This window comes from Desulforamulus profundi (assembly GCF_002607855.1).
Genome location: NZ_AWQQ01000054.1, coordinates 1 through 115,343 on the forward strand (window position 1 = coordinate 1; position 115,343 = coordinate 115,343).

The window sequence follows — 115,343 nt, forward strand, 5'->3', positions numbered from 1 at the left end:
TAGCCTAGGAATTACATCATTTGTAAAAATGTGGATTAAAGGACTACCTCTTAAGTGGTTGTTCCTTTAGCATAAAGTAAAATGGGTTAATTGGTGTATACACCCAAATAATTACAAAATTATACAATTATATCTTCCAATTATTACCTTTTAATTTATGCGAAAGTTTTATGCAACGCTAGTGATATTTTTATTGAAATTTTACTCGGGACATGCTACCATATTTTTAAACCATAGCGAATTAGTTGCATAGGGTTTACTAACAACCTTTTGCTATTTGTCATACGGTAACTGATTGATTAAATGTTTCGTACTGTCATTTATTTTAAGAATATTCTAAAATGATGCAATTTATTTATTTGCCTGTCAAATAAGCGGCAAATAATTTGTCACAAGCTGCTGCCCTTAAGAAATTATAACCTTCCAAGAAATAGTATATTTACAAGGAGGTTCATAAAATGATCGATTCTACGGATTCTCTGGAAAAAAAGTCGAATCGAATGGTTCTTGTCTCCTCCGGGATTCCAAAGCCAACAACTCCTAAGGGTCATACTATTTTTCTGGAAGCTTTACCTTGGTCATGGGCAGTACGGCAGATCCATGAACCTTTTCTCCATTACGAAGTTGAAATCCTGGACAGCGGTACTCCCAAAGGCGCTGTTTTTTCCGTTTATGTTGTGTGCGCCTCTTCCCTTCGTGTTAACAGAGAGCTAATTGGTCTTTCTTTGGAATGCGACAAGCTTAAACATTGCATGGATAAAGCCTGCAGGCCCGTGATCCTGGTTGTCGTTGATGCCGATAAAGAATCCGCCTTTTGGCTGTTTGTACAGGATTATGTTCATCGTGTCCTGGAAAAGAAAACTCCCGGTTGGCGGCAGCAAAAAACCGTTTCTCTGCAGGTACCCTTAGACCAGGAACTGACGACCTCCCTGGAGCAGTTAAAAAGAACCGTGTTTTATGGTTTGGAACACCTGTACCTCGAGCATTTTCACCGTTTCTTTCAAAAATTCAACTCCAGGATCAGTCAATTCTTTAATTCCCCGGAAGAAATGGAACTGGCCGTTAAAGTGGAATCATCCCGGCACTATACCAAACAACTGCTTACCTCTCCGGACAAGTGCAGTTGCTCAACCGCCTCAAATCATTCCTGTAATTCCTGTCAACCACCCGGCGACGGTAATGATGGAACCGGTGAGTCCGATCATAAAATCCAGGCCAGCCTGGAAAAAGCTCAAAATATGAAAGTACTGGACCCCAAAGAAAATAGAATCGCTTATTACTGTATTAGTGAGGCCCTGGATTTTTTGGAGACAGGGCTTCGGCCGGTATACGCTATTCGGCCCAGGGTGAAATGGTCTTTTACGATTACCTGCTTCACTTTTTAAAGGCCTTTGACGCCATGGGTACCAAGGCCATGGTTCATCTAACCCATAGCGACGACCACCGCCGCTACTTTAAGGCGATGGAAGAACTGACGGACATTATCAACACAGCCCTTGACGAAGGGGAGTTGATTGCAGCCAGCGTACTGACCATCCGTCTGGCCGATACCTATTTATTTGCCACTCCTTACCTGATCAGAACCTTTGGGCAGGAAATGACCGCCCCCCTGATGAACTTTGCCCAATCCCTGCTGGTGCTGGCCCATGAAATGGCATCCCTGGTGGAGTCTCCGGGCGCCGTACTGCAATAAAAAACCCGGCCAAAATTTGACCGGGTTGGTAATAAACTGACTAACCTATTTCTTTACATGTTTGGCGGCAAATTCTTCTTCATCCAGGAATTCTAAGAAGGGTTTGTCAAACTGAACCATTGCATTTACCACTAATTCAACCAAGCCGCCATAATGCACATTGAATTTAGCAGTAGCCTGGTAGTATTCGAGAATATCTCTGATGGCGCCTTTACAGTTGGAGCAAGGTGCTGCTACATACTTGGGAACATCCTCTTCCATGACACCCTGGAAGGCATCAAGAATTTGTTTGAATTTCATGCGGCTGGAAACCTTATTCCTGAATTCAGGGAAGTTGAAGGACTTCATAATGGCAAAGCCGCTGCCGCCGCCACAGCAGAAGTTCTTGGCGCCGTGCGGATACATTTCGATAAACTGGGGACAAACAGCTTTAATGATTTCCCGCTGGGGTTGAATAATCCCCATCATTCTAGCCACGTTGCAGGGATCGTGCATGGTGACCGGGAAGTCATTTCGACTGGGATCCAGTTTGTAGACTCCCTTTTTAATCAGGTCCGCCAGCAAGGGCAGGAAGCTCTCCCTGGGAATGTTGTCATCCCCTACAAAGGCCCGGTCAATGGAAACCATGGCGGCTTTGTGGGCGTGACCGCACTCGCCCAAAACAATTCTTCTGACCCCCAGATTCTTGGCGGCTTTCATTTGGGCAAGACCGATTTTTCTGGCCTGGGCGTCATCGTAAAAAATACCGTAATTAACATTATCATAACCGATCATATCGCTGCTCAGGGTCCAATCCAGACCGGCTTCTTCAAAGAGAACCACAAAGGCAGCTGGGTTTTCGGGCCAGGCCATGTATTCACCGGCGTTGTGGGTTAAGAGGATGTCTGCTCCCTTCTTGTCTACAGGAATCTTATACTGTTTCCCGGTTCTTTCGTAAATATCTTCTTCCAGGAACTCAATCATATCCAGGAAGGCTTCTTTGGTAATACCGGTACTGGAACCGGTCTTTAATTGCAGCATGGAGCCCTTCTCATGCAGGGGCTTGGGAGCGATCCCCAGTTCCATACTAAAGATTTTTCTTAGTTCGCGAGCCAGCAGACCGTTGTCCAACCCCAGGGGACAGGTTTGGGCACAACGACGGCACAGGTTGCAGCGGTAAGCTAGTTCACCCAGGCGGAGAATGGTTTCCACATTGATGTCAATGTCTCCACCGTTAAATTTGGTCCAGAAGCTGTCGCCGTTCATATGCTTCTTGGCAATTTTCCGCAGGACTTCCGAACGGAAAATGGGTCTGTAAATTTCCTGCTCGCCGCTGGCCTTAAATACGTGACAGGCCTCGGAACAGGTATTGCACTTCGCACAGTACTCAAAGCTCAGCAGGAAAGGCTGTAAATAGTTCCTGTTGAGCTCGTTGGAGAAAAGCTTCTCCAGACCACGCAGGAATCCCTTAACCAGAGCCTCTTCTTCCTCTTTGGTTTTGGGTCTGATTAAGGTTTCGTTGCCAACAAACCCATCCAGGGTGGTGCAGTATTCCTCTTTCCAGGAGTCTTTAATTTCCTTAAACTCGGGTTCCATGCCCGGTTTATCGTAAGGCGCCGGCAAAGGCATCAGATTTTCAACCTTAACGAGTTGTTCAGAGGATTTACTTATATCCTGAGGTCTAATATCGCCCATTAAAATTTACCTCCTATCTCACAGTAATTATTTACTTCTTGTCCTGCTGTTGCGCTCCAGGATTGATATGGGGGGCCGACCAGGAGGCTTTGGGTTTGTAGCTGATGGCCTCTTTGATAACGCTTTCCATCTTGGAGTTTCTCAGGTTGGGCTCGTTATCCCACAGCACCTTGTGGAATGCAAAGTACTTGCCTACATAGTGACTCATTTTGGTTTGAGGAATGTAAATCATGACCCCGCCCAATAAGAGGATATGAATGGTTAAAGCGGTATCTGCCTGAATGGGTGAGAAGGTAAACAGGGCTTTCATGATTTCCCGACCATAGTTAAAACCGGGGTCAGCGCTCCAGACAACCAGACCGGAAGCCACCACCGCAAACAGGAAGAACAGGTTGAAATATTCCTGGGGAGTGGTGTATTTGGCAAAGGTGTTGTTAAAACATCTCTTCAAGAAGAGGCTGAAGGCTCCAAAACCCAGCAGCAGCGCCCCTGCACCACCGGAAATGAAGGTACCGTAGTAAATCAGGGAGGCTAAGGGATTGCTGTTTACGCCTTCCGGGGTGGTTAAAGACAGTCCGGACAATTCAGTGATAGCACCTACGGCCAGTAAAACAGTCCATAAACCCAACAGATAAATACCTAAGTGCAATGCATAGGAAAGCCACCACTGGTGTCTTTGGTTAATAAACAGGTTTTTGATGAAAAGCATTTCTTTTAACATATCAATAACTTCGCCGGAATGAGAGACTTCTCTGGGCTTGTTCCACCATTCCAAATCTTCGTAGTAGGAACCACCGTAATGTCCCTTTTCGCCGGGCTCCTTGGGAACCGGATACAGTTCCCAGCGACCATGCATGGGCATCTTGGCATACTGATGGGCCTTGTAAAGTGAGAGACCGATGAAAGCAAGGATTGAAGCATAAACAAATACCGTCAGCAACAAGTTAACATACCTCCTTGATTAAAATAATTTTGGGTATCTCTTCAAGAACTACAACCAGGGCAGTGGCTCTGTTTTTATCACCCTTTGCTGTAGGTCGGCCTGAGGAGATACAAAAATCCGCCCTTGATAAATAAGAAGTTTGTTAGCAATTCGTTAGGGCTTGTCCTCCCGGGGGTGATAGCCCAACTGCCTCCTCACTCCTTCCAAAATAAATTATACAAATCCTATATAATTCGACAATTATACAAAGGTAATTATAGACAATTATAGTCAACTAATCAATATAAAATAGACGGGCAAAATAGCATATTATGTCACCTGAACACGCCTCTGACAGATAACCTATAGCGTATGAATTAGATTATACCATGTTTTTATTTAGATTTGCTACACGAACTTTTGGCATTAAGGAACTTCTGTTTTTATTATTTTTATTATATAATTAGGAAATAATTTGTCCCAAAGACCGTTGCGACATGTAGTTTATCATTACGGATCACGGGTTAATTGTATCGGCGATGCGCTTGTTACTCCGTCTTCATAAAAGAGGTGGTGACATTGATGACAAATCATCCTTTTTGGTGCTGATTGTTATGCCATCTCCCACCGGCAGGATAATGGTTTCTATGCTTTTATGTTCCATCACCTGCTCAAGATAACTTCTTAAACGGGCTACCGCTGTTTTGTTTCGTCTCTTATCAATCTCCCCGGATATCACCATTCCCCTCATAAACACATCCTCTGCCACAAGAATGCCCCCCGGTTGCAACAAATCAACGCATTTATCCAAAAACTCCACATATTTTCCCTTTGCAGCATCAAGGAAAATAAAGTCGAATGGACCGGTTTGCTCATAAAGCAATTCCCTGGCATCACCGAATACCAGCTTTATTTTTTCTTCCACTCCGGCTTTTTTAAAGTACCTGCAGGCAGCCTCGGCCCTCGGAGCGTTAATCTCCAGGGTGGTAATCTCTCCTTCCAGGGGTAACACGGCTTTAGCAATCCAGAGGGTGGAATACCCGATGGCGGTTCCAATCTCCAATACTCTTCTGCTCTTTTTGGTGGCAGCCAACCAGTACAAGAGATGTCCAACTTCCGGTTCTACAATGGGTATCATCTTCTCCCTTGCTTCCTGTTCCATTTCATAAAAAAGTTCATCCCGCGGCGGCAGAAGTTCCCGGATATACTGCTGAACTTCTTCTTGAACAATGTTTGTCACCGTGACCTCCGGATTGATATACATAAAAGTTTGTATTTTTATTATATACTAAAAAAAGACAAAAAAGGCCATTTTGTGTTTCTTTGAAGATAAAAAAATCCACGGAGCAATCGACTTGTCAGCAGTACGGCAGACAATGTTTTTTGTAGATCATAAAATGAGGGGATAGCGAGGAATAATTAAAACAGTAGGTGATGCCTGTGAACTTAACGCATTTTAAAGTTTTTAAAACTCTGGCTGAAACCGGTAGTCTGATAAAAAGCAGCAAGCTGTTGGAACTGTCTCAACCCACCATCAACCATAACATCTACGTCCTTGAGCAGCATTACGGCGCCAAGTTGTTTGATCGTTCCAATAAAAAGCTTAAACTGACCCGGTTCGGACAGGTTTTAGAAAAATATGTAACAGAAATACTGAATTTGGTCGAGCAGTCTGAAAAACATATTGAAAGACTTGTCGGGGAATTAAGCGGTAATTTATCCCTGGGGGCCAGTCATACCATTGCCGAAAACGTTCTGCCGAAAATCATGGGCATGTTCAACCATGACTACCCGGAGGTAGATATCCACCTGGAAGTCACCAATACCCAGCATATTGTGGATCACATCCTTGAGAACAAGCTTGACCTGGGCCTCATTGAAGGACCTGTCACCCATGAGAAGGTTATTACCAAACCCTTTATGGAGGATGAACTGCTGGTTGTGCTTCCCTATAATCACCCCCTGGCCATTAAGAAAAATTTGACCCTGAAAGAGCTGGCCACCCTCCCCTTTGTTTTAAGGGAAGAAGGTTCCGGCACCAGGGTGGTGATGGAAGCTGCCTTAAAAAAAGCAGGTTTGGACCCCGCTGAGTTAAATACCGTCATGGAGCTGGGAAATACGCAGGCGGTGATCGGTGCGGTTGAGGCGGGTCTGGGAGCCACCATTTTATCCGGCCTGGCGGTGACCAAGGAAATCCAGCTGAAAACCGTAAAAACCTGCAGGATTGCCAATGTGTCCATTGTACGTTATTTTTCATTTATTTTAAATAAAGATAAACCCCTGTCTCCCATTTGTGAAACATTTCTTTCTTTTGTTACTTCCGAGGAAGTTTTGAAAATGTTTAAGAATTAACACTCACATCCCATGGGTGTCCTATCAAATAGACACTAAGATAACGACCAAGTAACTCGCTTGGTCGTTTTTCTTTTGTAACCTATCAGAATATTATACACATTTGAAAAATTTTTCAAAATATTTTTTATTTTGAAGGAATTATTAATATCTCGAAGAATAAACAGTATTAAAAAGCCAACGAACTATTTTTGGTATGTACCCATTTTCTCAAGCAGGGACTGGGACGGCAGTTACATGAGATTCCTGGAAAAACGGCATATAGTTCTTCTTTGCGGAGTAATTCACCTTGGGTCAGGCATGCTTTTTCCGCACTTGCCTGGCCTATTTTATTTATTGGTTTAATAGTATTTATAAACGAACTTTTTAAGCTATTCTTGCGCACTGCATATCCCATATAAAACTAAGGGAGGAGAGTACATGGAAAACCGCACTGCAAAGCCACAATCAGTATCAAGGCGGGGCTTCCTCAAACTGCTTGGGGGAGTAAGCCTGACCGGCGTAGCAGCCTCCATTGCCGGCTGCAGCCAGGATCCCGCCGGGGGCAAGGGTTGGCTACCCCAACAGTACCAAGTAGCCAGCTCCTGGCCTGTTCAGGTGAAGGGTCGTATTCCCATTGACCCCACCAACCCATCCATCGTACGGGATGATAAAAAGTGCATCCTGTGCGGCCAGTGCATCGAAGCCTGTGAAAGGGTTCAATCGGTGTACGGGTATTACGACACCCCCATCAAGGATGACATCACCTGCGTAAACTGCGGCCAGTGCACTTTATGGTGCCCCACCGCAGCCATCACCGAAAGAGATGAGATTGACAAGGTTCTCCAGGCAATTGACAACAAAGACCTGCATGTGGTGGTGCAAACCGCTCCGGCCACCAGGGTGGCCCTGGGTGAAGAGTTTGGCATGCCCCCGGGCAGCATTGTGGAAGGAAAACAGGTGGCCGCTCTGAAAAAACTTGGATTTGACGCGGTGTTTGATACCAACTTTACCGCCGACCTCACCATCATGGAGGAGGGCACCGAGCTGGTCCGCCGTGTCGCCGGGGATCTAAAAGGCGTTAAGCCGCTGCCCCAGTTCACTTCCTGCAGTCCCGGCTGGGTAAAGTTTTGCGAGTATTTCTATCCGGACCTGCTGGAGCACATGTCCTCCTGTAAATCACCCCAGCAGATGCTAGGGGCACTGGTAAAGAGTTATTACGCCAAAGAAAAAGGCATTGATCCCGCTAAAATCTTCTCCGTTTCCATCATGCCCTGTACCGCCAAAAAGTACGAGTGCAATCGTCCTGAAATGAATGATGCCGGAAAACATGCCGGTAATGAAAAATTGCGGGATGTGGACGTGGTCCTGACCACCCGCGAACTGGCCCGTATGATTAAGATGAAAGGGATTGACCTGACCAAACTGGAAGACGCCAAATATGATCCCCTCATGGGTGAAAGCACCGGGGCCGCTGTCATCTTCGGCGCCACCGGCGGTGTTATGGAAGCAGCCGTACGTTCCGCTTACTTCCTGATCACCAAAGAAAACCCGCCGGAAGCGCTGCTGAACCTTACACCTGTGCGGGGCCTGCAGGGTATTAAAGAAGCTTCTTTAGAAGTTCCCGGTGTGGGTCAAGTCAACGTGGCCATTTCTCACGGCCTGAGCAACGCCCGTAAAATCCTGGACCAACTGCGTGAAGATAAGAAGCAGGGTAACCCGCCCCGTTACCATTTCATAGAGTTTATGAGCTGCCCCGGCGGCTGCATCAGCGGCGGCGGTCAGCCCAGGACTTCCCTGCCCCCGTCTGACCAGGTCCGGCAGGCGCGTCTGAACAGCACTTACCAGATTGACGCCAAGATTTATAAGAAGCGTTTGAGCCATGAAAACCAGGAAGTTGCCATGATCTATCAAAAATTTCTGGAGAAGCCCAATAGTCATTTGGCAGAGGAACTGCTGCACACCGAATACGTGGACCGCAGCAAGACCTTTACGGCCAAGAAAAACGGCTAAGTCAATTTTTTAGGAGGTGAAACAGATGGCTAAAGGCGTGTTAGTTGATCTTACCAAGTGTGTGGGCTGTGGCAGCTGCACAGTGGCCTGCAAACTTTGGAACGATATGAAGTTTAGCGAGAAAGAGCCCGCCATGGGACCGGGCGTCAAGCTTTCAGCAAATAACTGGACCGTCGTAAGTTTTAATGAAGTGAAAAAAGACACCGGCAAAGTGTGGCGTTTTGTCAAACAACAATGCCTGCACTGTCAGGATCCCGCCTGTGCTTCGGCCTGCTTTGCCAAAGCTTTGCAAAAGACAAAAGAAGGCCCGGTTGTTTATTATCCCCACCTTTGTGTGGGCTGCCGTTACTGCATGATTGCCTGTCCCTTTAATGTTCCTAAATATGAATGGGATAAAACCTTCCCGCTGGTATCCAAGTGCCAGATGTGTTCCACCAAGGTGGCAAAAGGAGAAGCTCCTGCCTGCGTTTCCGTTTGCCCTGCCGGTGTATTCAAGTTTGGTGAGCGGGATGAAATGCTTAAGGAAGCCAAGGCTGCCATCGCCAAGGACAGTAAGTATGTAAAAGATGTCTATGGCGAAAAACAAGCCGGCGGCACTTCCTGGCTGTATATTTCCGACGTTCCCTTTGAGCAGCTGGGCTTCAATACCAAGATCAGCAGCATCCCCAGTTCCACTTACTCCCATGATTTCCTGAAATACACCCCTGTGGTGGCAGTAAGCTGGGGTATCATTTTAACCGGACTTTATCATTACACCAAGCGGCGCAACGAAATCTCCAAAGATTCCAATAAGAACGTTAAATTATAAGGGTCTTATCTATTTGTTAAGAATAATTTTTAGGGGGGAAACACATGACGGCTCAAGGTTGGAGTTTTAAAATGACTCCCATTCGCAAGTTATTAATTCTCCTGGCCGCCCTTTGTGTCGGTGTTGTCATATTCCGTTTGGTAACAGGGCTGGGTGTAGTTACAAATTTAAATGACGACTGGCCATGGGGCCTCTGGATCGGATTTGACGTGCTAACCGGTGTGGCCTTAGCCGGTGGCGGTTATTTTACCGCGATTATCGTTCACGTGCTGCACAAGGATAAGTATCTTTCCATTGCCCGTGCAGCAATGTTAACCTCTCTGCTGGGGTACCTATTGGTGATGGCCGGGCTTTTCCTGGATATCGGTCAGTGGTTTAACTTCTGGCGTCCCTTCGTATCCTGGGGTCATACCTCGGTACTGTTTGAAGTTTTCTGGTGTGTGTCCTGCTATACCACCATACAAGTCCTGGAATTTGGTGAAATCTTGACGGAAAGAGTAGGCGTCAAATGGCATAACGCTTTCAAAACCGCTATGCCCTTCCTGCTGATTATCGGTATTATCTTCCCTACCCTGCACCAGTCCTCCCTGGGCGGACTGTATCTGGTGGCCGTTGATAAACTCTATCCCCTGTGGTGGTCAACGCTGATTCCCTACTTCTTCTTAATTTCTTCTTTCTTCGTAGGTCCGGCCATGATCTGTGTGGAATCCACCTGTCCGGCAATGCTTTCAACCACAAGGTACCTGTGGATGTCCTGCGGGGCCTGGCCAGAATCGGCGGCGGCTTTATGATTCTCTACCTGGTTCTCAAGATTTTCGACCTGTCCAATCGTAATGTCTGGAACCTGGTATTTGCGGGCAACCTGGAGGCGAACCTGTTCCTGGTCGAACTGGTCCTCGGCGTGATTGTTCCGATTCTGATTGTGTTTAGCGGCATGAGCGCCTCCCGTTCCGGCCTGTTCATCTACGGCCTGCTGGTAAGCAGCGGTGTCATTCTCAATCGTATGAACGTTGTCTTCACCGGCATGTCAGGGTCTACCGCCGGTTCTTACTTCCCTTCCATTTGGGAATGGTCCGTCAGCATCGGCCTAATTGCTATCGGCGTCCTGGCCTACTGCTTTATCGTTGAAAACTTCCGAATCCTCGGACATGACGATCATCACACAGCCTAACGGAAAAGCAGCCCTCACGTGAGGGCTGCTTTTTATATGGCAGAGCAAGTTAGATTGTTCACAAACCCTATGATCGCAAGCTTACCAAAGAGCAAAAAAAAGCCCTTTACCTGACATTTTGCAAAGAATCCCCTCCCCTGCAAACTCTCCCGTTGAGGCACCTCAATCCGCTGTTTTTTCTATTACGAAGCAATTTTACCCTATATTTCTTATTAATTCACCCTTTTCTCTTGTGCAAATTATGGAAGATCACTATAATAGAAAAAATCACAAAGAGGGGGGTTGTGTCAGCCCGGTCCTCTAAAGAAATTGAAAGCACGGGAGGCGTGTACAGGCCGTACCCGCTTCCCGGTCTTTTATTCTTTCCCCGTCAGGAGCACCTGTTTCATTCTTTCCATCATGCTGCCGCCATAGATGTTTCCTTCTTTGGCTTGCCCGACCAAAGGGCCATGGCCGAAGCCTGCGGCCAGTTCGGTTAAAATCACCTTTAAGGCCTTCATTCTCCTGCGGTAAAATTCCTCGTGATCCACCTCTTGTTCGGAAATCCCCAGTTTGTTTCTTAACAGGTCCGGCCCGTAAAACAGGGGCATCATTATTTGAGAGACGTTCCGGTTTAGCCAAACCTGGCTGTTTAACCGGGTTGTGGCATAGTGAATCAACTCTAAATACAAATCCGACAGTTCGTAGAACTTTTGGCAGTCCGCATCATTAAACCATTCTTCGACGGTCCAGGTTTTCTCGCTTTTGTGCCCCAGGCAAAAGTCCATCTTTTCAACGATAAAAGTACGCTCTACTTTTGTGCCGTCCGGCTCAAAACGCACCGCCCGGCCAATGGGATACGTCCTGCAGTTGCGGGAACGCACGGGATAAATCTCACACCGCCCGTCCTCCAGCATGAAAAAGCAGGGACCGTCCTCGGCATGTTTCAGTCTTGCGTAGGGCCATTTTAATTCATGGCCAAAGTCAACCTTGCAATATTCCGCCAAAAACTGCTGGCCGGGTATCCCCAGGTGCCGGGCCATGATTTCAATATCCCAGGGGTCTAAAAGGATGGTGATGCTGTTACAGCACCTGCCCATACAGGAAGCCTTGCATTCAAAAGTAAACCGGTGATCCAGCGAAACGCCCGGCAGCGACCCTTCATCCAACCTTTTCATCAATTCCTGTTTATAGCTATAGGACATCGTAAAACTCCCTTCACTGTTACTGAAAAACAACTCCTTTGTAATTCGACAACGGGACAGTAATACCTTGTGAAAAAATGAGTTAATTGTTGGGTAAATATCTAAACTATATTGGAATTTACTTTCAAAGAATATTTTAAATTGTTTATCAAATCTTGCTAGTATAACATAGGGCTGAAAACGCTGTTTCTATATTAATTTTATGGTATAGTACAGTAATGCTAGTGAACAATGTCACAAGGGGGTGGTGTCATGATCAAAGGATGGAAAATCCAGTTGTGTAAAATAATTGCATTCCCTGCCTGGATCCTAATCGCCGTTTCCTGCCTATTAATGGCCCTGGTAAGCTGCTGTTCCTGGTTATTCATAGTAGGTCCGAGAAAGATCTTTGGAGGAGCTGTCTCTGCTGCTTCTCCGGCCCTTGCACAGAGAAAAGTAGATAGTACTAAACCCAATACGATTGATCAGCATGACGAACCATTAAACGCTGCATAACTGTTAAGGGGCTTTTTAAAAAGCTCTTTTTGTTTTGGTAACTGGTTATCATTTGGCACCAAGCGGGTCTCTGTCTCACTGAATCATCGTGCTGCGGAGAAATTATTGTTTTTATATTCATAATATACTTAATATTCTTTATATTAATCTCAATCCTTTGTATACTGTATTTAAGGTAAATACAACGGGAGGGATTTTTTATGCTGTTGAGTTCCAAAATTACGGCTTTATCCCCATTAACATTCCCTTTCTTAGTGGTACTGTTTCTAACATGTATTACTTTTGCCATACTGGGTTTCGCCCCCTGGTTATTCACCGGGGCCCAAGAAATACCTTTTGTACCGTCTTTTCTGTATGCAAAATTGACTATAGTGAGAAACACCCTACTGGTTACTACCGACTACCTCAAGCATAAGCCAGGTTTTTTAGCAGCCTTATAGTAGGCTCATTTTTTTTGCATAAAACTAAAAAGGTAACTCAAAAATACTTTTTTGCTTTTCTGAAGGGACATACTAAAAAACAGAGAATTATTTACAAAGAAGAAAGTCAAAAATTTTGAAAGGGTGTACCAAATGGAAGAAAATAAAGAGTTTGAGCTTAATCTTTCCGAGGAAACCATGAAACTGCTTGAGGATTACGCTGAAGAAAAGGGCACAACTCCGGAGGATGTTGCGGAATACATCATTTACGAATTTCTGCGTAATCAAATTCATGTAATAGAGAAGCGTTCCCAGGAGACCGGGGTGCCAGTCAATGAACTGGTGAACATTCAGTTCGCCAAGATTTTAAATTATCTTAGAGATCAAAAACACTAAGTAAAACCAGGCTGTTGCCTAGTCTCCTGGATGCTGGCAACAGCCTTTTGTTTTTAGGGTCTGACCCCTTACTATGTTCTCACCTCTCAGTTGGTTTGTCATAGAAACTCCTGCTGAATATTTTTGCTTTTTCCTCATCAAACAAATCCTCAATTTCCTCAAAACCTAAACTTTTTAGCAGGGCTAATACGTACCTGTTATCCGCCGGCGTCAAACTGGATGCCTCTTCCCCGTACCGGTTTACCAGTTCCGTTCCCTGTCCGGGGTCAATTAAAACGTGGGGACCGCCCACACAGCCTCCAACACAGCCCATGCCTTCGTAAAAATTGGCGTTAATCCGGCCATCCAGGGCATCCTGCAGCATCTGCCGGCATTCCTTTACCCCGTGGGCTTGCACCGACTTAATTTGAATTTCCTTTTCCGGTCTGATCCTTTTTAAGGTATCGGCAACCGCCTTGCTGACACCGCCGGTCCGGGCATAAATTCTGCCGCCGGTGGAGGAATGCTCCTTTTCATCCCCCTCCATTTCCGCCGGGTTAATGCCCACCGCGTCAAAGATCTGCTTTAATTCCTTAAAGGTAATCACCACATCCACAGCGTCCCGCACGTCCGGTTCCTTGGCCTCGGCTTTTTTTGCAATACAGGGCCCGATAAAGACCACCTTGGCATCTGGATGCAGCTTTTTAACACTACGACCACAGGCCACCATGGGGGATACCGAAGGGGTAACATGGGGCGCCAGCTTGCTGTAGACCTTCTTCACCATAGACACCCACATGGGACAGCACATACTGGTCAGCACAAAATCCCCCTCCTTGTGTACATGGGCATCAAATTCCAGAGCTTCCCGGAAAGTTAAAATATCCGCAAACAAAGCCACTTCCACCATGCCGTAAAACCCCAACTTTTTGAGAGCCGCCCTTACTTTGCCGGGTGTCACTTCCGGACCAAACTGCCCGATAAAAGCGGGAGCAATGATGGCGTACACCGGTACTTTGCGGTTTTTTAACACCTCCACCAGGGGGATGAATTCCTTTTTATCCACCAGGCAGTCGTGTTTGCAGACCCCGATGCACAGGCCACAGTCTGAACAGGTGCTGCCGTTAATGACCACATTGCCGTACTCGTCTCTTTCAATGGCTTCCATCAGGCAGGAAACCTGGCAGCCTTCTTCCTCGCAGCCGCAGCTGCACTCTTTTACTTTAAAGACAACCCTCCCCGGGTCACCACCCCCGGTGGCATAATGGATGTATTGATCCACATCCCCGTCTCCCCGGTTTTTCAGCTTCTCAAAGCCTTCATCCAACTTGCCCTCATAGGCGGATTTCACCAGGTCTTTAAATATTTCATCGTAGGTTAGTTTTGTCACGGTGCCCTGGTTTCTAAAACCTATCAAAATCTATCAATGGATGTTTTAAATAGGTTTTTCACCCATTCGACTAATGGGTGGCAGTGTCACATGATTCAACTGCTGGGCCATAAACTCTCGTCTATGTTCCGGGTGGCCTACCTTTACAGATAAACCGCCGTCTACCTTTCGGTATCCGTCCTGCCCGGGAAGGGTGTTACCCTTGCCTCGATCGTTCACTTATGACAGCAGCCTTTCACAACGTGTACTGCTGCCATACCGCAAACTTATGAGAATAGGAGTTACCCTACACCTAACAGTTCTTTCCGGTGAACATGCCAGAAACTCAGGCTGTTCACTCCCTTCATTTTTAGTTGCTTTATGACTGTTTTCTTTATGGAAGCCCATTGCTTCCATAAAAAGCTGTATCTATCCGGCTGGCCGGAATGCAACTAAAACACGAGTAAAAAACGGTATTATCAGCGCTTTCATTTTTGATAAACATATATGCAACCGTTGCAATGTCCTTTACAGCGGCAGTTGTTAACCTAAAACAAATCTTCACGATAACCAGGGGGGACGTGTGTCTATTATCAATGCTTCAGGCCGCGTTATCAAATTGATAAGGGGAAATTAGTAAAACAATTAAACAAATTTACGCAGGGAAAGCAAGATGTTTACAGGAAAGTTAGGACGACCATTATCTAAACAATAAAGAACCGCAAACGGCTTCTCATCTATTTTGCAAAATACATGCTCATAGAAAATGGGTGACTATGTATTCTGCAGCCTCTGCAATGTTTTTGTATTCATAGTTGAGCAACTATTGAAAAGTTGCTCTTGTAAATGGTCTTTGTTTTCCCGGAACATCTGAGATCCCCCTAATATAGAATTATATCTTTCAATCGTCTAATTTCTTCTTATCTCTTACCAATCATAAATTATTATCTTCATGAAGGAATTTTTTATAAGTGTAAAGAGTTAATAAATCAGAAAAAAATTTGTAAAATTTTTAGGATTAACAGGTTTTTAGGGGTGCTTGTCGTATTTTGTTATTTCAAGATCAATTTTACAAGGCAGGAAATTTTATACGCACCGGTACAAAGTTAGATCCGGAATTGTTAAAGTCGCGGCAAGAATATTAACCGTATGAGTAGAATATGTTATGTTTTATGAGGTAAGTAACAGTTACAGATTAATTAAACAAAAGTAAATAAAAAACAATAATCCATTGACATCGAACAAATGTTCTAATTAAAATAATGGTACGAGGTGGTGTCAATGGAAAAGATGCTAACATCTCATCAGGTAGCAAAGCTATTAAACGTATGGCCTCACACGTTGCGCCGCTGGGAAAGAGAAGGGAAATTAAAACCACTGCGCACACCCGGCGGTCACAGGCGTTATAAAGAATCGCAGATAATGACTTTGATTGGTGAAGAGATAACTGAAAGAAGAACAAAGCAATGCGCTGTTTATGCCCGTGTATCCACTGCAAAACAAGCCGAAGCCGGAAATTTACAGCGGCAAAAAGAGCGGTTAATAACTTATGCGGTAGAAAACGGGAAACGTGGCGGCAGAGTGGACAAAAAGCTGGTGCAGGTCATTGAAAGCGAGGTGGTTGCCGGTGAAAATGACGGCGATGGGAGTAATCCTTGAACTCACCGAAACCCAACAAACCTACCTCGATAATCTCATGGCCCGTTACTGTGCGGCAGTCAGGTGGAGCTTTAAAAGATTGCTGGAAGGCAAAGGAGTCCAGGACATCCGTCAAAGCGTACAGGTCAAGTTTAACTTCAACTCCCGCCAGGCCAACGATGCAGTATACGATGCCCAAAGCACCATCAAAAGCCAACATGAATTGGTAAAGTTACACTGCGAAAATGCCCGGGCCAAAGTAGAGTTTACCCAAAAGCGAATAGCCAAAGCCAAATCGTCCAAAAAAAAAGCCAACCTGCAAAAACGGCTGGAGAAAGAACAAAGAAAGCTGTCTTATTGGCAAAAACACCTGGAGGGCAAGACCTTTCCGGCAGTTGTTTTCGGTGGAAAGAAACTTTTTCAGGAAAGGTGTAAAGGCAATATCACCCGGGAAGAGTGGCAGGAAGCCAGAAGTAACCGTTACCTGTCCCGGGGAGACAAGACCAAGGGCGGCAACCTGAACACACGCCTGTACGAGATGAACGGACAAATCTACCTGGATATAGCCGCCGAGCCAACTGGAACAGGCCGCTATAAGCGTATCACCGTTCCGGTTTACCTGGCCCATATAAAATCAAAAAAGACAGGTAAAATCAACGGTCGAAACTACCGGCAGATGGTTTTGGATTACCTCAAAACAGGTACCGCCTACCAAGTAGAAATAATCCGTAAGGACGTCAGGTACTATATCCATATCACCATCGAAGAAGATGTTCCGGTTCCCTATCATGCCTATGGCGCTGTTGGGTAGATACCAACCCTGACGGTTTAGGAATTACACTAACAGACTACTTGGGACAGTACCGTGGCAGTCAGTGGTTAGGCCGGGGTGAATGGACTTATGCCGGAAGCAACCGCAGGAATAACCTTATTGGTGAAACGGCAAAGAAGGTAGTAACTCTGGCAAAAGAAACAGGCAGCACCCTGGCAGTAGAGGATTTGAAATTTAAAAACGACAAGTCCGTGACGGCTAAGTTTAACCGTATGAGCCATGGTTTTGTCTGGTCAAAGTTTCTGGCATATATTGACCGGTATGCTGCCCGTGAGGGTGTGCCGGTGATCAAGGTAAAACCGGCCTTTACATCGGTCATAGGCATTCTAAAGTACCAGCACATGTACGGCATATCTAATCACGAATCAGCAGGTTATGTTATAGCAAGACGTAGTTTGGGCTTCACACATGAGAAAATACCCAAAGTATTGCTTGATAAACTGATCAAAAAAAATCTGAATTCAAGCAAATGGCTAATTGGAAACAATGGTCAGCAGTTAAAAAGGTTGTATTGGCTAAGATTAACAAACTAACGAAAAGGAAGGTGAGAAGCCTGGTTTCATGGCAGGTTCACCGGGAAAATGTGCTGGGGGTTAAAACCTTGAGCCTTTAGATTTTGCGGGTGGCACGGTACACGTTGTGAAAGGCCGTTGTCACAAGTCAGAACCCAGGTGGAGGCAACACCTTCTCCGGGCAGTACGTTTGCTTTAGGCAGCGGCGGGGAACCCTGCGGGGTGATCCACCCGGAACATAAGTGAGAGCTTATGGCCCAGCAGTTGAATCCTGTGATACTGCCTCTCGTTAGTCGGCGGGAGAGAAACCTAAATAAATCTAGATTATCCTGTATAAATCAGATATGTTTAGCTTTCAGAAACCAGGGTAAGATGGAAAAATCTACTTTCATTGGATTGTTTCTCGGAGTTTTTGCCATTGGACTGGGTATGGTCTTTAAAGGGGCAAGCCTTACGGCTTTATGGAATCCCGCTGCCTTTCTCATTATTTTTGTAGGTACTGCGGCATCCCTTTGTATGGCATTTCCTATGGCTGAACTGAAAAAATTTCCCAAGCTGATAAAAATTGTGATGAAAGAACAAAAATTAATTCCTAAACGTGAATTAGTGAATATATTCGCCAATCTGGCTATGGTGGCCAGGAGGGAAGGACTGTTGTCCCTGGAAAGCCAGTTGGAAAGTATCGATGACCCTTTTCTGAGAAACGGTATGCAAATGATTATTGATGGAAGTGATCCTGAATTTGTGCGGTCTGTCATGACGGAAGAGATTTATGCCATTGAAGAACGGCACAGGGCCGGGGCCTTAATTTTTAGTCAGGCCGGCTCATATGCTCCGACTCTCGGGGTGCTGGGAGCGGTTATTGGGTTAGTTGCGGCCCTGGGCAACTTGAGTGATATTGAAAAGCTTGGCCATTCCATAGCGGCGGCTTTTGTGGCCACCCTGTTGGGTATTTTTACCGGTTATGTTCTCTGGCATCCCATTGCGAATAAATTAAAAAGACTTTCCAAAAAGGAAATTGAGCTTAAACAAATGATTGTGGAAGGTGTGCTGGCCATACAGGAGGGCAGGTCGCCCATGATTCTTGAACAAAAGTTGCTTGTTTACTTGTCCCAAACGGAAAGAGCCAAGCAAAATCAACCTGAAAGCGTTACTTCCCAAAAGGAGCTAGCAGCCGATGTCAAGTAAACGCAGGGAACAACACGAAGAACATATGGATGAGACCTGGCTTATCCCCTATGCCGACCTTTTAACCTTGCTTCTGGCTTTGTTTATTGTACTGTTTGCTTCCAGTACAATTGATGCCCAGAAATTTAACTCCTTGAAAGAGTCTTTAAATGCGGCCTTTCACAGCGGCACGGGCATTATGGAGTCACAGTCCGTCACCGACCAGTTAATTGAGAAAACTCAGGTTCAAACAGAGACCCTGGTGGATTTGCAGCGTTTAAAAAAGCAAATGGACCAGTACATCCATGAGAATAACCTGTCTTCGGAATTAAAAACATCTATAATAAAAGACAGTCTGATTATTACCATCCGGGATCACGCTTTATTTGATTCCGGCAGTGCTGCTGTTAAACCGCAAGCAAGAAAGATCATCCTTTCGATGGCGGATATCCTGATCCGGTATCCCCAATATGAGGTTCTTGTAGCAGGACATACCGATAATCAACCGATTCATACAAAAGAATTTGAATCAAACTGGGATCTCAGTTCAGAACGGGCATTAAACTGTATGAAAATCCTTTTGTCAACCTCCCGTTTAGACCCCAGGAGGTTTAGTGCTATTGGTTACGGCGAATACAGGCCCATCGCATCAAATGAGACAGAAGAGGGCCGGGCTAAAAATCGCCGTGTGGAGGTAACCATCAAGCAAAAAATTGTTCCCTAAAGAATTATAGAACTTGCAGACAATCAATATCCAGGTATGCTAACACCCGCTGTGTTTTTATCCGTTCTTGTTAATTACAGGAAAGTAGATTAAACAGTTGCTGTAAGCCGTTTTTACTGGTGGCCACGAAAGAAATAACCGGTAATCCCAGCATCCACCACGTTGACCACCAGATCAGGTCTTCTGTATCCCTTGTGCTTACAAAGGACGGTTCCGGTATTGGTGCTGCTATCGCTGCAGCCATATGTGTAAGTAAACAGTAGGTTTACTGCAAGTCTTGCAATAGCAAATTATTTCATTAACGTTGCATAAATAAATTTTTGTTTTGTAAACCTGAGGAGGTTTTTGTTATTTTGTACTTTTAAAGACAGAGTTTCACACCTGAGAGTTTTGCAGATCACACTTTTGAGTCGGTCCCTCTTGACCAGGTCAAGTTAAGTCAGTATAATTGTATAACATAAGTTTACGGAAAATAATGGAGCCATTTTTAAATTACTTATTTAACCAAATTTTTTAGGCTCAGGCTATTTCAGTCGGAAGCAGAGCCAGTAGTGAAAAGTACCTTGACATGTATAATTACATGCAACTGCAATGGCAAGAAGAACAGAAGTAGATCCGTGTCCTTTTAAGGTAACGCCAATTCGCTAGTTGTCTTCTTGTTATTAAATTTAACGATTGAAGGTGTTAGAATGAATACTTTAAAAGTCCTGTTCCACGTTAACGAATCTACCAGATGGCAAATGGTTCTCGTGAACATCACTAATTTTTTGAATGATGTTGGACAAGGCAGTGCCGATATCGAAGTATTGGCCAACGGCGAGGCGGTTTCTGTTTTGGGGAATAGGTGTCTCCTGGCGGAAGATGGCGGTCAGAAGGCAAGCTGTGGGATAGGTAATGGATCGTTGTTGGACCAAATGAAAAAGTTATCGGAGGCGGGAGCAAACTTTGTAGTCTGTCGGAACGCTCTCAAAAGTCATTCTATCGTCGAGGAAAATCTCCCAGACTTTATAACAGTTGTGCCGGCTGGCATAACGGAAATCGTCAGAAAACAAACTCAAGGTTATGCCTACATCAAGCCCTAATGCCAGACTGTAGGAAGTTCTTGTTCGAAGACGGGCAACCTCTTCTTATCGTTAATGGTAATGTCATCCCACTTAAACCTAAAACTTTATCCCGTTCAGCATGGGGCGGTAGCCGAACTCCGCCCCGTTCACTTTCAAAATCATCTTCTATGCTCACTAGTAAAGAAGGTAAATCCATTAAGGAAGTTACCATTAGCCAAATTTCATCCTTCTGGTGGTGCTGCGTTAGCGGCATGTGTTGTCTAGATGTAAACTTCTCAATTAGTTTGCCGACTCTTCTGGGCAAATCCGTATAGAACCTGATAAGTTATATAAACCCCTTTTCCCTCACGATACCGGGAATTTAAAAAAACAGCCAATTTAAAAATATCTCCTCCCTTTAGGCAAAAACCCCGGGCACTAAAACAATGACTTTGGGCACCGATTTTTTTGATTCCAACCAGTAATTCCCTGGCTGACGCGTGATAATCTTTTAAAAGCTGCTCCTCAACTGTCCACTTGGCAAATCCGCAGGTTTTTAAAATTTGCCCCAATTCCCCGGCATTTATTAAGGCTTCTTTGGGAGATTCCAATCCCAGGAAAGAAAGAGCCTGACCAAGCTCCCTGAAGGTCTGCTCCCCAAGGGTACTAAAAATAAAGCAACCATCTTCTTTGAGGTTTTTATGATAAAGGGCAAAGGGTTGAAAATAATTATTAAACCATTGGAAAACCGCATTGGAGACAATCAAGTCAAAGGAACCATTAATACGTAGATTTTCGCCGTCCTCTACCAGGTAAGTTATGTTAGAGTACGATGATAATTTTTTTTGGCCACCTTAATCATCCGGGGGGATATATCTAAGGCTAGAATATTGGCTCGAGGGAATTCCCTGGCCAAAAGTTCGGTCAGAAAACCAGTCCCGCAACCTATTTCTAAGATTTCCCTAAATTCTTTTCCCACTGCCGTTATTTTATTGCTGAGTTCCTGGGCCATTTTTTTCTGAACTTTGGCGTATTGGTCATAGGTTGACGCACCCCTGCAAAAATTCTTCCTAATTTGTTCTTTTTCAATGAAGGTCATCAAGCCACCTCCTAACTATTTCATTGAAAACCTCTGCCTTGCTTAAGAATGGTACATGGCCACATCCCGGCAACATTTGAAGTTGGGAGTTCTTTAGTTGAGCATGGAGGTAGCAAGCCGCTGCAGGAGGACAAATCTCATCTCTATCTCCGTGAATAATCAAGGACGGCACCTTAATTTTCCCGAGCTTCTCCCGGAGATCCTGATTAATCAAAAAATCAAGACCCGCTGCCAATTCTTTTTCTGACCAGTTTTGTCCCGGGGACAAATATCCTTTTTGAAATTGTTCCATAATCCCTTCCTCCCGCTCTTGGGAGGTAAACATCAAAGAAAAGAACTTCTCCAAAGTCTGACCGGGATTTCTGGTCAGGCTTTTTTTCATCCTTTCCACCAAGACCCTTGGCAAACCGCCATGGTAATCCGGAGCCTGAGTAAACCTGCTGGTTCCCCCTATTAGAACGAGGCCTTTTATTTTTTCAGGCATTAGCAGAGCCAATTCCAGAGCAACCAAAGCCCCCAATGACCATCCTGTTAATACCATTGGGTCTTCGGTTTCCCGGTTTATTGCTTTTAAGGCATTAAGCCATATAAAGATGGTCCTTGGCCATCCCTGGAAGCTTCCTCAACCCCTGAGTGGTAGCTGACCATGATAGCCCTATCTGCAGAAAAATACTTTTCCTGTAAAAACCAAACTCCCGGCCCCAAAGCCCATCCGGACAAAAAAATTACAGCAGGTTTTCTTTTCATAAATGTCTCCCTTAAATAATCCTTAATTGACGACCTACCTGCACCAGTTTTGTTAAGGCCATTTCCAGGTCATCATCCCGTACAGTAGCCATGAGGGTAACCCGCAACCTCGCTGTATTAACGGGTACAGTAGGAGGTCTGATGGCGGATACCAGCAGGTTTTCTTCATAAAGCCGGTGGCTGAATTCCAGAGTTTTTTGAACTGGCCCGATTAGTATAGGTATAATTTGGCTTTGGCTGTCCAGTGTATTGAAACCCTTCTCCTTTAGCGCTTTTCGGAGGATGGCAGCTTTGGTCAGGACCCTCTCCCGCCTCCACGGTTCATCCCGGATAATCCTTAATGCTGCCAAAAGGCCGCCAATAACTGCAGGGGGCAGGGCGGTAGTATAAATCAAAGTCCTGCTTTTATTCCTTAAATAATCAATGAGCACCCGACTACCCGCTACATAGGCCCCGGCTCCGCCAAAGGCCTTACTGAGGTACCCATGTTAATATCTATAGCTTCCGATACTCCGGCTGCTTCTGCCAAACCCCTTCCTGAAGAACCAAAAACACCACCTCCATGGGCCTCATCCACCATCAACAGGGCTCCATATTGCTCTTTCAGTTGGACTATTTCTTTAAGGGGGGCTAGGTCACCGTCCATACTAAATACCGTATCGGTAATGATCAGTTTCCTACGATACATACCACAGTTTTTTAGAATATTCTCTAAGGAAACTAAATCCCTGTGTTTATATCTCCGGTGTTCTGCCCTGCTCAGAATAATACCGTCAACAATACTGGCATGGTTGAGCTTATCACTGATGACTATGTCTTCCCGTCCCACTAGGACTGGGATTACACCCAGGTTGGCAGCATAACCGCTATTGAAAACTAGAGCCCCTTCTGTTCCTTTAAATAGAGCGATTTCTTTTTCCAATTGATCATAAAGTTCATAGTTACCCACTATAAGCCTTGACGCGGTAGCACCAAAACCATATACTTCCAAGGCAGCTGCAGCTGCCTCTTTGACCCTGGGATCATTGGCCAGGCCTAAGTAGTTGTTAGAGCAAAGGTTCAACAGTTTATTGCCCCCCAGGGTAATCCATTCTCCGGAGTGGGATTGAATAGTTTTAAATTGGCGAAAGAGTCCTTTTTCCTGGATTTCCAGTAATTCCTCCGCTAAAAAATTTATATTGGAATTGCCCATACTGGTTCATCACCAACCATAACTTCAATTATTTCAGATGCACTGTAAGTACAGTTGTGTTAACGTTTTATAGTTCTTTCTCCCGACTCCCCTATGTAATAATGGTACTTAAAATCACTCCGTTAAGCGGATTTAAATTTACCCTGTAACAAGACCTTTTCCTACAATATCTGCACAAACAGCTTTAATGGAAGTATAAGTTATATCCAAAACTTCCGTTAATTCTTCTTCGCTCATTGAAAGAATGGGCATCAAAACTATGACGTTCCCCAATGGCCTGGTAATAAGTCCTCTTTTTCTGGCTTCCAGGGTCACCCGGTGTCCGATATTCAGGGCAAAAGGGAATGGTTCTTTGGTAGCCTTGTTTTGTACCAGCTCTATCCCTATCATCATACCCTTCTGCCGAATTTCTCCTACCCAGGGTAAAGCATAAAAAGTTGCCAGCCCTTTGGTTAATAATTCAATTTTGGGCTGAAGGCCCGTAATGACTTGTTTTTTATCAAAAATTTCCAAATTGGCTAGAGCAGCAGCACCGGCTAAAGGATTGCCAGTATATGTATGTCCGTGATAAAAAGTCTTTTGCTCCTCGTGGGAGCCCAAAAAGGCCTCAAAAATTTCATCGGTGGTGAGGGTTGCTCCCAAAGGTAGGTATCCCCCAGTTATTCCTTTGGCCAGGCACATGATATCCGGAGCCACTCCTTCTTCTTCACAGGCAAACATTTTACCGGTGCGACCAAAGCCAACAGCTACCTCGTCAGCAATCATCAAAACATTATAGCTGGTACATATCTCTCTGACCCTTTTTAAGTAACCTGGTGGACTGGTAATCATGCCTGCTGCCCCCTGGACCAGTGGCTCGATAATGAGGGAAGCAATTTCCCTTCCCCTGGCGGCTAAAAGTTCTTCCAGTGGCTCCAGGCAGGCCATACCGCAAGAGCCCTTCTCCTTACCCATGGGACAGCGGTAACAATAGGGTGAAGGAACTTTATAACCATCAAAAAGAAGTGGTTTATATAAGCGATGAAAAAGATCAATACCTCCCACACTGACAGAACCAACGGTGTCGCCATGGTAAGAATTATCCAGATAGACAAATTTCTGTTTTTCCTTATTTCCCCCCCCCTGGCCTGGCACCAGTACTGGAATGCTATCTTGAGGGCGATTTCCACGGCTGTCGCCCCCGAATCGGAATAGAACACCTTGGTTAAACCTTGCGGCGTAATTTCCACCAGTTTCTTGGCCAACAGGATAGAGGGGACATTGGCTAAACCCAGTAGGGTAGAGTGGCTGATTTTATTCAGCTGGGCCTGGATTGCTTCGTTGATTTCCCGGCAACAGTGGCCGTGGGTAGTGACCCATAAAGAAGATATGCCGTCAAGGTATTTCCGTCCTTTAGTATCAAAGAGATAGCTCCCTTCTCCCCTTTCAATAATGGGCGTCTCTTCATTACGATATTGTTGCATCTGAGTAAAGGGGTGCCATACATATTCCTTATCCCAAATCTCCAAATTTTCCAAAGATTGCTTCCTCCAATCCATTGAAATTTAAAGAATCTTCCATGAGCTCAACCAGGTTACCAATCTTTCTTTTATCCACATCGATGGAGGGGGAGAAAGGGACTACCCCAAACAAAGGAACACCAGAAAGTTCTTTGATAACCCAAGGATTGAGATTCCCCACCTGGTCAGTTCCAGGACTTAGGCCATTAATAATTACCCCCAGAACAGGAATTCCCTGGGTCTGGGCATACCGGACAGTCAGGAGGGTATGATTAATGGTCCCTAGGGAACCACGCGCGACTACCAGTACCGGACAACCCAGCTCCCGGGCCAAGTCAGCCATAAAAAAATCCTTTAGGATGGGTACGCATAAACCTCCGGCCCCCTCCAAAATAACCAGGTCATAGCGAGGCAAGACCTCTGCAACTGCCTGGTATACCTTGGACAGTTCTATGGGGGTATATGTAAGGATGGAAGCCACGAAGGGCGCAGCAGGAGGTTCCAGGGCAACGGGATTTAAAACTTCCAGAGGCTCATCCTGCAATCCGATTTCTCTATAAAACATAGCATCTGGGGAAAAAAGAATTCCTTCACGCCTGGTGGCTCCCGTTTGAAAAGGCTTGATGGCCAAGGTCATATAACCTTTTTTCCTGAAAACAGCTAAAAGTCCGGCAGTGATCACGGTTTTTCCCACCCCCGTATCAGTGCCGGTGACAAAGATTAGCCTTTTCATAGGACGATTTCCCTTCAAAATTTCACCCCCCTTATTGTTAACCTGTATTTGTTCTATGGTTAACACTATTATACGGGGGGAGTTGTATATTTTCAACCTATTTTTGGCACTATGTGATGAGGCCAATAAACTTGCTTGTACGGCTCGGAGGTAAAAATATAAGCTTGTTATAATTTATCCTAATTGAGGAATGATTCTACTGCAAAAACCCCCGAAATTTCTGGAAACCCCACCCCCAAAAGTAGGAACTAAAGGCATGAATATCGAATTATATTAAAGAGATAAGAAGAAAATAGGGTCTAACCAAACACTTTTTGCAGTGGAATCTTATTTGAATAGGACTATTGTCTTATTTCATATTTGCTGCCGTATTCCCGGCAGAGCTACCCTACCATGTTAAATTTAAAGCAAGTAAAAAAGGGTGGCTTGCGGGCCACCCTTCCGGTTATTTCTTTGATTTTTTCTTGTTCTTCCTTGCCCTGTCCTCGCTTTTGACATCGATAACATCCCGCTGCCTGCCTGCTGTTTGGGAGGTTTCACCCTTTTTGGCAGCTACCAGCATGGTCCCACTCTTAAACAATAAATACAATACCCCCAACCAGGAAACAATGGCAGAATGGCCAGCATACTGACAAACCAGGTGGTTTGTTTTTTTATGCCGATGGCGTAGCAAACCACAGGGAAAGGGCCGCGATGGATAATCTCCACCCCAGAACAATATACTGCTGGGCCTGTTCCGTCAGCTTACCCTCACCCATCCAGGTAATGAGCCCATAGACTGCCGTGAAGGCCACAAAAATCAGGGTAAATGTAATCCGTTTTTTTCGAAGTTCTCCGGCTGTGATATCCAAGGGGCATTCACTCCAAACAGCATAGTTTTAGATTATTTTACCATTATAGCATACAACCTGCTCACCCGCCTCAATAATCTAACGATTATCCAGCCCTGTATCTAAGTTTTTCCTCATTTCCGAACGGGTCAAGTTCTGGTTCTCGTGAATAATATTCAGGTATTCCTTGGCTGCGCGGTTGGCGAATTTCAGGTTGTTGGCCACCACCGCCAGAAACATCAGGGCGTGCATGTAGTAGGCCCCGGTCAGTTTGGTATGCCACAAATCGATAAACTCACTCATTTCCTGCCAGTAGGCGTCATCCACCGGATAATGTTTGGCCGGCGCCCCTTCGAACAAAGCTTGCCGCAGTTCCCTGTTCAGCCGTTCAAAATCCCTGTTGGCATGCTGCAACATGGCCAGGATGGCCTGAAATTCCGGACCGATGGGTGGGTCTCCCAGCTGTTTCCGCCAGGCGATGCGGGCTACGGTGGTATCGTAAGTATCTTTGCACTTGTGGTAAAGGTTGGAGTTAAAGTCAATGTACCTTTCTAATAGCTGGTCCTGCCAGGGATAGGGAGTTTTATTCTCACCCAGCTGTTCTTTCCACAGTTCCAGATAAAGGCGGCTCTCATTTAATAGGTTTTTAACTTCATGCCGCCTTTGCCGGTACTCCTCATCGGGCATTAATCGTAATTGGATAAATCCGTCCGCCAGATTGCAGAAAAACTCCGCCGTTACATCATTCAACCGCTGTAAACCGGTGATCAAACGGTCCCGGTAACGAGGTGGAGCGACCAGGGCATTCACCATCAGCCCGACGCCCAATCCAAGGAAAATGACCAGGCTCCGGTAAAGTGCTTCGGAAAGAAAGGCTTCCTCCGGTGAGCTTAAAATGATCACCATGGGCACCAGGGCCATCACCACATCGCCAAAGCCCAGTTTCAATACCGTCCAAATCACCAGCGGCGTTGCCAACCCCATGGCCAGGGGACCGGGGGCCCAAAGATGACCGATTACCAGCGCTACGGCAACTCCCAGGATATGCACGTTAATTTGTTCGATAGCATTCCGCAGGGACCTGCTTAAGGAGGGCTGCACATTAATAATGGCTGTTACCGCCCCCACCACTGCGTTCAAGTTAAACACCTGGGCCAGGTAGACGGACAACATCACCGCCACGGCGGTCTTCATCATGCGGGCCCCAAAGGGCATCTTTAACCTTAATCTTTTTAGTCTGGGCATTCATCTCTCCTTTGATTGTCAACAACTCTAAACATACTCGTTCGAATAATTCACGCAGTCTAACCTCAACATCCTTCCTTCTCACATCTTACTTTCTCACACCTCACTTCTCAATAGTGGCTGCGCTTTCTCCCGCCACGTAGCCGGAGGACCAGGCCCACTGGAGGTTGTAGCCGCCACAGTCGCCGTCAATGTCCAGGATCTCCCCGGCAAAGAACAATCCCGGCACGATTTTGGATTCCATGGTCTGCGGGTTGATATCCCGCACATCAATGCCGCCGGCGGTCACCTGGGCAGCGGACCAGGGGTTGGTGCCCGTCACTCCAAAACGCCAGTCCTGTAAAATGTCAATAATCTTTTCCCGCTCCCGGGCGGTCACTTCGGCCACTTTTTTATGGATATCCTGGATGCCGGCCTGTTTTAGCAGCACCGGTACCAGCTGCTTGTTAATGAAACCCACAAAACTAAAGGCCAGGGTTTTGCCGGGATTGTCTTGAAAACGTTTCGTTACATAGGCTGCCAGTTCATCCCTGGAGTAGTGATTGATCATAATCACCCTGAGCCAGACCCTTTCTTTTTTCTGCAGCCAGTGAGCAGCGGTTCTGCTGAGATCAAAAATGGGCGGGCCGGATATGCCGTACTCGGTAAAAAGAATCTCTCCCCGGGCCCGGGCTACAGTCTTATCCTTGACAAGAATCTCTGCATCACCGTCGAACTTAATGCCTTTGATTGATTTCAAGAAGGGTTCCGCCAGTTTTAACTGCACCAGGGCCGGAAAGGGCTCCACCAGCCGGTGGCCCAGTTTTTGAGCAAGTTCATAGCCGCTGCCAGTGGACCCCAGGTTGGGAGCTGCTTTCCCACCGGTGGCCAGAATAACCCGCTGGCCAGAATACTGCCGGCCGCCTTTGACCAGGATTTCAAAACCCCTTGGGCCTTTCTTAATTTCCTTGACCTCCGCTTCGACGACGGTTTCCACTCCTAATTCCTCCAGCTCATGCCTGAGAACATCCAGTACACTGGAGGCCTGGTTGGAAAAGGGAAACACCTTTCCCCTCTCTTCAACTTTGTGGGAAATCCCCAGCCGCTCAAAAAATTCAATGGTCTGGCAATTATCAAATTTATTCAGGGCAGGATAAGCAAATTTGGGATGCGAGCCATGAAAATGGGACAGCTGCATATCGGTGTTGGTCAGGTTGCACCGGCCGTTGCCGGTGGCGAGAATTTTTTTGCCAACCCGCTGGTTTCTCTCCAAAAGGGTGACTTGCGCCCCGTGCCGCCTGGCCACGATGGCCGCCAGCAAACCTGCTGCCCCGCCGCCCACAACAATTACATCAGGTCCCTTTGCCTTAGACATAAGTTCCATCTCCCAGCGGTTTATACTTCGCAGCCACAGCCTCCGCCACCCGGATGCCGTCCACAGCCGCTGAAACGATCCCCCCGGCATATCCCGCCCCTTCACCGGCAGGGTAAAGGCCGGCAATGTTGGACTCCCGCTGCTCGTTTCGTTCAATGCGGACGGGAGAGGAACTCCTGGTTTCCACCCCGGTCAGCACGGCATCCGGCAGGGCAAAACCCTTTAGCTTTTTATCAAATTCCAGGATGGCTTCCTTTAGTGTTTCCACCACGTACCGGGGCAGGCAGTGTTTGAGCTCCGCCAGGGTGACCGCTTTACGGTAGGACGGTTGGACCTGGCCGATGGTCCGGGAAGGCCTGTCTGCGAGAAAATCACCCACCAACTGCGCCGGGGCGTGATAATTGCTGCCAGCCAGTTCATAGGCCTGCCTCTCCCATCGCCGCTGGAACTCAACGCCGGCCAGCGGGTGTTCACTGCCGAAATCAGCGGGAGTCACCCCCACCAGCAGGGCGCTGTTGGCATTGGCGGCATCCCGAGCATGCTCGCTCATCCCGTTGGTAACCACCCCGCCCTCTTCGGATGCTGCCGCCACCACCACACCACCGGGGCACATGCAAAAGGTGTAGGCGGACCGGCCGCTGGGTGAGTGGTACGATAATTTGTATTCAGCGGGCCCCAGCCTGGCATGACAGGCAAACTGCTTATACTGGGCCCGGTCGATGACAGACTGGGGATGCTCAATTCTTACACCGATGGAAAAGGCCTTAGGAGATAGTTTAACACCTCTGTCATAGAGCATTTTAAAGGTATCCCGGGCACTGTGACCAATGGCCAAAATCACCGCTTCAGTATCAATCTTTTCCTGGTCATTCACCACAACTCCGGTAACCGCCCCCTGCTCCAGTAAAATCTCCGTCACCTTGCTGTTAAAGCAAACTTCTCCTCCCAGGCTGATGATGTGCTGGCGGATGTTTTTCACCACATGCCGCAAAATGTCCGTTCCCACGTGGGGCTTGTGGGAATACAAGATTTCCGCCGGGGCGCCCGCCGCCACCATTTCTTCCAGCACTTTGCGGCACCTGAGGTCGCGGATCAGTGTAGTAAGTTTGCCGTCTGAAAAGGTGCCCGCTCCCCCTTCCCCAAACTGGACGTTGCACTCGGTATCCAGCCTGCCGGTGGCCCAGAAGGTTTTTACCGCCTCGGTTCTCCGGACCACATCGGCCCCACGTTCCAACAACAGGGGCCGGTATCCCATGACGGCTAAGATTAAACCGGCAAACAAACCGGCAGGGCCTGTGCCGATAATCACAGGCCGGTTCTTTAACGGCACCGCACCGGGTGTAATATACTCATAGGTAAGGTTGGGCGTGGGGGTAACATCTTTGTCTCCGGCAAATTTGCATAAAATTTTATCTTCATTGACCAAAACGGCATCCACCGTGTACACAAAACAAATCTTGTCTTTTTTTCTGGCATCAATGGAGCGTTTAAAAATGTTATATTCAATTAAATCCCTTTCTTTAATCCTCAGTTTTGCCAGTAAACCCTTCCTAATGTCCGCCTCGTCCTGATCCAGGGACAATTTGATTCCTGAGACTCTAATCATGCTGCCAATTCCTTTCCATAGAGCATCTACCATAATTTTACACCAAACAGGCAAATACAATTCTCCAATGATAGTACTATTTTTCTAGGCTTCCCGGATTGTTCCTGCTAAATCTTAACAAACCTTTAAAACTCGGGATATCTGTAAATGAATTAGGATCTTTGCTATTATTTTTAGCATTAATAATCTATTTATCTAGAATGATCTTACAACTATGTTGTATTATAGTTAATTTTTGAATATAATTCATATATAGTTAGTTAATTAAGGAGGTGACTTAGGTGGAAAAGTTCTGTGAGAAAATTAACGAAGACATTACGATCGAACCGAAAATGGACTATGAGACCGGGCAAACGCAAGTTGGGTGGTTGTTCTTCAGCTGTTACAACTTCTATAGAAAGTGTAAAGGCGCCTGCCCTCAACAGGAGCACCTGATTAAAGATAGAAAATAAGTTTTTGCTGGTATTTTATTTAAGTTTCACGATAAAAACCAGGGTCACCGGCAGTCTCCCGCCAGACCCTGGTTTTTGTTTTCAATGTCTTAACAGCTTTAAAAAGGGTAATCGTCATTTATTGTACTAAATATACCCGGGCAGCTTACGATTTGGTAAAATCATACCATGACATGTTTCAGGAAAGGAGCGACCCCTGCTTGGTTGAGTCCCATTTAAATCCCGCTCATCAATATGTGGTCTACATGCTGGAATGCTCCGACGGGTGTCTTTATACCGGCATCACCAATCGGTTGGAGCGCCGGCTGGAAATGCACCGGCAGGGTAAGGCCAGCAAATTTACCCGGGGAAGGTTGCCGGTAAAGCTGGTCTATATGGAGGAAGGATATTCCAAGGGCCAGGCCCTGTCCCGGGAGAAGGAAATCAAAGGGATGCACAGGTCAGGTAAGCTGTTGTTAATTGAGAATTTTAAACCACAAACATAGGAGCCGCCCGGCAGGGCGGCTCTACCTCAAATGGTTAGCGTATTCCCCACATTGTTCAACACAAACCCATCCCCAAAGGCCTCTTGCAGCTTCATTTGAGCATGGAAACCCGTGCAATGGGAGACCGCCAGCTTCTCCACCTGCATCTCCTTTAATGCCTGAATGGTTACGTGCAGCCGCTCATCATTGGCCGCCACCAGATGGGTACCGCCCACCACCGCATAAATCGACGGGCTGCCCGTGACCTGTTGGGCGTACCGCAGAATATTGATCAGGCCCGAATGACTGCAGCCCACCACCACGACAATTCCCCTGGGGGTCCGAATAAAGAGGGCCTGGTCATCCAGCAACGGGTCGATGGCGACCTCTTCCCCTTTCTTTATCGCAAAGTGCGGGTTTAAACCCTCAAATCCGTCACCCTGGGCACCTGGCCGCAGAGAATAATCTCTTTGCTTAAATGTACCGGCCCGCTTTCTAAACGGAATTCCGCCCCCAGGGCGGCCAGTTCCTCTCTGGTGAAGGGAATCCCGTTGAGGCTTCGCTCCCCTGCCGGGTTCACCGAATATTTCTCATCAAAAATTCCCGGGTGTCCATAGACCGGTTTGGGTCCACTGAGGGCCAGAACTTTTTTCAGCCCGCCGGTATGGTCGTTATGCCCGTGGCTCAGGGCGATGGCGTTAATTTGAGTTAGGTCAACCTTTAAGGCTTTTACGTTATGATCAATGGCCAGCCCCTGACCCGTATCAAAGAGCAGCTTAAAACCGCCGCATTCAACCAATAACGATAACCCGTGTTCCGCCAGCAGGTGTCTTTTAGGGACCGTATTCTCGGTGATCACCGTAATTTTCAGGTTAGCGTCCATAGCGACCCCCCTTTTCTCTGCCTCCCTTTACCAGATAGGCAGCGTTGCTAAGTTCTGTCAATTCCAGACCGGCAAAGCCTGTTTTTCCATTTCCTGCAGTAATACTTCCGGCTTTAACCGGTGATCCAAAGGCGGCCCTATTTCCGTAAAGGTCTGATTCCATTCGACGATGCCAACTCTGCCGCCCGGGCGCAGAACCCGGCGGCATTCTTTCAGCATGCCCCCCAGGTCGGGGATTTCATGGGCCACCATAACCATCGTCAGACAGTCTACACTTTCTGCAGGCAAACTGATTCGGTCGGGCGGCGTCAAAACCCAGGCGATATTGTACAAGTTGTTTTGCCTGCTCCTGGCTAAAGCCTCCACCAGCATCGCCTCCTGAATATCCAAACCGAAAACAAAACCGCCGGAACCCACTCTTTGAGCTGCCGGCAAAGTGAGGTAACCAATACCGCAGCCCAGGTCTGAAACGATCTCTCCCTCTTGTATTTGCAGGAGTTCCATGATTTTACCGGGGGAAATAAACTCTTTTCTGCGCGGGTCATCTAATTTTGCCATTTTCCTGGCATCAAAAATATGTGCCACCGGGTCACCGCCCTTTCGTATTACTTGTAAAACTCTAAATATTTTTCTTGTTTTTTTAGGAACAAAGAATGCCGGAAATGGCTGCTCGGAAAGGACAAAACCTCTCCTCGGGTCCTTCGTCTTACACACGAAGCGCTTGTATTAAGCTGTATCTACTATAATAGCTCTTTTTTAGAGGCTTGTCATTATTTGTTAAAAAAGTTATTTGACGTCAGAAAGATGACATTATAATGTCTCCCCAATGACTTTTTTGTAATTTTCAAAACAGTAATATTATTTTAACAAGTTTCCAAGGAGGTTTCGCATATGAGATACCTGGCGGTTGTTAACCCACTGACCATGATGTTTGTGTACTTTGTGGTGGCCCCTGCTGTGAAAGGCTACAAAAAAGTAAAGTGCGCCATTAACCCCAACGCTCCGGAATGTGCATTGAACTCATAAAATAAGCGCTTCTTCACCGGAACCGCTGGCAAAATGCCAGCGGTTCCGGTTTTCTGTTTTAAAAACTGCCACCTCTTGTCCCTTTAAATAATCCCATTTTCCGCTCACTCCGGCAGCCATGGCCCCCAGTTCCAGGTGCATCATGGCAATGCCGCAGTCCAATCGTTTCGGGATATGATAGGAATCCTGCAGGGAATCCACGCTAACCGTAATTTGGTCCGGTTCAATCCTGAAGCGCCAGGGTTGTCGGTTGACCGCCGAAGGGGCTAGGCGGGCCGCCTGCAAGGCCGTTCTGACCCATCCGGGCCACTCACCGGGTGGTAATCCCCCGGTCAGTTCGGACAGTTCTTTCCTTTGCCTGCTCCTGGCCATGCCGGACAGCAATTTTTCTTCCAGAGTATAGCCCTGCTTGCTATATCCCAGCGGGGTTACTGCCAACACCTTCTCTCCGGGATCGATATGAATCCGCCGGGCCACTGCCTCAGGCCGGAAAAAGCCTCCCACCCAGCAGGTGGAAAGTCCCAAGAGGGTGGCCTCCAAAATAAATCCTTCTCCCAGGTAGCCAACCTTTTCCTTATAATTGGGAAAACCGATATCCCCGATAAAGGCGAGATAAGCCGGGGCCCCCTTAATCTTCCCGTAGGACCGATGGCCCCCTTGAAGATGGCCCCCGATGCATCCAGCACCAGTTCGGCTCTGGCCTCCGTAAATCTGAACTGCAGGCATAACCGGTCCAGCCTGGCAATTACGTCATCGGAAATAGGATCGGCTTTGAAACTCCTGCGGGAAACCCTGCCCTGAATTGCTTGATACCACTCCGGTTTCGGAAACAAGTGAATCACCCCATTAAAACAAAATCGCTGCTAGTTTGAGGACTGCTTTACTGCCGTATACTCCCCGGCATCCTTCAGATAAAACAGGATCAGGGGGATGACCATAATAAAACTGCAGGTGAGATACATATAAGACAGTCCCACCTGTTTGGAGAGAACCCCCAGGAAGATGGAACCCAGCCCGATTCCCAGGTCAAAGGCGCTGAAAATAGTGCCGTTGGCGGCTCCCCGGCGGAAGGGTTCCACCCGGTTGATGGCCATGGCCATGGCCGTGGGGTGAACAATGCCAAAACCCACACCCATGGCCACCGCGGATGCGGTAAACAAAGTATCTCCCCGGGCCATATACAGCAGAACAAAGGCCAGGGATATCGCCAGAAATCCAGCCCCATCATCTTCCCGGGGCCGTTCTTATCAAAGCTTTTACCTGCCCAGGGCCGTATCACAAGCAGTGTCAGGGCATAAACAAGAAAATAAATGCCGGGGTTGGCAATGCCAATTTTCTGCTCGTACAGAGTGATAAAGGAGACAATGCCCCCGTAGACCAGAGCGGTAAAAAACATAATAACGGAAAGGGAATACACCCTGGGCTCAAAAAAGCTGTTAAAGGTAAGTTTTCCCTTTATTTTCTCTCTAACTTCCTGCTGGTAAGAAATGCCCAGCGTCGCCATTAAAGCCGCCACGGCGATGACAAAGCCGGCCATAAAAAGGGTGCTGAAATCCGTCTCATGTAAAATAATCAATCCCAGGCTGGTCCCACGGCCATGGCCAGGTATTGGACAACCCGTAGTAGCCCATCCCCTCTCCCCTTCTGGCCGGAGGCACAATATCCGAAGCAACCGTGCCGGCTCCGGTGGTGGTAAAGCCCCAGGACAGGCCATGCAAAAAGCGTAACAGGAACAACAAAGTTAAGCTGGTGACAAAGGTGTAGGCCCCCATGGCCAGGCAGAAGGCAGCCAAGGCAGCAAACAACACTTTTTTACGGCCCACGGCATCCAGCATGTAGCCGGAAAGGGGGCGCACCATGACCGCTGTCAGGGAGAGCACACCGATGATGTAGCCCACATTGCTTTCATCCCCCCGCAGCACATCTGTCACAAATACCGGCAGGGTGGGCAGCAAAAAATAAAAACTGGTAAAGATCAGCAAATTGGCCAGGCAAATTAGAATAAAATCCTTCGTCCAGAGAGGTACTTTTTGCGTCATATTTATCTCTCCCTTTCAAATCCCAAAACTGTCTGCCTTTTAAAACATTTATCATCCGGATGCTTTACAAACTTCCTCCGCAGGCCCGGTGGGTATCTTTCTTAGGCTCTGTAAATATCTGGTGATGAGTATGGCAATGATCAAACAAACAGATGTCCCGGCTACAACCCCCTGCCACCCCCGGTGTACCCACAGGGTCCAAGGAGCGCACCGCCCACCCCTCCACCGATATAATACATAACTAAGTATAACCCCGATGCCCCGCATTTAGCTCCCCTGGCATTTATACTTACCCAGGAACTTGCCGCAGAATGACCGGCGAAGAAACCAAAGCAAAAGATGGTTAAACCGGTGATAAAAATGGTGATGTTGTCACTGAACGTCATGAAAAGCCCTACCATGGAAATCATTGCACTGGCCGCAATGGTGATAGGATTCCCCCACCGGCTGGACAGCGCGCCGGATAAGGTGGAACTGACGGTACCCGCTAAATAAGTAATAAAGATTAAACCGATGGCCTGGGTGGAAAGAGAATAGGGCGGTGCCGCCAGTAAAAAGCCAACATAATTGTAAACCCCCACAAAGCTGAACATAAGAAAAAAACCTATCAAATAACTGCCCCGCAAGGCAGGATTTCTCAAGTGGCCCATCATATCCCCGAGGCCGCGCCGGAGGCAAAAGGGGTGGGGTTGAAAATTCTTGGAAGGCGGCAGCAACGCCCAGAGTAACAGGCCCGCCACAAGATTACAGAACCCAAAGACCCAAAAGACCTCATGCCAGGAAAAATGATGGGCAATGGCGCCGCTGATGATCCTACCGAGCATTCCCCCAATGGAGTTGCCGCTGATGTAAAGTCCCATGGCCAGGGTCAACCTTTTCTTATCGATTTCCTCCCCGATATAAGCCATTGCCACCGACTGCAATCCACCCAGCAGCAACCCCTGGATAAACCTCATCAGTAAGATAAAGTAAAAATTTTCGGCAAAACCCGCAGCAAAGGTGGGAAGGGATGCAGCGATCAAGACGGCGGCCATTAAATTTTTGCGTCCCACGGCATCTGAAAGAGGTCCGTAATAAAATAACGACAGGGCGATGGCAAGGACAACCAGGGAGACGGACAAACTGGACACCGTGGGAGAAACACCGAAGTGCCGGGTAAAGGTCGGCAGCAGCGGCTGCGTGGCATAAATATCGGCAAAGGTCGCACAGGAACTGATAAACAGGGCAAATAAGGCCCTGGTAAAATGACTCATTGGCTCACCCCGTTATTCTCCTCCAACCGGACTTCTTTTCCTTGTATCAACACGCCACTTGGGGTACACTGGGATATTGGAGGAGTTCATTATGATTTTACTACAGACCGCCAACATTTCTAAATACTTTGGCGCAAAACAAATATTGAAAGATGTAAATTTAACCATTCAGTCCGGTGAAAAGGCTGGTCTGGTGGGGGTGAACGGGGCAGGTAAATCCACCCTGCTGAAAATAATAACCGGTCAGTTAACCCCTGATACCGGAGGAGTGTTTGTGGCCAACGGGTTAACCGTCGGCTATTTATCCCAGGACACCGGCCTGGAATCCCGGAGAACCATTTACGAGGAAATGCTCTCGGTTTTCCAGCAGTTGATCGATCAGGAAGAGCAGTTGAGAAAATTGGAAGAAATGATGGGCATGGATGAAGTGAAGGCGGATGAGGCCCGCTACCGCCGCATCATGAACCAGTACGCCCAGCTTTCGGATACCTTTCGGGACCAGGGGGGCTATCGTTACCGGTCATTGATCAGAGGCGTTTTACAGGGGCTGGATTTCCCGGAGTTGGATGACCACTCCCCCGTCTCGCTGCTCAGCGGGGGGCAAAAAACCCGCCTGGCCCTGGCCAAAAACCTTTTAATCAAGCCGGATTTACTGATTTTGGACGAGCCCACCAACTACCTGGATATCCGCTCCCTGTCCTGGTTGGAGCAGCACCTGCAGTCCTACCCCGGGGCAGTTCTGGTGGTTTCCCACGACCGCTACTTTTTAGACAAAGTTGTCAGCAAAATTATTGAACTGGAGTTTGGTGCCGCCACCACCTACAAAACCAATTATTCCGGTTTTATTGACCTGAAGGCTCAGCAGCAGGAAACCCTGCTTAAACAATATGAGCAGCAGCAGGAAGAAATAGCACGGGCCAGGGATTTTGTTCAACGCAACATCGTTCGGGCTTCCACCACCAAGAGGGCCCAGAGCCGGTTGAAGGCGCTGGAAAAAATGGAACCGTTGGAAGCCCCGGCAGTCACACAAAAGAAGGTTCATTTTTCCTTTGCCATAAAGCGGCCCAGCGGTAAGGAAGTTTTACAGGCAGCAGGTTTGCAAATCGGGTACCCGGGCGTGCAGTTGGCCGGCAATATTACCTTTCTCATTGAGAGAGGGGAAAGTGTTGCCCTGCTGGGACCCAACGGCATTGGCAAGTCGACCCTGTTGAAGACACTGATCGGTCAGTTGGACCCCCTTGGGGGTACAATACGAAAAGGGTCCAACGTCAGCATCGGTTACTATGCCCAGCAGCAGGAAAAGTTAAACCCTGATAAAACGGTACTGGATGAACTATGGGACGATTACCGTTTAATGGATGAAAAAGACGTTCGGACCGTGCTGGGGAACTTCCTGTTCCGGGGTGATGAAGTCTATAAAAAAGTGAGGGATTTGAGCGGCGGTGAGAAAGCCCGGCTTTCCCTGGCCAAATTGATGCTGGAAAAAGCCAACCTGTTAATCCTGGATGAACCCACCAACCACCTGGATATTTTAAGCCGGGAAGTTTTGGAGAGCTCTTTGATGGATTATTCTGGAACCATTTTGTTTGTTTCCCACGACCGGTACTTCTTAAACAAAATGGCCACCCGGGTCATGGAACTCACCCCCTCCGGCATCCGGAACTACCCGGGCGACTATGACTACTACCTGGAAAAGCAGTCCGGTCAACAAACGGAAATCCAAGAGACCAAGGAACCGCCAAAGCCTCAGCCAGGGAAACAAAATTATCTTGAAAGTAAAGAGCAGCAAAGGCTGGAGAGAAAACGACAGAAGAGAATTGAGGAATTGGAACGGTTAGTCAGCCAAACCGAAGAGGCTATCCGCCGGCTGGAAGAGGAACTGGAAAAACCTGAAGTTGCTCAGGACTACGCAGCTTGTTTGAAACTGAGTGAGGAATTAAACCAAAGGAAATCCGACCTGGATCTTTATTTGGAGGAGTGGGTAACTTTAACGGAAGAATAAAAGTCCGTCAATTCCCCCATACGTTACCGATGCCCCATAGCGTTAAATACGGGAAAAGCCGCCCCTACGGGTGGCTTTTACTTGGTTAATACTATTCTTCGGTGTTATTTTTCATTTTTTCAATGGCCTGCTGGTTGGAATGCACCATTTGTGCAATGTCCCTGGCAGACTGAGAAGATCTTTCGGCCAGCTTTCTTACTTCCTGGGCCACCACGGCAAAGGTGCGGCCATGATCCCCCGCCCTGGCTGCCTCAATGGAAGCGTTCAGGGAAAGCATATTAGTCTGCTCGGCAATGTCGTCAATGATCTCAGCCACCGAGCCAATGTCCTGCTGAAAGGAAATTAACTGCTGCAGCTGATCCAGAATATAGTTCTCGATGGCCAGTTGCATATCCAAGTTCAGCCTTTTTAAAAAGGCCACCAAAGCCTCGGCATAGGCTTCGGTACAACTGCCGTGATGTTTGGCCAGGATTTGTTGGATTTCGGCATTGTAGATTTGGTAGGACCCCAAATACCATTTGGGGTACAGGCCGATTTGCTGGTGTTTCTTGCCAATGGCCAGCCTTCTGTCAATGTACGATTCGTCAATGGGATCACACAGGGAAATAAAATACTGCTTTTGGGTCTCCTTTAAACGGTCCACCGTACTGTATTTACCAATCAGTTCTTTAAGGTAGGGAAAATTTAGTATGTATTTATAAAAATTCTCTACCAGCCGGTCAGCTTCCCTGGTAAACAGATCCTTATGGGCGGTCATGACCTCAACTTCCCGGTCGGTAATATCCAGGTAGGCCAGTTGGGCCTGCCGCTTGGCCAATTTAACTGCCTGGTTCGTTAATTCGTTCAACCCGTCATCCCCCTTCAGGTTGTAATTCCAGTGTGTAATAATTCTCCATATAAACCAATTATTCCTTCGACATTTTTAGAGAGATTATTTTTTTATGTGATTTTCCTTTCCTTGATCGCTTGGCCTGTAGTAGGTTACCCCCTGCAGGGAATCCGGCAGATATTGCTGCTCTACGTAATGACCCGGGTAGTTATGGGGGTACTTGTAGCCGGTGTGGCCCAATTCTTTGGCGCCCCTGTAATGGGTGTCTCTCAAATGGGGGGGCACCCTGCCGATGGGTTTATTTCGAATGTCTGCCATGGCTTCATCAATGGCGCAGATGACACTGTTGCTTTTGGGCGCGGTGGCCAGGTAGATAATGCACTGGGCAATGGGAATACGGGCTTCGGGCATGCCAACGGTTTCCAGGGCGTTCCAGGCTGCATGGGCCATCAGCATGGCCTGGGGGTCGGCCAACCCGATGTCTTCGGAGGCATGGACAATTAACCGGCGAACAATGAAACGCTGGTCTTCCCCTGCCGCTGTCATGCGGGCGTAATAATGGAGCGCTGCGTCTGGGTCTGAGCCCCGGATGCTTTTAATAAAAGCAGATATGACGTCGTAATGATTGTCACCTGTTTTATCATAACGAATCACCCTTTGCTGGGTGGAGTCCTCCGCCACTTCCGGGGTAATATGACGGTACCCGTCCTGGGCCGAAGCGGTGGACAATACAGCTAGTTCCAGGGCGTTTAAAACATTTCTGGCATCCCCTCCGGAAATGTCAATCAAATGCTGCACGGCGGCCTCATCCAGCTTCACTTTGTACATTCCCAAACCATGTTCCTCATCTGCCAGGGCGCGCTCAATAAGGCGGCGCAGGTCCTCCTCACGGTGCTCCGCCAGTTGGAAAATACGCGACCGGCTTAACAGTGCCCCGTTCAGCTCAAAATAGGGGTTTTCCGTGGTGGCCCCAATGAGCGTGACTTCACCTTTCTCCACCGCTTCCAACAGGCAGTCCTGCTGGGCCCCTCGTTTTAAGGAATGAATTTCATCGATAAAAAAGATGGTCCTTTTGCCATAGTAATTCAAATTATCCCTGGCCTTTTTGATTTCCGCCCTGATCTCTACCACCCCGGCAGAGACGGCATTTATCTTAACAAAATTGGCAGCGGTCATTTCCGATATGATGGTGGCCAGCGTGGTTTTGCCGCTGCCCGGGGGGCCATAAAGGATGATGGAACCCAGCTTGTCTGCTTCAATGGCCCGGCGAAGGAGTTTGCCCCGGCCCACGATGTGCTCCTGCCCGATAAAGTCATCCAGGTTCCGGGGGCGCATCCTTTCGGCCAGGGGCGCCGCCTGCAGACCCATTCTGGATGAACTGAATAAATCCATACATTCACCTCAAAGACATAATATAGGAAATCAGTTTCATCATATCAAATCCCGCCGGCGCTGTAAATTTTACCCTTTGTTTAAATAACTTAATATCTTAGGTACCAGGTACCACAGACAAAAAACACCCCGGCAGAGAGGGGTGTTTTATCATACACTTTTTAAGCTTCAGACTTTTTAGCCGCCTTGGTCATGGTAATGCCGAGACCTACGCAGATGTAGTAGATGGCGAAACCATACCAGAGGGTGTAGAACATGTAGAAGACCAGCATGAAGGTCATCAGACCTTTATTGTCTTTTACAAACTTGGTCTCAACGCCGTAGTAGTTATAAGCCGGCTCAATGACTTTTTTCTGGTAGTTTTGCAGGTAAACGGACTGTTTAAACTGCTGCTTCTTTTCTAGATCCTTGCCAATGGCCTTGATGATGCTGTACCACCGGTTGGTGGCATCCCTGGGATCGGTATTATATTTAGCCTGCACCACATCGCCTTTATTCTCGAACATGGACTTGCAGTCTTCTGAAACGTTGGCCAGCAATTTGCCAAAGTCGGTCTTGAGGACAATTTTCTCCTTGTCGACCTTTACTTCAGCGCCGTCCACCTTTTGCAGGGCGGCGGACCATCTCTTGGCCTGGGATTCGTCCTTGCACTTCAGGTTCACTTCAATGGCAGTGCCGTTCCACTTTTCAGCTTTCTTGATCTCCCCTAAAATAACTGCCTGGGCGGAACCCTTGGAAATGGAGTTGAACATGTCATCGGCCCAATCCAGCCCGTTTCTGCCGTTACCGAAAGAGGGGCTCATCATATACAGGTAGATGCCGCAGAAGGCAATCATCATGATGATGCCATCCAGAATGCTTTACTGTCTCTTATCATTAGTGGCTCACTCCTTTCCCGCTGCCGGCAACGGCTTTGGCGCTTTCAGCCCGTAAGGTGGGAATGCCGCGGATAAAACTCATGATAATCCAACCGGCAAAGATTACGACTAATCCGAAGAAGATCCAGGCACCGATATCCGCCAGCAATTTGCCTGTTTCGGGAGTCATTTTTATATAACCCATTTGAGTCATTTTTTCAGGCATTGCAAAGGCTCTGTTGACGAAACCCGCCAGGATAGCCACAGCATAAAAGGCTCTGATGTAGATACCCGGTACTACCTTGGTGGTGGCTGCGCCGATCTGAATGCCCAACAGGGAGCCTACCAGCATGCCCATGGCCAGGGTGTAGAAGATGTAGCCGTAGATGGCGTACTGGGCGATGGAGCTGTAACCGGCGGTAAAGATAATCTGCAGAATGTCGGTACCAACGGTGGTGAAGGAGGATACACCCAGACCGTAAACGAACATCGGGAAGGTCAGGAAGCCGCCGCCCACGCCCATGATGGCTGCCGCAAAACCTACAATGGCACCGCAGATTGCCACAAACCAGCCGGAAATCTGACGACCACCGGGGGTGATATCTTCGTCAAACTTAACCATGGGAGCAAGCTTAATGCTCTGAAGCTTAACCGCCAGTCCGGTCATACCGACGGGACCGCCGTGTGCATCGCCTTTTTTGACTTGCCCTTTGGTTTTGATAAAGTCGTACATGGAGTAGATGCCCAGGAAACCAAGCATGAAAACATAGACCGCACTGATGACGAAGTCACTGAAAACAGGGTTCATGTTAAACAGCGCCCGGTTCAGGGTACCGCCGGCGGTAACACCAAGTCCGGAACCGCACAGGAACGCAATGGCCAGAGGAATGTTTACGTTACCCAGTTTCTTGTGAATTACAGTACCCATAATGGCCTTGGCAAAAATATGGAACTGGTCAGTACCAACAGCCAGGATACCTTTTACACCCAGGCTCATCAAGGCGGGAGTGATAATAAAGCCGCCGCCGGCACCGATGCAGCCGGTAATCAGACCTGCGCAGACACCTACAGCCATCGAACCGTAAAACATCGTCGGGTTATAGTGCGACGGTCCAAAGGAACTTTTGCCACCAAGGAAGGCCGGTAAATCAGCCGCTTGGCCAATGGCCGGAATAATCAAGGGCAGCATCATTATGAATAAAATGAGCAAGTGTTTTCTACTTTTGATAATGTTGTTGGACATTTCCAGTTCCCATCTGGCATGGGCCCTGGAGGCGCTCATTAGCGCTTCATACAATCCCCTCATGCGGACAACCCCCTTCAATCAGTTTTAGGAAAAAAAGGTGCTTTTGTTTAAAAAAACAACCATCGTGATGACAATAAACTTAATGAATTCTCAACAATGCTTATTGATTATTGCTTAGTACGGTGTTAGAATAACTATGAAAAGAAGAAATTTGTATTGACAAAATTAAAGTTTTTCTTGGTCTCACCCCCTTGCTGTGGTATTTTGGTTACCATGGCTATTTGTTTTTTAATAATCTCCAGGCTAACATGACCTGAGATTATTTCCGCTGAGTAATGAAAATCTGCAAACATGTTGACGGGTGGAATATTCAACTGATCGGTTATAACATGAAACCGGTCAGTTTTTATATTGACATTGTTTATCAGCTGAACCTGTTTTAGCTTTTCCCCGGCAAGGGTCCAGGTCGTTTTTACTGTGGACTGTGTTTTTTTTTCAGGATCTCCTCTTTAATCTGGTAGACAAAGGTTTGGCCGGCTTCATTAAACTGGTAGCTACCAGGTCCTGACAATTGTTGGCTTTTATGACTGCATCTGCTCTTTTTCGTACCTGTGCCTCTTTGTTTAGTTTCCCAAGCAGGATGTCTGCCCGGATATTTTCCAGGCCCGCGGAGACCTTGGCCAGGTTGGCTTTAATTTCTTTAATCTCTGCCTCATTTTTTTGTTCTAACTTGATGGTATTAAAGAAAACCTTACCTTCATAAACGGCCCGACCCTGTGACAATAATAATAGGGCTGCTTCTTTTGGTATCTCCCGGGTGTGGTACGCCACCGGGTATGGAACGGAACTTTCATCCAGGCTGTCTTTCCCGTCCAGTATGATAACATCTCCTGTCAAATAATGGGTTAGACGGTTCACCAGTTGTTTTATCTTTGCTGACAACTCGTTGTTGTCTTTGACAATCTCAAAATCAAAAGGATTGTTGTCTTCATCACAAGCCAGCAGAAGTGTAAATTTTTTCCTGTAGTTCTGGGGTGAATAAAGGCTACCGGCAACATCAACGTGAAAGGAATTTCCTTGAAGAACACTGTTTACCATATGAATGTAGACGGGTTTGTGAATAATCCCACTTTCTTGGGCATCCGGCAATCTGGCTTTTATGAAGGCAATTCTGGCTGACTCCTCTCCCAATCTTCTTAGTGCGTTGTAGAATTGGATGCTGTTGGCCTCTGCCAAACCCATTTGCCTGCAGACCTCATGGATGGGGGTCTTCACTTCCGGGGCCACCATTGACTTGATAATCAGCGCATCTAAAATTTGAACCACCGGTTCCTGGACAATGACATTGCGCAGTTCCTGCATAATTCTTGTTTTGCTTAAGAGTTCCTTTAGACTGGGGATTTGAGATGTTAATTCATTGAAGTCAAAGTTTTTCTGATCCTGGGCTTCAACTTCTTTATACAGCTTTTTTAAGCTAAGAATTAAACCGTTAATTCGGTTCGGCGAAAGGTTCTCGATGCTGCCGAAGTTCGCCACTACACGCTGTTTCACCTTACCGTTGGCCCGGTAATTTTCGATCAGCTTGATGTAGACATATTCTTTACCGTTTTTCCTGGTAGTGATTTTACGAAAAAACACACCTTCACTCCCAATCTTCTTGGTAAATATACCCCAATACTTAATATTATTTTTTTCATTTCATCATTTTAAGTAGCCTATTTTTTGTCTCTTAACTTTGTGCAAATAGTAGCAAAGAGGTTTTATAAATGCAAGCACTTTTTTGCACAAAAATAAAAAATACCAGGCGCACTGGTATTTAACCCTATAAAAATAAGCATGAATCCATAATTCTATTGGCCTGACATAATTTATTTGTCAATAATATTTTATTAAAAAAGGGGTTTTTTACCCCCCTTTTACCTGTCACATCCTCTGGTATAAGTTTGCAAATAATTAATTGGTGTAAAAACCTCATAAAAGTATTGACAAAAATAGAAAGTCGTATCTAAAATTATTAGGTATCCACTACAGGTAAAGGGATATCCCAAACTTATATTTTTTGATATGCATAGAGAAAACACCCCGTCCAGGGGTGTTTTTCGTTTATGCTTCTTGTTTTTTAGCGGATTTACTCATGGTAATGCCCAATCCCTGGCACAGGTAATAGATGGCGAAACCATACCACAGGGTGTAGATCAGGTAGAACACCATCATAAAGGTCATGACGCCGCTGTTATCCTTTACCTGCTTGGCTTCTACTCCGTAGTAGTTGTAGGAAGGCTCAATGACTTTTTTCTGGAACTGGGTTATGGCCACTGACTCCTTAAACCTCTCCTGTTTTTCCAGGTCTTTTACAATGGCTTTTGTTATGCTGTACCAGCGGTTGGTAGCATCCCTGGGGTCGGTACCATATTTCTGCTGCACAACATCACCCTTATTTTCAAACATATTGCTGCAGTCTTCGGAGATGTTTGCCAGCAGTTTGCCCAGGTCGGCCTTTACTTTAACGTTTTGTTTATCAACGCTAACCTCTGAGCCGTCCACCTTTTGTAAAGCCTTGGACCACCTGTCAGCCTGCGCTTCGTCTTTGCACTTTAAAGCAACCTCAATTTCAGTGCCGTTCCACTTGTCGATCTTTTTAACTTCACCCTGGATTACATCGTAAACGGAACCCTTGGAAATGGAGTTGAACATATCATCGGCAAATTCCAAACCGTTTCTGCCGTTGCCGAAGGACGGACTCATCATGTACGCATAGATACCCAGGAAGGATGCCATCATAATCAGCCCGATAAAAAAGGCTTTGCTATCTCTAATCATTAATGGCTCACTCCTTTCCCACCGGATGCCACGGCGCCTTTGGCAGATTCAGCCTCAATGTGGGGATACCCTTGATAAAGGACATTATGATCCAGCCGGCAAATAGAAGTACCAAACCAAAGAAGATCCAGGCTCCGATATCGGCAAGGAGCTTGCCGGTGGCTGCATCCATTTGAATATAACCCATCTGCGCCATTTTCTCGGGCAGAGCAAAGGCCCTGTTCACAAAGCCGGCCATAATGGCAATGGCGTAAAAGGCACGGATGTAAATGCCGGAAACAACCTTGGTGGTGGCTGCGCCGATTTGGATGCCCAGCAGGGAGCCCACCAGCATGCCCATGGCCAGGGTATAGAAGATGTAGCCATAGATGGCGTACTGGGCGATGGAACTGTAACCGGCGGTAAAGATAATCTGCAGAATATCGGTACCAACGGTGGTAAAGGAGGAAACACCCAGACCATAAACAAACATCGGGAAGGTCAGGAAGCCGCCGCCCACACCCATGATGGCTGCGGCAAAACCAACGATGGCACCGCAAACAGCCACAAACCAGCCGGAAATCTTACGGCCGCCGGGTGTGATGTCTTCGTCAAACTTCACCATCGGAGCAAGGTTGATGCTTTGTAATTTAATGGCCAGTTTAGTCATGCCCACCGGACCGCCATGGGCATCTCCACCGGTTTGATGTCTGGTTTTAATGAAATCATACATGGAGTAAAAACCAAGGAAGCCTAACATTACAACATAAACTGTGCTGATCATAAAGTCGCTTAACACAGGGTTGGCATTAAACAACGCCCGGTTCAGGCTGCCGCCGGCGGTAACACCCACACCGGAACCCACCAGAAAGGCAATGGCCAGAGGAACGTTAACGTTACCCAGTTTTTTGTGAATTACAGTACCCATGATGGCTTTGGCAAAGATGTGGAACTGGTCGGTACCGACCGCCAGGATCCCCTTAACGCCCAAGCTCATCAGGCAGGAGTGATTACGAAACCACCGCCGGCACCGATACAGCCGGTAATCAGACCCGCACAGATACCCACAGCCATGGAACCGTAGAACATGGTGGGGTTATAGTGAGAAGGTCCGAAGGCACTTTTGCCGCCAATGAAATAAGGTAAATCTGCCGCATGACCAATGGCCGGAATAACTAAAGGAAGCATCATGATTGCTAAAATCAGCAAATGTTTTCTGTTCTTGATGATGTTATTGGACATTTCCAGTTCCCATTTGGCGTGAGCCCTGGATGCGGACATTAACGCTTCATACAATCCGCGCATTTGGGCAACCCCCTTCAAATCAAGTCTCAAAAGGTGCTTAAGGTTAAAATTTTTGTCTAATGGTAGTGACAAATATTCATTAATTATTTGCCCCAACGTATTGAATGTTCTTTGCGAAGGTGCTAAAATCAGAAAGAAAATGAAGAAATTTGTATTGACAAAAATTTTTTCTTATATCTCACCCCCTTGATGCGGTGTGTTCATTGCGTTGAGGATTTGGTTTTTAAGAATCTCAAGCTGTATATGGCCTGAGATGATTTCCGGTGAATAATGGTAATCTACATATAAATTGATGGGCGGTATCTTTAATTGATCCGTTATCACATGGAACTGGTCTGTTTTAACGTCCAGCCCATCCTGCATGGGAAGTTCCCCGGCGCCGGCATTATGAAGGACCCAGGTGGTCATGAACTTCGATTGTTTCTTTTGGTTCAGACCTTCTTCGTTAATGCTGTAACTGAATGACTGGTCACTTTCATTAAAACTGTAAGTAACCAGATTTTCACACTGGTTGGTCTTGATAACACTGTCTGCTTTCTTGCGAACAATGGATTCTTTGGTTAGTTTGCCCAGTAAAACGTCTGCTTTGATGGTTTCCAAACCGGCAGAAACCTTGGCCAGTTTTGCTTTGATCTCCTTGATCTTCCCTTCACTTACCTGCTTATGCCTGACAACCTGAAAGAATACGTTATTATCTTTTAGCACACTCCCCCTTTCCAGTGCTGCCAGGATTTCTCCATGCACATCCGAGACCGGTTTGGCAACGGGCAAGGTGGTGTTGTGGAGAAGGTTTTCTTCGTCCAAAACAAGGATGTTTTCGGACAACAGGTTCTTTATTCTCTTAACCAGGACACTTAGTTGCCGGGGGATGTCGCATGATTCCTCCGCATATTCAAAATCAACCGGAGCACCTTGATGGTCGCAGGCCAACAGCAGAAAGATTTCTTTCTGATAACCCTGTGGCATGTAAACACTCCCCGTCATGTCAACGTCAAAGGAATTCCCTTCAAACGTACCTTTAAAGAGATGGATGATGACGGGCTTGTGAATATTATCATTACCACCGGCAACAGGAATTCTGGTTTTTAGCAAAATTTCCTTTGCTTCATCCTGGCCTAATGCTTTCATTACGTTGTAAAACTGCAGACTGGTTGCATCAACCAGGCCCATGTTTTTACAGACCTCTTGCACAGGTTTGTTGACTTCACCGGCTGTCATGAATTTAATGGCCAGTGCCTCTGCTACCTCGTAAGCTCGCTCTCCCAATAGTTGAGTCATAGCCTGCTTCAAGTGGGAGATATTCAAAAACCTTTTGATTTCATTGGCCTGTGAAGTAATATTCAGAGAAACTTTAGGTTCATTTACCTGGGTTTCAATTTCATTGTGCAGTTTTCTCAAGCTGGCAATCAAGCAGTTAATACGATCCGAGGACAGGTTATCCACGCTGCCAAAATTGGCAATGACCCGTTGTTTAACCTTCCCATCTTGACGGTAGTTTTCAATTAACTTTACATAGACATACTCTTTGCCGTTTTTCTTGGTGGTTATCTTGCGAAAAAACACATCCTTCACCCCCCAAACCTAAAGCTAATGAATATATAACCGGTTGACGAATTCTGCTTCACATAAAAAGCAGGTTTTTTATGACAATTATTTTGTAAATAAATTATTCTATTGGCAATAAATTTTTATAGGGGAGATATTCTTTGTCATCTTCTGTTTTCGGTTATGCTATCAAAAGGTTTTTTTGATTTCAAGTACTTTTTTTGCACTAAAATAAAAAATATTTTTCATTAGCAAATCTTTATCATTACGTATTTGAACATTTATAAAGATTATTCATGGTATGACAAAATTTATTTGTCATTACTCTTTTCGAGATAAAAAGATATACTTTTTAGAGTAAAAATCGGTACTCATAGTGAAAAATTTGTTTGAATAATGTTCTTTGATGTTTTTCTTGGTTTTTTCTTAAATAATCTTGACAAAATACTTTTTCTTGCTCTTGCCTGCAATCCAAAATCCTATTTTTTAAGAATAAATCCTAAAAATGATAAACCTGCAGTTGAAACCATTTATTCCTAACTGCAGGTTTTTTCATCCTATTCTTTCTCAACCAGCTTTTTCAGCAGTCGACCGAATTCGGTGGTGACAGTGTAATAATCGGTCCAGGGAATGCTGTATTCGTAACCATATTCCAGGGGGCGGTCTCCCACCAGAATATTGATGGTATTGCACCCCAGGGCTTTCAAACGCCTTACCTGTTCTTTTACCAGTTTTGTCTCCGGTCCGGGGTTGGGATTGCCGTCGGCAATGACAATTAAAACCTTTTGCACAAAGGGACGACCTTCGGACATTAACCGGAGAGCGGCATATTTCAAAGCGGTACCCTCGGGGGTGGTCCCTTCCGCTCCGGTCATGCCGATGCGGGCTTTGTTGGTTAAACCGGGGGAGTAGAGTTCGTACATATTTACTGCGCCTTTCAGGTTAAAACCAAAGACCCAGGTTTTCACCGAATCAACCGGTTCCAGGGCCTCCACAAACAGGGCTGCCAGGTTGCGGGCCAATTCTACTCTGGAGTTTCCATTCCCTGCAGGGTACACCATGGAGGCGCTGGTGTCCACCAGCAGGCCGATGTCCAGATTGCGGGTGCGGGTTTCGATAATTTCCGTGCAGCGAAAAATTTTGTTGGAAAACCTGGCCTGGTAAAGGGAGTCTTCGTCCAATTCGCCGCTGGGAAGTTGATACTGGTTGATCACCTGCCGGGTGTTGGCCCAACTCAAACGGTTTCTAAGTCGAATGACAAAGGGTTTAACCACGCTGCGGGCCTGTTCATATCTTTCAGCGGCTCCTTCGTCCGGTAATGACCTTCGGAAAACCACCATGGGCGGCGGTGGCGGCGGGTAACCGGGGTCGAGACCCGCTTCCATCAATTCGCTCATGTTAGCCACCTGGAGCTGCTCCTGGCGCATGTTTTGAATCAGGTTTTGCAGATCGCTGGGGATATTGGTTTTGTTGTTGGCCGTAGCACTGCCAGGCTCCGCCTGGTGTTTGCCCCGGTTGTTGTAATCCAGCAGGGAACTGGGCAGTGAATAGGCAATATCATGCTGCACCAGGTTGCCAAACAGTTCGTCGTAAATTTTTCTGGCTACCGTTCGGGTATTCAGTTTCTCCAACCGGGCCGGGTTGTCAATGTAGATCATCTTTTTCAGCATGTCCGCCACGTTGTTGACCCTGGCCAACCGGGAGACATAGTCCCTGGAGGATCGCATCACCAGCAAAAATTCTGTGGCACGTAAATTCAGTTCGTTTTCCATCAGGTTTTTGGTGGGCTTATGGGCCCATTTGTCAGGGTCCAGGTCAAATTCATAGCGGCGGTGCTTCCAGAAGTAGCCCGCATAACCCGGGTAATACAAGGTGGTCAGGTGTTCCACGTAGGTGTCTTCCACCACATTGCGGATTACCGCCATAAAGGGGTTGCCCGGCATTTCGGTATAGTATTCCGGGGAGCTGAACTGGGCATGGGCGGCCTCATGCAGGGCCATGCCGGTCAGTACGTCCACGATGTCGGGCATCAGGTATCCCTTGGGGGGGTTGAAAAGTGGTTCCGCGCTGAGGGCGATTTGTTTGGCGGCAAAATCGGTTCTGGTTTCTTTGGAGCTGAAGTTGACGATAAATTTATGGCGGCCATGGACGATGTCCACCACCCTGGATACCGCCCCCAGGATGGCTGTCATGGCCATGGCCTGGGCGTCTGTGTCTTCGGAGGTCAGGAGTTTGTGGCTGAAGAGGGCATATTGCTGGCCGGTGCCGTTCTTGTTGTTGTCCAAACCCCGGCCGGTGAGCCAGAAGTCTGAGAGGCTTTTGTTTTTCCAGAGTTCTGTTTGGGTTGGAGAGGCCATTGGATGTCACCTCCATTAGTAGGTTGGTTTGTTCGGTATTTGCAGATCCGTGAGGTATGTTTTGCATGGCATACCCTACGGGTATTCCATACTCCGCAACTCTTGCCTATTGTTATTTCAAATACGCTTGAATCACCTGCAGCACCGTAGTTTGCTCGCTGTCCACGCCACCCTCCGGGGAGAAGCGGTTCACGAAGGTGTATTTCAGGGCGGTATTTAAGGGTTGTCCCCGTTTGACCAGCGCGGCGGCTGAAATGGCCGGGCGGAAGCCGGTGGGGCGGCTCAGGCTTTCTTCGTGGTAGAGGGTGTTTAATTTATGGGTGATCCTGGCCAGCAGCAGGGCGTGGTCCGGGGTGGCGCCGTAGACCTTTTCCAGCAGGTCGGCCATTACTTCAACGGGCGGTAGCGTCAACTGCAGGGTTTCAAAGCGGTCTTCCACCGCGGTGTCTTCCATAAAGGTGCCGGTATGGCTGCGGCCCCGGTTTTCGGTGGCGATGAAGATGCAGCAGGGATGGACGGAGATGTATTGTTTGGTTTCTTCGATAAATACTTCCCGGTTGTGGTCCAGGATGGTGTAGATGGAGTTGTGAATGTCCGGCGTGACCCGGTTGAATTCATCCAGGGCCACAATACCCGGGCGCTGAATGGCAGCTACGAATTCGGATTGGATAAAGACGGTTTGTCCCCCGATAAATTCCCAGTGACCAAACCAGTCCCTGGGGGTGCGAATGGCCCCCACATTGACCCGGTGGAAGGGCAGGTTATGGGCCTGGGCCAGTCGTTTGGTCAGTTCGGTTTTTCCTGTGCCGGGGTCGCCGGTCAGCATAACATTGATGCCGGAAAACATTAAATCCTGCATAACGGATAATTTCTCCGGATCTACCCAAAAATCCGGTAAAATTTCCACATTGGTACCCCATGGGTCTTGCTGAACCGCTTTTTCTATAGTCATAATGAACCCTCCATATGGTTGTTAATTAAATGCTACTTCTACAAACTATTATACATACCCTTTCGTGTTAGAAAAATGCAAGAAATGTTGGGTAGTACGGGGTCATTTGCCATAGAACCATACCTATATATGTACCCCGTTGAAGTTTTTCTCTCGCCGCATTTTAAAACAGGATTTTCCACTTGGATGGCGAATGTGGTAATGGAACGGCAAATAACGGGGGTTCCGCTGTGGAAATCAAGCGTATGGATCAACAATACATCTATTGGAAACACAAAAGCCAGTGGTGCGTAGCCAAGGTTCAGGTGAGTCCTTCGTCGGACAAGGTCTACCTGTACATCTGGCAGTTAGACGGAACCTTTGTGGGCATGACGGCCGGCAAAAGCCCGGAGACTGTCCTGCAGTCCCAGGGCTACAAGCTGTGGTTACGGGAGGGAAGTCCTAATCTCAAGAACCTTTTAGGCGAAAAGATAAAAAACAAGCAGGAACAGATTGAATTGTTTTAAGATGGGAATAATGTCCAAAAGGACGAGTATAAAGCAAAGTTTCAATTTAGGAGGATTAGAGATGGCACAAGAACCAATGTTTGATGTGATTCAGGAGTATGGCGGCGCTGCTTACAGCCCGGATTTCGGCGCCTGGGCAGATCTAAATTATGAAGAAAACGGCAAAGAATTTGCCCGTACCACCATGGTACTGGTAAATCCCGCCTGGACGGAACCCTTGGAAAAGGCCGGGGGAGAATATTTCCCTCCCAACTGGGCCTATGATCCCGAAGCCGATATGTACCTGCTGCTGGTGAAGTGGCAAAACGGGGTGCGCCTGCCCATAGCTTTCCGCAAGGAAGAAGCCGGCAAGTTACTTTTTGATAATTATGTAAAGATACCCTTTGATATTATGATTGCCAATAAGAAAATATCCGGCAATATTGAAGAGGACGAAAGTTTGAGAATGCATGTGCTGTGGGATGTAAAATTCAGCAAATCGCCGCAGGCTGCCTGGCCTGAGTAAAATTTCATAAATATTTTGGAGCAGCGAAGGGTTTACCTTCCTGCTCTTTTTTGGTTATATTAAATTTACCGTTAATTTTATGATGGCCGAAAGGATTCCTATGAGAAAGAATACAACAGCCATAGCCATTTTATTTATTATTTTGTTTCTGGTTATGGTGGGTTTTGGTATCGTCATTCCCATTATGCCGTTTTTTATTACCCACCTGGGGGGAGGCCCCACAATCCTTGGGCTTTTTATGGCTTCTTACTCCCTGATGCAGTTCTTCTTTTCTCCTTTTTGGGGCAGGTTGTCAGACCGGATTGGCAGGCGGCCGGTCATTCTGATCGGTTTAAGCGGTTACGCCATTACCTTTATTCTCTTTGGCTTTGCCAACAATTTGTGGATAATGTTTGCCGTGAGAATCCTGTCCGGTATCATCTCATCGGCAACTCTGCCCACGGCAATGGCCTATATTGCCGATTCCACCGGGGAAAGCGAAAGGTCCAGGGGTATGGGTATGATGGGCGCCGCATGGGAGTGGGGATGATCTTTGGCCCTGCCCTGGGAGGATGGCTGGGCCATTACGGCTTTCACCTGCCTTTCTTTGCGGCGGGCGGCCTGGCCCTGTTAACCTGTCCCTTTGCCTATGCTTTCTTGCCTGAATCGCACACCGACCGGGGCAGCCAGGTTACAGAAGCCCAGGCCAGGTTATCCCCGGGCGTCATCAACCATCCCCTGTTTACTCTCTTTCTCCTTGGTTTTATCCTGCATTTCACCATGGCCATGTTTGAAGGAACCTTTGCCCTGTTTGCCAAAGACAGGGTTGGCTTTGGCCCAAAGGAAATGGGGACATTGTTTACGGTTCTCGGCGTGATCGGGGTGGTTGTTCAGGGAGGATTCATTGGCAAGCTGGTGAAGCGTTTTGGCGATGTTAATTTAATCAAGGCCGGCTTAGCCATTTCCGCTGCGGGGCTGCTTTTAATATGGGTTTCCCCCGACATGGGCGCCATGTTTGCCAGCACTGCCATTTTTAATATCGGCGGCTCACTGATGGGACCCAGCGCCTCCACCCTGGTCAGTAAAAATTCCACCGGGGGACAGGGCGCCTCCATCGGACTGATGCAATCCTTTGGCAGCCTGGGGCGGATTTTAGGCCCGGTGGTCGGTGGCGTGTTATATGATATTAACATGAACATCCCTTATATCGCGGGGGCGGTGATCCTGGTTCTGATCGTCCTGCTGGCAGACAGCAAAATTGAAAAGTACGATATCGTAGCGGCCCGGTAGGCTAAATAAAGCCGCGACGCCAAATCACCCGCCCGCAGAATATCAAAATGGGTGCGGTATGCGGCACCCGCAGCCCTTTCTGCTTAATGGCCTTCAGGGTGTCCGGGGCCATTTCATAAATTTCTTTGCAATCGATTGTAGACCAATTTAACAGATCTACGTAAATTCCTGCCTGGTAGATGAAAAATTCAGAACATGACCAATTATGAAAATATTTTAAGATAGGGCCCATGTACCGTGAAAAAACATGATAAAATCAATACCAGGCATTTAAGATATAATATTTCTTGAGTATAATTGTTATTAAATAGATGGGAAATATGACCAAATCCACAGGAATGAAATCGGTTTACCAAAGGGCATGCCTATAGGGGGGCTTTACAATGACGGAAGTTTTAGCGGAGAAATTGAGCGGCATCGAAAAAAATTTTTGGCTGCCGGCTTCCGAGATTTTGGAGATCGCCATGAAGTTTAAAAAAGAAATGGCAGAGGGTTTGTCCGGAAAAAGTTCTCTCAAAATGCTTCGCACTTTTTTACAAACCGCCGACGGCAGAGAAACAGGAACTTTCTTAGCCATCGATTTTGGGGGAACCAACATTCGTTTGCAGCTGGTTGATCTTTTTGGGGGCGGCCGTTTTGAGATCAGAAAACAGCAATCTTTCTTACTGAAAGACCCCTGCGGAGCTTATGATTATACTTCCCAGGATGCCAATGCCGGGGATCTGTTTGATTTTATCGCCATACAAATCGCAAATTTACTGGAGCATGACAGCACCTATCCTTTGGGCCATACCTTCTCCTTTCCCTGCAGGCAAATAGGAGCCAACAGGGCGGTATTACTGAATTGGACCAAGGAATTTAAAACATCCGGCGTGGAAGGCCAGGAAATTACCGGTCTCTTGGAAAGGGCTCTGGCAAAGAATAGCTTGTTCAATGTTAAACCTGTGGCAATCATTAACGATACCACGGGGACGCTGCTCACTGCTGCCTATTGCGATCCCTGCGCCGACATCGGCTCCATTAGCGGCACAGGTCATAACTCCTGTTATATCGAACCGAAGGAACCTTCCTCCCAGGGACCTATGATCATCAACATGGAGTCCGGTAATTTTAACAAGCTTCCCCTGACCTATTATGACAAAATCCTGGACCAGGCCAGTGAAAAACCGGGGGAGCAGCTTCTGGAAAAAGCCGCTTCAGGACGGTACATCGGTGAAATTTTTCGTTTAATCCTTACGGACCTGATACAACAGAGGCTGCTTTTTAAAGAGAAAATTCCTGATTTTGTCGCTGCTGCGGATTCAATTACGGCCGGGGATTTGGCTTTCATGCTGGCGGACGAGACTCCCGATCTGGCTCATATCTCCGGCTGGCTAAAAACAAACTGGAGCGTCAAAGGTTTAACTCCGGAAGAAAGGCAGGCTTTGCAAAGGATTGCCTCACTGGTTACCACCAGGTCTGCCCGGCTGATTGCCGCCACCTACGTCGGTATCGTGCGGCATGTGGATCCGGAGCTTAACAGGGACCATGTCATCGGGGCGGACGGCTCCCTGTTTGAAAAAATGCCCGGCTATGTGGCAAATATTAACAATGTCTTTAAAGAAATATATCGTGACAACTCAAATAGGGTATCCCTCGTCCTGACCAGGAACGGTTCTGGTATCGGCGCCGCCATCGCAGCGGCCACCTGTATGGGTAAGGGGAATTAAGCTTATCTGCTGATGTAAAAATTCCCATGCCTTTATGTTCTAGAATGCTTGCTTCTTAAATTACTCCAGGGTTGAATGAAGTGATTATTTATGGTTATTATACCATTTTTTATTTACAAGGTTACACAATGATTAGGGCAATCAAATCCAAGGTTACGGATTTAAAAAGACCTGAAATAAAATCAGGCCCATTAAGCTATTTTATTTGAAACAAGCCCTGTTCTGTTTCGCTCCAGCTGTGGTCCTTCTTTATTTCATCGTCCGTAAGGTTGAAATATTTATAACTTATCATGCCGGGTAGATCCGGTGCCGGGTCGTTCCATGTGGTGTCCAGGTGATACCACCGGCCGTTTATTTTTACTTTGTTCCAGCCGTGGGATTCGGTACCGCGACTGTTGTGGCCGGTTCCTATGATAAATTGGTTTTCGATACCTACCATGTCCAGCAGCTTGCACATGGCTGCTGCATAGCCCTGGCATACGCCGACACCGTTCACCAGTACCCCGTAGGCGGTATAGGATTCCTTGGGGATGGCATTGCTTTGATAATTTTCATAATCATACCTGGTATTCAGTACGACATAGTCATGCAGGGCCTTTTCCTTCTCCAGATCCGTCATACCCGGTTTAATTTCCTTTTTAATAATCTCCAGGGATTTTTCCTCCACGGCCTGGATCATCTCCTTTACTTCCCGGGCAGGGAAATTATATTGAAAGAGTATTTCTATACAGGTTGTCCTGCCGCTGCGGACCCTCACTTCCAGAGACTCTATGTAATTCAAGTAAGGATGATCCTGCAGGACCTGTTGGGCCACAGACAATACTTTTTCTACATCGCCATACTGCTCCTGGTTATCCGTCATGAAAACCACTTTTTCTTCTGCCTCTTTAAGACCCTTTAAAACCTGGTTATACAAAGGGTCACTGTTCTCTTTAATATTCTGATGGAAGACAAGAACTGTCTCCTGCTGCACCGGTGCTGAGGTGATGATCACCGTTTGTGTGGTACTGACCCATTGAACCTCTGCCCCCAAGGATTCCGAGACAAAGCGCAGGGGTACCATGGTGATGTTCTTGATAATTCTGCCCGGCACTTGCAGGGAAACCTGCACGCCGTTGCGGTAGGCGCTGGGGGAGCCAATTGGCAGCACAATGGTTACATCGTCTTTTACCGCAGTTATGGTTTTGGCAGCGGGGTCCCAGCGGACGCTGGCCCTTAAGGTTTCAAAGATCGCCCTTAAAGGTACCAAAGTTGTACCGTTTTCCAGCATCACCTCAGCCTCCAGGGGCTGACCGTCGACAATAACCTGGGCTGCTGTGGCTGGCTTGGAGAAGGTAAGGATTACGGTCAGGATTGTGAACAATGTTAAAATCTTAAGCTTCATCCCTTTGTCCCCTTTTGTCAAAATTTCTGTCATAGACATAAAAAACCGGATGTCAAAGGATCCAGGTTTTTAACTGGTTAATTACAGTAAATCATACCATTTTTGCTGTTTTATTACTATAGTTCCTTCGACCCAATTCATGTAGGAAAGCAAAAAAGCCAGGCTTATGTCTTGTAACATAAGACTGACAACACCAGGAAAAGTTCTGTCTACTATATTCTGCAAATTTATACAAATTCCTGTCGGGGAAATGACCAACTCCACTGATTTCCCCTCTTAAGACTAAGTAAATAATTCCACTTTATGAAGATTGTGGCAGCCTGTATGGCTGGGATCTTTTGCTCCAGACCGTTCTGGCCAGGGCCAGATCAATGCCCTGTATTTTTAATGCACTTTAAACTCCTTCTTAAATCTCCGCTTCTTCATATGTCCCCCTGTGACCTTATTAGTTTTGACTTGCTTCGGAGTCATCCTTTGGAATAAACAGCCCGTTCTTTCCGAAGCAGATCATCACAAAGTTAACCAGAAAATGTGCCCAAACGGGCGCCCAGATGTTTTGCGTTGTTTCATAGAGCCAGCCAAGGGCCAGGCTCATTACGAAGGTGCCCAGCAACAATATCCATTTCTTTAAATACCGGACATGAATGACCGCAAACAGCACACTGGTGAGAACGATGCCGAAACCGGGCTGCATGGCGGCCCGAAACAACAGTTCTTCCGCAAAGGCCCCAAAACTCATTAACAGAGCGAGGGTTGGGTAGGAAAAGGTGTAAAAAATTTTGTTGGTGCCGTCATCCAGCAGTTTATCATGGGGCACGAAGATAACCAGCAGTATTTGCATGATCACCAGGCCCGCTGCCAGCAGCGTACCGCAGCCCAGCACCAGGCCTGCATTGTCCAATCTGAAAATGCTTTCCCAACGGTCCCCTGCCGCACATAAAAGAACCACAGCGCTGCCAGCCCGGTTAATAAAATGACAACTTGGGAAAGGAAAGCGGCCTTTAGTAACAACCTTTTGTCCTGCATATTCCCTGTCCTGACCTCTTTTTCTTTTTGGTGCCGGTTGTTGAATTCAACAACCGGCACCGTTTCTCCGTTTCTTTAGGCGCCGAAGTAAAGGGTTTCCCCGCTGTCAAACAGGTAGATGACCCTTTCCTTAACCGGCCTTCCCAGAATATTTTGCACCGCCCGGGTATAAAGATTGATTTGACCCCGGTAACGTTCTGCCGGGGAGGCTTGTCCGGGGTGGACGGCATCGGACTTGTAATCGATCAGCAGCAGCCCGTCCCCTTCGTCCGCCAGGCAGTCAATGACACCCTGCACCAGGACCACCTCCCCGTCGCCGGCCCGGGACAGTTCCGGGTAGACCTCCACCGCCGGCAGGGCCAGGCTGAAGGGCAGTTCCCGCTGTACTTTCCCGGCATTCAGCAGCCTCTGTCCCAGCGGGCTGGCAAAAAAGCCGGTAATTTGAGCCGGGTCAATCACGGCGGCCTGTTCCGGGAGCAATATTTCCCGGGCCACAAGATGTTCCAGCAGCCTGTGAATGTCCTGCTCAGCCGGGATTTTCTCCAGTGGTATGTGCTGCATCACCAGGTGGATGGCAGAACCTCTTTCCGCCGGGGTAAGGCCCTTGTCCTGCTGCAAAAATCTGGGCCGCCCGGTGATTTTCGGGCGGTAGGGCACGGCCTCGTCCTCCAGCCGGGCCAGTTCATCAAAACGGCGTTTAATTTCGGTAACCGCTGCTTTGGCCGGCTTTGCCGTCAACTCCGCCAGGGGATAGCGCCAGTTGAGCCTCCGCTCTATCTCTGCCGCCTGTCCCAGGTCCCCAAGGGGAGCCAGCGCCTTTACTTTTTCCAGCAGTCCTGCCACCTGCTGCCGGTTGTCCCGGGGCGGGTTTTGCACCTGATGCAAATTGATAAAGGCAGTCTGCCAGGTGGAAGCATCCGCTGCCACTTCCGACAATGGCTGTGCCTCCGACCGGGCCAGCTGAAGCAAGGCCTGGCCGTTCCGGTGCCGGGCAATGGCAGGACAGAGCCAATCCAGGTAGGTCCTGGCAGCCGTCAATTCGGTATCGGGCAGCGGCCAACCGGCCTGGGCAGCGGAGGAGCACCATTTCTCCAGGGACTTCTCCAGATCCCGCACCGCTCCCACAAGAATAAGCTTTTCCCTGGCCCGGGTCAAGGCCACATAGAGGACCCTCATCTCTTCCGCCACCGATTCTTTTTTGATCTGCTGCTGCAGTAGCAGTTTGGGCAGGCTGGGATAGGAGACCCGGGTTGCCAGGTTGATCACCTGGGGACCCAAACCCAGCTTCTTATGCATGAGCAGTTCTTTGTTTAAATCCATCAGGTTAAATTTTTTGCCCAGTCCGGCCACAAAGACCACCGGAAATTCCAGCCCTTTGCTCTTGTGAATACTCATAACGCGCACCACGTCTTCGCTCTCACCAAGGGTTCTGGCCGAGCCGAGATCGCTGCCGGCGTCCTGCAGGCGTTCCACAAAACGCAGGAAGCGGAACAAACCCCGGAAAGAGGTGGCTTCAAACTGTTTGGCCCGGTGATAAAGAACCCGCAGGTTGGCCTGGCGCTGGGTGCCGCCGACCATACCTCCGACATAATCGTAATACCCGGTTTCCCTGTACAGCATCCAGATTAAATCTGCCAGGGGCCCCCGCCTGGCCTGGGAACGCCACCGGTCCAGCTTGGCCAGGAAACCGGTAAGTTTGCGGGAAAGTTCCTCCAAATCTGCCCGGGCGGCAGAAACCACCGCATCATAGAAGTCCCCGTCACAGTTGCACAGCCGGATTTCTGCCAGTTCCTCCGCTTTAAGACCCACTATGGGAGACCGTAGGACGCCGGCCAGGGGAACATCCTGCCGGGGGTTGTCGATGATTTTCAGCAGAGATAAAAAGGTTTCAACCTCCACCGCTGCAAAATAGCCTGTACCCAGCTCCGCATAGGCGGGAATCCCCATGGCCCGCAATTCTTCCAAAAAGGTATTGGCCCGGCCGGTGGTTGCCCGCAGTAAAATGACAATATCGCGATAGGTCACCGGGCGGTATTGGGCCAATTCTTTGTCCCAGACCATAAACTCCGGTCCCGTGGACAACTCTCTACCCTTGATCATCTCCAGAATACGCCGGCCCACCAATCTGCCTCCGCCTGGTCGGCGCCAACTCCTCCGGTTCCCCGTCCGGGTCGGGCATTTCATTGTCTTCGCAGTTATCCGGTAGTTCTGCCTGGTCAGGCTGTGCATCTTTGCCGTCGATCAAATGCAGTTCCACCGGTCCCTCGGCGGTGATGACCCCTTCCAATGCAGGAAAATCAGCGCCGTACCGGAGTTCTGCCGCCTCGTCATAATCGATTTCCCCGGCGGCCCGGGTCATGATCTGCCGGAAAATAAAGTTGACGGCATTGACCACACCCAGCCGGCTGCGGAAGTTTTTGCTCAAATCGATACGGCAGCCGGCAGCGTTGCCCGTCACTCCGTACTGCCGGTATTTCCCCAGGAAAAGCCCGGGTTCCGCCAGGCGGAAGCGGTAGATGCTTTGTTTGACGTCCCCCACCATAAAGCGGTTGTCCTCCCGGGACACCAGCTGTAAGACAGTCTCCTGCACCGCATTGATGTCCTGATATTCATCCACCAGCACTTCAGCAAACTGCTTTTTTAATTCCAGGGCCACGGCGGAGGGTATCATTTCCCCGGGCTTGCTTGCCTTGTCCAGCAGGATGGACAGACAGTAATGCTCCAGATCCCCGAAGTCAACCAGACCCTTGGACTGCTTCTTCTTTTGATAACGTTCCATAAATTCCACCGTGAGGGCGGCCAATTCTTTGATCAGGGGGTGGAGGGAACGCAAATCCTGCAGCAGAATTTCGGGTTTGGCACAGAAATAGGTGTTGACGATTTCGTTCACTTTGTCCTTGGCCTTATTTCTCAAGGCCTGTACCCTGTTCTTAAGACCTTCGTCCACCTCCCCCCGGCAGGGACTTAACTTGCCCCATTTGATTCCGGCAAAGGACCGGTACAGCTTGTCCCAGCTTACCTCACGGCAATCAACCAGCGGCTCTGTCTGAATAAGATCTTCGGTCAGGTTTTTGCAGTAAAGCTCCGGCCCGCCCGGCCGTCCGGCCCAACCGGCGGCTTGTTTCAATAGGCGCAGCACAGACTGCATTTCCTGACTTATCTCTTCTTTAACCTGGTAAATCCAGGGCAGATCATCCAACGATTGACCTTCCGAAAGGGCAAAGGTTTCTGTCATCTCTGCCAGCCAGAACCGGGGCCACGGGTGACTGCCGGAAAAGCGGTAAAGCGCCAGGACCAGGTCCTGAAGCTTGCTGTCATCCCGCTGGCCACCGTAGGCATCCACCAAACGGGCAAAGGTTTCATTGTCCTCACGGTTGTATCGTTCTTCAAATAGTTCTTCCAGCACTTCCAGCCGCAGCAGTTCTGCTTCCACCTCATCGGCCACCCGGAAGCCCGGGTCGAGATCCAGCAGGTAAAAATAACGCCGCAGCAGGTCAAGGCAAAAGGAATGCAGGGTGGTAATGGAGGCCCGGTTCAGCATGGCCAATTGTTTGGCCAGCCGCCTGGAGTGAGGGTTTTCCTTCAACGCTTTGCTTAAGGCGCCTGCTATGCGCTCCCTCATTTCCGCAGCCGCAGCATTGGTGAAGGTGACAATCAGCAGTTGGTCCACATCCACCGGCCGGACCGGGTCGGTAATCAGCAGGATGATTCTCTCCACCAGCACCGCTGTCTTGCCTGCCCCGGCCGCAGCTGCCACCAGTAAATTTGTGTCCCTGGTGGTGATGGCGGCCCATTGTTCATCGGTCCATTTTTTATCACGCATGGTTATCATCACCCAGACTTTCCCTTATCAATGACCAGAGCGCCGGCTCCTCCAGGTCAAACAACAGGCGATACATGTTGTCCTCCAGCAGGGGATCGAACTGGCACACCGGCTTGAAAATACAGAAACGACAGGCCTTGTCCTTCCCTCGCCGGTAAGGCTGATTTCGATTTCGCCGTAGATCATCCGCCGGCCGGTGGACTTCAATTTTTCCTCCAGGTAGCTTCTCAGCAGGTTGAACTGTTCCTCGCTGATCACCCTGGAATTGCTGTAAAACTCCCCGTTCTTCTTCAACCCCACTGGCAGCAGCTCCGACTGGCCATTCAGTTGATTGTCCATTTGGGCAATCACCAGGGGATCCGCCAGCAGCAGGCCTTTCATTTTCAACTGCTTGAGAAGCCCCTTCTCCGCCTCTGCCGCAGCCAGGGGACCTGTGCTGGCAACGAGGGGGTCCTTAACGCTGAAGTACAGCATAGCCGCCGGCAGGGCCGGCTGGTTCACCAGCTGATCCGCATGCCGCAGGGCCACATCCAAATACATCAGCAGCTGCAGCTTCAGGCCGTGCAGAATATCCGCCAGTTTCAGTTCGGCCTGGCCGGATTTGTAATCGATAATGGTAAAATACGGCTTGCCCCCTTCCCTGGCACAGTCGATGCGATCAATGCGACCGGCCATTTCCATCACGCACCGGTCCCCCAAGTCAAATTGTACCGGCGGCAGTTCCGCCTGCTCGCCAAAGCCGATTTCCACCGCCACCGGGCGGAAGACGCCCCTTCTGGCATGCTCTGCCAGGGTCAGCACCGATCTTTCCAACGTACTCTTTAGTTTTCGAATCAGGTAGCGGTGGCGGGCTGTGCTGAGAAGGATTTCATTTTGCAGCTGGGGAGCCAGTTCTTCCACAATTTCTCCCACCATGGTCCCTGCCGTGGTCCTGGTTAGCTGTGCCCAATCCGTTCCTTGCTCTTTGATGCGGTCGGCAACGTTTTTCAGGGCAGCGTGGAAAAACTGTCCCAGGTCCGGCGCCGCCAGTTTAAACTGCCCCCGCTCCTTCAGCTTCAGCCCGTGGGACAGAAAGTGAGCAAAGGGGCAGGCAGTAAACTTCTCCAACCGGGACACGCTGGCCTTCAGCCGGCTGCCGTAAAGCCGCTGCCCAAGCCCCCGGGACAGGGAGGTTTCCTGATTAACGTGAAACAACCCGGCCAGCACCCGGCCGCAGGTTTCCTTAAAGGCAGGCTGCTGTACAAACCAGGAGTAAACGTCCAGCCAGACCGGGTCCACCCGGCGGCCCGCTTTCATTTCCTGCAGCATGGCGGCCAGATAAGACATGCTGCGTCCCGGGCAGGCGATAAACTCCAAATCCCCGTCCGTACCGGGCGGTTCCACCGGAACCACCCGTTCCTGCAGGCCGGGCAGCAGTTCCTTGATCCTGGAGATGATCTGGGAAGGAACCAGTGCTTTTCCCTCATCGTCCGCCTGGGGGTAGCTCAGCCACAGCACCTGGCTGGCCCGGGTCAGCGCCACGTAGACCAGGTACTGTTCATCAAATATTTTTCTCCGGGAACCCGGGGCCAGGGCAATCCCCGCTTCCCGCAGGGCTTCCCGTTCAAAATCGCTAAACAAACCCTCTTCGCCGGGCCGGGCGGGCAGCACCCCGTCGCTGATGCCCAGCACCAGCGCCGCTTTCACATTGGGGTTGCGGGAACGCTCCAATGTTCCCACCACCACCTGATCCAGTCCCGGCGGGATCAAGCCCAGTTTCAGGCCTTCCAGCCCGGACTCCAGCACCCGGGCATATTCCTCCAGGGAAAGTTGCTCTTTTCCCATGGCCTCCACAATTTCATCCAGCAGCAGCAGGATGTTCTGCCACAGCTGGGCATGTTCCCTGGCTTCCACCAACCGCCCCTGTTGCTCCGCCTCCCTGGCCCAGGTTTCCAGCCTTGCTGCCACATCCAGGGACTCCAGCAGTTCAAACAGGGCTGCGGTAATCTCCCGCACATTTCGGACCTCACTGACCCTCCGGTTAAAGTTCAGCAGCGATTCGGTGGACGAGTAACGTACCTGGTTAATCAAGGCCAGTTCCCTGGCCTCCCACTCATTGCACTCCTGTTCTTCGCCCAGGGTGTAGCGCCTGCGGTAGGTCCAATCCCGGCCATCGCTCCAGCGGGAACCACGAATGCCGTGGGCCAGCACGTAGTTTTCCAGCTTGTCTACTTCATCCCGCCGCACCGGTACCAGGTCGGTTTTTAAATAGCGGAAAACCGGGTCGTAGGCCCACTGCTGGGACACCGTTTCCAGGGCACTGCGAATAAGCTCCACCAGGGGGTGGTGCAGCACTGTTCTTTTCTGGTCAATAAAATAAGGGATATCGTGATCTTCAAAAACCGTGCCGATCAAATGGCTGTAATTGGCCAGGTCCCTTACCATGACGACCATTTCCCGCCAGCGAAGTCCCTCTTCCCTGCTCAACCGAAGGATTTCCCTGGCCGCTGCCTCCACTTCCGCCCGGCGGTTGGCACAGGCCGTAAGCCTCACCCCTGCTGTTTGTTCACCGGGCACAGCCGTGTAGCGGAAATAGTTTTTCTCCAGATATGCGATGCCCGGACTATGTTTAAAGCGTACGGGTGTCTCGTGTTGCAGCAGCACGGGAGGCTCCGTAGCGATCCTTAAGGTACCGGCCATTTCTCTCAGGGTATGGTAGGTCTCCACGGGTGGATAGAATGCATCCAGTTCATGACAGGGTTCCTTTATGTAAACCGGGTCGAAACACAATGCTACGCTTACCCTGTTTGCCGTCACCAAAAGCTGTTCAATGACCCCAAATTCCTGGGGGGTAAAGCCGGTAAAACCGTCTATGTAAATCTCAGCCCCTTGCACCGTCGGAGCGCTCCCCAATCGCTCTGCCAGCAGGTTCAGGTAATCATCCGGGTCGGTAAACCGGCCAGCCAGAAACTCTTCCAGCTGGCTATACAGCAGGCTTACGTCTCGCAGCTTATCCAGTATGGCACTGTCACGGTCCTGCTGCAGCCGCTGAATACTCTTTTGTAAATCAGCGGGTTTAATCCGGTACATTTTGAGCTCGGACAGGGCACCGGCCAGGCTGTCTGCAAAACCGGGCTGCCTGGCCGCCCGGTGAAAAATCTTTAATTCAGACTTCCTTTGTTCCAGAATGCGGCGCAGTACCATGCGCTTGCCCAGTTCCCCGATGTGGTCCTGGCAGCCCCTCCCACCTCCTGCAGCACCCGCCAGGCCAGGCGGCGGAAGCTTAAGACCTGTGCCCGCATGATGCCCTGCAGCCCCGGTGTGGACACCAACATGTATTCATATTGGAAGGTGGCCTGTTCCGGTACCAGCAATATGACGGGCGGGCCCTCCTGCCGGCGCCGCAGTTCCCGGCGAATCTCCTCCAGGCAGGTATGGCTTTTCCCGCTGCCCGCTCTCCCGATAATGAATCGAAGGCTCACACAGGTTCCCCCTTAGCAAAATTCTCTGCTTTCCAATTCGCTCAGTCCGCTGGAAAACCCTTTCTTTAACAGCTTCTACTTTTGTCGCTAATCATTATTAATGTGGTTTATGCATTCAAAGAAAGCCTGAATTCAAACAGGGACGGTTGATGAAACAATGCTCTCTTCTCATACCCATTGCCTGAACAATCAATCAATTATCTTTGTCTATAGCACATTAGACAACCTGCCATAATTCCTCTTCATGGTAAATTTTAAGAGAAATTTTTTGCATAACACCTAACCTTTCTTGGTCTTGCTGAAGTAAAAAAATAAGTAGTATCCCACCAGGGATACTACTTAAGCATTTTAACTTAATTGCTTGCACTATTTTGTTTCATGTTGTAGTAGACGCCGGCGAGAATTAACAAACTGCCAATGAAGAAAGACTGGCTGAGATGCTCATGTAAGAAAAACCATCCCAGCAGTGTCCCCACCACCGGTTGAAAGAAGAAGAAAAGACCGGCCTGGTGGGATGGCACAAGGGCCAACCCCTTGTTCCAGCTGAAAAATGCCAGGGCGGTGGAAATGATCCCAATGTAAAGGACACTCAAGAGAATGGGTAGCTTGACCAAGTCCCCGGTAGACCAATCGGAGAGCTCAAAGAAAATGCAGGGAAAGGTAAGCACCGTGGCAATGACAATGCCCCAGGTGGTAATCTGCAGCGGCGAGTAAACGGACGAAGCTTTCTGGAGAGCACCGAGTAATAGCCCCAGAACAGGGCGGCGGCCAATAAGAACAAGTCCCCTGCCAGGGCCGACCCTTCACCCTGCAGGCCGGGCATTCCCACCACCACCAGTACCCCGGTCAGGGCAATGTCGATGGAGACCACCTGTTTTACAGTGATCTTCTCTTTCAATAACAAGACGGCGAAAGCTGACAGAAAGACCGGTGATAACGTAGTGATGACCGCGCCCATGTGGGCTGAAGAAAGCTTTGTTCCAATAAACTGGGCGGCAATGGAAAGAAAATAGCCCACAAAACCGATCTGGAAAATCAGCCATCTCTCCCTGGTGGGAACCAGTTCTTCTCTTTTTAACCAGCAAATCCACCCCAGCAGGAAAGAGGCTATCAAGTAGCGCAAAAATAGCAAGGTAAAAGGTGGAATGGTGTCCAAGGCATATTTGCTTACTACATACATACCGCCCCAAATTCCGGCGGCCAGCGATAAATAAACGGCTCCCCCGAAAATCCCTTTCAAGTGCACTCCTCCCCTGAAATTTGATTAATCTCAGTCTCTATTTTAACAACCATGGAGAGCCCGATTTTGTCCTTTCTTTGCCACTTATTTATCCTATTTTCGGTATTTACTGCGGTAGGCAGCGGGTGACATTTTGTTTTTATGCAAAGGGTCCCCCGCAGGGGCAGAAGTAATTGGGCATAGAACGGTTGGCAAGATGTCGGGGACCCCATAGTTTTTGGGGGGTGGCGTATTTGAGGCTGCCGGCGTTGACGGCAGCCTTTGCTTTGTTTTGCCTTCTCACTTTTTCTTCCCGGCAGTTTTATCAGTACTTTTTTTCTTACCCACGGCATTCACCGCAGTCAAAATCACCTGGCGGCCTTCTCTGCTTACCTCAATTTTATAGTTAATGATCCCTTCCTTATAGAGTTGAACTTTCAGCTCTAACAGAGCTTTCCCCACCTGTTCCTGCAGTTCCGGGGTAAAGAAAGAATGAATCCCTTCCCTCTCCGAGTCTTTCCTAACGGATTTGGATACGGGCCTGGCAATCGCTGTATCATCCCAGGCATTTTCAAAGGTGATTTCTTCTTTATAATTGGCCAGCATTTCCTCATCGCTGAGATTTTTTCTTATTTTGCTCTTGCTCATTGCCCTTCACCTACTGTTTTTTATTCACCATTATAAAAGATAAAAAAACCGTGCACCAGAGAAAACCTTTCGCTTATCCAATTTCCTCCTCCAGTACCGCCTTTAATTGCCGATCCCTTCCTTAATTTTCTTTTCCATCAAATGACCGTAACCCAGAATAATTTTATCGTTGTGCAGTCTCTTTTTAATGGCATGGATTTCCACCGGGTAAACCCGGACTCCCTGGCGCGAGATTTTATCCAGCAGCGCTTCCGAGAACGGACGCTCTGTTTACAGCAGCCCGGGCCGTCGGTATTGGCAATGGCGCACAGGGCTGCGTTGGCGGCCCTCATGGAGATCGTCCGCTCCACATCTTTGGCGCAGGTGGCGTCGTATAAAATGCTGAAGAAAACTCCCACTCCCAGACCCGCGCCACAGGCCCCATGATAAGCACAGGTACAGCTGGGAATAAGATATCCAGCTAGTATTTCGCCATATAACCGGTAAAAACCCTTTTAGTCAAATAGAATAGCAATATTTTAACGGAATCCCGGGAAATGCTACCGGGTTATTTTTAATGGTAAATTACAATATATTGGAAATTAATGGTATATAATGCAGCAAGAATAATGTTGGTTGATTAGAAAAATAGGACCACACTGAGATATTTTTCTCGTTGATATGCTTGTCCATTACAGGTACAATTAAATATATGGCTTTTTGTGCCACTGTATGTAGAAAAAGGAGATTTTTATGTTTTTAAATAAGGTAACTGTCTGCAGCCTGGTTATTTCCAGTGTTTTATTCTTTAACAGCACAGCCTTTGCCGGGACCTTTTACACCGTAAAAAAGGGGATAGCCTCTGGGTGATCTCCAGAACCTACGGCACCACAGTGGAAGAACTTAAACGAATGAACAAGTTGACAGGTGATAACCTGTCCATTGGCCAACGCTTGCTTATCTCCGGTGCGGCACTGCCTTCAAGGGGTGCAGTTGACAGATCACAATCCCATGACTGGTTAGTGGGCCAACCGGATCAGGAACAACCGGGTGCTCAGCAAGACACCCAGCAAGATGCCAATGCGCAAAGGGCTCAACCAAAAACTGTTGAACTGGTTAACTGGTTTACTGAGGGAAAATCTTTGTTTAAGAGCGGTGAGGTTTTTTCCGTTACCGATTGCAAGACGGGGGTGAACCTCAATTTAAAGGTCCTGTCTGCCGGCAATCATTGTGACATAGAACCTGCAACCTCAGAGGATACAAAAACCATGAAAGAGTTATTCGGCCAGTGGGCCTGGTCGCCCCGCCCGGTTGTCATTCATAAAAACGGCAGAAATATTGCCGGTTCCCTTTCCGGTATGCCCCACAGCGTAGATACCACTCCGGACAACGGTGTTACGGGACATTTTGATCTCTACTTACATAAAAGCCGCCCCCATGGCAGCGGTATCTCCGAGCGCTATGTGCAGCAGCACTATACCGCAATTTCCCAGGCTGCGGCCAAATAAAGTCTGTAAAGCTCCCCAAGAACGGGAGCTTTTATTTTTTCAGTGACCAAAGAACAGATCAAAAACAGGGAATTGCTGGGAAGTGTTATGGTGAGGCACGGTTTCAAAAGAATCGGCAGCGAGTGGTGGCATTTCGAGAATACGGGCGCAAAAGTTATCCCCTTTTGGATATTCCCTTTGATGCTTTTTAATCCGTCTTACTGCCTGGCCTGTAACCAAACTTTTAAAGTTCCCTCCCCGGTCTCACCCGGGGCAAGACGAAATTTAAGTCTGATGTAACGGGCAAAAAAGCTGCTTACCATAATGCGTGACTGTCCCGGCAACAGCTCGATTTCAGGTTCTTCATCCAAAAAAACAACGTTATCGGGGCTGAATTGTAATTGAACCAGTATCTTTTTTTCTCCAATATTTTTTACAATATAACTGTAAATTGTGTAGTCCCAGATTTCATGTGACTTGCTGAAACCCCATAATTTCTTGACAGTATAGGTTTCTTCTTGGTTAACTGTACATGGTTTTTGGCACGGGCCCCTGGCAACTGTACTGATCCTTAGTATTGGATGCTGCGACATATTCGGGCTGTCTGAACTATAGAAAAGGATAACACCGTTGGTATCCAGCTGCACAGGCACAAGTGCCAACCCCTGGTTTTCCCACTTACCGGAATGCCAAGCCTTTACAAAATCTGTAACATCAATGGTAAATACCTTTAAACTGTAAATAGGGATTTTTTTAAAGAGTGGGGTATCACAGCCGGTCTGTTTTGATAATTGGTATAACAATCCCGAAAAGGTTCTTTCAATGCCTGGATACCCATATAATCAGGCGGGTGCCCCAGACAAGGAGGATCATAAAGAGAGATTTTTAATTTAGCCGAGGTAATTTCATCATCACCCGGGATCTCAGAAAGGTCAAAAAAAATATATGAAATAAAGCGAGTATAAAACATATATCCCAAGCCCGTTTTTCCCACAGGCAAACAAGGTGAATGACACTGGGGCCGGCATTTCTTATCACTTATCACAAAGGTGTCTTTCGTTGCCCGTATATTAAAAATGGTCATAAGACTGCACCTCATGTCTTTTTTGTAGTATATGTCTTTAATAACACCACCTGTGACTTATTCTGCCAAAACTGTATTTCGTGTTACGGGCAGGCAACTTCTTCTCCGGCTGTACAGGTATTTCTTTCCTTCTTATTTTGAACCCCATGGAACCAGGTTGGGGCGTGGATCCAGAATGGACTCATATTGTTCTGCGATACCATAATGAGCCCGGGGATCCAGCTTTTTGTAGCGGTAATATTTATGCAGCCGGTCCTCCGGTTTCATCCAACCAGGTGTTTCAGTCTCAGAGGGTGGTTTTCACCTTTTAAATGTAAAATATTTATGGGAAGCCTACCGCAGTGGAGAGGGGTTTCCCGCCAGCGGTAATCAAACTCTGGAAAATACCTGACCATAAATGGTCGGAAGGTTTTGTGGGCACACCAGTATTGATCTTCCCGGTAGTGGGTTTCAGTCCACATGTCAAACAGCCGAAAGGCGTACCAGTACAGATCCTTTCGTTTTGCCAGTGCCTTTAACACTTCCGCAGCATTGTCTTCAAAAACCTCATCGGCATCCAGGATTAAAATCCAATCTGGTTCAGTATCAACAGCCATTTGCCATAGTTTCTTTCTTAGAAAAATTTCATTATTAAAGCAAGAAGTTTCATTAGAAACCATTGTCAAAGGAATCCCATCTAAAACCTTTTTACAGACCTCTACCGTCTCATCCTCACTGGCATCATCCAGAATCACGGCGTTATCGATATATCGTTTGGCCTGTTTCAGAACCCTTTCCAAATATCTGCCCGCCTCATTTCTGACTAACATAGCCAGTGTTATTTTACTTCCCGGTTCTGTTCCTATATTGTTTTTTGTCTTCCCTGTTTTCCTACGTCCTGAACGGATCTTCTTTTTATATACAGCCAGTTCACCAAGCTCCGACTCCCTGTAAATATGGAAAGGTGGGTAGTGAGTATCGGCATACAATTCCAGGCCAAGGGCCACCGCCCTGATACAAAAATGCCGGTCCTCCCCCCATAATCCGACGTTATAAATCTCTCTGAAGGAAATTCCCATGGACAGGGCCTTCCTGCTGAGCAAGGTGCAGGCCCCCAGACCTCCCACCCTATAGGTACCGGGCTTTGATAGCATATCCAGAAATTCCTGTGTCCTCTTCTTTACATCTTCCTCACTTAATTCATGACCCCTTGGTGCCTGAAATAACTGGTACTGATCCGCTACCCAAACCTGGGGCAAGGGTTGTAGGTCAGGCCCCCACTTGGTCCAAAAGACTTCGGAAACAATGTCTTTATTAAGGGAGACTAAATGCTTGATCGTTTTGGGATGAAGATATAAATCAGAATCGGCAAGGAATAAATAATCGTAACCTTCTTCATAAGCCATCTCGAGAAATTTATTTTTAAAGGCGGCTACTTTCCAGATCAGTTCCTCGTGCCAGTAATGTGTTTGCTCATCACAAATATATTTATCAAGGGACTTTACCTTAATAATCCGCACATTATCCTTTTGCCTGGCAAAATTGTCCAACAAAGAATGATCGTTATTATCATCAATAAAGACAAAATCCATTTGCAGGCCTGATTTATCCAATTTCTCCAGTGACTCTAGAAATTCTTTCAGGATTACTTTTTTTTGCTTGACAGGACTTGCCACCATAACTCTTTTTGTCATTCATATCACCTTTCCACTGAACGAATAAATGCCGGTTTCGGGGTGTCCACCTCCACTGTGGGCAGCATTCTCTCATAAACATTAAAAGCAAACGAATTACCAGATCTTTCATCTTGTCTAAGGCACAAAAATACCTGCCTTGGTATCCCTTATCGATTATTAAAGCATAGGCGTGAATTTCCCGACTGGCAACAGAAATGTATTCATGGACCGGCTTCCTGGCGGGTAGAGAGTCGAGTTTCTCGACCAAACTAACCAGTTCCCCGCTTAATTGCCACAGCAGGAATTCCTGGTCTGGATCTACGGCTAAATGATAAATTTCAAGCAACAATACAATCAGGGCCAATAACGTGCCACCGCCCGACAGTAAATCCCGCCAAAGGGAATCTTTATTTTTAAGTGGACAAAACCGTGCCAACCTGTCACAATCTAACAAGAGGTGACCCCTTTGGATTAACCCTATTAACTGTAGTAACGGATAAAGAAAACGGGTGTTCATTCTAAGTGCCGACAGGTAATTTTCTTCTGCTTTTATGAAATCCCCGGATAAACTGAAAGCATCACCTGCCAGGCAGAGAATTTTATATTGAGGGAAAAGTTTGCTGCTTCCGGTTTTAAAGGCATGCACCAGATCCCCAGCGGCTTCTGCATATTGTTTAAGGGTTAGAAATGTCATTCCCCTGATCAATAACAAATCCCCTTGTTCGGGCAGCATCGACAGCGAGTTATTGAGAAAATCAAGAAGTCTTTGCAAATTCTCCAATCCCCATAGACCGATGGCTGTATGCACAAGAACATCCTCAAAATACCCCTCTGATCCCTTCATTTGGGACAGTGCCCATTCCAGACAGCGAACCCCCTCGGCAACTTGCCCCCTTTGGAAATGTTCAAGGGCCAGGGAATATAAAAGAAACGGGTCCCCAGGGTTCTTTGCCAGTTCTCTGTATATTATGGAAGTGTTTCGGCTGAATTTATCTTTTTCAGCCAGCTCTGCGTCTAAATAACCGTAATGATGAATCACAACAGGTGCGCTTACCAGCCCCTTACCCCCGGTTGCTTTTAAAATCGAAGGCGCCACCTGCTCGTGAATAGCACCGGTAAAACGATAGGAAGGCTTATTCCGGAACAGCCTTACCACTTTATCTGTGGTAAACTCCTGGCCGTTGCCAAGAAAATTGATAATCGTTAAAAAATAGCCTTCAACCTCTGCATCATTTAGTAATTGATGAAACTCTTCCGTGCTTCCGGGCGCCAGAACCTCATCGGCGTCAAGAACCAGAATCCAATCGCCCGCTGCTTGCTCCAGACCAAAATTTCTGGCCTGGGCAAAGTCACCGGTCCATGCGATATGAAAGACCCTGGCACCTGCTTTTTGGGCAAGAAGAACCGTATCATCTGAAGACCCCGTATCCACCACAACGACTTCGTGGACCAAATGTTTAACACTCTCAATACAGGACAAAATGCAGTGCTGTTCATTTTTTGCAATCAAGCACAGGCTTACTTTCATTCCTTCACTCATACGCCGACTCCACCGGTCTGGAATTTGTAATCGAACAACTCCCGTACAGCATTCATTTTGTCTTGATAAAACTGTTCCAATTTTTGAATCCCTTTTGGAGACGTAATTAATAAGGTTTCCAAATGTGAAATTAGCCGTTCCAGATTTTTGCATGCATCACCGGGCCGATCCGGTAGATAGTGATAGCACAAATCAAGCAGGTGCAGAGAGCATTGTACGAGCTCTTCCTCGTTCCCCTGCATACCTTGAATTGCCATGCCGCCTTGTTGCATGAAACGACACAAACCCAACAGTACCCTGGAAGTGGGCCTTAATTGTTTGTTTTTCCACATGGTCAGGGCCAGGTTCCGGCACTCCTTTAGACAACCCGTTAACAGGAGTGCCACGGACCTGTGGGTTACCGCCATGTTTGAGAATTGACTGTCTCCGGGGATACGATCTAAACAAATTAACCCCTCCTGGAAATTTTCGGAATAAATACGGTAGCGCCCCAGGTGAAATAAAATCTCTTCTGTCATATGCCGGCTGACTTCCGAGCCTTCCAAACACTTTTTTGCTAAACCAGGATAGCCGTAACTAAAAAATAACTCTGCAATACTTAGAGCAATGGGAGTATGGTTTAAATAACCTTTCTCATTAAAATAATCAAAGGTAAAACGGGGCCCATGATGGGTCAGCATTAATAAAAACAAACTGGTGGCCGGGTAATAGTAGCTTTTATTTACATGTAAGGCCTGCTCATAACAGGTCTGTGCGACGTCCGGCCGGCCCATGTTTTGGCAACAATATCCCATGTGATAGTAAGCAAGAAAGCTGCCTGCCCCCTGCATATGCGTGTATAAGACCGGAGGGACGCCACATTTGACAGCCTCTTCAAACCATTTGACAGCCAGTTTGTACTCTGCTTTCTCTTCCAGAGCAATCCCAGTCAGGTAATAGATATCCGTGTACTGGGGATACCGGAGGGCTGCCTCCTGCCCCAGACATATGGTATCATCAAACTTTTCCAGGGCATTGAGACAGGTAAGAAGGTACCGCAGGGCCGGCATGCGGAAATGCAAATGGTTATCGGTGATATTCCGGTAGGCACTTTCCAGGAACGGCAGGGCTTGAGCTGGTTTACCCAGACCAAGCCATTCAATCCCCAGGTAATATTGAAGAAAAAAGTTCTGCGGCTCTGCGGCGCATGCTTCCTTTAATGCGGTTAAATTGCGGCCTCTTTTGCGATTCCGCTCCTTCGGGGAGACTGCCTGGTGCTTTATAATGATGTCTTGGGTAAATCCAACGGCCTCATTTTTATGAATAATAACCTGCTCGTGTATACGGCCTGCGAAGTAATAATCCTTTGTATTTTTAAACAACCGCAGGACCAGAAAGCGATTATATTCTCCGGTTGATTCGTTAATAGGATAATCAAGGGGCAGCAGATACGCTTCAATTTGGTCATCCTTTATAACCGTCTTCTTTAACTGGCCCGGTTCACAAAACAACCTCTCATCCGCATCAAGGTATAAAATCCACTGCCCGCCGGACCTGGCGATGGCATAGTTACGGGCCGCGCTGAAATCTCCCTGCCAGGGGTAAGTATATATTTTGTCGGTATACCTGCCCGCAATCTCCAGGGTGTTGTCGGTGGAACCTGTATCCACAATGACAATTTCATCCACCTGGTCTTTAACACTTTCCAGGCAGTCGCCGAGGTTGCCCGCCTCGTTCTTTACAATCATAGCCAGAGTAACGGTATTGTTCATTCCAGATGGACCTCCTCTGTGATTTCGCCGTTCCGTTGATCCCCATCTGCTAATTCTTTCCCAAGCCTTTCGCGCCAGTTCTCATAAAGTTCTATTTGTTTAAGATAGTATCTTGGTTGGTGGGGGTCCAATTCTATGGCATGGCGGTAGTGAAGGTCAGCTGCCGCCGGATTCCCCAATTCCCGGTAGGCCTCTGCCAAAAGAAAATGGGCCTCCCCGCTGCGGCTAACGGTCAGATATTCTTCTAATAACTCCACGCTTTTTTCCCGGCATCCGGCTTCATGGTAAAGCAAGATAACATCCCACTTACGCTCTGCCAGGCAATCAGGGTTTACCCGGTTTAACAGTTCGTTTACTTTCTCAGGTTCCCCTAGATTAAGCAATCTTTTAATCAGATCCAGCAGAAGAGCCATCCCTTCTTCCCCCAGATACATTTTCCGAACGGTCTTCCGTTTCTCCTGGATCTTCATAAGAAGTTTTAACACATTATCCGTCTCCTCTGATAAGCCCATTGCACGCATTTCTTCTATAATGGAAAGAACCTTTTTCCTTTTCCCTTGAACCCAAAAACAAAATAACTCATTTAATTTTGCCAGCGGGTAAAGATAACTGTCCGGGCTATAGCCGCTTAATATCCTGAGGGCTTCCAAAAACCGCCTCTCCTGAATCAGGCAAAATGCTTTCCGGTATAAGATTTCAGCTGTCCCATTGCCGGTCTGAATCGCTTCCTCCAGAAAATCCAAGGCCAACCGGTAGGCCCCCTCTTGGAAGAAGATGTTGGCCAGCACCAGTTTGGCCTGGGGTATACTAAGATCCAATACTTTTTCCAGGCACTCCCTGGTATATTCAGGATTTGACCGGGGGTTTAAAATTTTAATAATCTTTTCCAGGGCAGGTTGGAAATTTGGATTATCCCGTAAACTTTTAAGGTAATAGTCTAAAGCTTCTTCATCATTTAAAAACGTTTCAGCAATATCACCTAAAAAATAGAAGGCACGGAAACCCCTGACTCCTCCGAAGGATGCATATTGAGGCGGTTGTTCCGGTAAGGAAACAGCATGCAGGAAAAGGTCTCTTGCCTTCATGTATTGCTTTAGAGCAAGAAGGCAAAGGCCCCCGTAATAATAGAGATCTGCATAATCGGGAAAGACCCGCAGCCCCTGTGCAATGGTATCGAGGGCCTTTTCCGGCTGCCCCGCAGAATGGTAGGCAAGGACGATATATCGTAATAATTTAGGGAAATAAATAGTTTGGGGATCCGTATGATTGGCCGTTTCAACGAAAACCTGCGTTGCCTCTGCATACTTTTCAAGACGAAACAGCTCAACACCATAGTGATACCGCAGCAGGTAATTTCCGGGTTGACTTTCCAGCTCTTTTTCAATGATTTTCAGGTTTCTGTTCTTTTTGTCCTTTTGATCTATTTGACTATCTAAGTAACCATAGTGCATAATCACGATCTCATTGGCCATTCCGTAGGAGGCCTGTTTATTTTTCTCCAGAATGACATCTGCAATTTGTTCATGGATAGCGCCACGAAACCTGTATTCAGGCCTGTTTCTGAAAAGACGAAAAACCACATCCGGACAGGTTTCCGCCCAGCCGTCAGCTCCAATATAATTAATAATTTTGATAAAGTAGCCTTCCACATTCTTTTCGGCGGTGTACCTGGCCAGAACATCCCTGCTCTCACGGGCCAGTTCCTCATCGGCATCCAAAAAGAAAATCCACTCCCCCGTCGCCCGCTGGATCGATGCATTCCGGGCATCACTAAAATTTTCATTCCAGTCATAGGAGTAGACCTTCGCTCCCATTTCCCGTGCGATTTCGGGTGTAGCATCAGTGGAACCGGTGTCAACCACAATGATTTCGTCAACCACACCGGCTACACTTTGCAGGCACCTGCGTATATTCCCTTCCTCGTTTTTGACAATCATACATAAACTAATCCGGTTGCCCATAGGTGATCTCCTTGTAACATTTTTTATTATAAATTATGCATTAAAGTTGTAACTTTCCACACTTACTGAAAATATTCTATATAAAGGCATATATTGCTAATAAATTACACGGGAGGTTAATCTTATGCCTAACTTCAAAATTTTCCAAGACAATCCAGATTACGCGAGGATCAAAATCTATGGAAGTAACAACGTTGCTTTCAACACAGACACCTCCGGTAACCTGGCCATTACTTCAACCGGTCTTGCCATTACTGCTCCTACCAACGGTCTGACAGTGACGGCTCCTGCCAGCGGTTTGGCAATCACCCCACCCACCGGCGGATTATCTATTACTCCGCCAACGAACGGTTTGACCATTACGTCAACCGGTCTGTCAGTCACCGCACCGGCCAACGGGCTGACGGTGACGGCACCAGCCAGTGGTTTATCCATCACCCCACCCACCGGCGGGTTATCCATTACGCCGCCAACCAACGGGTTAACTATCACTTCAACTGGTCTGTCCATTACTGCACCGGCCAACGGGCTGACAGTGACGGCTCCGGCCAGTGGTTTATCCATCACCCCACCCACCGGCGGGTTAACCATTACTTCAACCGGCCTGTCCATCACTGCACCGGCCGGCGGTTTATCCATTACACCACCCACCAACGGATTACTGGTTACAGGTACGCTGGCCAGCACACTGGCAACCACAGATGTATCCGCCACAAGGGCAAGCGTTACCAATACAGCTGGTTCACCCGACACAACCTACACTGTCCTGGGTGTTGCAACCTGGACCTTTGGTGTGGTTAACAACTCCCTGGATGCCAACGCACAGGCACTGGTTAGGCTGCAACTGAGCCCGGACGGCACCACCTGGGTGGACGAAGTCAGCAACACTACCATAAACCAGAATTCTATGGCAACCTTTGTCGCTACCACATTCCTGAAGTACGCCCGGTTATACTATGCCGCTGTTAACGCCGCCAGTGCCGTGACGTTAAATATCTTCTTCCAAGGTCAAACCTCTTAATAATTAAATAGCAACGGGGTGACTGGTGTTAAATACACTAGGGTAAGGGATAGACCTTATAGTATTCTAAGAAAGGGTTTATCCCTATTTTATTCTTAAAATACTAGTTAAATGTATTATGTTAATATAGTACTGGTAGTATAATATAGAAAATATTGTTTCTGATGGTGGTGCATCTCAGTGAGGGTGGAAACGGTTACAACTCCTGATGGGAAAACCCGGTATATGCTGGTTGGTTCGGATAGTGAGCCCGTCCTTCCCGTCATGCGGTTCATTAAGTTCAAAGATAACAGTGGAGCTGCTCGAAACAGCCTACGCGCTTACTGCCAGCACCTGAAACTCTTTTTCGAGTTCCTTGAGCAGGAGGAGCTGGATTACCGTAAAATCAACATAGACGACATGGCCGACTTCATGCGCTGGCTCCAGAATCCTACGGGAATCTGAAAGTAATCCCGGCGACACCCGTAATGTCCCCCCGCAAGCCAGCCACTGTGAACACCGTAATCTCCACGGTCCTTAATTTCTACGACTACCTCATGCGCCACGAGACTACAGCGTCCAGCTTTCCGAGAGGCTTAAAAAGACCATCCCCGGGAGCAGGAGGGGCTTTAAAGACTTCCTCTACCACGTCAATAAAGACAAGGAGTATCCGGCAAAGATTTTAAAGGTGAAGGTTCGCCGTTCCAGACCAAAGACTATACCCAAAGAGCAGGTAAAGAAACTGATTGATGCCTGTTCAAACTTAAGGGACAAATTTTTAATCCAGCTTTTGTGGAAAAGCTCCATGCGGATCGGCGAGGCCCTGGCCCTGTGGCTGGAAGACTTTGAGCCCGACGGACAAAAGATCCATATCCGGGATAGGGGTGAACTTCCCAACCTCGCCGAAATTAAAACCATCTGCAGCCCCCGGACGGTGGACGTTTCACCGGATTTGATCAACCTGTTTTTTGACTATGTGGCTGAATTCCACACAGACGAAGTGGATACAAACCATGTTTTTATAAAGCTGTCCGGGGAAAACAAGTACCAACCATGGAGTACCAGGACGTCGCCTCTCTCTTTCGCAGGTTGAAGGCCAAAACGGGAATTGACGTCAGCCCCCACATTCTTCGGCACAGCTCCTTGACCGAACTGCGCCGGACCGGCTGGAAGCCGGAACACTTGCAAAAACGGGCAGGACATGCCCAGATTCAGACCACCATGCAAATCTACCTGCACCCGAGCGACGAAGACCTGCGCCAGGATTGGGAGAAGGCAGAGGAAATGATGCGCCTTAAACGACAGTAAAAGGAGGGTTCTGAATAGTGAGCACGGTATATAGGCCGGTTCCGACGCCAGAAAAATGGCGGGAAATCGAGGAAACGCTGACGGGATACTGGGAAAAAGACAGGTGGGATATTACCGACCCCATCTTTGACGAGTTTCGGCCTGAACGTTGGACACTACCCAATAAGATTATTGACTTTTCCCGCCTGCAGCCAGGTATTAAGGAAGAGGTCAAGTTTTTCTTTATTCACCGCCTCCGTGAATATACCTTGCGGTTACAAACGGCGGTCTCTTACGGAACTTGCTTTGCCCGCTTGGCTGACTTTCTGAAGCAGGTTTATCCCGGAATCGGAAGTTTTACGGATTTTAAGATAGAGATAGTTATGACCAGGTGGCGTTCTTATCTGGTTGAACAGGGGGTTTCGGTCAACAAAAAAGGCCGTTTATCCAGTACCCAATACGAAACTCTGTTACAGCAAGTATATCAGTTTATGCTCAACTTCTACGACGACCGGGAGGAGTTTGAAAAGAACGTCTGGGACGTGCGGAAAATACCGGGAGCGAAATATACCCAAAACGAATCTCGTTACCTGCTTTCTTTTGAGGACATTCCCTTTCCCTTCCGGCCTCTGGCTAAAAGATACCTGAAGGTGCGAGTAGGTATTCGGTCATATAGCCAATGTAATACAGACTTAATAGCCCTGCGTTTGTTCCTGCGATTTATACATGAACAATATCCTCATTGGCAGGACCTAAAGAAGTTATCACGTAAAGACATGGAAAATTACTTGGCGTGGTACCGATCATATACAGAAGGCTGGCAAAAACAGCATCGTGATTGTCTACTCAGCCTACGGGGCTTTTTTGACTACATCCAGCGGGCCGGATACCCGGAGGCGCCGGAAAAACCCCACTTTTCGTTGTTATTCAAAGAAGATTTTCCTAAACGTGCTATCAGGTCGGAAGAGGATATTAAATTTATCCCTGAAGGAGTTCTAAAACAACTGGAAGAAAATCTGGAGCAATTGACACCTTCGCAGTATATCCCGATAGTTGTTCTCCTCCGCGCTACGGGCTGGCGCATTTCCGATATCCTGAACCTCCGGTATGATAACTGTCTAGACCGTACCGCCCAGGCTGGTGGCTCTGCGGCGATATTCCCAAAACTCAGGTGTTAAACCACCGCGTACCCATTACCGACGAGGTAGCCGCGGTGGTTCAAGCCGTAGTTGATGAAGTTAAAGAAAAAAGCATGCCGTATAATAACCCTAAAAAACTGTTGTTTGTTCGTTTGGACGGAAAACGTAAGGGCCGGCCACCAGAAGGGGCGGTAATTAGATAAAAGAAGGCCATATCCACACTTAGCAGGGAAAAAGGGCGGGAGTACGTGGGGGAGGAACGTTTAAATGTCCGGTAAGCACCAGCGTAACACGGAGGGATTGAAAAAACACGCCCGGCGCAAGAGCGAGGAAACCGTGAAAAAGATTGACGAGGCCATCCAGAGGCTGATTAAAGCCGGGGAGAAAATCAACTTCAACAGTGTTTCTCTGAAGGCCGGGGTGAGTAAGTCTTATCTTTACACCCACCAGGAGATCAAGGAGCGCATCGAGAATCTCCGTAAGCAGCAGGCGGCCGCGCCTTCTCCGAAGCAGATAAAACGGGAAATGACCGATGCCAGCAAGGACATCATTATTACTGCGAAGAATAAGCGCATCAAGGAACTGGAAGCCGAAAACAAGCGGTTGAAAGAGGAACTAAAAATACTGCGGGGAAAACTTTACGAATCGCTGGAGTAGGATTGATTTTGTGAGCGTTATCATCCCTAAAATATGGCCATGCTTGTTATCGTCAGGTTGTTTTTGGGGGAGATCCTTGTCTCCTAATGGAGTTGTTGCTTTTCTATCCCTGGGAAACTTCCGACTGCCGCGGGAAAGAAGAATTAGAAACACAGAAAATATATGCCATAAAGTGCTTCGTGCTCAAGTAAGATTCAAGAACGGGTGTGTGCTCGGTCTAATACAAAAACGTACGTTGTGAATATATAAACAATGAGAGAGCCTTATTTTAACAGGGCTCTCTCATTGTTAGTATAGATAATCATTTTCACCCCGTTATCATTTTTTAAGTTAAGTGGATAAACAATTGACCAGGATTTGGTGAAAAAAGTAGCCTGCTCATTTCCCCGGGCGTTAGTCGGTATCATCGGGGTGGAATTTGGGGGTGCAAAGGTTGATACCTCCATGCCAAATCTAAACTATATCGGCTACAGGTTTCATCAATCCCTGCCGCAGTACCTATACCATTCGGATGTCTGCCTGATTCCTTTTCAGATATGGAAAAAGAGGGGTCTTTTACCCCTCTTTGCGGCAGTTACAGTTGGTGTTTTTTCAGAACTGTTCTGTAGCAATAAAGTTTACCCCACAAATTGGATGTGACTGCATCTTCAGGCATGTTGAAAGTAAAGCTTCCAACAAAATTGAGTCCAACTTCATTGACCGTGTCCTTAAATTGTTCCAGGTTAATAGTAGGATAATCAAAGGTTAGAACGATTAAGCCGTTGTCCCTTAGGGTTCTTTTAAACTCCCCGAGGGACAGTTTTATGTCCTGAGGGCTCATATGTTCTAAAACAGATATACAAAATATTTTATCAAACTTTTTATCCTCATAGGGAAGTGACGTAATACTGCATTGATTAAAACGGATCTTTTGACAGTAGGCAAGTAAAGCCGGTTTAGACACTTTGTTCCCACAGTCATTTAAAATGTTATTTATGATCGCTTCCGGTGACAGTATTCTTTTGTCAAGATCACAGGCATGAACTTCTTTGCAAACATCTGAAAGGTGAAATTTAAAAGGGTGACAGATTCCACAGCCAGCATCTAAAACAGTATCCTCAGCTCCTGTAAATTTACTGGCCCATTCATACTCATAGTATCTGCTCCACCAAGTAGGAGGAAGTTCATAAACCATATAGTCCATTTTAGGGTCACTGTAAACAAAAAATCTTGAATCATATTTTTCCATTGGTGTCTCCTTGAAAATTTCTGTAAAAAGGATCTGCCCATGCAGCAATCCACAGTTCCTGTTTTTCCATAGATTTCACTCTGTTGCCTAAAGCTGTTTTAGTTACTCTATTTAGGAAAGGGACATTTAATGTAAACTTCTATGAAAGAACCAATTTGCGAACGACAGTATTGCCGCATCTCGCCCTTACTTTTTCTTACGGACAGATAGTATCTTCTACGCAGATGATGGTCTGGGCACACAGGTTGTTCAGGGTGAAACTGACGGTTACAGGACCAGAAACCGTATTAGGATCCTGGGTGGTTGTGATTGCAGCAGGGTCGATAGCGATAGAGGAAGTAATGGAGAACGCATCCTGACAATCGCAGGACGTTACACCGGTATTAAAGGTTAGTGCACCGGAATTGCTCAATACATCGCAAAATTCTTCAAATGTCCCTCCGTTTTGTAAGAAAGCATACTTAAACTGAACATCATAGGAAAAAGAGATGGTCGGAACAGGACTGACGGTAAACGCCGCATTGTAAAGAACAGCATTGGCCTCCGACGGGGAACCTAGACCGATCGGTGTAAAGGACGGGGTTGTACAGGTGACCGTAAAGGTTTCTGTCCGGTTTAAGGTCGTAATTTCCTGAACACAAATTTTTCTGACAGCCATTGAAATGCCTCCCTTTATTATGATTTATTGTATAATATTCTAGGTTTTGACATTTGTTACACTTAGTGTATTTTTAAATAATGTTTTTGCAGCTTACCCGACCTGTAATGTTATTTGTCTCACAGCAGCTGCACCAAACTTTTTTATGTCGCATATTGTAAACACAAAGGTCAAGTCTGGAGGTAATTATTTTGAAAGAGCCAAAGCATCCTCTGATTAGCCTTTGTATGATTGTCAAAAATGAAGAATTCAATATCGTTCGTTGTTTAATTAGTGTGATGGATTATGTAGATGAAATCCTGGTACTGGACACCGGTTCCAGTGACCGGACACCGGTTCTGGCACAAGAGCAAGGGGCCAGCGTCTTCTTCACTCAATGGGAAAACGACTTTGCCAAGGCAAGAAATGAAATTAAACAACGGGCCCAGGGAGAATGGATTTTTTACCTGGACGCAGATGAAGAACTGCCCCCGGAAACCGGGCGGTCCCTGCGGCAGTTGGCCCAACAAACCGAGGCGGAGGCCTTCACCTTCAGCATCATCAATTACACTTCTGCTTCGGAGCCGCAAAAATGCCGTGGCCTGAACATACGAATGTTTAAAAACAATCCCAACTATTGCTTTGAAGGTGCCTTGCATGAACAGATAGCACCCAGTATTCTGCGCCACAACCCTGCAGCAGCCATTGTCTATTCGGGTTTAGAAATTTTGCACTATGGCTACTCCTTTGATCATCCGAAACGAGCACAAAAAAACCGGCGCAACATAACCATACTGGAAAGCATGCTGGCAGAGAACCCCACGGACGATTTTATTCATTATAATCTGGGGGTTAGTTTTTATGTGAGCGACCAGTTGGAAAAAGCAAAACATCATTTTCTACTGGCTAAACAGTATGAGAACAAAAATTCCAACTACCTGCCCGGGTTATACCGTAATTTTACCCTTTGCCTGGTGGACCTGGGAGAGTACGAGCCGGCTCTTAAACTTGCCCAAGAAGGTTTGTCTTATTTCCCCGATTACCCCGACCTCTATTATCTTCAGGGGGAAATTTTTACATCGGTAAAGCTTTTTGAACTGGCGATGGATCGTTTTAAACAGTGCCTGAAATATAACAAGATCAACCCGCATTATATCTCCATGGAAGGGGTACAAAGTTTTTTAGCCTGTGAACAACTGGCCGATATCTGCATACATCTGCAGGATTGGGAGCAAGCCCTGAATTATCAACTCCAGGCCATTCAATCCGGGGCTGCTTCTTATGCTTCATCCCTACGTCTGGGTCTGCTGGCACAGCGTTATTTTAACAATTCGGAGGACACCATCAGCTTTTTGCAGACACACTTACCCCATGTAAGTCCGGAGGAACGAATCAAATTATTATTTGACATGGGCGAGTACAAAATTGTTGTGCGGGAAATAAACACCCTGCCGCAGCCATTCCCTGAAATCTATGTTCTTGCCAGCAAATCTTGCATTTATTTAAAAGATTGGCAGGCGGCTGAGAATTTTCTTTTGAAAATTCCCTCTTCCCATGAAGAAGTTACGTCCCTGGCTGCCATATGCCAGGTGCTGCGTCATGACATAAGGCATACAGAATTTAGTCGTGAAAAGGATGTGCTAAACCAATTTTTAGCCCAACATGTGGCACAACTCATTGACCAGGAACAAAACCGGCCCGGGAACGATTCTTTTTCCCCGTCTTTCTTGAATTTTGCCTACCAACTGGTTTCCTTTGATAGGGTTAAAGCCGTCAAGTTCTTAGAAACCGTTATGGAACCCTTACACCTTTCCCTACTCTACAGCCAAATGGGGCAGCAAGCCTTTACTCAGAAAAATCACAACCTGGCAGAAAGACTCTTTTCACTTTCCCTGTATCACCGAAAATATGCAGTCAACTACAAATGGTTCGGCCTCATCAACAGCTGCACAGGCAATAAACTGGAGGGGATTAGGTTTATCCGGCATGCCTGTGATTTGGAAAAGGACAGCCAAAATTATATTTCTTTATTAACTGTTCTAACTGATTTCTTCCAACATTGCTTAAGGCATATTTCTGCAAGCTATCCTCATACTTCGCCGGTACACCATCATCTGTTAGGGTTAGGCAGCTTTAAGAAGAAACTAACCGGAAAGGAAGAATTACTTTGCCAATCAACATAAGCCTCTGCATGATCGCTAAAAACGAAAGTGATTTTATTGGCAACTGTATTAAAAGTGCCCTGCCCTATGTAAAACAGATCATTGTTGTGGATACCGGTTCAACTGACCAAACTCCCGAGATAGCCCAAAGCCTAGGAGCGGAAGTCTATCCTTTCTCCTGGATCAATGACTTTAGCGCAGCCCGTAATTATTCCCTGGAAAAGGCCACGGGAGATTGGATTCTTTTTTTGGATTGTGATGAGGAGATCGACCCAAACCTGGGGCATCATTTAATGGAGGCAATTCAATCGGAGAACTACGATGCCTATTATCTTGACATCAGAAATCTTCTGGGAGAGGACCAAGAAATTACCTTTCAATCTGTCAGGTTGTTCCGTAACCTGCCACAATTCCGGTTTAAGGGAAAAATTCACGAGCAGATCTCCGATTCTATCTTTCAACATGCCGGACCCGCTAGAATCGGCCGTCTTAATGTAACCCTGCTGCACCATGGTTATAACCCGAAAAAGGTAAACATTCCCTCAAAAATTGTACGAAACGTAAGGTTGCTGGAAGAATCCCGGGGGGACCGGGTCTGCCGGGACGGCTTTTATCTTTATAATGTAGGAATAGAATATACCAGGCAAGGGCAATATCAAAAGGCTTTGGAAAACTTTATTGAAGCTTTAAAAGTAACCAATCCCAGTTCCGGATATGCTCCCCCGTTAGTCTATAAACTGGTGGTTTGTCTCATTGAACTTGGCCGGTACCGGGATGCTTTAGAACAACTGGCTTATTTTCAAAGCATCTATCCGGACTACGGTGAATTATTTTTCTTACAAGCCGCCAGTCACATTCGATGCGGGCGTTATTCCCTGGCTGCCCACAGCATTGAAAAAGCCACAAAAATGAGACACCGTAACCCAAAATACCCTGTGGAAGGCAAAGTTTTTGGCCAGTCTCCCGAACAGTTATTGTCACAAATAAGGCCCTTTCTCCTGCGAGGAGCAAAGCAGTTTCAGTTAAGTGTTTGTATTCTGGCAAAAGATGAAGAAAAGAACATTGCCAGGTGCCTGCGCAGTGTTGGTGAGATAGCCAATAAAATTATGCTGATTGTTACGGAATGCTCCGATAACACCCTGAACATCGCCTATCAAATGGGCGCCAACCTTTACCGTCTGAACTGGTCAGACAGTTTTGCCAAACTCAGAAACTTTGCCCTGCAGAATGCCGGCGGGGACTGGATATTATTTTTGAACGGGGACGAGGAAATGAACCTGGCTGATCTGCCTGTACTGCTGGAAGGTTTAAATACTTCCACTTCCGTTGGTCACAGGGTTCTGCTAAGAACTTTTTTCGACCCAAACAACAGGGGCAATTATCAGGAACAAGCTGTTTGCAGAGTCATTCGTAATAAACATGATTTGCATTATCATTCCCGGTTTATGGAAGATGTTGACCGTTCAATTACGGAGAAGCACGGGGAAATAGCGCTCACCTGCTTGCCTGTTACCGTTTTTCATTATAGTCAGAACGTAAAATCACAATCCAGGCAGGCAGTTTTTCGTAGAAATGTCTATTTACTTGCCAGAGATATGAAGGAATATGGTAGAAATCCTGTACTGCACCGGGAGATGGGATTTCAATTCTATAAAGCTGGGAAGTATAAAGCGGCCCTGGCACATTTTCAGGTGGCCCATGGTTTATTTGGCACGATAATACCGGCTAACTTGTACTACGGAATGATAAAATGCTTATTTAAATTAGAAAAATATAATGAAACAGTAACGGTGGCAAACACAGCCATCGATTTATACCCGGACTACACGGATCTTATCTATTTACAGGGTTTTTCCTACTTAAGAACGGGTAGTCTGCAGGCCGCCAGAGAATGTTTTGAAAGATGCCTGCAACTGGGTGATGCTCCCTGGGAAAAGTACCATAGGGGTTCCGGAGTTGCTAGTTATCTGCCCCACTGCCGGCTGGCGGAAATACATCTACTGCAAGGTGATACAGATAAGAGTTTAGAACACTACCGTTCTGCTGCTCAAACCGTTGGCGGAGCAGACCTGGCCATCCCCCCTCTCACGGATATACTCTTGTCTCAATCTCAACCCGGACGGGTGTTAGAGTATCTTAACGAAAATAACCTGGATAACTGCCGTAACCTTTGTACGGCTGCCATTGCGGCCAGTAAAAATAAATGCCTGCTGGAAAGTTTAGAACTATGGCAGGCAGCTGTGGAAAAGTTTATCGCGGCAAAGGATTTCGAACAGTACCAGGCCATTGCCGCTGCCATGTTCCATGCTTTAACCGATATTTACATGGAAGCAATTGAGCACAATCCAAACGCTGAGCAATTGCAAAAGATCCGGGAATTTTTTAAGAAAACAAGACAAAATTACTTTCCAATTTAACGTAAAGAATCCCTCCATGACCGTTCCTTGTTTCCTCTTGTCCTAAGAAGAAACATAAACTTGCATTTTTTCCGCTGTATTAATAACATATTAACTTCTATTGAATAGCATGTAGTAAAAAAGTTTTTTGAGGAGGGATAAGTCTTGTTTAACTTTAAAACAGATTTTTTGAACAACGACCTAAAGAGAGACAACTAACCAGTCAAGAACAGGAACCCCTAGAGAACGATACAACCTTATCGTGGCCTGGTCTGAATGAGGTAATAGAAGCAGAAACATTTCTATCAAAACCGGAGGAAGATGAGCAGGAGGAAGTTAACCATTGTGCAGAACCCGGCAGGGACGAGCAAATTCCGACTGAAGCAATCGTATCAGACGAGGTCCCGGTGTTTTACCACCCGGGCAGAGCATGCGTTGAAAGCATTAACAGGAGAAACGTCCAGGACTGTGAGAATACCCCGGTAACCATCACCGGGCTTACAACCGGAGTAACGGCAAAAATACCGGTGGTTCTGGCAGAATTGGCGGTACAGATAAATTTGGCTTCCGTGATTAAGTTACCTGAAAAAGCAATGGGAATAAAAGATATTGGAAAGCGGGTAAAGCTCACCCAATGCCTGCTTTTGCTTGATCCGGGAGAACAAATTCCTCCTGTGCTTTTTCTGGAGGGCTTTGTTCGTAAAAACATTACTTATGCTTCAAGGGGCTGTGCCAATGATAAGGGGATATGCGGTGACATTCGCCATTGTGCCGTTGATGTTCCCTTTAACTGCACAACAACAGTTGAATTCATCACAGATCCAATACTGCCCATCATTAATACCAGCGCTGAATTTGAATATATTAGAAAACAGGCTTTACCCACCCGTAATTTCGCCGAAAAAGATGAACTGCTTTCCGGTGACTTTTCGGAATTTAACCAGGCAACCGAGGAGTTTTACAACGAACTCCCCTACTGTGAATTGGTCAGCAGCAGGATTGTTGAATATGATGAATTTATTAACCGCACCCGACCGTGTGGCGACCTTCCCATTGAAGAAATCGAGTTTTCTGTAATAGAGCAAAAAATGGTTATTTTGCTTACTATTAAGGTTCTTCAAAAACAACAGGTAAGTATTCCCCCTTTTTCGGATGCACTGCTCAGTGATTTTCAAAGCCAACTGCCTGAAGTTAACAATGAGAGTAAGTTTACAAAAAACCTGTCGGAAGATGACACAGGCTTAATTGAAGAAGATTCTTTTCCGGAAACCGAGGTCTTCCCCTCTGACCTGCATGATGAAGAAACCGTTGAACCAGAGACACTGTTCTACAAGGAATACCTACCGTCAGTTGCTGACCCGGGGGTTACAGGTCCGAACCTGAATATCGAAGAAATAACCGAAATGTCCCAGGAGGATTCTACCCTTCTTACAGATCAGGAAACCGGTGATACCGGCCTTCTCATTGAGGAAACAACTGAAATCCCGCAGGAGGATTCCACCCCTGTCACAGATCAGGAAACCATAGGGGTAGGTTTATCGGTTGAAGAAGCAGCTGGTTCAGAAGGTAACCTGCCTGTTATAACGGAATTAAGCGGTTGGAATGATGAACCTCAGGATAAAACTGAACCTCTAAGAAATCAATGCCCTTTTAAACGTTAACCTGATCCTTTAAGAAAAATTCAAAAACTATACAAAAATTAGGTTTCAAGTCCAGAAAATGTAACCCGAGTCAAGCAAGATGAATATCATGCACTATCAAATTATAAAGGGGGATTACCTGAATGTCCAAAAATGATGTCTTTGATCAATTGCAGGGAGAATTGGTAAAAAGCAAAAGTCATGCAACGGCAACATGCGTTAATGTTACCGGCGGAACTCAACCGGACTGTGTGAGCACAACCGCTGCCATTACCCAAATAACCGGTCCCGTAACCGTAAAAATACCGGTGGTGCTGGCCGAACTCACCGTACAGGTCAACATGGACTCCATGATTACCCTGCCTGAACCGGCCCTGGAAATCAAAAGAATCAAAAAGCGCCTGAAAGTTACCCAGTGCCTGCTGCTGCAGGACACCAACGTACTCTTCTTAAAAGGTTTTGTACGTAAAAATATTGAGTATTCTACCCGTGGATGTTCCAATGCCGAGGGTGTCTGCGGCGACATCCGCCATTGCACCGTGGATGTTCCTTTTAGCTGCTCAACACCGGTTATCTTTAACGGGGCTATGCCGGCAACTTTAGGCATCAATACCAGAGATGAGTTTGAATTCTTCCGCAGACAGGATTTACCTGACCGTGAATTTGCCGAAAAAGATTTTCTGCTTTCCGGTGATTTCTCAGAATTCAACCAAGTCAGCCAGGAATTCTTTAATGAACTGCCCTTCTGCGAATTGATTAGCGCAAGGATTGTTGAGTTTGATGAACTGATTAACCGCGTCCGCCCGCACCACAGCAACTTACCTTTTGAAGAAAGAGAATTCAAACAAGTTGAAGAAAAAATGGTTCTCTTTATTACTCTGAAGATCTTACAAAATCAGCAGGTGCTTATTCCTAATTGATCTTCGGCGTTGACATGTCAGAGGTTTTGAAGAAGTTTGTTGAAAAAGAACCTGAATGCACCGAAAGTTTAAGGATTTCTTAATATCCTGATTTTAGGGAAGTAACCTTGCTCCCCAGGGCATAGGCATTACTTCCTTATTCATTTGTTTAAATTAATTAACATTTTATTCATTACCTTCCATATTTTACTGTATATTATTCGATTAAGAGTTAAGGTGACACTTTTTTCCATAAAATTCGAAAATTTTTCTTGACCGGGTTGGTAGAGAAGGAAATCAAACTCACCTGTTCATCTAATTGGTTTTTTTCCATAAAAAGTAACATAAAAAGTCCGCCTTGAATAACATGCAATAAATTCATTAAAGGAGGATTGATACAATGTCAGGATGCTTTCCCCCACCCAAACCAAAGAGAGTCTTTACCGGCGGGGTCCAACCCGAATGTCCCAATGTAACAGTACCGATTATGGGATTGGCAACCGGCGCCACAGTAAAAATACCGGTTATACTGGCGGAATTTACCGTTCAGGTAAATGTGAACTCAACCATTACTCTCCCGGAACCGGCTTTGGAAATCAAGAACATCAAAAAACGGGTTAAAATAACCCAATGCCTGCTGCTGCAGGATCCCATGCAGCCGGCCGGACCCACCGTGCTGTCCCTGAAAGGATTTGTGCGTAAAAACATTGATTATTCCACCCGCCTTTGCTCCAATACAGAGGGTGTTTGCGGGGACATTCGTCATTGCACCGTCGACGTTCCCTTCAGCTGCACAACGCCCGTTACCTTTAACGGGGCTTTACCGGCAACCATCATGACCAATACCGTGGAAGAGTTTGAATTCTTCCGCCGGCAACCGCTTGCCGGCCCCGGCTTCGCAGAAAAGGATCAATTATTGTCAGGGGATTTATCCGAGTTTAACCAGATAACCCAGGAATTTTTTAATGAACTTCCCTTCTGTGAATTGATCAGTGCCAGAATTGTTGAATTTGATGAGTATCTCAATCGTACCCGCCCCAAAACCGCTACCCTGCCCTTTGAAGAGAGGGAATTCAGGCAAGTGGAAGAAAAAATGGTTATCTTTATTACCCTCAAAGTCCTGCAAAACCAGCAGGTGGAAATCCCGGCAAGCATTTAACGGGCACAGAATGCAAGAACACACTCGAAATTTATTTCGGGTGTTTTTTCTTGTGGAAAAAAGTAACCGAATTCCCACCAGTGGAATAAATTAACAACAAATGTAATAAAGGAGGTAAGCTGATGAACCAAAAGGAGTTTAAACAGTACATCAAAACCATGGTTAACTCCATGCTGGAAAAAATACCCAGTTATTCCGAAGAAGAACTGGCAGAGTATTTCAGCGAAGGTTTTTCGGATGATTACTCTGAAGATTTTCCGGAAGATTTCGACCAGGACATCCCCGATGACATGATTGAAGAATTGGCAAACGACCTGGCCAGGTGGAAGAAACCTTTGGTTTTGGTAAGGACTGGGGGAATACCGCTGATTGGGGAAACCTGATTGACTGGGCCGGTATGAATGAAGATCTTGACGGTTACGGCAGCAGCGGCGTGTGTGACTTTAAGGATCCCTGTCATAAGCCCCACCATAAACCGCATCTTAAACCGCACCATAAACACCACTGCCATGATGATAAGCTGCTTAAATGCTTTATTTTCACCTGTCTAAAGCTAAAGCTCATTCTGTGCTTGCTGAAAAACAACAAATTTTGTCTCAGGGAAATTAAGAAAGAAATTGCTCTTCTTGAGAAAGCAATTTTCAGTCCCACCTTTGGTTTAAAGGAAATCAAAAGAGAAATCAGGCGTATCGAATGCGGTATTTTCAGTCCCACCTTCGGATTGCCGGAAATTAAGAGGGAAGTAAGAAACATTGAACTGGGTGTTTTCAGCCCCACCTTCGGCCTGCCGGAAATAAAGTCGGAGGTTTCGCTGATTGAAACCATTGTGGCCGGCATTGCTGACGAGATTGACAGTCCGACCTTCGGTCTGGTAGAAATTAAATCCGAGGTATCGGAAATCCTGGCCATTGTCAGCAATCTGAATGTTGTTGTCCCGACTCTTCTGCTGGTGGACATTAAATCCGAAGTCTCCGCCATTGAATCGGCTGTCTTCAGCGAAACCTTCGGCCTGGCAGAAATTAAGTCCGAGATTTCTGAAATCCTGGCAATTGTAACCAACCTCGACTTCACCCTGTTCTCTGACATTAAGTCCGAAGTATCCACCATCGAGTCTGCTGTCTTCAGTGAAACCTTCGGTTTAGAAGAGATCAAGTCTGAGGTATCCGAAATCTTCGGCGCTGTCTTCAGCCCAACTTTCGGCTTAGAGGAAATTAAATCCGAGGTATCGACACTCCTGTTTGAATTTGAGCAATTTGCAAGCGCACAGGGATTCTCCACAAACCTGACCACCGGCCCCTTCCTTGCATCTGCTACCGAGGATAATGCCGAAGTTAAAGCATTTAATGCCACCGCAACATTCCAAAGCGTAACGTTTGAAGTATTTGATATAGGCACCTGTCCTATTTCACTTGTTAACTCTGTTGCATTCTTAGATATCACTCCCTGCTGCGGAGCCAGTGCTTTTTTTGTAATTAATCCTCTTCTTACAGAAACGAACTTAATCCTTAACGCCCAAACCAGCTCCACCTTTGGCATCTTCCTTTATGCTGCAACAAGGGCACTCTTAGTTAAACAAACAGAGTTCTTCTCTGCAGACTTCCTGCCTCTGGGTACCATCTGCGTATAATCCATCGTCTCCCGGTGCCGGCAACCTGTTGCCGGCACTTTGCTTTTTAGCCAATTTTATTTTTATGCTTACCTCTACAAAAAATCATCTTTCCCTGGCACTTTAGTAACAATTATCATCCCTTGTCATATTATGTAAAAGATAATTATTAAAGGAGGTCTTTCTTGTGTGGAACTGGGATGACGATGATAATCCCTGGGGCAAGGATATGGACAAATGTAAGGATAAAACCTGCAGCGGTGACCAATACGATGATTTCGATTTGGACCACGATGCCGTTTTACTGCACAAAATTATCAAGGCCCTCTGCATTCTGAAGCGGGAGCTTGCAAAATGCGAAGAAATCCTTTGCAATCCCAAGTTTGGTTTGAAAGAAATTAAGCGTGAAGTGAGAAACATCGAGCGGGGTGTGTTCAACCCCACCTTTGGCCTTTTAGAAATTAAATCCGAAGTGTCAATGGTGCAAACCATTGTCGGCGGCATCATGGACCAGCTCGATAACCCCACCTTTGGTTTAAGTGAAATCAAAGCCGAAGTATCGGAAATCCTGGCCATAGTAAGTAATCTTGTCATCGACTGCCCGGTGGCTCTGCTGTCCGATATTAAATCAGAAGTCTCCGCCATTGAGTCTGCGGTCTTCAGCCCCACCTTCGGCCTGCAGGAGATTAAGTCCGAAGTCAGCCAGATCCTGGCCAACCAGGCTGCCAGCCCCTTCTTGACCACCGGTCCTTTCTTTGTGGATTGTGATGAGATAACCGTCCTGCTGAAGGGTCTCAATAACACAAATGTCGTACAAAGTGTTACCTTTGTTGTACGTAACCTGACAGACTGCCCGTGTGTTGACTTAATCGAGGTAGGTTTCACAATACCGGCGTGCTGCAGTGAGGATACAGAAGTTGCCATCCCCGGTACCGGGCAAAGAAATCTCGAAGTAAGGGCCATTACCAGCTCTGCCATCGGCGTCCTGGTTTACCTGGCCACCAAAACCGGCGCACCTTTCAGCTTGGCAGCAAAGTCAACGAATTTAAACATGCAGAGTGGGTACCCGTCGCTACCTTCTGTACCTAAAGCCCCCGGTCGGCAACTCCCGGTTGCCGACCCTTTCTTTTCACAGTATCCACTCCCCCGACATATACTGGCTTAGAAAAGTGTATGGAGGAAAACCATGATCTCATTGTGCATGATCGTCAAAAACGAGGAACGCAACCTGGCCAGGTGCCTGAACAGCGCCAAAGACTGTGTGGATGAAATTATTATTGTAGATACCGGCTCCCAGGATAATACCGTAAAAATAGCGGAGCAGTTTAATGCGAAAATTTACCATTACAATTGGGATGAGGACTTTGCCGCCGCCCGCAATTTCAGCCTCGACAAAGCAGCCGGAGACTGGATCCTCTATTTGGATGCCGATGAGGAACTGGAACCCGACTGCTGCGAGCGTTTAAGAAACCTGGCCCGCACGGACCGCTATGAGGCTTATTTTTTCCAGATCATTAATTTAACGGACGGCAATGACCCCCTGAAGCATATAAACGTGCGCATGTTCCGTAACAAACCGGCGTACCGCTTTGAGGGGAAGCTTCATGAGCAGGTTATCAGTTCCATATCAGCCGGAGGCAGCACCGCCGCTGTGGTAAACTCCGGCATCAGCATTTTGCACTACGGTTATCTGGCCTCGGAATTTATAGCCAAGAACAAGGCCGTTCGCAATCACCGCATTAACCAGCGACTGGTAGACAATGACCCGAACAACCCCTTTTACCTGTACAGCCTGGGAGGTTCCTGTGTTAATTTGAATGATCTCGAAGGCGCCTTAACTCATTACAAGAAGGCCCTGCAGTACGTTAACCTGCGGGCCATGTACGCCCCCAGCATCTTTATCTCCCTGATCTCCTGCCTCTTGAAAATGGGACGGTTGGATGAGGTTGTAGAATATATCGAACAATGCAAGGCCAACTACCCGGACTATGTAGATATCTACTTTATTGAGGGAGAGCTTTACTACCAGTTGGGTCATACCGGGAGAGCCACGGCCTGTTTTGAAAAGTGCCTCAGCCTCGGGGAGCAATCCTCGGGTAAATATACCTCCCGCACCGGGGTGGGCAGTTTCCTGCCCAATTTTAAACTGGCGGAAATTTATCAAGCCGAAGGTGACTTTAAGAAAGCCCTGCAGTATCAAATCCAGGGGCTAAGACTGAAGAACACCGACATGAAGAACTATATAACGCTGGCTAAAATCCTTAAGTCCTCCCTGAATGACGGGCGGCAGGTTTACGAAATTTTAAAGGCTAATGTCAAACATGCCAATAAGGTTACGGAACAGACCATGCTGGCCCGGATACTCTATGAGATTGAGGAGTATGAACTGGCATGTCAGTTATTTAATGAACTTCCCGGAGATAAAACAGACGTCGCTCAATACAAATGCATGACCTTCATTAAGACGGGCCGGTTTCAGGAGGCAAGCCGAACGTTAAAGGATATTCACGAATCCCATTTATATGAAACCATTTTAGAAGAGCTGGTCACCGCCCGGTGGACCGCCGGTCCCCCGGTGAATGCCCTGCCCTGCCTGGAACAAAGCACCGCCCTGGACCCTGAGTATCGCGAGGTGCTGCAAAGCGTCAACGCTTTGTTGTTCAATCGCTCGCCTGCTGTGGAAGTCAATGTCAGCAATTATTATTTTGGCAAAATCCTCAATAAGCTCCTGGCCCAAAAGGGGTTTGCAGCGGCCAATAGCCTGTTAACCCGCTGCGGCCTGGCCTCCGCAGAGGCCAAAATTGCTTATCTACTGGAAGAACCGGCCAATCAGGACAGGGTTGAAATGGCCGGCAGGCTGGCTTTGCAGGAAATGAAGAAAGGTTCGGTTCACCCGGACTACTATTATGCGCTGGGCAAGTATTTTTACAACAATGATGAACTGGATACCGCCCAAACCATGCTTCACCGGGCATTGGACATGGTGCCCGCAACAGACCGCTATGAACGCTTGGTAAAGGAGATCTATAGCAGACAAACTTTGAAAATGGTACAGGCGGCATTGCAGCATTATCCCGATGATCCCAAGTTTAACGGCTGGTTGATTGAACTGCAAAAAATTCTGAAAAAGGATACCCGGTTGAAGGGAGTTCATTAAATGCCTAAAACCATCAGCTTGTGCATGATTGCCAAGAATGAAGAGCAGCATATCGCCCGCTGTATCAACAGCGCCAAACCCTTTGTGGATCAAATCGTGGTGGTGGACACCGGTTCCACCGATTTCACGGTGGAAATTGCTGAACAACTGGGGGCGGAGGTCTACCACCACGTGTGGCAGGATGACTTTGCAATGGCCCGCAATCAATCCCTGGAGTACGCCACCGGGGACTGGATTCTCTTTTTGGACTGCGACGAAGCACTCCAACCGGAGACCGCTCCTTTGCTCAGGAAAGTGATTGAAAATGAAAATTATCAGGGTTACTGGGTCAATATCACCAATCTGTTTAATGACCAGCCCAGTACCAGTTTTACAGGTTTCCGGCTGTTTCGCAACAACCCCCTGCATCGCTTTGAAGTGCCCATTCACGAGCAGATATTGCCCTCGGTGATTCGCAATTCTTCCCCGGATAAAATTGGTCAATCCAATATCACGATCTACCACTATGGTTATGAAAACGACCCGGCGGTGTATAAAAGTAAAATTGAGCGGAACTTAAGGATTCTATATAAGGCCCTGCAGGATTATGGTCAGACCGGTTTTATCCCCTTTTATATCGCCGTTGAACACCAAAAACTGGGAGAATACCGGAAGTCTCTGGAATACTACCGGATGTCGCTGCAGAAAACGCCTTTAACGGAATCCTACGCGCCGACCCTGGTTCGCAGTATGGTGTTCTGCATGTTAAACCTTAAACAATACCAGGAAGGCATTGACTTCGCCGACCGTTATTTACAGGCGTATCCCGATTACACCGACCTGGTGTATTTAAAAGGAGTCATCTATGCCGAACAGGGCAAAACTGCCCAGGCCCTGGCCTGCATGAACCGGTGTCTGGCCATGGGTCCACCGCCCATCCGGCTTTTCTCTACGCACGGTATTGCTGACGAAAAACCCAGGGTTTTAATCAAGAATTTAACGGACAGCTTAATCCAACAGGGAGCGGACGATTTCGCCCGGGGGAAACCTTCCCAGGCTTTTACAGCCCTTGATACTGCGTTTAGCCAGCTCAAAAAGACACCTTTCCAGGACATCTTTAATAAAATGATAGAAACCAGGCTAGCAGCCTTATAGGGTACCCATACCAGACGAAAGAGGAAGGAGCAGTGCCCAGGACTGCTCCTTCTTCTTATATCAATCTTTATAACCCTCTACCGCCGGAACTTCTTAATCAAGCACCTGACATAATTGACCATGTCCAGGTCAAAGATGACCTGCTTCCCTGGAGTACGGTTCTGTTACATCGTTATTTCACAGTCATCCCCTACCAGCAGCCGCAGGGCCCGGCGCTGGCTTTCCTGCCGGTAAACCTTGCTGTTGTAACCGATTAAACTATCTTCAATCCGCTCCACATTGCGCAGGTGACAGTTGTCTAAAATTACAGAATGTTCTATACTGACATTTTCCAGAATACTTCCGTTACCCACGGTGGTGTAGGGTAATTGAAATAAAAAATGACTTCCACAGAAAAGCAATCCACGTTGTATATTTGCTCGGGCACGTTAGTGTCTGTGGCGGGGTAAAAATTATCCTGGAACATGCCAACGAACTGGTCAAACACGGTATACGAGTCAGCCTGCTGGCCCATTTCCCAAAACCGGATTGGTTTGAGATCAAGGCAGATTATATCCAGCTTCCCTTTGGTATTGAGCTGGCCCGGGGCATTCCCGGTGACTGTGATGTGGTGGTGGCCTCTTACTGGGATCAACTGGGGGCCTGTGTGGAGTCCTGCACCGCCCCGGTGGTTTATTTTGAGCAGGGGGATTTTCACTTGTGGGACTGGGATAAGGTCAGTGAGGATAAACAGCAGCTCATTCACAAACTTTATCAGCTACCCGTGCATGTGATTACCTGTTCTGAAACCGGCGCCCGTAAGATTAAAGAAGTCTTTGACCGGGAAGCCCCGGTCTTTCCCAATGCCCTGAACGACCAAATTTTCTATCCAAAAAGCCGTGAAGCGGAGAAAAAAATCGTCCTCGGGGTGGGCCGGGATACCACCCCCTTTAAACGAATTCCGGATATCTGGGAAGCCTGCCAACTGGTGCGGGAAAAGGGTTATGACGTGGAATTCCAGTGGGTCACCCCTTTCCCCCCGGCACAGCCCCTGGGTACAGTGGTGATCAACCCCTCCCAGGAGGAACTGGGTTCGGTTTACCGCCAGACCTGGACCTATGTTTGCGCTTCCGAATATGAAACCTTCCCCCTGCCTCCCCTGGAGGCTATGGCCTGTGGCACCCCGGTGATCACCACCCCCAATGACGGGGTGAAAGCCTACGGGGTGGACGGGGAAAACTGTTTGTTCTTTCCGGCCGGCAACACCCGTGCACTGGCAGATACCATCATTCGCCTGCTGGAGGACGGTCCGTTATACCGGCGCCTGCAGGAAGAGGGCTACCAAACCGCCGCTCTCTTCAACTGGCAGCAGATTATCCCTAAGCTGAAAGCCTTCTATAAGGAGGTGGCAGGTTACCGGCCGGTGGGCATCAATACCGAACAGGATTGGCTAAAACTTGCTCCTGTGGATCTGAACCCCACGGAACAGCAGTGCGTTGAACAATTTTTAAAGGGCACGGCGGCGGATCTGGTCTATCTGCCCTTTACCTACCGCATTGGGGATGAATTCTCCGTTGTCCGCTGGCACCCGGTTTTTCAAAGAAAGCTTACCTTAAGCCGCCAGGCGGATTTCCTCTATTGTTCTTTTCAAGAGCGTTCAGCGGAAGACTACCCCTATTACGACGCGGTTGGCGAAGTGCTCTCCCAAAACTACCTGGAAGCGGTAACAAAATTTAAAAAATTCCTGGATGAGACCAAAAACTCCCTGGAAGCAACAGTTTTATTAAGATGGGTGGCATGGTGCCTGATTAAATTAAGCCGGTTCAATGAAGCTCAAAACCTGCTTAATAAAGGGGTTAAACTCTACCCATCCTATGTGGATATCTATTATTTGTACAGCTTGCTGTTTCACCACTATGGCAGCACCCTTGAACTGCAAGCCGTCAGGAATACCATCAAGACCCTGGGGGATACGGTGAGTTTTCCTGAATATATTCAAAACATTGAAACTTTGGTACCTTAAGCCCTGCCACCGGCAGGGTTCTTTTTTGTGTTCTTTCTTCCGGCAAGAACCAAATTTTACTTGCCGCAATACTATGGAAGAGAGCAGGACTGATTATCCATTACAGCGAGGTACGGCAATGAATATTTGTGTGGTGGGAACCGGCTATGTTTTGGTCACGGGAACCTGTTTTGCGGAGATGGGGAATACGGTATGGTGCGTGGACATTAACCAGGAAAAGATTGCAGCGCTGCAGGCAGGCAAGGTCCCCATTTATGAACCCGGTTTAAAGGAACTGATTGAGAAAAATTTAGGGGAAGGGCGGCTCTTCTTTACTACTCTCCTGCAGGAGGGTCTGGCTGAAGCGCTGTTCTGCTTTATCGCTGTGGGGACACCGCCCGCTGCTGGCCTTAAGGATCAGTTTTATCAATGAAATGGCCTGCTTATGTGATGCGGTGGGCGGCGATATTGCCAAGGTTCGGCTGGGCATCGGCACCGACAGCCGCATCGGCATGCCCTTTCTTTATGCCGGTATCGGTTACGGCGGTTCCTGTTTCCCGAAGGATATCCGTGAATTAACCGCCACCGGGCGCAAGTACGGTGTGGAAATGAGCCTGGTTGAGGCGGCCCACCGTGTCAACGAGAGACAGAAGCGTTACCTGCTGCGGGCAATTTTAAAGCGGTGGGGGGAAGATTTGCAGGGCAAAACCTTCGGGGTCTGGGGATTGGCCTTTAAACCCCAAACGGACGATATGCGGGAAGCCCCCTCGGTAGTCATTATTAACGAGTTGATCAACCGGGGAGCGGTGGTGCAGGCCTACGACCCGGTGGCCATGGAGGAAGCCGGAAGAATTTTTGACGTCCATGGTGAAAGGATTCAATTTGTCAACCATATGATGGAGGCCCTGAAAGGGGTTGATGCCTTGCTGCTGCTGACCGAATGGCGGCAATTCCGCCAGCCTGATTTCCAGGAGATGAAGAAACTGATGGGGCAGCCTGTGATCTTTGACGGGCGCAATCAATTCGATCCGGAGCAGATGCACCGGTTGGGGTTTGACTATACCTGTGTGGGGAGAAACGGCTATGGCAAATAAGCGTGTTTTAGTAACCGGCGGCGCGGGCTTTATCGGTTCTCACCTATGTGAGTACTTGCTGAACCAGGGGGAAGAAGTCCTCTGCCTGGACAATTTTTTCACCGGCTCCAAGGAGAATGTCCGGCATTTAATGGGCCACCCCCGGTTTGAATTGATTCGCCACGACGTGGTGGAGCCCATTTTGTTGGAAGTGGATCAAATCTATAACCTGGCCTGCCCCGCCTCGCCGGTCCACTATCAATACAACCCCATCAAGACCACCAAGACCAGCGTGCTGGGGGCCATCAATATGCTGGGTCTGGCCAAACGGGTCAAGGCCACCATCCTGCAGGCCTCCACCAGTGAGGTGTACGGCGATCCCCTGGTACACCCCCAGGGGGAAGACTACTGGGGCCATGTCAACCCCCGTGGTATACGGTCCTGTTATGATGAGGGAAAACGCTGCGCGGAAACCCTGTTTTTTGATTACCACCGGCAGCACGGCCTCGACATCAAGGTAGTCCGTATTTTTAACACCTATGGTCCAAGGATGCATCCCCAGGACGGCAGGGTGGTCAGTAATTTTATCATGCAGTCTCTGACCGGCCAGGACATCACGGTTTATGGGGACGGCAGGCAGACCCGGTCCTTTTGCTATATTGACGATTTGGTGACGGGTCTGGACCGAATGATGAACCACTCCGGCGATTTCACCGGCCCGGTGAACCTGGGCAACCTGGGGGAATTCACCATCCTGGAACTGGCGGAGAAAGTCATTGCCATGACCGGCTCAAAGTCCGGCATTGTATTTAAACCGCTGCCCCAGGATGACCCAATGCAGCGCCGGCCGGATATCACCCTGGCGAAGGAAAGGCTGAACTGGGCCCCTGCTGTTCCTTTAGATGAAGGGTTAAGGAAAACCATTGCATATTTTAGACAACTGCCGGGCATCTGTTAACAAAACAGCGGCTGGATGGGATCTTCCCAACAGCCGCTGTTTTACCTTTTTCCATCGTCAGCTATTACTCCACTTTTTGGACGATGCACTGGTTATGACGTATACTCACCTGCCGGTACCAGCCGGGTAATTCGGAAACCACTTTGGTAGGCCCGGGCCAGCTTGGGACGTCATCAAACACAATGAATCCGTATAACTGGTTTTCCTGGTAACCTTCCAGCATCTTTTTGTGTAAATCTTCGCTTTCAGACCCCCGCCAGGAACCCAGTTCAACCACAGTTGGTATCGGCGCATGAAACCGGGCCGTTTGATATAAGGCCCTGCCTGCCTGGTTACTAACCCAACCCTGTATAGGGGAAATCAAAGCAGTTATTTGATTTAGACGTTCCGCAATCTGATCCATCTCCGCCATCATCCATGGTTCCTCCTTACTGTCATGTCTTAAATTACTTAAGGGATACCAGTTCTTTTAATACATATTTACACCATCTTTGATAGGTCAGTTCATTTTCCCAAAAGGAGCCTGCCCATTCCCCCATTTCCACTAACTCCGCCGGTTTCATGGAATCAAGGATGGCATGAAGATCGGCAACCGAATTTGTATATAAACTCATCCCGTCCCAGTCAATAAATCTTTTAAAGGGCCTGGTATCCAGGTCCCCGATTAAAAAGGGAACCGCCCCCAGCTGCATGGTCTCAAAAAATCGAAAGGAACTGCCCCCATACCCCCTCGGGCAAAGCCCGATATAAGATTCCTGTAGTTTCTCCACAAAGAACCCGCTGCCCAGATTACCGTCGAAAACAAAGACATCCTCCCTGTCCTTGAGAACCTGGGCCATTTGCTGCCGAATGCCATGGGTAGCCAGCCGGCCTACAAAGGAGGCCAGGTATCGTTTTTGAGGTTTTACCGGGGGAGCCTGGTGAGGTGAACATAATAAGGGAATATCGATCCCCTCTTCACTTTTTCTGGAGGCCAGGAAAACAGAGGCCCGGCCCGGGTTTACCAGAGGACCGTCGTCATACTGGCAAATGGTAAAGGTTTTGGCGTCATCCAAAATAGCTTGATCCATCTCCTGTTGTAGCTCTGCCAAGCATATTTTTCCATAAAGATGATTTAAATGCCAGCGGGTCCAGAATACCGGCAGGTAATGCCAATCAGCCAACCGGGGGTTTTCCACCGTCAGATCCCTGTTGATCAAAAGATAATGGTAAAAGTCCTGTTCAACACCGTAATCTTTATTATGCCTGGGGTACTTGAATACTTGAGCGGCCGGCTGTAGTTTTTTTGGGACCGGTAAAATGTAGATTTTCATTCTCTTTAAACCACCCTACTCGTTCTTTCTTACATAGAACGCATCTCCCCACGAGGATGAAAGGGGCAAGTGGTTTCAATACGCTCAAAACCATGCTCTTCGAGAAATTCATCAATCTCATGAATCAGGCACAGCCTTCGTATAACTCTTTAAAATTAACTTCCGTATTAATGACTTCGATAAAATGCAGTACGTTAACAGCACCCTTCAGGCTTTTAACTCCGCCCCCTGGATGTCTATATTAAGAATGTTAAAATCCTCCGGTGTCAGTTCCAACTCCGTTATCAAACGGTCAAGGGTTCGCATGGTACTTCCCTTTGAGACACCTCTTGAATAGCCGGATAAATTTTTTTATGTTCTTTTAATGGCAATATGGAACTGCTCTGGTCAAAGGAAGTAACGTGGAGGTTAATCGAACCGTTATAATCACTGATGGTAACATTCGCCGCCAATACATTTTCCTTTCCCTTGATATGTTCTTGTAACCTTTTATAGACCTCCGGGTTTGCTTCTATAAACAAGACCTTTTGACAGCCCATTTTCACAGTTCTTTCCCTTCATGGGCGCCAATATGAATGACTCCTTTGGGTTTAACGCCATGTTCCCTGCACAACAAATCCAAATCAAGCATCTCTGCGGGACTGCCCAAGAGAAGTCTTTTCAGCCGACCATTGACGGCTAAAAATTGGCTGTTGCGGAATTGAGACAAAATTGGAGAAATATTTCGTATATGCCCTAAAACATTGTTTTGAAGCAGGAAAATCTCGTATCGACAGTTTTGCATGTATTCCAGCAACTTCAGCAGCTTTGCGCCGCTGTCCGGAGAGGTGCCTGTATATCTGAATTAAACAAAATCAATGTTTCCTTTTTTCAGTAAAACCCAAGTACCGGACAGAATTTTGAATTCTTCTTCCCCTGCGTTGACTCTAAGAAAATTTATTCTGTGCATCCCCTTGACCCGGCAATAATCCTCCAGGGTCATGTGATGTCCGTCAAACCGGTGAAACTGAACACCCGGCACATTTTGGAGGACGTGTCTTCCCCATTCCCCTGCCTGTGCAGTATCTAAAACGATATCTCCTTTTTGGATAAACTTGTGAATGAGGGATTTCTGACCTTCCTCAAGAACGTCCATCATCTTTTCAACCCACCAAACCCCTTCTCCCTCTGTGTGAACAGCCCACCCGAATCTGTCAAAAACTCATCCACAGCCCTTTTGACCCCGGGAAAATTAGGATGTCCGTAGTCATGACCGCCTATAATCCCTCCTTTTGTGACCTTGGGAAACCACACCGTTAAATCCCTTAATACCCCTTGGAAGGAGTGATCGGCATCAATGTATACGAAGTCAATCTGCCCAACAATGTCATTTACAGCATCGATGGATGGCTTTCGGATATGCCGGTATTTCTCTGCAAAGGAGCTTAATCGATCTAAGGTGTACTGGTAAAGCTGATCAAACTCAAGCTGTGGTAAATTCATAGGGTCGTTATAGTTCTCCATGTGCAGATAGGGGTCTACGCCATAGAGCTTTTCTAAGGTTGGAATCTTTAGCAATGATTCTGCATGGCCGCCAAAGGCAACCCCGATTTCAGCTCCTACCTTTAGTTCCTTTTCCTGCACAACTTTCCCAAATAACCCGTAAGCTTTACCCCACCCGTCATCCGCAGCCTTGGCCATGGCCTGTATTTTATCCATTAAAGGGTTGCTCACCTGTTTATTGCACCATCCTTCCCCTATGATCCACTCAAACAACCTTCCCGCCGCTGCCGGTGGCACCGGATTTCAGCCGGATGGGTCGTGTTTGCAGGTGTTCGTACCAATTGTACCGCCCTTCCCTGCTCATGATATAATCCACATCTTCATCATGAATTAAGTCTAAATAAGGGAGCAGTATTTGCAGAATGGTCAACGAAATTTTGCCTTTTTTGTTCTCCCGAATCCAGTAGGATTCATGCCCGTAGCGGTGTAAATGAAATGACCCCGGCATTGACAGCATTTTGTCATCAAACCTTACAATATCATTCTCTTCCAGGTACTCACCAAGCTGAACTTCAATGACTTCCAAAAGAACCTTGCCCGGGTTTTCCAGCCGGTGTTTGAAGCCCGTCTGGACGAAGGTGCTTTCACCGCTGCGGACAAAGGATCCAACCCCTTCCACCGTCACTTTGGCGGTACCCTTGACCACCACCCAGTGTTCACTGCGGTGATGGTGCAGCTGGTAGCTTAATTTTTTGCCGGGCAGCACCAGGACGGTGTCATCCCCTTGTTTTTGAATCTCTTTGACACCGTAATAAATGGCGGGCAGGGTGTTCTTACCCACCGGTTCGATCAAAATATGGCCTTCGTTGACTTTGTAGCCCAGTTCCTCAATTTGTCCTGACACTAAAAATTTGTAGTTGCTGTTTGTGACGATATAGATGTGACCCGGGTCTGTCAATTTCAGGCAGCGCTCAATGGTCATCTGGAAAATGGATTGATCCATCCCTTTAAGCTTTAAAAACTGTTTGGGATAGTGGGTACGGCTGAGGGGCCACAGTCGGGTGCCGGTCCCACCGGCCAGAATGATTGCTTTCACTTTTTTGCCTCCCATGCCAGCGGCTTATTTCTTTTTTAAACTATGTAGCGGGATGGCAAATGGTGTCACCTGGAAAGTACCCCGGCACTTACCAATAACAGGTTTGCGCCGGGGAGCAGAATCTATTCAACGGCAGATGCGGTATACCAGGCATAGGTGCCGGCAATGCCCTGCCGCAGGGGAATTTTGGCCTGCCAGCCCAATTGGGTAAGTTTTGTAACATCCAGCAGTTTTCTGGGTGTGCCGTCGGGTTTGGCGGGGTCAAAGACGATGTTCCCCCGGTAGCCCACAATGTCTTTTACCAACTGGGCCAGTTCCTTGATGGTAAGGTCCTGGCCGGTGCCTACGTTGATAATTTCACTGTCATGATAATGCTGCAGGATGAACACGCAGGCATCTGCCAGGTCATCCACATGCAGAAATTCCCTTCTGGCGTGCCGGTTCCCCATACTGTCACCGTGGGCCGGTTTTCCCTTTTGGCCTCGTGAAATTTTCGGATCAGGGCAGGCATGACATGGGAGTTGGCCAGGTCGAAGTTGTCGTTGGGGCCGTAAAGATTGGTGGGCATGACGGAGATAAAACGGGTACCGTACTGCCGGTTATAGGCCTGACACATTTTGATGCCGGCAATTTTGGCGATGGCGTAGGGTTCGTTGGTGGGTTCCAACTGCCCGCCCAGCAGGTATTCCTCCTTGATGGGCTGGGGTGTAAATTTGGGGTAAATGCAGGAACTGCCCAAAAACAGGAGTTTCTTTACACCATGCCGGTGGGCGGCATGGATGACGTTGGTTTGGATGGCCAAATTCTCATAAATAAACTCCGCAGGATAGGTATTGTTGGCTTGAATGCCGCCCACCCTGGCCGCCGCCAGGAAGACGTAGTGCGGCCCTGCGGCACGGAAAAATTCTTCTACCGCCCGCTGGTTCCGTAAATCCAACTCTTTGCTGGTCTGGTAAACCAGGTTTGTATAGCCAAGCTGCTCCAGCCTTCTCTTAATGGCCGAGCCAACCAGTCCCCTGTGTCCGGCGATATAGATATTAGCGCTTTTCTCCATCTGGAACCCCCCGCCTTTTACTCATGATACTGGTGAACCCTGAAGCCTTCCCTTTGGCAGACCAGGTCACGTTCGGTTTCCTTTTCTAAATCGTAGTCCACCATTTCCTTAACCAGCTGCCGGAAGGAGATTTTAGGGAACCAGCCCAGCTGCTGCTTAGCCTTGGCAGGATTTCCGAGCAAAAGGTCCACCTCGGTGGGTCTGAAATAGCGCGGGTCTACCTCCACCAGGACCCTGCCGGTGGCCTGATCAATCCCCTTCTCCTCCAGCCCTTCTCCCTGCCATTCAATGATGATCCCAACTTCCCCAAAGGCTAATTCCACGAATTCCCGTACCGAGTGGGTTTCGCCGGTGGCAATGATATAATCATCGGGCTGCTCCTGCTGCAGGATCAGCATCGGCGGCGTGGCCCCAGTCTCTCTTGGCGTTCAGGTTGCCAGGTGGATTTTTTCCTGCAGACCCAGCTTGATCCTGGCCACCGCCCGGGTGATCTTCCGGGTGACAAAGGTCTCCCCCCGGATGGGAGATTCATGATTAAACAAAATGCCGTTGCAGGCAAAAATATTGTAGGCTTCCCGGTAATTAACGGTAATCCAGTAGGAGTACAGTTTGGCTGCGGCATAGGGGCTGCGGGGGTAAAAGGGAGTTGTTTCGGTTTGCGGCGTTTCCTGCACCTTACCGTAAAGTTCACTGGTGGAAGCCTGGTAAAACCGGGTTTTCCCTGCCAGTCCCAAAATTCGAATGGCCTCCAGCAATCGCAAGGTGCCCAGGGCATCGGCATTGGCGGTGTACTCCGGTGTTTCAAATGAAACCTTAACATGGCTCTGAGCAGCCAGGTTATAGATTTCGTCCGGCTGTACCTCCTGGATAATGCGAATCAGGTTGGTGGAATCGGTGAGATCCCCGTAGTGCATAAAAAAGTTGACCTCCGCTTCATGGGGGTCCTGATAAAGGTGGTCAACCCGGGCGGTGTTAAAAAGGGAGGACCTCCTTTTGACCCCATGCACCCGGTAACCTTTCTTTAGCAAAAATTCAGCCAGGTACGCACCGTCCTGGCCGGTAATCCCGGTGATCAGGGCTGCTTTTTTCATCATGCTGACCTCGCTTATGGATGGAATATCTTGATATCTTCCATCCTATGTTCACCTTTTCTTAAAGGTTTTGTTTGGGCCGCAAAAATGATCCTTACACAGCAAAGGGAGGCTTCCGCAGGCGACAGGTTCTTATTTTTTTCTCTTTTTCATAACTTTATGTAGAGGCGGCATGAAGGGTAAAGGGGGTTTTTAGGGATGATCAGTGTCATTATGCCGGTCTATAATGCGGTAGAATTTTTGGAGGAAACCATGGAAAGTGTTTTAAACCAAACGGAAAAGGAATTTGAATTGCTGATTATCAATGATGGGTCCACTGACCGGAGTGAAGAAATCATATTATCCTTCTCCGATCCCCGCATTCGCTACTTCAAGCAGGAAAATCGCGGCCCGGCGGCAGCGAGGAATCAAGGATTGGAAAATGTCAAAGGTGATTTTGTTGTCATTCAGGATGCCGACGACGTATCTTTACCTTGCCGTTTTGAGATTCTAAAGGGTCGTTTTACCAACCCCACTGTCGGCATTGTACACTCGGATGTACTCCTGATTAACGAAAAAATCAGCCGCTGGGCTACTGGGCGTCCAGCAACCTGGAAAGAAAGCGCATGATAAGATTTTATTTAAAAGTGGGAACGCCTTTTAACAATAACAGTGTCATGATTCGCTGTGAAGCTTTGCAGGGTATTCGTTATGATACCTCCCTGCGTGTTGTGGAGGATACCGACATGATTTTCCAAATTGCCCGGAACTGGGATGCAGTGCATGTGCCGGAGCCTTTACTGCTGTACCGCCGTCACTCCAGCAACATATCCAAGGAGAAAGACTATCAAGTGCTGTTCGCCCATGTGCACAAGTTTCTTGACAATCATTCCCTGGAGGAATTAATCCCCGAATTGGATTGGCACCAGGGAGACGCCGACAGGAACCAGGCGAAGGCCTGCGCCATTATTTCCTTGTTTTTGCTGCGCCGCGGCATGATACCGGATTGTCAACGATGGTATAAAAAGGCCCAAACATTGGCAAAGGAACCCGCTGGTTCCTTTGTCAATGCCATCGGTCATATGATGGTGGGGAACTTTCATGAGGCCATCAAATTCCTGGCCTCTTGCGACGGTGAAGATCCGGTAGCAGTAAACTATCTAGGGGAGTGCTTGGCGCTGACAGGGGAAATGAACAAAGCCCATGAACAGTTCCTAAAAGCTTTGCAATTAAAGCCTGACTATGAAGAACCCCTGGAAAACCTGAAAGGCCTGGTGGGAATAAAAAGAACGGCGCCCATTGACAGGTCCTGGACGAAATTTTAACCAAGGTACCTGGTACTTAAGTTATTAAGTTATTTTGTATGGGTAGAAAAAGCAAAAATACTTTTGGTAGACCGGAGTATTCCGGTTTAATATTTCCGTCAGTTCAGGATGGGGCGGTTTTCCATAACCATAGCAGGGTTCAGGGTTCACTGGGTAATCCAGGAAAATAATTTGGCCATTATTCATTTGTTTACCTCCGGAATTTGCTTAATTAATTAACCTGCCGTTAAAGCAGCCGTTGTATTCATTCGTAGATAATTTCATCTAAAATAGAAGAACGGCCAGGGTACTGGGGGAGGAGTCCTTTGTTCCGGAGGCGCAGGTGAGGGCAATGGTTCTTCTTTCCTTTCAGGTTGGCTTTTCACGGGTAATGTGTGGACAACCGAACGGCTTCTGTTCTTTTTCCCGGCAACCACTCCCACCATGGCCAAGCCCAACGCCGCCACGCCCCCACCGGCCACCAGCAAAGTCTTTGGTTTACCCAGCTTTCTCTTGAACTCAGACATTGTTTTTGTCACAGGCTTGTAATCTTTTACCATATTATCAAACTCTTGCATCCAGTAATCCATACTATCTCTATTCGGATCCCAAGCGATGTCATCCTCATGGTTTCCCTCGTCCATATCCTGGCCTGTCTCTATTTCCTTTTGCCCTTCTTCCTCGAGGCAATCTGCCGGTTGATCCCGATCTGCTTCATCCCGCTCCACTTCATCCTCCAGGATGGTATAGATTTTTTCATCTACCATCTCGTCCACGACCTCCCAAATTTCTTCAATGGTTCCTTTCAAGCGATCGCCTCCTAAACAGGTTGATTTATCTAAACTTGCCTCGTCTTAACCCATAGATTGTTGCTACCATTGTATTGACCCTGCGATTAATCGGTGACAAGCAAGAGGCAGCCAATTTTTTTCATTAAAGTGCAAGACCTCCATTTTTGCCAATGGGGGTTCACATTCAGGTACCAACTTCAACCACTCTCAGCCCAGTTAAGGTAATACTTACTCTCAGACTTAAATATTATGGTAAAAATTGAGCTAAAGGGATGATCTTGGATGGAAAACCGCAACTATCCGTGTGCCACGGTGGAGGTTATAAATGTACAGTCCTGCACCTCTATTCCGGTGCCGCAGCCGACCCCGGCAGCTAAACCTACGAAAAGTCTTAGGTGTAATTTAATCCAAAATCACAGTTTTGAAAAAATAGTAAAGGGCGGTCTGAGGGGGTTGAAACTTTAGCTTTAGAGGATCGATCGACAATACCCCTGCCCCCTTGGCTGGTGAAACTAATGATGAATGCGATGACCCGAAATAATGCCAGAAAGAGTGGAATCAAAGACTTAAAGGCCAGGCACTATGGGGTATAAAGGCAGGTAAATCGATAAATTTACCTGCCTCTGTCTACAAAGAGATAGCCTCTCGAATAATCGAGGGGCCATTTTATCTGTGTTATGTTGCGACATTTAGCTACTACGTAACAGAATAAGTCAATAAGTTGGAGGAATCTCCCTATTCTTTCCTTTTTAAAAAGCAAAAGTGGAAGCACTTGCCTCCACAAAAAAATTATATAACACTCTGAGGTAACGAATTACTGTCCCTTTTCTTCTAACAATTCCTTATACTTGGGATCTTCACATACCTGTAAAAGCTGGGACCAAACTTCCTTTGCCTGTTCAAGTTCGTTGGCCCGCATATAGGCCAGACCGAGATCATACAGGATCTGGTGATAGAGTTCGGTGTCAAAGGAGTAGTTATCTTCTTCGTAGGTCTGTTTTAAGTAGACAAAATCCTCAATGGCCTGTTCGTTCATACGGAAGGTATCATCCGGTGCGTTATAGGTTAAGTAAGCCCGCAAATAGCGCAGCCTGAGGTTACCTGCCTCTCTTTCCACCGCCCTGACCAGTTTTAGCCCTTCAGCAGTGTTCCGGAAAGTCATGTCGTTGACGCCGGCGTTCCTTGCTTCCAGTGTCAGGCAGCCGCCGTAATAAGCCTGGGCGATGGTGTCCTGAGGATCCCCCTGATAAATTTCTTCCCACAGCCGAAGGGCTGCCCTGGTGGCTTCCCTGTAACCGGCCAGAGCCAACTCGTACAGCCGGAAGCCCTCCAGGAAGGTCTCCTTCCGGTTTTTATATCCACCGCTGAAAGTATTTCCTCGCTTACCTGATCCTTTATCTCGTCTTGCTCATCCTGTGCCCACACATCGACCTTGTTCTCATCGTCGTCATCCGGTGGAATATCGAACTTATCCCGGGTGTCATATCCCCAGGCATCGCTCTCTTGATTGATGAAATCCCGCAGTTCGTTTGTTTCCTGATCATCGTCTGCCGGTAGGAGAATAAAGTTGTCTTGATCATTCTCAGGTAATTCATCCGTCTTGGTTAGGGCATCATTTTCCCAGGCATTGAACCAGTCACTAAGGTCCTGGCGGCCCTCCGTCTCGACTGGCTCAAGCCCGGGAACGGACTCTGCGGGTAAATCGCTTTCCGTTACATGCTGCGGATTGATAAGATCCTTATATTTACCATCCGGGTTGAGGGATAAAAGTTTGTTCCAGATGGACTCAGCCTCTCGGGCTTCGCCCAGGTTGTTATGGGCTGCTCCCAGATCATAAAGAACCTGCCAGTAACACTCCTCGGAAAATACACTTGCATCCAATTCATATCTGGCTGCCAAATAATTAAAATCCTCAATGGCGGTTTTCGTGCGGTGGAAAACCGTCTCCGGCAGCTTCAGGCTTACAGAACCACGCAAGGTGCGTATTTCAGTATTATCGGGTTCGTTGGAAACTGCCTCATCCAGGATTCTCAGACCTTCCATGGCTTTCTCCCAACTCTCCTGGGAGTTACCGTCTTCCCGGCCCAGCAGGGCCATGGCGCATCCGTAGTAAGCCTCCACCAGATTATTTACTTCAATTCGCAGTCTAAGGTCTGCCAGTACTTCGAGGGCCTTTTCAGCCGCTTGTACATCCCCTGCCACACCCTGGTTAACCGAAAGTTTTGCCTTATCAAAAATTTCCTGTAGAGACCCATCCCCTTCACTTTGACCGGGTCTTTCAAGGTAAAAATTTGGCAGGTCAAAAAAACGGGGTTTCTTCCAGGAATTCATTTTAAACATGCTTTTTCCTCCTCCCCCAGGCCCAAGGAAACAGGCTTGATAAATTTGAAAAACACTATACCAATATTTTATGGATAATATTGTGTTTTGTGCCTGTACGCGAGCATAGAAAAAGCCCCTGCCGGGGCTTTAATGATTTACAATGCACTCCATACAGCTGTACTTTGCACCGTCGGACTTGATGCAGAGCAGGCAGAACAACTTGCCGCAAACTCTACAGGTTTCGTAAAAATCCTCTTCAACGATCTCTCTGCCGCATTCCTGGCAAAGTATCTTCTCCATCGATTACCACTCCAGTAAACTACTTCTTCTTGTGAGGAATGTTTGACATGTAGTGACTGACAAACTCCTGGACGATTTTGGGAATATCCTCTGCCGGGTTATCTCCCTTAGCTGCTTTTTTGATTTTGCCCGTTAGTGCTTCCAATAACAGCCTGTCGGGATCATCACTATCAAGCAACCGCCGTATTGCTCCGCTCAACCGCATCGGGTCTGCATCCTGAAACACATTTCTGCCTGTAGATACACCGGTACCCCCTGCTTTCAAAGAGTCGGCGATCATGGTTAATAAATCAGTAGTGGAGTCCATCTTAGGGCCGCCGGCAATGACCACCGGTACCTTTACTGAGCCGGTAATCTCGGCAAAGGTTGCCGGTGAACCGGTATAGTAGACTTTAATAATATCCGCTCCCACTTCCTCCGCCACCCTGGCTGCGTGTTTGATCTTAACAGGATCGTACTCGCTTTCCTTACTGCCATCCCTGACGTACATCATAGCCAGCAGGGGCATTCCCCACAGATCACATTCCCCGGGCAATCCACCCCAGATCCTTTAACATGTGGGCTTCATTTTTTGCAGCCAGGTTCACATGCGTAGAAATCGCCGTTGCCCCCAGGCGGATGGCATGTTCCACCGAGGAAACCAATTCCTTTCGGGTGGGGTCTGGCGCCAGCGTAGTGGAAGCCGCCAGGTGAACTATTAGCTCACAACCCCTGTGGCTCAGGAGCCTCCTGGCGCTCCGAAAATACGATTTCCCTTTCGGGAATGCCGGCCAGATCTGCTTCATTTTAAATCTCGGTGACGAACTCTGTCTTGTGGGGGTAGTGGCCCTCCCTGCTCTGCTCCACCGTTACCACCACCCTTTTAATGGGTGAGTTGTTCACTAAACCCCAAATATCCTGTCGTTCTAAGGGTACTACCCTCCCGTCAAACCATATTTCTCTTTGTGCCTGAGTCATTGAGCTTCCTTCCTCTCATCGAAGTTGTGTGACATGAGACTATGTTTTTTACTTATACAACCTATGGAAAAACAAAGCAAATTGTTTTAAAAAATGTAATATTTGAGGTTTTAACCCAACAAAAAAACCCCTGACTGCAGGGGGTAACTCTACATACAGGTTATGATTATTAATAATTAGAAACCGTCCTTTCAGTTCTTTAATTAAGATGAAAATTCATCAAAATCGCCAGAGTTTTGGCAATTTCTGTGTTATCCTTAAAACCCCCAAACTTTTGCGCCTCTACACCTACAGCAGAGATAGGAACGCATGATCCTGTGTGTCCCAAGGTTGTCCAGGCAATACCCGCTCTGTTTGACAGTACATTTTGTATTGCAATATATATTTGTAGTTGGTCACCACTTTTTTCAACCCCATCCATGGCCCTCTCAATTTTTGCTTTTTCATCCTCTTTTAGGTTAATCAGACCTAAATCTTGTTCAATGTACGTAAAGTAGGCAATCCTATCCCCGGTATAGTGTTTCACATAATCCTTTTTATAATTAGTAGCATCTAATAATGTTTTAATATTTAAAAACCCATTCGTACCATAACCTAAAGCCATGCCACCGGTTTCATGGTCAGCAAGAACTAAAATTAGAGTTTCATTTGGATATTTTTTATAAAACTCGTAAGCCTTGGCAATTGCTTGATCAAAGGCCAGTGTTTCCTGGATGCTTCTTCGTGCATCGTTCATCTGACAGGCAAGGTCTATCCTGCCGCCTTCCACCATCATGAAAAAACCTTTTTGGTATTTAGACAGCACTTCAATGCCCTTTTCTGCAATCTCAGCCAGGCTGGGTAAAGGGGATTTGCTGTTTACCCGATCAATTTCATAAGGCAGGTAGGAATAGGTAAAGCAGGCCAGTACCTTTTGCGGATTGTCAGGCTGATAATTTTTAAAATTTGTTACTTCATTTTCTGTAACAAATAAGTTATACCCTTTGTTCTTAAATTCTTCTAATAAATTTCTGTTATCCTTTCTATTGGATTTAAGCGGGCCGTTTTTCGGTACAAATTGTCCATAGCCGCCGCCGGCTAAGAAATCCACTCCACTGTCAAGCAAATCCTCTGCAATCTCATTTTCATTGTCTCTGCTTACATTATGCGAGGCAAAAGCAGCCGGGGTGGCATGAGTTAGCCTGGTGGTGGATATGATCCCGGTGGCCATTCCTTTTTCTTCCGCTGCTTCCACCAGAGTTTTTACATTTTTCCCGTCCGGCAGCTTTGAAAGCATACCGTTTAAGGTTTTAAAACCGGTAGCCAGGGCAGTGCCTGCTGCTGCTGAGTCAGTTATCAGCGTATCATTGGCCGAATGAGTGGTGATTAAACCGGCTACAGGGAAGGTGTTCATAAGTAACTTTGCATCGGGGTTACCTTCCTGGACCTGCTTAAAGTACTCCGCTGACTGTCTTTGGGCAATGCCCATACCGTCACCAATAAAATAAAAAACATATTTGGGTGGACCCGCTTCTGCTGCTCCAAAAACCGGTACGGTGAGAACAAATAAAAGGACTGCTAACAATAATAAAGTGCTCCTAACTGATCTGGAACAGCTTTTTATATACATTTTGAAAACCCCCAAAGAATTATTTGATGTACTTTTATATAATTTCCGTTCAGATAAATATAAACACTTGTGAAATTTACCACCATAGCTTTATACATGAACGATCAAAGCAGCTAACCCATCAGCAATGTTTAAAGAACTTCAGCCCACTTTTTAATTTCGACAAAGAACAAAAATCCCCATGCACCTTTTTCCATAATTTTTCATATTTTACAATATATTTACTCGGATAATTAATTTTAAATGGGGTAGGAAAAATGATTGGACTCGGTTTAATTGGCTGTGGCAACTGGGGGTTTAATTATCTAAATACTTTAAATTCAATACCGGAAGCAAAGATTTTAACTGTTTGCGACTTAAATGACGATGTCCTAAAGAAAGTCAAACAATTCCATCCCCACTTAAAGACAACCAAAGATTGTCAGGACTTGTTAAAGGATGACGAATTGAGCGGCGTAATCATTGCTACTCCACCACATACTCACTTTTCCATAGCGGTAAACTGTTTAGAACGCAACAAGGCCGTACTGGTAGAAAAACCAATCACACTGTCATATAGTGAAGCGGCTGAATTGATTACATTGGCACAAAAGAAGAATACTCTTTTAATGGCCGGCCATCTGATGGAATACCACCCGGTTGTGATGAAACTCCATGAATATGTAAGCCAGGAAATACTGGGGAAGCTGAGATACATTTTATTAGATCGAACCAGCCTAGCTAGAATTCGGAGTGATGTCCTTTGGGACCTGGCTGTGCATGACGTTTCCATTGTTAGATATCTGGTTAACAAGAATCCCGTGTGGGTAGCCGCACAGGGAAAAAGCTTCTTACAGGACGGCATCCATG

Annotated in this window: 108 protein-coding genes and 11 pseudogenes (1 of these 119 running past the window's edge); 46 read left to right on the forward strand and 73 right to left on the reverse strand. The window is 47.4% G+C overall.

The features are described 5' to 3' along the window. Window positions 1-458 precede the first annotated feature (458 nt). Both P378_RS09135 and P378_RS09140 read left to right on the forward strand, forming a co-directional pair. Window positions 459-1,385 carry a DUF4365 domain-containing protein gene (locus P378_RS09135; RefSeq protein WP_099083024.1) on the forward strand — a complete coding sequence of 309 codons (927 nt, stop codon included), beginning with the start codon at window positions 459-461 and terminating at the stop codon, window positions 1,383-1,385. Beyond that, entirely contained in the window at window positions 1,352-1,693 is a 342-nt protein-coding gene (locus P378_RS09140) for a hypothetical protein (RefSeq protein WP_099083025.1), read from the forward strand. Before P378_RS09135 ends, P378_RS09140 begins: the two co-directional genes overlap by 34 nt. A gap of 45 nt (window positions 1,694-1,738) precedes the next feature. Here the strand turns inward: P378_RS09140 and P378_RS09145 are convergent, their stop codons facing one another. The 3 genes from P378_RS09145 to P378_RS09155 form a co-directional block, all read right to left on the reverse strand. Continuing rightward, a complete protein-coding gene (locus tag P378_RS09145; protein ID WP_099083026.1) occupies window positions 1,739-3,367 on the reverse strand; it encodes a (Fe-S)-binding protein in 1,629 nt (542 codons plus the stop codon). Between the two features lie 31 nt (window positions 3,368-3,398). Continuing rightward, window positions 3,399-4,310 carry a respiratory nitrate reductase subunit gamma gene (locus tag P378_RS09150; RefSeq protein WP_099083027.1) on the reverse strand — a complete coding sequence of 304 codons (912 nt, stop codon included), beginning with the start codon at window positions 4,308-4,310 and terminating at the stop codon, window positions 3,399-3,401. 538 nt (window positions 4,311-4,848) lie between these two features. Next, window positions 4,849-5,529: an O-methyltransferase gene (locus tag P378_RS09155; protein ID WP_099083028.1), complete on the reverse strand. Its 681-nt coding sequence runs from the start codon at window positions 5,527-5,529 to the stop codon at window positions 4,849-4,851. 194 nt (window positions 5,530-5,723) lie between these two features. Here P378_RS09155 and P378_RS09160 point away from each other — a divergent pair, with 194 nt between their 5' ends. The 4 genes and pseudogenes from P378_RS09160 (at window position 5,724) to nrfD (ending at window position 10,612) form a co-directional block, all read left to right on the forward strand. Beyond that, window positions 5,724-6,641, forward strand: coding sequence for a LysR substrate-binding domain-containing protein (locus P378_RS09160; RefSeq protein WP_238473094.1), 918 nt, complete (start codon window positions 5,724-5,726; stop codon window positions 6,639-6,641). 420 nt (window positions 6,642-7,061) lie between these two features. After that, on the forward strand, window positions 7,062-8,633 hold the full coding sequence (locus P378_RS09165; RefSeq protein ID WP_099083030.1) for a [FeFe] hydrogenase, group A: 1,572 nt from the start codon (window positions 7,062-7,064) through the stop codon (window positions 8,631-8,633). Between the two features lie 25 nt (window positions 8,634-8,658). Next, on the forward strand, window positions 8,659-9,441 hold the full coding sequence (locus P378_RS09170) for a 4Fe-4S dicluster domain-containing protein (protein ID WP_099083031.1): 783 nt from the start codon (window positions 8,659-8,661) through the stop codon (window positions 9,439-9,441). A gap of 44 nt (window positions 9,442-9,485) precedes the next feature. Continuing rightward, window positions 9,486-10,612, forward strand: a pseudogene (nrfD, locus tag P378_RS09175) (NrfD/PsrC family molybdoenzyme membrane anchor subunit). Between the two features lie 356 nt (window positions 10,613-10,968). Here nrfD and P378_RS09180 read toward each other — a convergent pair. After that, a complete protein-coding gene (locus P378_RS09180; protein WP_099083032.1) occupies window positions 10,969-11,796 on the reverse strand; it encodes a YkgJ family cysteine cluster protein in 828 nt (275 codons plus the stop codon). A gap of 252 nt (window positions 11,797-12,048) precedes the next feature. On the opposite strand from P378_RS09180, the gene P378_RS09185 reads away from it, so the two are divergent. Together P378_RS09185 and P378_RS09195 are read left to right on the forward strand one after the other, a co-directional pair. Beyond that, the gene (locus P378_RS09185) at window positions 12,049-12,291 is read left to right on the forward strand and encodes a hypothetical protein (RefSeq protein WP_099083033.1); all 243 of its coding nucleotides are present in this window, start codon (window positions 12,049-12,051) and stop codon (window positions 12,289-12,291) included. Between the two features lie 572 nt (window positions 12,292-12,863). Next, window positions 12,864-13,106, forward strand: a complete 243-nt coding sequence (locus tag P378_RS09195) for a hypothetical protein (protein WP_099083035.1) — start codon at window positions 12,864-12,866, stop codon at window positions 13,104-13,106. A 79-nt stretch (window positions 13,107-13,185) separates the two neighbouring features. Here the strand turns inward: P378_RS09195 and P378_RS09200 are convergent, their stop codons facing one another. Beyond that, the gene (locus P378_RS09200) at window positions 13,186-14,475 is read right to left on the reverse strand and encodes a [Fe-Fe] hydrogenase large subunit C-terminal domain-containing protein (protein WP_099083140.1); all 1,290 of its coding nucleotides are present in this window, start codon (window positions 14,473-14,475) and stop codon (window positions 13,186-13,188) included. A 1,260-nt stretch (window positions 14,476-15,735) separates the two neighbouring features. Here P378_RS09200 and P378_RS09205 point away from each other — a divergent pair. The 5 genes and pseudogenes from P378_RS09205 to P378_RS09225 all read left to right on the forward strand — a co-directional run bounded on the left by P378_RS09205 (window position 15,736) and on the right by P378_RS09225 (window position 20,409). Further along, window positions 15,736-16,113, forward strand: coding sequence for a MerR family DNA-binding transcriptional regulator (locus tag P378_RS09205; RefSeq protein ID WP_099083036.1), 378 nt, complete (start codon window positions 15,736-15,738; stop codon window positions 16,111-16,113). Beyond that, window positions 16,082-17,537 (forward strand): annotated as a pseudogene (locus P378_RS23530) (IS200/IS605 family accessory protein TnpB-related protein). Before P378_RS09205 ends, P378_RS23530 begins: the two are co-directional and overlap by 32 nt. Window positions 17,538-17,808: 271 nt before the next feature. Further along, a complete protein-coding gene (gene motA / locus P378_RS09215; protein ID WP_099083037.1) occupies window positions 17,809-18,624 on the forward strand; it encodes a flagellar motor stator protein MotA in 816 nt (271 codons plus the stop codon). After that, the gene (locus tag P378_RS09220; protein WP_099083038.1) at window positions 18,614-19,327 is read left to right on the forward strand and encodes a flagellar motor protein MotB; all 714 of its coding nucleotides are present in this window, start codon (window positions 18,614-18,616) and stop codon (window positions 19,325-19,327) included. The genes motA and P378_RS09220 overlap by 11 nt, the downstream gene beginning before the upstream one ends. A gap of 689 nt (window positions 19,328-20,016) precedes the next feature. After that, the gene (locus tag P378_RS09225) at window positions 20,017-20,409 is read left to right on the forward strand and encodes a DsrE family protein (RefSeq protein WP_099083039.1); all 393 of its coding nucleotides are present in this window, start codon (window positions 20,017-20,019) and stop codon (window positions 20,407-20,409) included. Between the two features lie 257 nt (window positions 20,410-20,666). Here P378_RS09225 and P378_RS21505 read toward each other — a convergent pair whose 3' ends face one another. From P378_RS21505 to P378_RS09275, 14 genes and pseudogenes are all read right to left on the reverse strand, one after another. Further along, window positions 20,667-20,942 (reverse strand): hypothetical protein, encoded by a 276-nt coding sequence (locus P378_RS21505; protein WP_238473073.1) that lies wholly within the window; start codon window positions 20,940-20,942, stop codon window positions 20,667-20,669. A 156-nt stretch (window positions 20,943-21,098) separates the two neighbouring features. Continuing rightward, window positions 21,099-21,469, reverse strand: a pseudogene (locus tag P378_RS09235) (methyltransferase domain-containing protein); the annotation flags it as partial. Continuing rightward, on the reverse strand, window positions 21,456-22,064 hold the full coding sequence (locus tag P378_RS09240) for an alpha/beta fold hydrolase (RefSeq protein WP_338013893.1): 609 nt from the start codon (window positions 22,062-22,064) through the stop codon (window positions 21,456-21,458). The pseudogene P378_RS09235 and the gene P378_RS09240, both read right to left, overlap by 14 nt. Continuing rightward, window positions 22,040-22,216 carry a hypothetical protein gene (locus tag P378_RS19510; RefSeq protein WP_180261044.1) on the reverse strand — a complete coding sequence of 59 codons (177 nt, stop codon included), beginning with the start codon at window positions 22,214-22,216 and terminating at the stop codon, window positions 22,040-22,042. Before P378_RS19510 ends, P378_RS09240 begins: the two co-directional genes overlap by 25 nt. Before the next feature lie 11 nt (window positions 22,217-22,227). Then, window positions 22,228-22,647 (reverse strand): aminotransferase class I/II-fold pyridoxal phosphate-dependent enzyme, encoded by a 420-nt coding sequence (locus P378_RS22885; protein ID WP_274378674.1) that lies wholly within the window; start codon window positions 22,645-22,647, stop codon window positions 22,228-22,230. Between the two features lie 11 nt (window positions 22,648-22,658). Further along, entirely contained in the window at window positions 22,659-23,408 is a 750-nt protein-coding gene (locus P378_RS22890; protein ID WP_207654016.1) for an aminotransferase class I/II-fold pyridoxal phosphate-dependent enzyme, read from the reverse strand. 138 nt (window positions 23,409-23,546) lie between these two features. Next, a complete protein-coding gene (locus P378_RS09250) occupies window positions 23,547-24,542 on the reverse strand; it encodes an aminotransferase family protein (protein WP_274378675.1) in 996 nt (331 codons plus the stop codon). A 47-nt stretch (window positions 24,543-24,589) separates the two neighbouring features. Continuing rightward, window positions 24,590-24,946, reverse strand: a pseudogene (locus P378_RS22895) (aminotransferase class III-fold pyridoxal phosphate-dependent enzyme); the annotation flags it as partial. Further along, window positions 24,900-25,658 (reverse strand): dethiobiotin synthase, encoded by a 759-nt coding sequence (gene bioD / locus P378_RS09255; protein ID WP_143338446.1) that lies wholly within the window; start codon window positions 25,656-25,658, stop codon window positions 24,900-24,902. The pseudogene P378_RS22895 and the gene bioD, both read right to left, overlap by 47 nt. Window positions 25,659-26,085: 427 nt before the next feature. Further along, a complete protein-coding gene (locus P378_RS22900; RefSeq protein WP_274378676.1) occupies window positions 26,086-26,220 on the reverse strand; it encodes a hypothetical protein in 135 nt (44 codons plus the stop codon). 73 nt (window positions 26,221-26,293) lie between these two features. Beyond that, a complete protein-coding gene (locus P378_RS09260) occupies window positions 26,294-26,491 on the reverse strand; it encodes a hypothetical protein (protein WP_099083044.1) in 198 nt (65 codons plus the stop codon). 78 nt (window positions 26,492-26,569) lie between these two features. Next, the gene (locus P378_RS09265; protein ID WP_099083045.1) at window positions 26,570-27,715 is read right to left on the reverse strand and encodes an FUSC family protein; all 1,146 of its coding nucleotides are present in this window, start codon (window positions 27,713-27,715) and stop codon (window positions 26,570-26,572) included. 103 nt (window positions 27,716-27,818) lie between these two features. Then, window positions 27,819-29,069, reverse strand: a complete 1,251-nt coding sequence (locus P378_RS09270; RefSeq protein ID WP_099083046.1) for a BaiN/RdsA family NAD(P)/FAD-dependent oxidoreductase — start codon at window positions 29,067-29,069, stop codon at window positions 27,819-27,821. Further along, window positions 29,062-30,675, reverse strand: coding sequence for an NAD(P)/FAD-dependent oxidoreductase (locus P378_RS09275; RefSeq protein WP_099083047.1), 1,614 nt, complete (start codon window positions 30,673-30,675; stop codon window positions 29,062-29,064). Before P378_RS09275 ends, P378_RS09270 begins: the two co-directional genes overlap by 8 nt. Window positions 30,676-30,956: 281 nt before the next feature. On the opposite strand from P378_RS09275, the gene P378_RS19515 reads away from it, so the two are divergent. Both P378_RS19515 and P378_RS09280 read left to right on the forward strand, forming a co-directional pair. Further along, window positions 30,957-31,127: a hypothetical protein gene (locus P378_RS19515; RefSeq protein WP_180261042.1), complete on the forward strand. Its 171-nt coding sequence runs from the start codon at window positions 30,957-30,959 to the stop codon at window positions 31,125-31,127. 200 nt (window positions 31,128-31,327) lie between these two features. Beyond that, window positions 31,328-31,612: a GIY-YIG nuclease family protein gene (locus tag P378_RS09280; RefSeq protein WP_420795989.1), complete on the forward strand. Its 285-nt coding sequence runs from the start codon at window positions 31,328-31,330 to the stop codon at window positions 31,610-31,612. 26 nt (window positions 31,613-31,638) lie between these two features. Here the strand turns inward: P378_RS09280 and P378_RS21515 are convergent, their stop codons facing one another. From P378_RS21515 to P378_RS09290, 3 genes are read right to left on the reverse strand one after another with little or no spacing between them, the layout of a single operon-like run. Continuing rightward, a complete protein-coding gene (locus P378_RS21515; protein ID WP_238473074.1) occupies window positions 31,639-31,962 on the reverse strand; it encodes an MBL fold metallo-hydrolase in 324 nt (107 codons plus the stop codon). Window positions 31,963-32,009: 47 nt separating this feature from the next. After that, window positions 32,010-32,474 carry an MBL fold metallo-hydrolase gene (locus tag P378_RS21520; protein ID WP_238473075.1) on the reverse strand — a complete coding sequence of 155 codons (465 nt, stop codon included), beginning with the start codon at window positions 32,472-32,474 and terminating at the stop codon, window positions 32,010-32,012. Window positions 32,475-32,531: 57 nt separating this feature from the next. Continuing rightward, window positions 32,532-33,059, reverse strand: a complete 528-nt coding sequence (locus P378_RS09290) for a class I SAM-dependent methyltransferase (RefSeq protein ID WP_238473076.1) — start codon at window positions 33,057-33,059, stop codon at window positions 32,532-32,534. A gap of 306 nt (window positions 33,060-33,365) precedes the next feature. Between P378_RS09290 and P378_RS22905 the strand changes: the two genes are divergently transcribed. Beyond that, complete coding sequence (locus P378_RS22905; protein WP_274378677.1) at window positions 33,366-33,500, forward strand: hypothetical protein; 135 nt, start codon at window positions 33,366-33,368, stop codon at window positions 33,498-33,500. Here the strand turns inward: P378_RS22905 and P378_RS09295 are convergent. The 4 genes from P378_RS09295 to P378_RS09305 form a co-directional block, all read right to left on the reverse strand. Next, window positions 33,495-34,226 (reverse strand): nitroreductase family protein, encoded by a 732-nt coding sequence (locus P378_RS09295; protein ID WP_238473077.1) that lies wholly within the window; start codon window positions 34,224-34,226, stop codon window positions 33,495-33,497. The two genes, P378_RS22905 and P378_RS09295, sit on opposite strands and share 6 nt — an antisense overlap. Before the next feature lie 137 nt (window positions 34,227-34,363). After that, window positions 34,364-34,711 carry an MFS transporter gene (locus tag P378_RS21525; protein ID WP_274378686.1) on the reverse strand — a complete coding sequence of 116 codons (348 nt, stop codon included), beginning with the start codon at window positions 34,709-34,711 and terminating at the stop codon, window positions 34,364-34,366. 348 nt (window positions 34,712-35,059) lie between these two features. Further along, window positions 35,060-35,539 carry an MFS transporter gene (locus tag P378_RS21530; protein ID WP_238473079.1) on the reverse strand — a complete coding sequence of 160 codons (480 nt, stop codon included), beginning with the start codon at window positions 35,537-35,539 and terminating at the stop codon, window positions 35,060-35,062. 161 nt (window positions 35,540-35,700) lie between these two features. After that, window positions 35,701-36,792, reverse strand: a complete 1,092-nt coding sequence (locus P378_RS09305; RefSeq protein WP_099083048.1) for an MFS transporter — start codon at window positions 36,790-36,792, stop codon at window positions 35,701-35,703. Window positions 36,793-36,883: 91 nt separating this feature from the next. On the opposite strand from P378_RS09305, the gene P378_RS09310 reads away from it, so the two are divergent. Next, window positions 36,884-38,794: an ABC-F family ATP-binding cassette domain-containing protein gene (locus P378_RS09310; protein WP_099083049.1), complete on the forward strand. Its 1,911-nt coding sequence runs from the start codon at window positions 36,884-36,886 to the stop codon at window positions 38,792-38,794. A 91-nt stretch (window positions 38,795-38,885) separates the two neighbouring features. On the opposite strand, the gene P378_RS22910 is transcribed toward P378_RS09310, so the two are convergent. The 10 genes and pseudogenes from P378_RS22910 to P378_RS09360 form a co-directional block, all read right to left on the reverse strand. Further along, window positions 38,886-39,641, reverse strand: a complete 756-nt coding sequence (locus P378_RS22910) for a globin-coupled sensor protein (RefSeq protein WP_099083050.1) — start codon at window positions 39,639-39,641, stop codon at window positions 38,886-38,888. A gap of 84 nt (window positions 39,642-39,725) precedes the next feature. Beyond that, window positions 39,726-41,015 carry a replication-associated recombination protein A gene (locus P378_RS09320; protein WP_099083051.1) on the reverse strand — a complete coding sequence of 430 codons (1,290 nt, stop codon included), beginning with the start codon at window positions 41,013-41,015 and terminating at the stop codon, window positions 39,726-39,728. Between the two features lie 161 nt (window positions 41,016-41,176). After that, a pseudogene (locus P378_RS09325) lies at window positions 41,177-41,892 on the reverse strand (hypothetical protein). Then, entirely contained in the window at window positions 41,892-43,178 is a 1,287-nt protein-coding gene (locus P378_RS09330; protein ID WP_099083052.1) for a sulfite exporter TauE/SafE family protein, read from the reverse strand. The pseudogene P378_RS09325 and the gene P378_RS09330 overlap by 1 nt, the downstream one beginning before the upstream one ends. A gap of 435 nt (window positions 43,179-43,613) precedes the next feature. Beyond that, window positions 43,614-44,756 (reverse strand): hypothetical protein, encoded by a 1,143-nt coding sequence (locus P378_RS09335; protein WP_099083053.1) that lies wholly within the window; start codon window positions 44,754-44,756, stop codon window positions 43,614-43,616. Between the two features lie 465 nt (window positions 44,757-45,221). Continuing rightward, window positions 45,222-45,938 (reverse strand): hypothetical protein, encoded by a 717-nt coding sequence (locus P378_RS09340; RefSeq protein WP_099083054.1) that lies wholly within the window; start codon window positions 45,936-45,938, stop codon window positions 45,222-45,224. Next, window positions 45,938-47,222: pseudogene (locus tag P378_RS09345) on the reverse strand (sulfite exporter TauE/SafE family protein). The gene P378_RS09340 and the pseudogene P378_RS09345 overlap by 1 nt, the downstream one beginning before the upstream one ends. A gap of 171 nt (window positions 47,223-47,393) precedes the next feature. Then, entirely contained in the window at window positions 47,394-48,785 is a 1,392-nt protein-coding gene (locus P378_RS09350) for a hypothetical protein (protein WP_099083055.1), read from the reverse strand. Window positions 48,786-49,324: 539 nt separating this feature from the next. Then, a complete protein-coding gene (locus tag P378_RS09355; protein ID WP_099083056.1) occupies window positions 49,325-51,124 on the reverse strand; it encodes a vWA domain-containing protein in 1,800 nt (599 codons plus the stop codon). A gap of 112 nt (window positions 51,125-51,236) precedes the next feature. Then, window positions 51,237-52,076 carry an AAA family ATPase gene (locus P378_RS09360; protein ID WP_099083057.1) on the reverse strand — a complete coding sequence of 280 codons (840 nt, stop codon included), beginning with the start codon at window positions 52,074-52,076 and terminating at the stop codon, window positions 51,237-51,239. A 230-nt stretch (window positions 52,077-52,306) separates the two neighbouring features. Here P378_RS09360 and P378_RS09365 point away from each other — a divergent pair, with 230 nt between their 5' ends. The 5 genes from P378_RS09365 (at window position 52,307) to P378_RS09385 (ending at window position 56,065) form a co-directional block, all read left to right on the forward strand. Further along, window positions 52,307-52,582 (forward strand): hypothetical protein, encoded by a 276-nt coding sequence (locus P378_RS09365; RefSeq protein WP_099083058.1) that lies wholly within the window; start codon window positions 52,307-52,309, stop codon window positions 52,580-52,582. A 61-nt stretch (window positions 52,583-52,643) separates the two neighbouring features. Next, entirely contained in the window at window positions 52,644-53,087 is a 444-nt protein-coding gene (locus P378_RS09370) for a hypothetical protein (protein WP_099083059.1), read from the forward strand. A 100-nt stretch (window positions 53,088-53,187) separates the two neighbouring features. Then, window positions 53,188-53,616: an MFS transporter gene (locus P378_RS23535; RefSeq protein ID WP_338013883.1), complete on the forward strand. Its 429-nt coding sequence runs from the start codon at window positions 53,188-53,190 to the stop codon at window positions 53,614-53,616. Beyond that, on the forward strand, window positions 53,601-54,356 hold the full coding sequence (locus tag P378_RS23540) for an MFS transporter (RefSeq protein WP_338013884.1): 756 nt from the start codon (window positions 53,601-53,603) through the stop codon (window positions 54,354-54,356). Before P378_RS23535 ends, P378_RS23540 begins: the two co-directional genes overlap by 16 nt. A gap of 383 nt (window positions 54,357-54,739) precedes the next feature. Next, window positions 54,740-56,065, forward strand: coding sequence for a hexokinase family protein (locus P378_RS09385; RefSeq protein WP_099083061.1), 1,326 nt, complete (start codon window positions 54,740-54,742; stop codon window positions 56,063-56,065). Between the two features lie 196 nt (window positions 56,066-56,261). On the opposite strand, the gene P378_RS09390 is transcribed toward P378_RS09385, so the two are convergent. The 11 genes and pseudogenes from P378_RS09390 to P378_RS18980 form a co-directional block, all read right to left on the reverse strand. Next, window positions 56,262-57,449: a stalk domain-containing protein gene (locus P378_RS09390; protein WP_099083062.1), complete on the reverse strand. Its 1,188-nt coding sequence runs from the start codon at window positions 57,447-57,449 to the stop codon at window positions 56,262-56,264. Between the two features lie 445 nt (window positions 57,450-57,894). Further along, window positions 57,895-58,350 carry a CPBP family intramembrane glutamic endopeptidase gene (locus P378_RS09400; RefSeq protein WP_180261045.1) on the reverse strand — a complete coding sequence of 152 codons (456 nt, stop codon included), beginning with the start codon at window positions 58,348-58,350 and terminating at the stop codon, window positions 57,895-57,897. Beyond that, the gene (locus P378_RS19520; protein ID WP_099083065.1) at window positions 58,293-58,535 is read right to left on the reverse strand and encodes a hypothetical protein; all 243 of its coding nucleotides are present in this window, start codon (window positions 58,533-58,535) and stop codon (window positions 58,293-58,295) included. The genes P378_RS09400 and P378_RS19520 overlap by 58 nt, the downstream gene beginning before the upstream one ends. A gap of 15 nt (window positions 58,536-58,550) precedes the next feature. Further along, window positions 58,551-60,596 (reverse strand): helicase-exonuclease AddAB subunit AddA, encoded by a 2,046-nt coding sequence (gene addA / locus P378_RS23545; RefSeq protein WP_338013885.1) that lies wholly within the window; start codon window positions 60,594-60,596, stop codon window positions 58,551-58,553. After that, window positions 60,562-62,298, reverse strand: a complete 1,737-nt coding sequence (locus tag P378_RS23550) for a UvrD-helicase domain-containing protein (RefSeq protein WP_338013886.1) — start codon at window positions 62,296-62,298, stop codon at window positions 60,562-60,564. Before P378_RS23550 ends, addA begins: the two co-directional genes overlap by 35 nt. After that, a pseudogene (addB, locus tag P378_RS09415) lies at window positions 62,291-65,759 on the reverse strand (helicase-exonuclease AddAB subunit AddB). Before addB ends, P378_RS23550 begins: the two are co-directional and overlap by 8 nt. 353 nt (window positions 65,760-66,112) lie before the next feature. Beyond that, window positions 66,113-66,463, reverse strand: a complete 351-nt coding sequence (locus P378_RS21545; protein WP_338013894.1) for a DMT family transporter — start codon at window positions 66,461-66,463, stop codon at window positions 66,113-66,115. Next, the gene (locus P378_RS09420) at window positions 66,349-66,999 is read right to left on the reverse strand and encodes a DMT family transporter (RefSeq protein ID WP_238473080.1); all 651 of its coding nucleotides are present in this window, start codon (window positions 66,997-66,999) and stop codon (window positions 66,349-66,351) included. The genes P378_RS21545 and P378_RS09420 overlap by 115 nt, the downstream gene beginning before the upstream one ends. Before the next feature lie 139 nt (window positions 67,000-67,138). After that, entirely contained in the window at window positions 67,139-67,282 is a 144-nt protein-coding gene (locus tag P378_RS19525) for a hypothetical protein (protein ID WP_180261046.1), read from the reverse strand. Next, window positions 67,279-67,626 (reverse strand): hypothetical protein, encoded by a 348-nt coding sequence (locus tag P378_RS09425; protein WP_099083066.1) that lies wholly within the window; start codon window positions 67,624-67,626, stop codon window positions 67,279-67,281. Before P378_RS09425 ends, P378_RS19525 begins: the two co-directional genes overlap by 4 nt. A 137-nt stretch (window positions 67,627-67,763) precedes the next feature. Continuing rightward, the gene (locus P378_RS18980; RefSeq protein WP_338013895.1) at window positions 67,764-68,093 is read right to left on the reverse strand and encodes a DUF5714 domain-containing protein; all 330 of its coding nucleotides are present in this window, start codon (window positions 68,091-68,093) and stop codon (window positions 67,764-67,766) included. 378 nt (window positions 68,094-68,471) lie between these two features. Between P378_RS18980 and P378_RS09430 the strand changes: the two genes are divergently transcribed. Both P378_RS09430 and P378_RS24095 read left to right on the forward strand, forming a co-directional pair. Next, a complete protein-coding gene (locus P378_RS09430) occupies window positions 68,472-69,113 on the forward strand; it encodes a LysM peptidoglycan-binding domain-containing protein (RefSeq protein WP_099083067.1) in 642 nt (213 codons plus the stop codon). Between the two features lie 42 nt (window positions 69,114-69,155). After that, window positions 69,156-69,392, forward strand: coding sequence for a M15 family metallopeptidase (locus P378_RS24095; protein WP_207654017.1), 237 nt, complete (start codon window positions 69,156-69,158; stop codon window positions 69,390-69,392). Here the strand turns inward: P378_RS24095 and P378_RS22915 are convergent. The 6 genes and pseudogenes from P378_RS22915 to P378_RS09460 all read right to left on the reverse strand — a co-directional run bounded on the left by P378_RS22915 (window position 69,311) and on the right by P378_RS09460 (window position 77,083). Continuing rightward, entirely contained in the window at window positions 69,311-69,895 is a 585-nt protein-coding gene (locus P378_RS22915; RefSeq protein WP_274378678.1) for a DUF6385 domain-containing protein, read from the reverse strand. The two genes, P378_RS24095 and P378_RS22915, sit on opposite strands and share 82 nt — an antisense overlap. Then, the gene (locus P378_RS21560; RefSeq protein WP_274378679.1) at window positions 69,823-70,176 is read right to left on the reverse strand and encodes a DNRLRE domain-containing protein; all 354 of its coding nucleotides are present in this window, start codon (window positions 70,174-70,176) and stop codon (window positions 69,823-69,825) included. Before P378_RS21560 ends, P378_RS22915 begins: the two co-directional genes overlap by 73 nt. 132 nt (window positions 70,177-70,308) lie before the next feature. Continuing rightward, window positions 70,309-71,849, reverse strand: a pseudogene (locus P378_RS09445) (glycosyltransferase). Next, a complete protein-coding gene (locus tag P378_RS09450) occupies window positions 71,761-73,371 on the reverse strand; it encodes a glycosyltransferase (RefSeq protein WP_099083069.1) in 1,611 nt (536 codons plus the stop codon). Before P378_RS09450 ends, P378_RS09445 begins: the two are co-directional and overlap by 89 nt. Beyond that, window positions 73,368-75,122: a glycosyltransferase gene (locus tag P378_RS09455; RefSeq protein ID WP_099083070.1), complete on the reverse strand. Its 1,755-nt coding sequence runs from the start codon at window positions 75,120-75,122 to the stop codon at window positions 73,368-73,370. Before P378_RS09455 ends, P378_RS09450 begins: the two co-directional genes overlap by 4 nt. Then, window positions 75,119-77,083: a tetratricopeptide repeat-containing glycosyltransferase family 2 protein gene (locus P378_RS09460; RefSeq protein WP_099083071.1), complete on the reverse strand. Its 1,965-nt coding sequence runs from the start codon at window positions 77,081-77,083 to the stop codon at window positions 75,119-75,121. The genes P378_RS09455 and P378_RS09460 overlap by 4 nt, the downstream gene beginning before the upstream one ends. Before the next feature lie 124 nt (window positions 77,084-77,207). Between P378_RS09460 and P378_RS09465 the strand changes: the two genes are divergently transcribed. From P378_RS09465 to P378_RS09480, 5 genes and pseudogenes are all read left to right on the forward strand, one after another. Continuing rightward, complete coding sequence (locus tag P378_RS09465) at window positions 77,208-78,104, forward strand: DUF6385 domain-containing protein (protein ID WP_099083072.1); 897 nt, start codon at window positions 77,208-77,210, stop codon at window positions 78,102-78,104. Window positions 78,105-78,284: 180 nt separating this feature from the next. Then, window positions 78,285-79,391 (forward strand): annotated as a pseudogene (locus P378_RS24100) (tyrosine-type recombinase/integrase). Between the two features lie 17 nt (window positions 79,392-79,408). Next, window positions 79,409-80,548 carry a site-specific integrase gene (locus P378_RS09475; protein ID WP_099083073.1) on the forward strand — a complete coding sequence of 380 codons (1,140 nt, stop codon included), beginning with the start codon at window positions 79,409-79,411 and terminating at the stop codon, window positions 80,546-80,548. 35 nt (window positions 80,549-80,583) lie between these two features. Beyond that, window positions 80,584-80,712, forward strand: a complete 129-nt coding sequence (locus tag P378_RS22920) for a hypothetical protein (RefSeq protein WP_274378680.1) — start codon at window positions 80,584-80,586, stop codon at window positions 80,710-80,712. A 64-nt stretch (window positions 80,713-80,776) separates the two neighbouring features. Next, window positions 80,777-81,166: a DUF6262 family protein gene (locus P378_RS09480; RefSeq protein ID WP_099083074.1), complete on the forward strand. Its 390-nt coding sequence runs from the start codon at window positions 80,777-80,779 to the stop codon at window positions 81,164-81,166. 574 nt (window positions 81,167-81,740) lie between these two features. On the opposite strand, the gene P378_RS09485 is transcribed toward P378_RS09480, so the two are convergent. After that, entirely contained in the window at window positions 81,741-82,394 is a 654-nt protein-coding gene (locus P378_RS09485; RefSeq protein WP_099083075.1) for a class I SAM-dependent methyltransferase, read from the reverse strand. A gap of 196 nt (window positions 82,395-82,590) precedes the next feature. Then, complete coding sequence (locus tag P378_RS09490) at window positions 82,591-83,052, reverse strand: hypothetical protein (RefSeq protein WP_099083076.1); 462 nt, start codon at window positions 83,050-83,052, stop codon at window positions 82,591-82,593. Between the two features lie 191 nt (window positions 83,053-83,243). Between P378_RS09490 and P378_RS09495 the strand changes: the two genes are divergently transcribed. The 10 genes from P378_RS09495 (at window position 83,244) to P378_RS09540 (ending at window position 97,184) form a co-directional block, all read left to right on the forward strand. Next, the gene (locus P378_RS09495) at window positions 83,244-85,214 is read left to right on the forward strand and encodes a tetratricopeptide repeat-containing glycosyltransferase family 2 protein (protein WP_099083077.1); all 1,971 of its coding nucleotides are present in this window, start codon (window positions 83,244-83,246) and stop codon (window positions 85,212-85,214) included. Further along, entirely contained in the window at window positions 85,199-87,610 is a 2,412-nt protein-coding gene (locus P378_RS09500) for a glycosyltransferase (RefSeq protein WP_099083078.1), read from the forward strand. The genes P378_RS09495 and P378_RS09500 overlap by 16 nt, the downstream gene beginning before the upstream one ends. 386 nt (window positions 87,611-87,996) lie before the next feature. Next, entirely contained in the window at window positions 87,997-89,250 is a 1,254-nt protein-coding gene (locus tag P378_RS09505; RefSeq protein WP_099083079.1) for a CsxC family protein, read from the forward strand. A gap of 122 nt (window positions 89,251-89,372) precedes the next feature. Then, window positions 89,373-90,149: a CsxC family protein gene (locus tag P378_RS09510; protein WP_099083080.1), complete on the forward strand. Its 777-nt coding sequence runs from the start codon at window positions 89,373-89,375 to the stop codon at window positions 90,147-90,149. A gap of 379 nt (window positions 90,150-90,528) precedes the next feature. Beyond that, window positions 90,529-91,287 (forward strand): CsxC family protein, encoded by a 759-nt coding sequence (locus P378_RS09515; RefSeq protein ID WP_099083081.1) that lies wholly within the window; start codon window positions 90,529-90,531, stop codon window positions 91,285-91,287. A 122-nt stretch (window positions 91,288-91,409) separates the two neighbouring features. Next, window positions 91,410-91,670 (forward strand): hypothetical protein, encoded by a 261-nt coding sequence (locus tag P378_RS09520; protein WP_099083082.1) that lies wholly within the window; start codon window positions 91,410-91,412, stop codon window positions 91,668-91,670. Then, on the forward strand, window positions 91,610-92,914 hold the full coding sequence (locus P378_RS09525) for a hypothetical protein (protein WP_143338450.1): 1,305 nt from the start codon (window positions 91,610-91,612) through the stop codon (window positions 92,912-92,914). Before P378_RS09520 ends, P378_RS09525 begins: the two co-directional genes overlap by 61 nt. 166 nt (window positions 92,915-93,080) lie before the next feature. Continuing rightward, window positions 93,081-94,058, forward strand: a complete 978-nt coding sequence (locus P378_RS09530; RefSeq protein ID WP_238473081.1) for a hypothetical protein — start codon at window positions 93,081-93,083, stop codon at window positions 94,056-94,058. Between the two features lie 21 nt (window positions 94,059-94,079). Continuing rightward, the gene (locus P378_RS09535) at window positions 94,080-96,050 is read left to right on the forward strand and encodes a tetratricopeptide repeat-containing glycosyltransferase family 2 protein (protein WP_099083084.1); all 1,971 of its coding nucleotides are present in this window, start codon (window positions 94,080-94,082) and stop codon (window positions 96,048-96,050) included. Continuing rightward, a complete protein-coding gene (locus tag P378_RS09540; protein WP_099083085.1) occupies window positions 96,051-97,184 on the forward strand; it encodes a glycosyltransferase family 2 protein in 1,134 nt (377 codons plus the stop codon). It begins immediately after the preceding gene. Between the two features lie 164 nt (window positions 97,185-97,348). On the opposite strand, the gene P378_RS09545 is transcribed toward P378_RS09540, so the two are convergent. Next, complete coding sequence (locus P378_RS09545; RefSeq protein WP_143338451.1) at window positions 97,349-97,585, reverse strand: LbetaH domain-containing protein; 237 nt, start codon at window positions 97,583-97,585, stop codon at window positions 97,349-97,351. Between the two features lie 14 nt (window positions 97,586-97,599). Here P378_RS09545 and P378_RS09550 point away from each other — a divergent pair, with 14 nt between their 5' ends. The 4 genes from P378_RS09550 to P378_RS09560 all read left to right on the forward strand — a co-directional run bounded on the left by P378_RS09550 (window position 97,600) and on the right by P378_RS09560 (window position 101,196). Further along, complete coding sequence (locus tag P378_RS09550) at window positions 97,600-99,186, forward strand: glycosyltransferase (RefSeq protein ID WP_238473082.1); 1,587 nt, start codon at window positions 97,600-97,602, stop codon at window positions 99,184-99,186. A 118-nt stretch (window positions 99,187-99,304) separates the two neighbouring features. Further along, window positions 99,305-99,598, forward strand: coding sequence for a UDP-glucose/GDP-mannose dehydrogenase family protein (locus P378_RS20115; RefSeq protein ID WP_207654018.1), 294 nt, complete (start codon window positions 99,305-99,307; stop codon window positions 99,596-99,598). A 1-nt stretch (window position 99,599) separates the two neighbouring features. Then, a complete protein-coding gene (locus tag P378_RS09555; protein ID WP_207654019.1) occupies window positions 99,600-100,259 on the forward strand; it encodes a UDP binding domain-containing protein in 660 nt (219 codons plus the stop codon). Then, window positions 100,249-101,196 (forward strand): UDP-glucuronic acid decarboxylase family protein, encoded by a 948-nt coding sequence (locus P378_RS09560; RefSeq protein ID WP_099083088.1) that lies wholly within the window; start codon window positions 100,249-100,251, stop codon window positions 101,194-101,196. Before P378_RS09555 ends, P378_RS09560 begins: the two co-directional genes overlap by 11 nt. 64 nt (window positions 101,197-101,260) lie before the next feature. Here P378_RS09560 and P378_RS09565 read toward each other — a convergent pair whose 3' ends face one another. The 9 genes and pseudogenes from P378_RS09565 to gmd form a co-directional block, all read right to left on the reverse strand. After that, entirely contained in the window at window positions 101,261-101,611 is a 351-nt protein-coding gene (locus tag P378_RS09565; RefSeq protein WP_099083089.1) for a hypothetical protein, read from the reverse strand. A 31-nt stretch (window positions 101,612-101,642) separates the two neighbouring features. After that, window positions 101,643-102,509: an exostosin domain-containing protein gene (locus P378_RS09570; protein ID WP_099083090.1), complete on the reverse strand. Its 867-nt coding sequence runs from the start codon at window positions 102,507-102,509 to the stop codon at window positions 101,643-101,645. Window positions 102,510-102,716: 207 nt separating this feature from the next. Further along, complete coding sequence (locus tag P378_RS18985) at window positions 102,717-102,815, reverse strand: FkbM family methyltransferase (protein ID WP_143338452.1); 99 nt, start codon at window positions 102,813-102,815, stop codon at window positions 102,717-102,719. A 235-nt stretch (window positions 102,816-103,050) separates the two neighbouring features. After that, window positions 103,051-103,293, reverse strand: a complete 243-nt coding sequence (locus tag P378_RS09580) for a hypothetical protein (protein WP_099083092.1) — start codon at window positions 103,291-103,293, stop codon at window positions 103,051-103,053. A gap of 60 nt (window positions 103,294-103,353) precedes the next feature. Next, on the reverse strand, window positions 103,354-103,647 hold the full coding sequence (locus tag P378_RS09585) for a hypothetical protein (RefSeq protein WP_099083093.1): 294 nt from the start codon (window positions 103,645-103,647) through the stop codon (window positions 103,354-103,356). Beyond that, window positions 103,644-104,222 carry a class I SAM-dependent methyltransferase gene (locus P378_RS09590; RefSeq protein WP_143338453.1) on the reverse strand — a complete coding sequence of 193 codons (579 nt, stop codon included), beginning with the start codon at window positions 104,220-104,222 and terminating at the stop codon, window positions 103,644-103,646. The genes P378_RS09585 and P378_RS09590 overlap by 4 nt, the downstream gene beginning before the upstream one ends. Before the next feature lie 34 nt (window positions 104,223-104,256). After that, the gene (locus P378_RS09595) at window positions 104,257-105,087 is read right to left on the reverse strand and encodes a sugar phosphate nucleotidyltransferase (protein WP_238473083.1); all 831 of its coding nucleotides are present in this window, start codon (window positions 105,085-105,087) and stop codon (window positions 104,257-104,259) included. A gap of 122 nt (window positions 105,088-105,209) precedes the next feature. Next, window positions 105,210-106,141: pseudogene (gene fcl, locus P378_RS09600) on the reverse strand (GDP-L-fucose synthase). Between the two features lie 17 nt (window positions 106,142-106,158). After that, a pseudogene (gmd, locus tag P378_RS09605) lies at window positions 106,159-107,235 on the reverse strand (GDP-mannose 4,6-dehydratase). Window positions 107,236-107,430: 195 nt separating this feature from the next. Between gmd and P378_RS21565 the strand changes: the two are divergent. Then, complete coding sequence (locus P378_RS21565; RefSeq protein WP_238473084.1) at window positions 107,431-107,841, forward strand: glycosyltransferase family 2 protein; 411 nt, start codon at window positions 107,431-107,433, stop codon at window positions 107,839-107,841. Beyond that, complete coding sequence (locus P378_RS21570; RefSeq protein ID WP_238473085.1) at window positions 107,838-108,536, forward strand: tetratricopeptide repeat protein; 699 nt, start codon at window positions 107,838-107,840, stop codon at window positions 108,534-108,536. The genes P378_RS21565 and P378_RS21570 overlap by 4 nt, the downstream gene beginning before the upstream one ends. Before the next feature lie 260 nt (window positions 108,537-108,796). Here P378_RS21570 and P378_RS09615 read toward each other — a convergent pair whose 3' ends face one another. From P378_RS09615 to P378_RS09640, 8 genes are all read right to left on the reverse strand, one after another. After that, complete coding sequence (locus P378_RS09615; RefSeq protein WP_099083095.1) at window positions 108,797-109,324, reverse strand: hypothetical protein; 528 nt, start codon at window positions 109,322-109,324, stop codon at window positions 108,797-108,799. A gap of 796 nt (window positions 109,325-110,120) precedes the next feature. Further along, window positions 110,121-110,615: a hypothetical protein gene (locus P378_RS09620; RefSeq protein ID WP_143338454.1), complete on the reverse strand. Its 495-nt coding sequence runs from the start codon at window positions 110,613-110,615 to the stop codon at window positions 110,121-110,123. Then, entirely contained in the window at window positions 110,501-111,646 is a 1,146-nt protein-coding gene (locus tag P378_RS09625; protein ID WP_099083097.1) for a hypothetical protein, read from the reverse strand. Before P378_RS09625 ends, P378_RS09620 begins: the two co-directional genes overlap by 115 nt. Window positions 111,647-111,775: 129 nt before the next feature. Beyond that, a complete protein-coding gene (locus P378_RS19530) occupies window positions 111,776-111,928 on the reverse strand; it encodes a hypothetical protein (protein WP_180261048.1) in 153 nt (50 codons plus the stop codon). Window positions 111,929-111,947: 19 nt separating this feature from the next. Further along, window positions 111,948-112,463 carry a beta/alpha barrel domain-containing protein gene (locus tag P378_RS09635; RefSeq protein WP_274378681.1) on the reverse strand — a complete coding sequence of 172 codons (516 nt, stop codon included), beginning with the start codon at window positions 112,461-112,463 and terminating at the stop codon, window positions 111,948-111,950. Continuing rightward, entirely contained in the window at window positions 112,447-112,713 is a 267-nt protein-coding gene (locus P378_RS22925; protein ID WP_274378682.1) for a beta/alpha barrel domain-containing protein, read from the reverse strand. Before P378_RS22925 ends, P378_RS09635 begins: the two co-directional genes overlap by 17 nt. Before the next feature lies 1 nt (window position 112,714). Further along, window positions 112,715-112,885 carry a hypothetical protein gene (locus tag P378_RS19535; protein WP_180261049.1) on the reverse strand — a complete coding sequence of 57 codons (171 nt, stop codon included), beginning with the start codon at window positions 112,883-112,885 and terminating at the stop codon, window positions 112,715-112,717. Window positions 112,886-113,084: 199 nt separating this feature from the next. Next, entirely contained in the window at window positions 113,085-114,494 is a 1,410-nt protein-coding gene (locus P378_RS09640; RefSeq protein ID WP_099083099.1) for an alkaline phosphatase, read from the reverse strand. A gap of 257 nt (window positions 114,495-114,751) precedes the next feature. On the opposite strand from P378_RS09640, the gene P378_RS09645 reads away from it, so the two are divergent. After that, window positions 114,752-115,343, forward strand: partial view of a Gfo/Idh/MocA family protein gene (locus P378_RS09645; protein ID WP_099083100.1) — the 5' portion only. Its footprint extends 383 nt past the window's final position; only the first 592 of its 975 coding nucleotides appear in the window; the start codon lies at window positions 114,752-114,754; its stop codon lies off the right edge, out of view.

Bases quoted from the DNA above. Each gene is read 5' to 3' on its own strand.
- P378_RS09305 (WP_099083048.1), bottom strand. From the start codon at position 36,792: ATGAGTCATTTTACCAGGGCCTTATTTGCCCTGTTTATCAGTTCCTGT.
- P378_RS21560 (WP_274378679.1), bottom strand. From the start codon at position 70,176: ATGACCATTTTTAATATACGGGCAACGAAAGACACCTTTGTGATAAGT.
- P378_RS09580 (WP_099083092.1), bottom strand. From the start codon at position 103,293: ATGCAAAACTGTCGATACGAGATTTTCCTGCTTCAAAACAATGTTTTA.
- P378_RS23535 (WP_338013883.1), top strand. From the start codon at position 53,188: ATGAGAAAGAATACAACAGCCATAGCCATTTTATTTATTATTTTGTTT.
- P378_RS09145 (WP_099083026.1), bottom strand. From the start codon at position 3,367: ATGGGCGATATTAGACCTCAGGATATAAGTAAATCCTCTGAACAACTC.
- P378_RS09270 (WP_099083046.1), bottom strand. From the start codon at position 29,069: ATGTCTAAGGCAAAGGGACCTGATGTAATTGTTGTGGGCGGCGGGGCA.
- P378_RS09135 (WP_099083024.1), top strand. From the start codon at position 459: ATGATCGATTCTACGGATTCTCTGGAAAAAAAGTCGAATCGAATGGTT.
- P378_RS09425 (WP_099083066.1), bottom strand. From the start codon at position 67,626: ATGAGCAAGAGCAAAATAAGAAAAAATCTCAGCGATGAGGAAATGCTG.
- P378_RS19535 (WP_180261049.1), bottom strand. From the start codon at position 112,885: ATGACTCAGGCACAAAGAGAAATATGGTTTGACGGGAGGGTAGTACCC.
- P378_RS09340 (WP_099083054.1), bottom strand. From the start codon at position 45,938: ATGATTAGAGATAGCAAAGCCTTTTTTATCGGGCTGATTATGATGGCA.
- P378_RS09185 (WP_099083033.1), top strand. From the start codon at position 12,049: ATGATCAAAGGATGGAAAATCCAGTTGTGTAAAATAATTGCATTCCCT.
- P378_RS09535 (WP_099083084.1), top strand. From the start codon at position 94,080: ATGATCTCATTGTGCATGATCGTCAAAAACGAGGAACGCAACCTGGCC.
- P378_RS09585 (WP_099083093.1), bottom strand. From the start codon at position 103,647: ATGATGGACGTTCTTGAGGAAGGTCAGAAATCCCTCATTCACAAGTTT.
- P378_RS09540 (WP_099083085.1), top strand. From the start codon at position 96,051: ATGCCTAAAACCATCAGCTTGTGCATGATTGCCAAGAATGAAGAGCAG.
- P378_RS09205 (WP_099083036.1), top strand. From the start codon at position 15,736: ATGGAAAAGATGCTAACATCTCATCAGGTAGCAAAGCTATTAAACGTA.
- P378_RS09450 (WP_099083069.1), bottom strand. From the start codon at position 73,371: ATGAGTGAAGGAATGAAAGTAAGCCTGTGCTTGATTGCAAAAAATGAA.
- P378_RS23550 (WP_338013886.1), bottom strand. From the start codon at position 62,298: ATGCGTGATAAAAAATGGACCGATGAACAATGGGCCGCCATCACCACC.
- P378_RS09295 (WP_238473077.1), bottom strand. From the start codon at position 34,226: ATGCCTGCAGTTCAGATTTACGGAGGCCAGAGCCGAACTGGTGCTGGA.
- P378_RS09490 (WP_099083076.1), bottom strand. From the start codon at position 83,052: ATGGCTGTCAGAAAAATTTGTGTTCAGGAAATTACGACCTTAAACCGG.
- P378_RS09195 (WP_099083035.1), top strand. From the start codon at position 12,864: ATGGAAGAAAATAAAGAGTTTGAGCTTAATCTTTCCGAGGAAACCATG.
- P378_RS09355 (WP_099083056.1), bottom strand. From the start codon at position 51,124: ATGGCCTCTCCAACCCAAACAGAACTCTGGAAAAACAAAAGCCTCTCA.
- P378_RS23540 (WP_338013884.1), top strand. From the start codon at position 53,601: ATGGGAGTGGGGATGATCTTTGGCCCTGCCCTGGGAGGATGGCTGGGC.
- P378_RS09560 (WP_099083088.1), top strand. From the start codon at position 100,249: ATGGCAAATAAGCGTGTTTTAGTAACCGGCGGCGCGGGCTTTATCGGT.
- P378_RS09460 (WP_099083071.1), bottom strand. From the start codon at position 77,083: ATGGGCAACCGGATTAGTTTATGTATGATTGTCAAAAACGAGGAAGGG.
- P378_RS09165 (WP_099083030.1), top strand. From the start codon at position 7,062: ATGGAAAACCGCACTGCAAAGCCACAATCAGTATCAAGGCGGGGCTTC.
- P378_RS09485 (WP_099083075.1), bottom strand. From the start codon at position 82,394: ATGGAAAAATATGATTCAAGATTTTTTGTTTACAGTGACCCTAAAATG.
- P378_RS09370 (WP_099083059.1), top strand. From the start codon at position 52,644: ATGGCACAAGAACCAATGTTTGATGTGATTCAGGAGTATGGCGGCGCT.
- P378_RS09310 (WP_099083049.1), top strand. From the start codon at position 36,884: ATGATTTTACTACAGACCGCCAACATTTCTAAATACTTTGGCGCAAAA.
- P378_RS09330 (WP_099083052.1), bottom strand. From the start codon at position 43,178: ATGAGGGGATTGTATGAAGCGCTAATGAGCGCCTCCAGGGCCCATGCC.
- P378_RS09275 (WP_099083047.1), bottom strand. From the start codon at position 30,675: ATGATTAGAGTCTCAGGAATCAAATTGTCCCTGGATCAGGACGAGGCG.
- P378_RS21530 (WP_238473079.1), bottom strand. From the start codon at position 35,539: ATGACGCAAAAAGTACCTCTCTGGACGAAGGATTTTATTCTAATTTGC.
- P378_RS09640 (WP_099083099.1), bottom strand. From the start codon at position 114,494: ATGTATATAAAAAGCTGTTCCAGATCAGTTAGGAGCACTTTATTATTG.
- P378_RS09385 (WP_099083061.1), top strand. From the start codon at position 54,740: ATGACGGAAGTTTTAGCGGAGAAATTGAGCGGCATCGAAAAAAATTTT.
- P378_RS09480 (WP_099083074.1), top strand. From the start codon at position 80,777: ATGTCCGGTAAGCACCAGCGTAACACGGAGGGATTGAAAAAACACGCC.
- P378_RS09360 (WP_099083057.1), bottom strand. From the start codon at position 52,076: ATGACTATAGAAAAAGCGGTTCAGCAAGACCCATGGGGTACCAATGTG.
- P378_RS18985 (WP_143338452.1), bottom strand. From the start codon at position 102,815: ATGCGAACCCTTGACCGTTTGATAACGGAGTTGGAACTGACACCGGAG.
- P378_RS09510 (WP_099083080.1), top strand. From the start codon at position 89,373: ATGTCCAAAAATGATGTCTTTGATCAATTGCAGGGAGAATTGGTAAAA.
- P378_RS09625 (WP_099083097.1), bottom strand. From the start codon at position 111,646: ATGTTTAAAATGAATTCCTGGAAGAAACCCCGTTTTTTTGACCTGCCA.
- P378_RS09570 (WP_099083090.1), bottom strand. From the start codon at position 102,509: ATGAAAATCTACATTTTACCGGTCCCAAAAAAACTACAGCCGGCCGCT.
- P378_RS19510 (WP_180261044.1), bottom strand. From the start codon at position 22,216: ATGAAAAGAAAACCTGCTGTAATTTTTTTGTCCGGATGGGCTTTGGGG.
- P378_RS09455 (WP_099083070.1), bottom strand. From the start codon at position 75,122: ATGAACAATACCGTTACTCTGGCTATGATTGTAAAGAACGAGGCGGGC.
- P378_RS09465 (WP_099083072.1), top strand. From the start codon at position 77,208: ATGCCTAACTTCAAAATTTTCCAAGACAATCCAGATTACGCGAGGATC.
- P378_RS09265 (WP_099083045.1), bottom strand. From the start codon at position 27,715: ATGCCCAGACTAAAAAGATTAAGGTTAAAGATGCCCTTTGGGGCCCGC.
- P378_RS09180 (WP_099083032.1), bottom strand. From the start codon at position 11,796: ATGTCCTATAGCTATAAACAGGAATTGATGAAAAGGTTGGATGAAGGG.
- P378_RS09160 (WP_238473094.1), top strand. From the start codon at position 5,724: ATGCCTGTGAACTTAACGCATTTTAAAGTTTTTAAAACTCTGGCTGAA.
- motA (WP_099083037.1), top strand. From the start codon at position 17,809: ATGGAAAAATCTACTTTCATTGGATTGTTTCTCGGAGTTTTTGCCATT.
- P378_RS09220 (WP_099083038.1), top strand. From the start codon at position 18,614: ATGTCAAGTAAACGCAGGGAACAACACGAAGAACATATGGATGAGACC.
- P378_RS09555 (WP_207654019.1), top strand. From the start codon at position 99,600: ATGGCCTGCTTATGTGATGCGGTGGGCGGCGATATTGCCAAGGTTCGG.
- P378_RS19530 (WP_180261048.1), bottom strand. From the start codon at position 111,928: ATGGAGAAGATACTTTGCCAGGAATGCGGCAGAGAGATCGTTGAAGAG.
- P378_RS21565 (WP_238473084.1), top strand. From the start codon at position 107,431: ATGATCAGTGTCATTATGCCGGTCTATAATGCGGTAGAATTTTTGGAG.
- P378_RS22890 (WP_207654016.1), bottom strand. From the start codon at position 23,408: ATGGGCAATTCCAATATAAATTTTTTAGCGGAGGAATTACTGGAAATC.
- P378_RS09515 (WP_099083081.1), top strand. From the start codon at position 90,529: ATGTCAGGATGCTTTCCCCCACCCAAACCAAAGAGAGTCTTTACCGGC.
- P378_RS20115 (WP_207654018.1), top strand. From the start codon at position 99,305: ATGAATATTTGTGTGGTGGGAACCGGCTATGTTTTGGTCACGGGAACC.
- P378_RS09320 (WP_099083051.1), bottom strand. From the start codon at position 41,015: ATGGATTTATTCAGTTCATCCAGAATGGGTCTGCAGGCGGCGCCCCTG.
- P378_RS09565 (WP_099083089.1), bottom strand. From the start codon at position 101,611: ATGATGGCGGAGATGGATCAGATTGCGGAACGTCTAAATCAAATAACT.
- P378_RS21520 (WP_238473075.1), bottom strand. From the start codon at position 32,474: ATGGACGCTAACCTGAAAATTACGGTGATCACCGAGAATACGGTCCCT.
- P378_RS09170 (WP_099083031.1), top strand. From the start codon at position 8,659: ATGGCTAAAGGCGTGTTAGTTGATCTTACCAAGTGTGTGGGCTGTGGC.
- P378_RS09390 (WP_099083062.1), bottom strand. From the start codon at position 57,449: ATGAAGCTTAAGATTTTAACATTGTTCACAATCCTGACCGTAATCCTT.
- P378_RS09225 (WP_099083039.1), top strand. From the start codon at position 20,017: ATGAATACTTTAAAAGTCCTGTTCCACGTTAACGAATCTACCAGATGG.
- P378_RS09520 (WP_099083082.1), top strand. From the start codon at position 91,410: ATGAACCAAAAGGAGTTTAAACAGTACATCAAAACCATGGTTAACTCC.
- P378_RS09140 (WP_099083025.1), top strand. From the start codon at position 1,352: ATGGTCTTTTACGATTACCTGCTTCACTTTTTAAAGGCCTTTGACGCC.
- P378_RS21570 (WP_238473085.1), top strand. From the start codon at position 107,838: ATGATAAGATTTTATTTAAAAGTGGGAACGCCTTTTAACAATAACAGT.
- P378_RS22905 (WP_274378677.1), top strand. From the start codon at position 33,366: ATGAGATACCTGGCGGTTGTTAACCCACTGACCATGATGTTTGTGTAC.
- P378_RS22925 (WP_274378682.1), bottom strand. From the start codon at position 112,713: ATGAAGCAGATCTGGCCGGCATTCCCGAAAGGGAAATCGTATTTTCGG.